We start from the raw sequence: 113814 nt of genomic DNA, 5'->3' as shown, positions 1-113814 counted from the left end.
GCCTTCCTGACGGTCGTAAAGACGCCGAGGGTCTTCGCCCCCGCCTCGTCCAGCGGCGCCGGCGACGGGGCCAGCGGACGCCGCGAGCGCAGCTCCTTCGCGAGGAGCTGCTGGCGGTAGTCGCGCGGCATGTCCACGTAGCGCCACGACTCCTCGCCGAGGCGGTCGAAGAGCTGGCCGAGGGCGTGGTGGTGGGCGTCGGCGTGCTCGCGTACGTCCATCGTGGCGAGGTGCAGGCCGAAGGCGGAGATCGTACGGATCACCCGCTCCAGCCGGCCGTCGGCGACCAGGCCGCCGCGGTGGTCGCGCAGCGAGGACTGGATAAGGCGCAGGTCCTCGATGAGCTCGCCGGTGCCGAGGTAGTCGCGGCCGACGGCGTGCGGGGTGCCTTCGGCGAGGCGCTCGCGGGTGTTGAGGAGCTTCTGCCGGATGCAGGTGGCCTTGAGGCGGTACGGCTCCTCGGAGTTCAGCCGCTTGTAGCGCGGGCTGATCTCGGGCAGCAGCTCCAGGTCCCGCTGCAGAGACGTGAGCAGCTCGTCGGTCGCGCCGCAGTTGCGGATCGAGTTCGACAGCGCGCCGCGCAGCTCGTCGATGTGCTCCAGGGCGTCGGTGATGCCGTGCTCGTGCTGGAGGACGAGCACCTCCCAGGTGACGCCCGGGGTGACGTTCGGGTTGCCGTCGCGGTCGCCGCCGATCCAGGTGCCGAAGGTGAGCGCGCGGGTGCCCGCGGGCAGCGGGGCGCCGGCCCGGTCCAGCTCGCTCGCCAGGTCCTCCAGGACGTCGCCGACGGCGCCGCGGCCGAGCTCGTCCAGGTAGTAGATGGCGTTACGGGCCTCGTCCGCCGGCTCCGGGCGGGCCACCCGCAGCTCGTCGGTCTGCCAGATCAGGTCCACGACCTCGGCGAGCCGGCGGTCGACGCGGCGCCGGTCGCCTTCGCCGGTCCTGCCGGAGCCGTCGAGCAGCTCGGCGACCTCGCGCAGCTTCGTCAGCACGCTGCGGCGGGCGGCCTCGGTCGGGTGGGCGGTGAAGACGGGCCGGACGCCGAGGTTGGCCGCGGTCTGCTGGAGGTGCTCGGGGTCGGCGTCTTTGAGCATGTCGGCCGTACGGGAGAGGAGTCCGCCCTCGGCCGCGCGCTTCTCGCGGAACTCGCGGCCGCGGTGCACCTGCTCGGTGACGTTCGCCAGATGGAAGTACGTGGAGAAGGCCCGTACCAGACGGGCCGCGGTCTCCAGGTCGGTCTGCTGCAGCAGGGTCGCGGCGGCCTCGCCGTCGGCCCGGGTGAGATGGCGCACTCGCTCGACGAGCTCGAGCAGCTCCGGGCCCTCCTGGCGGACGAGCGTCTCGCCCAGGAGATCGCCCAGGCGGCGGATGTCGGCGCGCAGCTCGGCGTTGGCGGCTGCCGCCGCGGGCTCGGTGGCTCCCGGGGTGTCCGGGGTCGCCACCGGGCGCTGTGGCGTGTCGGCACTGGTCACAGGTGCGGCTCCTTGCGGGGGCGGTTCTTTGCCTGAGGGTGCGTGCGGACCACGCTGTCCGGTGGTCCCCAGAATAGGCGCGGCCGTCCAGGGGCATTCCCACCCGTCCGGGGAATGGACAGCGCACGCCCCGGGCACGTATGAGGCAGGCCGGGGCGTTGAACGCTTCGAGGACCGTAGTCCGGCTCTGGTCGGCGCTCGGAAAGGCATGCCATACTTACGCAACCGTAGGTTACGCAACCGTAATGAACGGTTACCCAGCGCCATCAGAGCGCTTCTGTCCTGCCCCCGTCCCCGAGGGATGCATATGCCCACCAGCCCCGATGTGATCGACGAGGCACCGCGCACCGCCGGCACCTCCGCTACTGAGCCGTCCGCCACGCTCGGCGGCGAGAGCAAGCGCTCTCTCGAGCAGATCACGCTCCTGGCCTTCATCATCGTGCCGTTCGTCGCCCTCGTCGCCGCCGTGCCGCTGTCCTGGGGCTGGGGGGTGAGCTGGCTCGACCTCGGCCTGCTGGTCTTCATGTACTTCCTGGGTCTGCACGGCATCACCATCGGCTTCCACCGCTACTTCACGCACGGCTCGTTCAAGGCCAAGCGCCCGCTGCGGATCGTCCTCGCCATCATGGGCTCGATGGCCGTCGAGGGCCCGCTGGTCCGCTGGGTGGCGGACCACCGCAAGCACCACAAGTTCTCCGACGCCGAGGGTGACCCCCACTCGCCCTGGCGCTACGGCGAGACCGTGCCTGCGCTGATGAAGGGCCTGTGGTGGGCACACATCGGCTGGATGTTCGACGAGGAGCAGACCTCGCAGCAGAAGTACGCGCCCGACCTGATCAAGGACAAGGCGATCCGTAACATCTCCCGCCAGTTCGTGATGTGGACGGTCGTATCGCTGGCCTTCCCGGCCGTCGTCGGCGGCCTGGTGACCATGTCGTGGCAGGGCGCCCTGTCGGCGTTCTTCTGGGCGTCGCTGGTCCGGGTGGCGCTGCTGCACCACGTGACCTGGTCGATCAACTCCATCTGCCACGCGGTGGGCAACCGCCCGTTCAAGTCCCGCGACCGCTCCGGGAACGTGTGGTGGCTGGCGATCCTGTCCGGCGGCGAGTCCTGGCACAACCTGCACCACTCCGACCCGACGTCGGCGCGGCACGGCGTCATGAAGGGCCAGCTGGACTCCTCCGCCCGGCTGATCCGCTGGTTCGAGAAGCTCGGCTGGGCGTACGACGTGCGCTGGCCGTCGGAGGAGCGCCTCGCCTCGAAGCGCGCGGACCGGGTCCCCGGCATCGCGGGCGCCGCGGCGGAGGCCTCCCGTGAGAAGGCCGGTGCCGCAGACGCGGCATGATGGCGTGGTGGCGACCGACGACAGAGCAGACAGTGCAGCAGCATCCGGCCCCGCCGGGGGGAAGCCCTCCCGGCGGGCCCGCCGAGTCCGGATGTCTGGCAAGGAGCGTCGCGAGCAACTGGTGACGGTCGGCCGCACCCTCTTCGCCGAGCGCGGCTTCGAGGGCACGTCGGTGGAGGAGATCGCGGCCAAGGCCGGGGTCTCCAAGCCGGTGGTGTACGAGCACTTCGGGGGCAAAGAGGGCTTGTACGCGGTGGTCGTCGACCGCGAGATGCGGACGCTGCTCGACTCGGTGACGGGGGCGCTCACCGCGGGGCACCCGCGGGAGCTGCTGGAGCAGGCGGCGTTCGCGCTGCTGGACTACGTGGAGCACGACTCGGACGGCTTCCGCATCCTGGTGCGGGACTCCCCTGTCGCCCAGTCGCACGGCTCCTTCGCCTCGCTGATCAGCGATATCGCGCGCCAGGTCGAGGACATCCTCGGCCTGGAGTTCAAGTCCCGCGGCTTCGACGCGAAGCTGGCGCCGCTGTACGCGCAGGCGCTGGTGGGCATGGTCGCGCTGACCGGGCAGTGGTGGCTGGACGCGCGTAAACCGAAGAAGGCCGAGGTCGCGTCGCACCTGGTCAACCTGGCCTGGAACGGGTTGTCGGGGCTGGAGGCCAAGCCGCGCCTGGTGGGGCACCGGAAGGCCTGAGCGACCCCGCCCCGCCCGGCTGGCCACTTCCGTCGCACCCACCGGAAAACCCCTGGCGTTCGCCCGTAGGCTGGTGGTTATGACCACGACGGGGGAAGCAGGACCCACCGCCGGGGGTGCCGCCGGGGGGCGGGCGCGCTCGGGAGTCTGGTGGTGGGAGCGGCGCAGATCCATGGTGCTGGACGGGTCGCTCGCGGCCGTGTCCGCCGCGGAGTGCGGGGTCGAGGGGGTCAAGTTCGCCTGGGAGGCGGGGCTGCCCGTCGCCGTGGGCGTCATTTTCGGGGTGCTGGCCGGGGCGGTGCTGCTGCTGCGGCGGCGGTGGCCGATCGCGGTGGTGCTGGTCGGGATCGCCATCATCCCTGCTGAGATGGGCTTTCTGCTGTCCGTGGTGGGGCTGTACACCCTCGCCGCTTCCGAGGTGCCGCGCCGGATCACCGGCGTGCTGGCCTCGATGTCCGTCGCGGGCCTGCTGATCGTCACCTTCCTGCGGATGCATCACGAGATGGCCGCGAACACCGGACATGCCGAGGTGTGGCTCGTCTCACTCGTCGCCGTGCTGATGTCGCTCGGGATCACCGGGCCGCCGGTGCTCCTCGGGCTGTACGTGGGCGCGCGCCGGCGGCTCGTCGAGTCGCTCCGGGAGCGCGCCGCCGGCCTCGAACGCGAGCTGTCGCTGCTCGCGGACCGGGCGGAGGAGCGGGCCGAGTGGGCGCGGGGCGAGGAGCGGACCCGTATCGCGCGGGACATGCACGATGTCGTGGCGCATCGGGTGAGCCTGATGGTGGTGCATGCGGCCGCGCTTGAGGCGGTGGCCGTGAAGGACCCGGAGAAGGCGGTACGGAACGCCTCCCTGGTCGGCGACATGGGGCGGCAGGCGCTGACGGAGCTGCGGGAGATGCTCGGGGTGCTCCGGAGCGATGCCGCCGATGCGGCGCCCGTGCAGGCCGCGGAGCCGTCGCGGTCGTCCGCGACGGCGATCGCCGTCGAGGAGGAGAACGGCGGGCCGTGCCTCGATGACCTGGAGGAGCTGATCGGGGAGTCGCGGGCCGCCGGGATGACGGTCGAGCTGACGGTGGACGGGGAGCGCGGGTCGTACGGCGCGCAGGTGGAGCAGACGCTGTACCGGGTGGTGCAGGAGGCGCTCACCAACGTCCACAAGCACGCGCCGGGGGCGGCGGCCACGGTGCGGCTGGCGCACCGGGAGGGCGGCGAGGTGGCCGTGCTCGTGGTGAACGGGCCGTCCGACGCCGGATCCCGTAACGCCGGGCTGCCGAGCGGCGGCAATGGGCTGATCGGGATGAAGGAGCGGGTCGCCGGGCTGGGCGGCGGCTTTGTGTCGGGGCCGACGGATGAGGGTGGGTTCCGGGTGTCGGCGGTGCTGCCTGCGGCGGTTGGCTGACGCTGGGGTCCTTAGTGTGGGCCGGGCCGGGGTTCCACGACACCACCGGAAAAACGTGGTGGTCGGCTGCTGCTCGGTGCTGGGTTTTTCCGGCGGCGTCGTTCCACCCCGGCCCTCCTTGGGCGGGCGGCCTACGACGGGAGGCGGGCCGGGAGGGCTCCCGTGATCAGGGCGGTCAGCGCCGCGTCCATGTCCACGCCCAGGTAGTAGTCGCCGCTGTGGTCCAGGGCGTAGGTCCGGCCCTCCGCGTCGATCGCCAGGACCGCGGCGGGACCCTCGCCGATGAGCTCCGCGCCCAGCGGGGCGACCTCCGTGCCCAGGGAGCGGCCCAGGTCGCCGAGCGTACGGGCCAGGTGCAAGCCGTGGGACGGGTCGATCGTGAAGGCGGGCGGGGCCAGGTCGCGGCCGGGGCCGTGGCCCGCGAGGTGCAGGGCGCCGAACTCCGCCCAGGCCTCCACCGCCGCGGGAAAGACGCTGTGCCGGTGGCCGCCGGGGGAGATGTGGGCGCGGAGCTCGTCGGCCCAGTACTCGGCGCGCCTTATGTCCCAGCGGCCCGGGTGCCAGCCGGCGGTGCGCAGCGCGTTGTCGACGTCCGGGGGGAAGCGGTGGGGGGTGACGCTTTCGTACGGGGTGGTCACGAAGCGCCGTCCAGCACCCGTACGCCGAAGTGCGTGAGCAGCGCCGTACAGGAGCGGCAGGGCGGCGCGAAGCGGCCGTGCAGCGGGTCGCCGTCCTCGCGGATGTGGCGGGCGGTGAGTTTGGCCTGCTTCAGGGCGCGCTTGGCCTCGCCGGTGGTGAGAGGTTTCTTCGCGGCGCGTTTGCCGCGGGCCGCCTCGGTGGCCGTGAGGTGGCGGGAAAGCAGCGCCGGCTCCGGGCAGCGGCCGGTCCAGCGCTCGCGGTGATCGCCCGGGAGGGCGTCGAGGAAGTCGCGCACCAGGGGGTGGAGTTCGGGCGGGCGGGCCGCCTTTGAACCCGTACAGGTGAGGGTTTCGCCGCGGACCGAGAGCGCGGCGGCGACCGCCGGCAGGATGCCGTCGCGGCGCCGGACAGGCGTGGGCGGCCCGATGGGCCGGCTCCATCCGGAGCGCGGATCTGCGGCAGTGTTGTGCATAGCTCTGGTCAGCCTCCCCCGTGTCTCGCAGTCGACAGCTTGCCACATTGTGGAAAGTCACAGCCCCGACAAGCGTGAGAAGACGGGCAAGCCCGTCATAGCGCTGACCAGGGCGGGACTGCCGACGGCCACACCCCATAGGCTGTGCTTGAGCAACACGGATGTCAGGGGGCAAACGCGATGAGGACTGGCCAGGATGGCCGGCGAGCGAGCGGAGCGACTGCCGCCGCGCCACCCAACAGCGCCTATGCCGGGCAGGTCGTGACCTTCCCGGATCCGGTACGGGCGAGCCGCTACCCGCAGGGCGTGCGGGTGGACCCCGACGGCTTCCCGGACTTCTCGCCGTACGCCCGCGCCGCCGCCGAGATCGCCGAGCCGCCGACCGGGTTCGGGATCGACGAGCTGCGGCTGACCGATTACGTATCGGCCAATGCGGCGCTGGCGGCCAAGGGCGACGAGCTGTTCGCCGGGCTGCCCCCGGTGGCGACGCCGCATGGCTGGACCTGGCATCACGTGGCCCGCTCGCGCCGCATGGAGCTGATCCCCGTCGAGGTGAAGGCGCTGCTGCGCCACCACGGCGGCCTGGCGACCGCCGCGGTGAACCAGGACAAGCGTGGCACGCGGCCGCTGCAGGAGACCCGGCCGGTGCACTTCGAGCTGCCCGCCGACGGCGTCGCGGTGACCGAGGAGCAGGTGCAGGGCATCGAGGAGACGCTCGGGTACCGGCTGCCGGGCGCTTATCGGTCGTTTTTGAAGGCGGCGGGTGGCTGCGCGCCCAAGGCGCCGGCGCTCGACCCGGAGCTGGGGCTGCTGGTGGACCAGCCGTTCCTCACGGTCAGCAGCGATGCCTCGATGGCCGACATCGTGTACGCCAACAAGTGCCTGCGCGACCACCTGACCAAGGACTTCCTGGGCGTCGCCTTCCTCCAGGGCGGCGTGCTCGCGGTGAAGACCAAGGGGGAGCGGCGCGGCTCGGTGTGGCTGTGCCCGTACGACGATGCACGTGATTACGACGGTGCGTACACGGTCGCGGAGCGCATGGAGCGGCTGCTGCTTTTCTGCGGCGCCGACTTCGACGACTTCCTCGAGCGGCTCGCCGGCGGCCCGCCGGAGCTGGAGACCGTGGCGAACCTGATGGTGGACGGCGGCTTCGCCCGCGCCGTCCCGGTGAAGGGGTGACGACAGTGGTCACTATGGCTCAGGCGCAGGAGCGCGCCGAGAAGTGGGTCAATGGCGGTGTCTCCGCGTACGAGCACCGCGAGGTGAAGGTGCGCGAGTTCGGCCTGGGCTTCGTGGCCTGGGCGGAGGACCGCGCGGACGGCCCGGTCGTGGAGGGCTCGCAGCTGCGGCTGGTGATCGCCCGCGAGTCGGGGGATGTGTCGCTGTGGCCCGGGCTGCCGGTCGCCGAGGTGATCCGGCGGTACGAGGAGGAGTACGGGTCGGGGGCGCCGGCGGCGTCGACGCCGCCTGGTGGCCGGGTTGACCTGGAGGCCACGTCCTTCCTGCTGACGCCGCCGGAGTGGCTGCAGGAGGCGGCGGACAAGATCGGCATTGGGGGGAGCCCATCCGGCGGGGGCGCCGGGGGGCAGTCCGGCGGGGCCGGGGTGCCGGGGCAGGCGGCGCCTTCGGCGCCGGGTGCGCCCGCGGGAGCTTCGGCGCCTGGCGCGCCGGGTGCGCCCGGGGGACCTTCTGCACCTGCTGGGCCTTCGGCGCCGGGTGTGCCCGCGGGGTCTTCGGCGCCGGGTGCTCCCGGCGGACCTTCGGCGCCTGGCGCGCCTGGGGGACATTCCGCGCCTGCGGCGCCTTCGGCGCCCGCCGCGCATTCCGCGCCCGGGGCTCCCGCCGCGCCCTCTTCCGGCGGTGCGCAGTGGAACGACGCCGACTCCACCGACCAGCCCGCCACCGTCTTTGCGCCGCCGCTGAGCGGCTCCGATGACGACGACACCCCGCCTCCGCCGGCGGGCGTGCGTCCTGAGGCTCGTACCGAGCGGATGCAGGGGCCGCCGGATCTGCCGCCCACGCAGCTGGCGCAGCCCGCGGTGCCGGAGCGGCCCTCCGGCCAGTCCACGCCGCCCCCGCCGCCTCCGCCGGGCGTGCCCGGCGCCTCGCGCGGCGGGCAGACGCCTGGGGCGCCCTCCGCACCTGGCGGTCCCGGTGCTCCCGGCGCGCCGGGCGCGCCCGGCGCCCCCGGCTCGCAGGGCGGTCCGCCGCCCGCGCCGCGCGCCGGTGGTGGTGCCGGTGACATCGCCGAGGCCGATACGAGCAAGGCCGAGGCGCCCGTCTCGCGCGGTGGCCGCCGCGGCTCCGGTCCGAGCGTGCCGCCGCCTCCGGGTGCGCCCGGTACGCCTGGTGCGCGTTCCAACCCGTCGGCTCCCTCCGGTCCTTCGCAGGGTCAAGGTGGCGACGACAGCGCGGCTCGCGCTTACATCCCGACGCAGCTGGTGCCGCAGTCGGAGGGGAACCTCCCGATGCCCGGCCAGCAGCCGCCGTCGGGCGGCCCGGGTGCCCCGCCGCCGCCTGCCCCGGGTGGTCCCGGCGCGCCGCCTCCCGGCGGTCCCGGCGCCCCGGCGGGCCCGCCGCCGGGCGGCCCCGGCGCACCTCCGCCGCCGCACGGCGCCGCTCCCGGCGCTCCCGCCGCACCGCCCGCAGGCCCCGGCGCTCCGCCGCCAGGCCCGGGTGGCCCCCCGCCAGGCCCGGGTGGTCCGCCGCCCGGTCCCGGCGGACCCCCGCCCGGCATGGGCGGCCCCGGCATGCCCCCGCCGCCGCATGGCGCAGGCCCCGGCGGCCCGGGAGGTCCGCCGCCCGGCGGCCCCGGCGCACCCCCGCCCCAGGGCGGTGCCGGCTACGGCTACCCGCAGCCTCCCGCAGGCGTGCCCACCGTCGGTCCCGGCTATCTCGCCGTGCTCCGCTACCGGGCCACCGACGGCTCCGAGCAGCAGGTCATGCGCCGCTCGGCGCCCGGCACCCCGCACCCGGAGTGGCAGATCCTGCACGAGCTGCGCGGCATGAACATCCCGCCGCAGCAGGTCCTGGAGCTGCACACCGAGCTGGAGCCGTGCGACCTGCCCGGCGGCTACTGCGCCCGCATGATCAAGGAGACCTGGCCGCAGGCGCGGCTGTCGCACACCGCCGCGTACGGCCGCGACCACGCCTCCCGGCAGCAGGGCATGCAGCACCTGATCGAGCACCAGGGCGAGCTGCACCAGGTCGCCGACGGCCCGGCCCGCCCGCGCCCGCAGCGCGTCCCGCTGCCGGGCCCCGGGCAGGTCCCGCCGGCCCCGCCGGTGCCGCCGCAGGCGATCGCGCAGGAGCTGTCGCAGGCCTTCGGGCCGCAGGGCATCCACCGTTACGACCAGCGCGCCGTCTCCCGCCAGGGCGTGCCCGACGTGGTCGCGCAGAACCTCGTCTGGGCGGGGCTGCCGGTCGACTTCGGCCCGTTCTTCTGGGCGCAGGTGCGGCCGAACCAGCCCGTGCCGACGCTCGCCGAGCTGGCCGCGGAGCAGCGCGTCCAGGCGGCGCCGGACGCCGGCTCGTACCTCGTCATGGGCAATGACTTCGGCCGCCAGCTGTGCGTCCAGTACGGCACCGCGCACATCGTCGCCGTACCGATGGAGGCTGCGCCCGGCGGCGGTTCGCAGCCGCCGCAGTTCGTGAACTCCGGGCTGCCCGAGTTCACCCGCTGCCTCGCGATGCTGGGCCGGATGTGGCGCCTGCGGTTCGGGCTCACCCCCGATCAGGCGGGCCGCTGGACGGTTGATTTCCAGTCCCAGCTGATGGCGCTCGACCCCGCCGCGCTGGAGGGTCCCGACCACTGGTGGTCGGTGCTGCTCGAGCAGATGTGGGATGGCCTGATCTAGGCAAAGAGAAAACCGCAGCGCCCGACAAGCGCGCGAACAAGCGCCCCGCCGATCACCGGCGGGGCGCTTTCGTGCATCATTGACCGGAATAGCTACGGAGTGTCGCTTTATGACCGTTTCGCTCCGATCCTGCAAGATGACCGCCGACAGGTGGATCGCCGTATGAAGGAAAGGGGCTCGCGGGATGAGTGCAGACTCCGTTGTCAGGCCGCCCGGAAGCTTCAGCACCGTCCGGGGCGGCAAGGGCTTCCGCCGCGAGCAGGTCGACGCCGCCGTCCACCGCCTCGCCGACGAACGCGACGCCGCCTGGGAACGCGCGGCCCGCCTCACGGTCCTGGCCAAGGACATGGAGGCCGAGCTCATCGCCGTACGAGCCCAGCTCGACTCCCTCGGCGAGCAGTCCTTCGCGGAACTCGGCGACCGCGCCCAGTTCCTGCTCGCGCTGGCCGAGGAGGAGGCCGTCGACCTGCTGGTGCGCGCGCGGGCCGAGGCCGATCAGGTACGCGGCGAGGCCGAGGGCGCGGCGACGGCCGTACGATCTGCTGCGCAAAGCTACGCCGACGAGCTCACGGCGGAGGCGGAGGCCCGCTACAAGGGCGCCTACGGCGCCAACCAGCAGGAGGCGGAGGAGCTGCTCGCCACGGTCCGCGACGCCGCGGAGGCGGACCGCCGCGAAGCCACGGAGGCCCTGGAGGAGATGCGCCGCCGCACGGCGGGCATGCTCGACGACTCGGGCCAGGAGTGGAAGGCGGCCGAGGCCGAGCTGGCCCTGGAGATGCGCGAACGCGCCGAGCAGATGGACGCCGAGCTGGCCGATCGCGCCGCGTACGCCAAGCGGATGCTGGCGGAGTCGCAGGCTGCTCATGCTGCGGCGGAGGAGGATACGCGTGGTGTGGCTGATGAAGCTGCGGCGCGCTGTGAGCAGATCCTCGCGGAGGCGCGGGTGCGGGCGGAGCGCATCGAGCATGAGGCGGAGCGGGGGCGTCGCGATGCGGATCGGCGGAGGGAGGAGCTGCAGGCGCATATGGAGCATATTCGGAGCAGCTTGACGGCCATTACGGGGCGGCATCCGGATGGGGCGCCGGAGAGTGGGGGGTCGGTGCCGGGGTCGCGGGCGGGGGAGTGAGGGGGGAGAGGCTGAGGGAGTGAGGGGCTAGTTCACAGCCTGTGGATAACTTTGGGTGGTGGGGGCCGTTGCTGTCGGTACGGGCGGCTTGGCATCGGATGGTGACGGCCGCGTCGCCGTCTTGCGGTGTGGCTCGGTGCCGGCTGGTTTGGCTGGCTGCGGAGGAGTGAGGGGCTGGGGGCGGGTTGGTCTGCCGGGTGACGCCTTGGGGGTGGGGGTGCGGGGGCCTGAGGGCTGCCGGTGCCTGGGGGTGCGGGGGGCCTGAGGGCTGGCGGTGCCTGGGGGCTGGCGGGGTTGTGGAGGTGGGGCGCGTCTGGCTGGCAGGGGGCGCGCGAGGGGTGGTCGTGCGCTCTTTTTCATTGGGGTGTGTTGTGGCGCTTGGTACCGAGGTGGTGGCAGCCGCCGGGGGCGGTCGGTTGGCCACACTTGCGGCGGCGCTAAGCCTTGGGATGCCTCGCTGCGCCTCGCCATGCCTTGGTACCAAGCGCCACGACACGGCCCCACGAAAAAGAGCGCACGGGCACCCGGCGCGCGCCCCTCGCAGACCGCCCGCGCCCCCTCCCTCTTCCTCCCTCTTCCTCCCTCTTCCTCCCTCTTCCTCCCTCTTCCTCCCTCTTCCTCCGTCTCTCCTTCTCCCCTCTCCAGAGCCTCTGCCTTCCCCCCCTCCCGCCAAGCCGCCGCCCGGCAGACCAACCCGCCCCCCGCCCCCCACTCCTCCGCAGCCAGCCAAACCAGCCGGCACCGAGCCACACCGCAAGACGGCGACGCGGCCGTCACCATCCGATGCCAAGCCGCCCGTACCCCCTGCCAAGGGCAAGCCCTCAATCCCCGATGACGGGAAACCTCCGCGGAGCCCAAAGCAACGCCACCGCCGCCAACACCGCCGCCCCCGCCGCACCCAAGAAGATGTGATCGACGGCCGCATCGACCGCCCGGCGCACCGGCTCCGTCACCTCCGAGCCCGCCACGTCGTTCAGCCCCGCGCCCGACTCAGACGCAGCCAGCCGCGCACCGATCGTCGCGTTCGCCACCGCCCCGAACAGCGCCGCGCCCACACTCTGGCCGATCTGCCGATTGAAGAGCACCGACGCCGTCGCCGTACCCCGCTCATCCCACCCCACGGTGGACTGGACCCCGATGATCAACGGCAGCTGGAAGATCCCCAGCGCCCACCCCAGCGCGAACATCAGCAGCGCAGGCTGCCACGCCGCCCCCGGATACGGCAGCAGCGGGAAGATCGCCAACACCCCAGCCGCCAGCAGAATGCCGAGCAGCGCCGACTGGCGGAAGCCGATGCGGCCGTACACCTTGCTGGAGAGCGCCGCCGACACCGGCCAGCTCAAAGTCATCACGGAGAGCACGAAGCCGGCCGGGATCGGGTCGAGGCCCAGGACCGTCTGCGCGTACGTCGGCACGAACACCGTCGGCGCCACCATCAGCAGGCCGAGGCAGAACAGCGCCACATTCACCGGCGCGATGGTGCGCCGCCGCCACACCCAGCCGGGGATGATCGGCTCCGCCGCGCGCCGTTCGATCAGCGCAAGCGCGGCGAGACCCGCCACGCTGCCGCCGAAGAGAAGCAGTGAAGGTGCCGAGAGCCACGGCCACGCCACCCCGCCCTGCACCAGCGCCGTGAGCAGCAGGCCGCCGGAGGCGAAGACCGCGAGTGCGCCGGGCCAGTCGATACGGGGCCGGCCCACGCGCTCGCGGCGCGCCTCGCGGAAGTAGCGGCCGATGAGCCACAGGGCGAGCAGGCCGAAGGGGAGGTTGACGAGGAAGATCCAGCGCCAGTCCGCGTAGCCGGCGAGGAGGCCGCCGAGGGCCGGTCCTGCGACGGCGGAGGTCGCCCAGACCGAGGACATCGCGGCCTGGATCTTCGGGCGCTGCTTCAGGGGGTAGAGGTCGGCGGCGATCGTCTGCACCGTGCCCTGGATCGCGCCGCCGCCGAGGCCCTGGAGGATGCGGAAGGCGATGAGTGCGGCCATGTTCCAGGCGGCGGCGCTGAGGAGCGAGCCGGCGAGGAAGACCGTAATGCCGGATATGAGCACGGGTTTGCGGCCGAAGGTGTCGGCGAGCTTGCCGTACACGGGGAGGGTGACGGTGACGGCCAGCATGTAGCCGGAGAAGATCCAGGAGAAGAAGGAGAACCCGCCGAGGTCGGCGACGATCTGCGGGATGGCTGTCGCCACGATGGTGCCCTCCAGGGCGGCGAGCGCCATGGTGAGCATGAGAGCGGCTACCACGCGCCTGCGGCGGGCCGGTGGCGTTTCGCCTGCGGTGTCGCTCGGTGCCGGTTGATCGCGCCTCGCGGCGCTTGCCCTCAAGCGCCGGGCGGGCTTGATATGGGCGTCGCCCTCCGACCGCTTGCTCACGGCACCCCATCCTCTTCCTTAGTTTCCCTGTGCATCTTTCCATCGCGTACGGACTGAGGGGAACCGCCCCGGTCGCCGCCCCCAACCCTGATGCCCGCCGGGCGCGGAGGGGCGTCGCCCCTAGGGGAGCCCCAACAACCCGGACCCGGGCCCGCTCCCCCTCGCGGCCGACGAGTGCCGCCCACCGCCGTTCATAGCCTGGTCAAGGCTCATCGAGGGGGCGGGCCGTACGGCCAAGGGTGGGGTTAGCCCCAGGTCAAGTCGGCGCCCAGCCCCAGCGATTTGCGGGCCGCGGGTCAGCAGACTCAAGGGCGTAAGGCCAGCCCGTAGACGACACCCGTAGACGACACATGACGGACCACACGACAGGAGACAGACTGTGACCACGGCTGTAGCGACGCGCACGGCCGTCGCAGCTCAAGCGCGGCAGGTGACCAAGGCGTACGGGTCGGGGGAGACGCGGGTGGTCGCGCTCGACAATGTCGATGTGGACATCGCCCGCGGGCAGTTCACGGCGATCATGGGGCCGTCCGGCTCCGGCAAGTCGACCCTCATGCACTGCCTCGCGGGGCTCGACACGGTGACCGGGGGCCGGATCTGGATCGACCAGACCGAGGTCACCGGGCTCAAGGACAAGAAGCTCACCCAGCTGCGCCGCGACCGGATCGGCTTCATCTTCCAGGCCTTCAACCTGCTCCCGACGCTGAACGCGATCGAGAACATCACGCTGCCGATGGACATCGCCGGGCGCAAGCCCGACCGGCAGTGGCTGCAGCGCGTCGTGGAGACGGTCGGCCTCGCGGAGCGGCTGAAGCACCGCCCGTCGCAGCTGTCCGGCGGCCAGCAGCAGCGCGTCGCCGTGGCCCGCGCGCTCGCCGCGCAGCCGGAGATCATCTTCGGCGACGAGCCGACCGGCAACCTCGACTCGCGGGCCGGCGCCGAGGTGCTCGGCTTCCTGCGGCGCTCGGTGGACGAGCTCGGGCAGACGATCGTGATGGTGACGCATGACCCGGTCGCCGCCTCGTACGCGGACCGCGTGCTCTATCTCGCCGACGGCCGGATCGTCGACGAGATGCGCAACCCCACCGCCGAGCAGGTCCTCGACCGGATGAAGTCCTTCGACGCGCGTGGGCGGGTGGCCTGAGCCATGACCGTCTTCAGGACTTCGATGCGCAACTTCTTTGCGCACAAAGGGCGGATGGCGCTGTCCGCCATCGCGGTCATGCTGTCGGTGGCGTTCGTGTGCGGCACGCTCGTCTTCTCCGACACCGCCACCTCCACCTTCGACCGGCTCTTCAACTCCACCTCCGCCGACGTGCAGGTCTCCGCGGCGGGCAACAACGCCACGGAGCAGGCCGAGGGCGACAAGCCGCAGCGGACGCTGCCGGCCGCTGACCTGCAGAAGGTCGCCAAGACCAAGGGCGTGAAGTCGGTCGAGGGCGACGTCTACGACACCAGCGTGACCGTCGCCAACAGCGACAACGACAACCTCGGCTCCACCACCGGCGCCCCCACCATCGCCACCAACTGGGACCGCGCGGAGCGGAAGTCGGTCGCCATCGCCTCCGGCAATGCCCCGCGCGGCCCCGACCAGGTGATGATCGACAAGGACGCCGCCGACAAGCACGACGTGAAGCTCGGCGACACTATCCGTACGATCGCGGGCCCCGGCTCCTTCACGGCGAAGGTCGTCGGCATCACGGAGTTCAAGGCCACCAACCCGGGCGCCACGGTCGTCTACTTCGACACCGCCACCGCCCAGGCCAAGCTGCTCGGCAAGACCGACGCCTACTCGGCCCTGATGGTCACCGCGGAGTCCGGCTTCACCAATGAGCTGCTGAAGAAGAACGTCGCCGCGGATCTGGGCAACTCCGCCGCGTACAAGGTGCAGACGAAGGCGCAGGTCGTCGAGGAGAACAAGAGCGATGTCGGCGGCTTCCTCGACGTCATGAAGTACGCGATGCTCGGCTTCGCCGGAATCGCCGTCCTCGTCGGCATCTTCCTCATCGTCAACACCTTCTCGATGCTGGTCGCCCAGCGCACCCGCGAGATCGGCCTGCTGCGCGCCCTCGGCTCCAGCAGGAAGCAGGTCAACAGGTCCGTGCTCACCGAGGCGCTGCTGCTCGGCGTCACCGGTTCGGTCCTGGGTGTCGGCGCCGGCGTCGGCATCGCCGTCGGCCTGATGAAGATGATGACCTCGATGGGCATGAACATCTCCACCGACGACCTCACCATCAAGGCCACCACCCCGGCGATCGGCATCGTCCTCGGCGTCGTCGTCACGGTCATCGCCGCGTACCTGCCGGCCCGCCGGGCGGGCAAGGTCTCCCCGATGGCGGCGCTGCGCGACGCCGGCACCCCCGGCGACCGCAAGGCCGGCGCGGTCCGTACGGTCCTCGGGCTGCTGCTGGTCGGGGGCGGCGCGGCCGGTCTCTGGCAGGCGTCGCAGGCGGACAAGGCGGCCGACGGGTCGATGTTCCTGGCCGGGGGTGTGCTGCTGAGCCTGCTCGGCTTCATCGTCTTCGGTCCGGTGCTCGCGGGTGTGGTGGTACGGATCATCAGCGCGGGCGTGCTGCGGATCTTCGGCCCGGTGGGGCGGATGGCGGAGCGCAACGCGCTGCGCAACCCGCGGCGTACCGGCGCCACCGCCTCGGCCTTGATGATCGGCCTGGCGCTGGTGGCCTGCCTTTCGGTGGTCGGCTCCTCGATGGTGGCCTCGGCCACGGATGAGCTGGACAAGTCGGTGGGGGCGGACTTCATCCTCGAGTCGAGCACGGGGAAGGCGATTCACCCGGAGGCCGCGCAGGCCATGAAGAACGCGCCGAACCTGGCGCATGTGACCGAGGTCAAGTTCCTGGAAGCCGATCTGAAGCTCCCCGACGGCAAGACGGCGGAGACCGACATCTCGGCGGCCTCCCCGAGCTACCGCGAGGACCTGCGGGTCGAGACGGTGGCGGGCGAGCTGAAGGACGCGTACGCCAAGAACTCCATGTCGGTGGACCAGGAGTTCGCGAAGAAGCACCACCTGAAGGTCGGGGACAAAATCCAGGTGGCCTTCCAGGACGGCCGGGCGGGCACGCTGCGGCTGGCGGCGATCACGTCGTCCGACGTGTCGTTCGACAAGGGCGCGATGTACACCTCGATCGCCACGGCCGAGCGCTATCTGCCGGCGGCGGAGCTGCGCACCAGCGAGATCATGTTCGCCGAGGCCGAGCCGGGGAAGGCGGACGCGGCGTACGCGCAGCTGAAGAAGGACCTGAAGCCGTACCCGCAGTTCGAGATCCGCGACCAGTCCGACTTCAAGCAGAACCTCAAGGACCAGGTCGGCCAGATGCTCAACCTGGTCAACGGGCTGCTGGCGCTCGCGATCATCGTGGCGATCCTGGGCGTCGTGAACACCCTGGCGCTGTCGGTGGTGGAGCGGACGCGGGAGATCGGCCTGATGCGGGCGATCGGCCTGTCGCGGCGGCAGCTGCGGCGGATGATCCGGCTGGAGTCGGTGGTCATCGCGATCTTCGGCGCGGTGCTGGGCGTGGGCCTGGGCATGGCGTGGGGCGCGACGGCGCAGCAGCTGCTGGCCCTGGAGGGGCTTAAGGTCCTGGACATCCCGTGGCCCACGATCGCCTGGGTCTTCGCGGGCTCGGCCCTGGTCGGCATCCTGGCCGCCCTGTTCCCGGCCTTCCGGGCGGGCCGGATGAATGTCCTGAACGCGATCGCGACGGAGTAGCGGCCGAGCGATCGCATGGAGCGGCCCGGCACGAATCCCTCGGGGGGCGTGCCGGGCCGTTCGCTGTGCAGTTCCTAGAGCCCGAACTCCTGCGGGTTCACATTGAGCGCCGCGCACGCCTCGCGCAGCACCTGCTCCTCGGCCGGGGCGATGTAGCCGTCCGCGCCGGCGACCACGAAGCCGGTCTGGACGACCGCCTTGGCCTCGGTCGGCTTCTTCGCCGCCTTGGCGATCTCCTGCATGACCTCGGTCTTGCCCTGCATGAAATTGGCCGAGAGCTGATCGGCGTGCTTGTTGAAGCGCGTCCGCAGCTGCTCCGGCGGGAAATTCTTCAGCACGTCGTTCTGCAGGATCAGCGACTCGACGTGCTGCCGCTCGGCCGGGTCGACCGTGCCGTCGGCGGCCGCGACCAGGGCGCACATCGCCATGCTGGCGTCCCGGTAGGCGCCGCTCTTGAGCTCGGTCTTGAGGGAGCCGAGCTGGTTCTTGAGGACGCCCACGAGCTGGGCCTTCGAGGACCCGCCGCGGGAGGAGGACCCGGAGCCCGGCCGCCCGTGACCCCCGGAGCTCCGACCTCCCTGGACCTGCTTGAGGGCCTGCTCCTTGATCCGGTCGAACATCGCCATCCGTGACACCTCGACTACTTGATCGCTTCGTCGGCGCACACTCCGCACGCCGCTCTTTGCCAACGCATTACCTACCCACGAGGTTCCGGCATGCACGTATCCCTGTCTACGACCCCACCACCGAAGCCAGGAACTCCCCGACCCAGCCCAGCAGCTCCCGCCCCACCACCGGCTTGCCGCCGATGGTCTTCGGCACCGGCCGCGGCACCAGCACCTGCTTCGTACCCGCCTTCACCACCGAGCGCGGATACAGCCGCTTCAGCCGCAGCTCCTGCGACTCGCGCAGCTCCACCGGCGCGAACCGGATGTTGCTGCCCTGCAGCACGATCTCGCCCACGCCGCACGCCCGCGCCAGCATCCGCAGCCCCGCCACCAGCAGCAGGTTCTCCACCGGCTCGGGCAGCGGCCCGTAGCGGTCGGTGAGCTCCTCCCGTACGGCCTTGATGTCCTCCTCCGTCGTCGCGGAGGCGATCGAGCGGTACGCCTGCAGCCGCAGCCGCTCGCCCGGGGCGTAGTCGTGCGGGACATGCGCGTCGACCGGGAGCTCGATCTTGACCTCCGGCGGCGGCTCCTCCTCGACGCCGCCTTCCAGCGAGGCGCGGTAGTCCGCGACCGCCTCGCCGACCATGCGGACGTACAGGTCGAAGCCGACGCCCGCGATGTGGCCCGACTGCTCGCCGCCGAGGAGATTGCCCGCGCCGCGGATCTCGAGGTCCTTCATCGCCACGTACATGCCCGCGCCCATCTCGGTGTGCTGCGCGATGGTCGCGAGCCGCTCGTGCGCGGTCTCCGTCAGCGGCTTCTCCGGCGGGTAGAGGAAGTACGCGTATCCGCGCTCGCGGCCGCGGCCGACCCGGCCGCGCAGCTGATGCAGCTGGGACAGGCCGAAGGTGTCGCCGCGCTCCACGATCAACGTATTCGCATTGGAGATGTCGATGCCCGACTCGACGATCGTCGTCGAAACCAGCACGTCGAAACGCTTCTCCCAGAAGTCGACCACGACCTGCTCCAGCGCCGACTCCGACATCTGCCCGTGCGCCGTGGCGATCCGGGCCTCCGGCACGATCTGCCGCAGCCGGGCCGCCGCGCGGTCGATCGACTCGACGCGGTTGTGGATGTAGAAGACCTGCCCCTCGCGGAGCAGCTCCCGCCGGATCGCGGCGCCAATCTGCTTTTCCTCGTACGGGCCGACGAAGGTCAGCACCGGGTGCCGCTCCTCGGGCGGGGTGGTGATCGTGGACATCTCGCGGATGCCGGTCACCGCCATCTCCAGGGTCCTGGGGATCGGCGTGGCGGACATCGTCAGCACGTCGACATTCGCCCGCAGCTTCTTCAGCTGCTCCTTGTGCTCGACGCCGAAGCGCTGCTCCTCGTCGACGATGACCAGGCCCAGGTCCTTGAACTTCGTCTCGGACGAGAAGAGCCGGTGGGTGCCGATGACGACGTCGACCGACCCCTCCCGCAGGCCCTCCAGGACCGCCTTCGCCTCCTGGTCGGTCTGGAAGCGGGACAGGGCCTTCACCACCACCGGGAACTGCGAGTAGCGCTCGGTGAAGGTGCCCATGTGCTGCTGCACCAGCAGCGTCGTCGGTACGAGCACGGCCACCTGCTTGCCGTCCTGCACCGCCTTGAAGGCGGCCCGTACCGCGATCTCGGTCTTGCCGTAGCCGACGTCGCCGCAGATCAGCCGGTCCATGGGGACGGCCTTCTCCATGTCCTCCTTCACCTCGGTGATGGTGGACATCTGGTCGGGCGTCTCCACGTACGGGAAGGCGTCCTCCAGCTCGCGCTGCCAGGGCGTGTCCGCGCCGAAGGTGTGGCCGGGCGCCGCCATGCGCGCCGAATAGAGCTTGATGAGATCGGCGGCGATCTCCTTGACCGCCTTCTTCGCCCGCGCCTTGGTCTTGGCCCAGTCGGAGCCGCCGAGGCGGTGGAGGGTGGGGGCCTCGCCGCCGACGTACTTGGTGATCTGCTCCAGCTGGTCGGTGGGGATGTACAGCCGGTCGCCGGGCTGGCCGCGCTTGGCGGGGGCGTACTCGACCACCAGGTATTCGCGGGTGGCGCCCTGGACTGTGCGCTGCACCATCTCGATGTAGCGGCCGACGCCGTGCTGCTCGTGCACGATGTAGTCGCCGGTCTGGAGGGTGAGCGGATCGATCGTCTTGCGGCGGCGGGACGGCATCCGGGCGCCGTCCTTGCCGGCGGCCTTCTGGCCGGTGAGGTCGGTCTCGGTGAGGACGGCGAGCTTCAGGTCCTCGGCTACGAAGCCGTTGTCGATGGAGGCGCAGGAGACGTGCACCACCGAGGGGGCGATCTCGGCGAGGTCGGCGTCCAGGCGGGCGGCGATGCCCTCGCCGCCGAGGACCTCGACGGTGCGCTCGGCGGGGCCGTGGCCCTCGGTCACGTAGACGACGCGCCAGCCGTCGGCGAGCCACTGCTTGGTGTCGGCGAGGGCGCGGGCGGTGTCGCCGCGGTACATCTCCGGGGCGTGCATGCCGAGCTTGAGGGTGTCGTCTTCCAGGTCGACGTCGTCGGCGGCGAAGGGGGAGACGGACCACCACATCATGCCGAGGTCGGCGGCCCGGTCCCGTACGTCCGCGATGCCCCACAGGGAGGCGGCGTCGACGTCGATCGGGGCCTTGCCGCCGCCGGCGGTGGCGGCCCAGGAGGCCTGCAGGAACTCCTGGCTTGTGGCCACCAGGTCGGCGGCTCGCGTACGCACCCGCTCGGGGTCGCAGACGACCGCCATGGAGCGGACCGGGAGGACGTCGAGGAGCAGCTCCATGTCGTCGACGAGGGCCGGCGCCAGAGACTCCATCCCTTCCACCGCGATGCCCTCGGCGATCTTCCCGAGCAGCTCGCCGAGCTCGGGGTGCTGCTCGGCGAGGGCGGCGGCGCGTTCCCGTACGTCGGCGGTCAGCAGCAGCTCGCGGCAGGGCGGCGCCCACAGCCCGTGCTCGGCGACTTCAAGCGATCGCTGGTCGGCGACCTTGAAGTAACGGATCTCCTCAATGTCGTCGCCCCAGAACTCGATCCGGAGCGGGTGCTCCTCGGTCGGCGGGAAGACATCGAGGATGCCGCCGCGGACGGCGAATTCACCGCGCTTCTCGACCAGCTCGACGCGCTGGTACGCGGCGCCGCCGAGGGCGTCGACGATCTCGCCGAGGTCGGCGGTCTGCCCGGTCTTCAGGCTGACAGGATCCAGGTCACCGAGGCCCTTGACCTGCGGCTGCAGCACGGAGCGTACGGGCGCGACGACCACGGAGACGGGCCCGGCGGTGGGGTCGTCCGCGGCCGGGTGGGCGAGGCGGCGCAGCACGGCGAGGCGGCGGCCGACGGTGTCGGAGCGGGGGGAGAGGCGCTCGTGCGGAAGCGTCTCCCAGGACGGGTATTCGACGACCCCGTCCGGCGGCAGCAGCGACCGCAGCGCGGCGGCCAGATCCTCGGCCTCGCGCCCGGTGGCGGTGACGGCAAGCACGGGCCGCTCGGCCCGCGCGGCCAGCGCGGCAATGGCAAAAGGCCTGGCGGCAGGCGGCCCGACCAGGTCGACATGCATGCGATGACCGTCGGCGGCGGCCTTCACCGCCTCATCGAGGGCGGCATCCTTGACGGCGGCGTCGAGCAGACCGTGGAGGCTCATGGCGGGGCTAATCCATCCCAGGTGACAAATCCGACATCCGCGCCAGGGCAACGCGAACGGCCCGGGGCGGCGACCGACCCGGGGGTGTTCCAGCGTACGACGGCGCGCTGACAGCGGCGGCCGGGACGGAGAAGCGGGGGCGGTCCGTCAGGATTGTTTGCCGCCGAAGGTGGCCTCGGCCAGCCGGCCGAAGTAGTCCACCGCGTCCTGCGCCCCGACCGGATCGGTCAGGCTGCCGCTGAGGAGCAGGGTCGCGAAGCCGTGGGCCAGGGACCAGGCGGCGATGCCGGTCATGCGGGGGTCGGTGGTGTCCGTCTGCGGCAGTGAGGCCACTCCCGCGCGCAGGCGCTCGGCCGTGAGGGCCTGGGCGAGGGTGAGCTCGGGGTTGTCGGGGCGGACCAGGTCCGGGCGGAACATCACCTTGAAATGCGCGGGGTGGTCCGCCGCGAAGCGGACGTAGCGCATGCCCATCTCGCGCAGGTCGCCCGCCGCGCCGAGGTCGGCGGCGAGTAGCTGGTGGCCCTCGACGGCGAGCGCGGTGAGGAGGCCGGCGCGGTCGCCGAAGTGATGCGCCGGGGCGGCGTGGGAGACGCCGGCGCGGCGGGCCAGGTCGCGGAGGCTGAGGGCGTCCGGGCCGCTCTCCGCGATGACTTCCGCGGCGGCTTTCAGGACGGATCGGCGCAGGTCGCCGTGGTGATACGAGGAGCGATTGGCCATGTGTGCCAGCGTACGCGAAATCTAGTCATTGACAAGTTGCATGTCCGGGCGGCAAACTAGTCATCGACAAGATGAGGGTCCGGGTGAGCCGGGTTGAGTTGAGTCGAGTCGAGTTGAGGAGACCGTGATGTCGATCGAACTGGCCAAGGTCCGGCAGCTGTGGCACCTGACCGAGCCGCTGTACGCGGTGTATTACTACGCGCCTGAGGCCTTCGCGGAGGCCGAGGCGCTCGGCTTCAAGTCCGAGCCGAGATGGGTGAGCTACTTCCCGTATCGCGCCGCCCCGCTCGGCCCCGTCGGCCCCGCCGTCGTCTCCGCGGCCTTCTACAGCTTCAATCCGGCAATGGTCGAGCGGTATGTGGCCGACGCCTGGTCCACCGCCACCCCCGCCGAGGTCCTCGCGGCCCGCGAGCGCGCCATCGACCGGACGTACCGGACGGTCTTCGGCGACGAGGCCGTCGAGGGCCCGGAGTTCGCCGAGGCCGCAGGGCTCCTGCGTCGCGCCGCCGAGGCGGCGGATGTCGCCGGGCGGCCGCTGGCGGCGGCCAACCAGGCGCTGCCCTGGCCCGAGCCGGCGCATCTGCAGCTCTGGCAGGCGGCAAACGTGCTGCGCGAGCACCGCGGCGACGGCCACCTGGCCGCCCTGCTCGCCGCGGAGCTGGACGGCGTGGAGGCGCTGGTGTCCTTCGCCGCGATAGGCGCGGCATCGGAGGAGCGCTTCGCCAGCCGCGGCTGGAGCGACGCGCAGTGGTCCGCCGCCCGCGAGCGACTTGTCGCGCGCGGCCTGCTCGACCCCGCGGACGGCACGGCCACGGCGGCCGGACGTGCACTGCGGCAGGAGGTGGAGCGGCGTACGGACGAACTGGCCGCCGCTCCGTGGGAGGCCCTGGGCGCCGGGGAGACAGACCGGCTGGTCGAGCTGCTCGGCACCCCCTGGGTGACGGCGCTCGGGTCCGGACTGCTGCCGCAGGAGACGACGTTGGGGATAGGCAAGGTGTAGGCGGGGCAGCCGGGCGGAGCGGCCGGCGGAGACCGGATGCGCAGGGTGTGGCCACCCGTCCGCGGGCTTACACTCCGCCGCATGGATCTCGACGTCAGCACGCTTGCCGAGCGGCCGGAGCTCGCGCCGGTGATGTGGGGGCTCGACACCACGTGGCCGGAGTTCGTCGTCCAGGACCCCGTGGGCGACTCGCACTTCGGCCGGGTGCCCAAGCACTTCCCGGAGTTCGTGCTCGTCGGCACGAACGCCAGGAGCGGCGCGGTCGTCGCCCGCGCGTTCTCGGTGCCGTTCGCGCTGGACATGGACGGCCGCGGATCGCTCCCCGGGCGCGGCTGGGACCAGGTGCTGATGTGGGCGTTCCGGGATCAGCGCGGCGGCGTACGGCCCGACACGGTCAGCGCGCTGGAGATCGCGATCGCCGCCGGGGCGCAGGGGCGCGGCCTGTCCGGACGGATGCTGGCGGCGATGCGCGACAACGCCGCCCGGCTCGGCTTCCGCGAGGTGGTCGCCCCGGTCCGCCCCAGCGCCAAGCACCGCGAGCCGCGCACACCGATGACCGAATACGCCTACCGGACCCGCGAGGACGGCCTGCCGCACGACCCGTGGCTGCGCGTCCATGCCCGCGCCGGCGCGACGATCGACTCCGTGGCGCCCGTGTCCATGACCGTCTCCGGCACCCTCGCCCAGTGGCGCGAGTGGACCGGCCTCCCCTTCGACAAGCAGGGCGAGGTCGAGGTGAAGGGCGCGCTCACCACGGTCCACTGCGAGCCCGAGCACGGCTACGCGGTCTACGTGGAGCCGAACGTCTGGATGCGGCACGCGATCGGCTGAAACGCCGTCCCGAGACATCCTGAGACAACGCAGGCCCCGTTGTGCAACGTTGGAATCCGCGATAGAACCACGCGAGCAGCACCCCGCAGCAGCACCCGCAGCAGCACCCTCCTGCGTCACCACACCCCACACGGCCCGCACGGAAGGCAGCACGCACGTGAGACTCCTGAACCGTCGGCGCGAACGCCGCCGCTGGCCCGCCCTCGCCACCGGCCTGCTGGTCCTCGCCGCCGGCGTCGGCCTCTACTCCGCCTCGGCCGCACCACAGCCCGACTCCGGGCAACGCCCCGCCGCGGAAGCGAATACGAAGGCGAAGGCCAAGGCGGCCGGCCAGTTCCGCAACCCCGTCAACGCGGGCGCCGACCCCACCGTCGTCCACCACGACGGCAATTACTACGCCGCCACCACCCAGGGCGACGCCATCCGCATGTGGAAGTCGGACAGCGTCTCCACCCTCCTCACCTCCGAGGCGCACGAGGTGTGGAAGGACTCCGACCCCTCGCGCAACACCCAGATCTGGGCCCCGGCGCTGCGCAAGTACGAGGTGGACGGCAAGGAGCACTGGTACCTCTACTACACCGCCAGCGACGGCAACGACTCCGCCCACCGGATGTACGTGCTGGAGTCCGAGGGCACCGACCCGCTCGGCCCGTACCACTTCAAGGGCAAGGTCGCCGACCCCGGCAACGACCGCTGGGCCATCGACGGCGAGCCCTTCACCCTCGGCGGCAAGCTCTACTTCTCGTGGAGCGGCCAGCGCGACGACGGCGTCGGCAACCAGCTCTTCGTCGCCCCGATGAGCAACCCGTGGACGATCAGCGGCGGCCGCATGTACCTCCCGGCCGAGGGCAACTGCCCGGAGGTCCGCGAAGGCCCGACCCCCATCTACAACAAGGACGGCCGGCTCTTCCTCACCTACTCCGCCTGCGACACCGGCAAGCCGGACTACACGATCTGGTCCAAGTCCATCGCCCCCGACGCCAACCCGATGGACGCCGGCGCCTGGGCGCAGGAGCCGGGGCCGATGTTCTCCCGTAACAACGAGGCTGGTGTCTACGGCCCCGGCCACCACTCGTTCTTCAAGTCCCCGGACGGGACCGAGGACTGGATCGCGTACCACGGCAAGAACACCGCCGACTACACGTACAGCTGGCGCACCACCCGGGTGCAGAAGATCGGCTGGACGGCCGACGGCAAGCCGGACCTCGGCCGCCCCGCGGCCCTCGGCACCGCCCTCGACCTCCCGGCCGGCGACCCGGGCCCTGGCACCAAGGCGATCAACGACACCGACGAGGGCACCGGCGACCTGCAGGTCTCCTACACCGGCAACTGGAACTCCGGCTCCCAGTGCGGCGTCCAGTGCTTCCAGGGCAACGACCACTGGAGCCAGGAGAAGGACGCCACCGCCACCTTCCACTTCACCGGTACGCGACTCGCCCTGCTCTCGGTGAAGGACACCGGCAACGGCATCGCCGCCATCTCCGTCGACGGCGGCGAGGAGAAGCGCGTGGACTACTACGGCAAGCCCCGGGTGGGCGAGCAGCCGCAGTGGATCAGCCCGAAGCTGGACCCGGGCAAGCACACCGTAAAGGTGCGCGTGACCGGGGAGAAAAACGCCGACGCGGGCGCGGCCTACGTCAGCATCGACCGGGCGGAGGTAACTCCCTAGTAGGCAGTCGCTAGGCTGAGCGGCGGCGGGGCGCCCCGGCCCCCACACGGGACGCCCCGCCACCTCCGTCATCTCCGACCGGGACACCCGCTTGATACGCCGCCCCGCCGCCGCCCTCCTGCTCCCCGCCGCCGTCACCGCGGCCCTCGTGAGCGGCTGCGACCTGCCGGCCGAGGACGACGCGAAACCAGGCGGCGGCAGCACCGCCGGCTCCGCCACCGCAACAGCCGAGCCCACCGCCGCCCCCGGCTCCGCCCTGGCCACCGCCGAGGACCTGCCCGTCAAGGGCCGCGCCCCGAAGACCGGTTACGACCGCGACCGCTTCGGCTCGCCCTGGGCAGACACCGACTCCAACGGCTGCCCCACCCGCGACGACATACTCCGCCGCGACCTCACCGGCACCGCCACCCGCGACGACTGCGACGTGCTGACCGGCACCCTCCCCAAGGACCCGTACTCGGGAAAGCGCATCGCCTTCGAGCGCGGCGGCCCCAGCGAGATCGACGTCGACCACGTCATCGCCCTCTCCGACGCCTGGCAGAAGGGCGCGGGCAGCTGGCCCGCCGCCAAGCGCATCGCCTTCGCCAACGACCCCCTGAACCTCCTCGCCGTAGGCGCCTCCCCCAACCGCTCCAAGGGCGACGGCGACGCCGCGACTTGGCTGCCGCCGAAAGCATTCCGCTGTACGTATGCCGCGCGGCAGGTGGCGGTGAAGAAGAAGTACGAGCTGTGGGCGACCAAAGCCGAGAAGCAGGCCCTCACCCGCGTCCTGGCCACCTGCCCGGACGAGCGCCTTCCGGGTGGCGGTAATCCGACCAAGGCGCCAGCGCGCTTCTCTGCTGACTGAAGCTCGTTGTGAAAGTAAGTACAAGCTAGTGGTGGGCGCCACACGGGATGCATAAGATCCGTTACGTCGCCCGTTGAAGCTGGAGGCCGGAATGCGCAAGGCACGACCCTTCCTCAAGCCCCGCTACGCGCTCGCCGCCACTGCGGGCCTGCTCGCGGTGCCGCTGCTGGCAGCCTGCGGCGGCGAGGAGCATCCGGGCGCCGCGGCCGTGCTGCAGAACGACCGGATCACCATGTCCCAGCTGCAGGCGCACGTGGGCGCCGTCCGCGACGCCCAGCGGGCGCAGCCGCAGGCCGACGAGATCATCAAGCAGACCGGCCAGCTTAACCGCTCCGCCCTCAACAGCATGATCTTCGACCGGGTCGCCGCAAAGGCCGCGTCCAACGCCGGCGTCAAGGTCTCCAACGGCGAGCTGCAGAGCTTCCACGACCGCATGGTGCAGCAGGCAGGCGGCCAGAAGGCCTTCGAGACCGGCCTCGTGCAGCAGTACGGGGTAGCGCCCGGCAAGCAGACCGACGACTTCATCCGCATCCAGGTCCTCGGCGACAAGCTCACCCGCGCGCTCGGCGTCCGCCCCGGCACCCCCGAGGCGCAGCCGAAGCTGATGGCCGCGCTGGCCGAGGCGTCGAAGCAGCTCAAGATCGACGTGAACCCGCGGTACGGATCGTGGAACGACACGAAGGTGCAGCTCGACGGCACCAAGCTGTCCTGGGTGAAGCAGGTCACCGGCGGCGGTAAGGGCACGGCGCAGTCGTAGCACCGGGTCGGCTAGCGTCATAGCCGTGCCCTCCGAAAACACCGCCGAGAACACCGCCGAGACGGCCACCCCGCCCCCCGGCCGCATCGTCCTGCTCACCGCCTCCCACCGCGTCGCCCCAGGCCTGCTCTCCTGGCCCGCCTGGCAGACCCTGCACGCCGCGGACGCGGTGCTCTGCGCCGACCCCGACCACCCGCAGCTGCCGTATCTGCGCGAGGCGGGCGTCACCGTCGAAGCCGGCGCCCTGCCCGGCGGCCAGGACCTGGTGGACGCGTGTACGGGCGGCCGCACCGTGGTCGTCGTCTCGTCCGCCGCGGGGGAGACCGACCTGACCGACTCGCTCGCCCGGCTGGCCGGTTCCGGCCGGGTGGCGATGCCCGCGATCGAGCTGCTGCCCGGCTCGTACGACCTCCCCGGCGCCCGCCTCCTCGACCTCGTCCAGGTCATGGACCAGATCCGCGCCGAATGCCCGTGGAGCGGCGGGCAGACGAGCGAGGGCCTGGTGAAGTACGGCCTGGAGGAGGCGTACGAGCTCGTCGAGGCGATCGAGGCGGGGGACCGGGAGGCGCTGCGCGAGGAGTTGGGGGACGTGCTGCTGCAGGTCGTCTTCCACGCGCGGATCGCCGAGGACGACCCGGAGCAGCCGTTCTCGATCGACGACGTGGCCGGGACCATCGTCGCCAAGCTCATCCACCGCCACCCGCACGTCTTCGGTGACGAGCGGGCGGAGACGCCGGAGGAGGTCAAGGCCCACTGGCTCCGCACCAAGGCGGAGGAGAAGCAGCGCGGTTCGGTGACCGAGGGCGTCCCGCTCGCCCAGCCCGCCCTGGCCCTGGCGGCGAAGCTCGCCTCCCGGGCCCGTACGGCCGAGCTCGCCGTCCGCCTCCCCGACGGCTCCGCGGACGTCGGCGCGCAGCTGCTCGCCCTGGCGGTACGGGCCGAGGCCGAGGGCGTCGACCCCGAGACGGCGCTGCGGATCGCCGCCCGCGCCTACCGCGACGCGATCCGCGCGGCGGAGGGCGACCGCTGACGTGACCGGAAGCCCTACCCCCGCCCTCTTCAGCTGGGAGTTCGCCACCGACCCGTATCCGGCCTACGCCTGGCTGCGGGAGCACGACCCCGTCCACTGGACGACCCTGCCGAGCGGCGTCGAGGCCTGGCTGGTGACGCGTTACGACGACGCCCGGCAGGCCCTCGCCGACCAGCGGCTCTCGAAGAACCCGGCCCGGCACAGCAGCGACAAGACCGGCATCCCGGGCGAGCGCGGCGCCGGGCTGATGACGCACCTGCTCAACATCGACCCGCCGGACCACACCCGCCTGCGCCGCCTCGTCTCGAAGGCCTTCACACCCCGCACGGTCGAGGCCTTCGCCCCGCGGGTGCAGGAGCTGACGGACGACCTCATCGACAGGTTCGCGGGCAAAGGCGAGGCGGACCTGATCCACGAATTCGCCTTCCCCCTCCCCATCTACGCCATCTGCGACCTACTCGGCGTCCCCCGCGAGGACCAGGACGACTTCCGCGACTGGGCCGGCGTGATGATCCATCACGGCAAGGGCCCCCGAGGCGGCGTCGCCAAGGCCGTAAAGAAGATGCGCGGCTATCTCGCCGAGCTCATCCACCGCAAGCGGGGCGACCTCGGCGACGACCTCATCTCCGGCCTCATCCGCGCCAGCGACCACGGCGAGCACCTCACCGAGCAGGAGGCCGCCGCGATGGCGTTCATCCTCCTCTTCGCCGGCTTCGAGACCACGGTCAACCTGATCGGAAACGGCACCTACGCCCTCCTCACCCACCCCGAGCAGCGCGCCCGGCTGGCCGCGGATCCCGCACTCCTCCCCGGCGCCGTCGAGGAACTCCTGCGCTACGACGGCCCGGTGGAGCTCGCCACCTGGCGCTTCGCCGCCGAGGACCTCACCATCGGCGGCCGCCCGATCCGCGCCGGCGACCCCGTCCTCGTCGTCCTCGCCGCGGCCGACCGCGACCCGGCCCGCTTCCCGGACCCGGACCTCCTCGACCTCGCCCGTACGGACAACCAGCACCTCGGCTACGGACACGGCATCCACTACTGCCTCGGCGCCCCGCTGGCGCGCCTCGAAGGGCGCACGGCCATCGGCACTTTGCTGCGCCGCATCCCGGATCTGCGGCTGGCGGCCGATCCGTCCGAATTGCGGTGGCGTGGGGGCCTCATTATGCGCGGACTGCGTACGCTCCCGGTCGACTTCAGCACGCAGAGCTAAGTGACGCGGCGTCAGCAATGTGATCTCTGCGTTATCGCCGGGGCATCGACTTGTGATGAACGTACTTACGGGCTAGGTTCGGCGCTCATTGTGAGACCGCCGATCGAAAGGCACCGCATGCTCTCCGGCAACGGCCGGCACCGCCGCAGCCGCCAGGCCCCCGCGATCCTCGTGGCGGCCGGCGTGACCGGAGCGGGCATCGCCCTGCCCCTGCTCTCCGGAGGCGCGGCGCAGGCCGCCGACGGCGCCACCTGGGACCGGATCGCGCAGTGCGAGAGCGGCGGCATGTGGGCCGCCGACACCGGCAACGGCTATTACGGCGGTCTGCAGTTGACGCCGGAGCAGTGGGAGCAGCACGGCGGCGCCGAGTTCGCCGAGCGGGCCGACTACGCGAGCCGCGCGCAGCAGATCGCCGTGGCCGAGCGGATCCTCGACGCCGAAGGGGCGCGGGCGTTCTCGCACTGCACCGACGGCACCGAACTGGAGGGCGACGAGCAGTCGCCGGGCGCGAGCCACAGCCCCGTACTGCCGCCCGCCGGCCCCGAATCGCCGGAGCCGTCCGACGAGACGACGGACCCCACGGACGGGCCGACGGAGCCCACGGAGGGCCCGACTGAGCCCTCGCAGAAGCCCACTGAGCCGACGCAGGAGCCGACAGAGTCGAAGGAGCCCACCGAGTCGGCCGGCCCTGCCACCGACTCGCCGAGCCCTTCGGACGACGCGCCGAGCACCCCGGGCGGCCCCCGCCACCGCGGCGACCCGGCCCCCGACCCGTCCGCCTCCACCTCCACCGAAGCCCCGGACTCCCGGGCGCCCTCGGACACCCCCGGCACCGGCAAGCACCGCAAGCCGGGCACCGGCAGCGAGGACGGCGACGGCAACGGCCGCCCCGGCGGCGACGACAGCGGCGACCGCGGCAGCCGCGGCACCGAGCGCGGCGATTACACCGTCCGACCGGGTGACAATCTGTCAAAAATTGCCGCAGACCGCTCCATAACCGGCGGATGGCCCGAGCTCTACGCGGACAACCGGGACGTCGTCGGCGCCGACCCCGACCTCATACACCCTGGTCAGCGCCTCGATTTCGGCCGCGACTAGGTCATGACGGGCGTGATCGGACGCTGTTTGTCCGATTTCCCGTAAGTGCGAGATCCGCATCACCGGCAGCGGACCGGGCTGCGGTATGAAGAACCCTTCTCACCTGCGGAGATGGCCGTCGATTCGGCCGAACGAGGCCCTTGCGACGCCGGTTTGCGGTCTTTGAATCGCTGATGTTCATGTGCTTACCGTCACATCGCTCGTCACCGCGAGCCCCGGCGATCGCCACGCCTAATCCTGTCGGCGTTCGTACGGGCAACTTGCAGCAATGCACCGCTGACAGGAGTGGGGCGCAGTCGTGGGGGTGACCTCGCAGGCGTCGGTGAAGAAGAGAACAACATGCTGCAATCCGGCGGCCGCCACCTCGCGGGCCACAAACGAGTTGTCATGTTCGTCAGCGCGGCAGGCACGGTGCTCAGCCTGCCAACGGTGGGGGCGGGCGCCGCGCACGCGGCCCCCATCGAGACCTGGGAGAAGCTCGCGTCCTGCGAGTCGAGCGGTAACTGGGCCGTCAACACCGGCAACGGCTTCTACGGCGGCGTCCAGTTCACCCAGTCCAGCTGGGAGGCGGCCGGCGGACACCGGTTCGCGGCCCGGGCCGACCTCGCCTCCAAGGGCCAGCAGATCCAGGCCGCCGAGCGGCTGCTGGCCATGCAGGGCCCCGGCGCCTGGCCGAACTGCGGCCCGAAGGCCGGCCTCGCCCGCGACACCGCGGACGGCACCCCGCAGGAGCGGGCCGAGCCCGATGCGCCACCGGAGCAGGCCGCGCCCGGCACCGGCCACGAGCCCGAGGCCTCCGGCGGCGACGCGAAGGCGGACTCCGGCTCCCGCACCGTAGGCCGCTGGACGTACGTCACCGTCAAGCCCGGCGACACCCTGGACGAGATCGCGCAGGCGCAGGGCGCGGACGGCGGCTGGTCCAAGGTCTACGAGGACAACAAGGACACCGTCGGCGAGAACCCGGACCTGATCCGCCCCGGCCAGGAAATCAAGGTCGCGAAGTGACGACCGGTGGCCTGACGGGCGCCTGAGGCGTATGGCCCGGGACACCGGTGCGGTCCCGGGCCGTACGACCCAGCGGTAACGGTTAGGCTCACTCCAGAAGACCCGATGCGCCCCACCGCTGTGGCGCACCACACAGCATTTGCATCCTCCGAAGGAGACACCGTGCCGTCGATCGACGTCGTCGTAGCCCGCGAGATCCTTGATTCTCGCGGCAACCCCACGGTCGAGGTCGAGGTAGGCCTCGACGACGGCAGCACCGGCCGTGCTGCCGTACCGTCCGGTGCATCCACCGGCGCCTTCGAGGCCCTGGAGCTGCGCGACGGGGACAAGGCTCGCTACGGGGGCAAGGGCGTCGAGAAGGCCGTGCTCGCCGTGATCGAGCAGATCGGCCCGGAGCTGGTGGGCTATGACGCCACCGAGCAGCGGCTGATCGACCAGGCGATGTTCGACCTGGACGCCACCCCGGACAAGTCCTCGCTCGGCGCGAACGCCATCCTCGGCGTCTCGCTCGCCGTGGCGCACGCCGCCTCCGAGGCCTCTGACCTGCCGCTTTTCCGTTACCTGGGCGGCCCGAACGCCCACCTGCTGCCGGTCCCGATGATGAACATCCTCAACGGCGGCAGCCACGCGGACTCCAATGTCGACATCCAGGAGTTCATGATCGCCCCGATCGGCGCGGAGTCCTTCTCCGAGGCCGTGCGCTGGGGCGCCGAGGTGTACCACACCCTGAAGTCGGTCCTGAAGGAGCGCGGCCTGGCCACCGGGCTGGGCGACGAGGGCGGCTTCGCGCCGAACCTCGACAGCAACCGCGAGGCCCTCGACCTGATCATCACCGCGATCGAGAAGGCCGGCTACACCACCGGCCAGGACATCGCCCTCGCCCTCGACGTGGCCGCCTCCGAGTTCTACAAGGAGGGCTTCTACCTCTTCGAGGGCAAGGAGCGCTCCGCCGCCCAGATGACGGAGTACTACGAGGAGCTGGTGGGCGCGTACCCGCTGGTCTCCATCGAGGACCCGCTCTTCGAGGACGACTGGAGCGGCTGGGCCGCCCTCACCGACAAGCTGGGCGACAAGGTCCAGATCGTCGGCGACGACCTCTTCGTCACGAACCCGGAGCGCCTGCAGCGCGGCATCGACGACGACGCCGCCAACGCGCTGCTGGTCAAGGTCAACCAGATCGGCTCGCTGACCGAGACCCTCGACGCCGTCGAGCTCGCCCAGCGCAGCGGCTTCAAGTGCATGATGTCGCACCGCTCCGGCGAGACCGAGGACGTCACCATCGCCGACCTGGCCGTCGCCACCAACTGCGGCCAGATCAAGACCGGCGCCCCGGCCCGCTCCGAGCGCGTCGCGAAGTACAACCAGCTGCTGCGCATCGAGGAGATCCTCGACGACGCGGCGGAGTACGCGGGGCGCTCGGCGTTCCCCCGCTTCAACAAGTAGGCAGCACGCCTTCCGGACAGCCCCGGCCGCACCACGTAGGGTGCGGTTCGGGGCTGTACCGCGTATTCACGGAGATCGGCAGGGGAGGACTGCTATGCCCGCAAAGGAACGGTTCTCCACCACCACCCGGCTGAAGCTGCTCGGCGAGCAGGCCGTGCTGCGCGTCTCCGAGCGGGTCTACCGGGCCCGCCCGCCCAAGCGCAGCCGCCTCACCGGCCGGGCCGCGCTGCTCGCGCTCGTCGTCTGCTCGCTGGTGGTGGCGCTCGCGTATCCGATGCGGCAGTACATCACCCAGCGCGCCGACATCGCCGAGCAGCAGCAGAAGCTCGACGACACCGAGGAGCGGCTGGAGAAGCTCCGCGACGACAAGGCGCGCTGGCAGGACCCGGACTACGCGCGCCGGCAGATCCGCGAGCGGCTGCACTACGTGAACCCCGGCGAGAAGGGGTACATCGTGCGCGGCGGCGCCGCCGACGGCCGCCGGGGCGCCGACCCGTCCGCCGCGGACCGCCCCTGGTACGACAACCTCCTCGACGGGATCGACGCGGCGGACGCGGCGGCGGCGACCCGCTGACCGGCGGCGACCCGCTGACCGGCGGCCACGCCCGAGTCCCCGCCCACCCGGGGGCCACGCCCCTTCCAGGCTATCGCCCGCCCCCGCCGCAGCCCGAAGTTATCCACAGCCCCGAGCCCCGCCCAACTGAGAAGATCTAAACCATGGACACCCCACCGCCCACCACCGACCCCACGCCGCCCACCGGGGCCGACATCGCCGCCATCCGCGAGCAGCTCGGCCGCACCCCGCGCGGCCTGCGCGCCATCGCGCACCGCTGCCCGTGCGGCAACCCGGATGTGGTGGAGACCGCCCCGCGCCTCGAGGACGGCACCCCCTTCCCGACGCTGTACTACCTGACCTGCCCGAAGGCCGCCTCCGCCATCGGCACGCTGGAGGCCAACGGCGTCATGAAAGAGATGACGGCCCGGCTGGCGGAGGACCAGGAGCTGGCGGCCGCGTACCGCAAGGCGCACGAGGACTACATCGCCCGTCGCGACGCGATCGAGGTGCTGCAGGGCTTCCCCAGCGCGGGCGGCATGCCGGACCGGGTGAAGTGCCTGCACGTCCTCGTCGGCCATTCCCTGGCCGCGGGCCCCGGCGTGAACCCGCTGGGCGACGAGGCGATCGCGATGCTGCCGGAGTGGTGGAAGAAGGGCGCCTGCGTGCAGGTCGCCGCCGAGGAGGGGGCCGAGTGACCCGGGTAGCCGCCATCGACTGCGGTACGAACTCGATCCGCCTGCTGGTGGCGGACGTGGACGCCGCCACCGGCAAGCTGGTCGACCTCGACCGCCGCATGCAGATCGTCCGCCTCGGCCAGGGCGTCGACCGTACGGGAAGGCTGGCGCCCGAGGCGCTGGAGCGGACCTTCGCGGCGTGCCGCGAGTACGCGGAGATCATCCGCGGCCTCGGCGCCGAGCGCACCCGCTTCGTCGCCACGTCCGCCTCCCGCGACGCCGAGAACCGCGACGACTTCGTCCGGGGCGTACGGGACATCCTCGGCGTCGAGCCGGAGGTGATCACGGGCGACGAGGAAGCCGAGCTGTCCTTCATCGGGGCGACCAAGGAGCTCACGGGCAAGGTCGATGCGCCCTACCTCGTCGTCGACATCGGCGGCGGCTCCACCGAGTTCGTCGTGGGCGACGAGCACGTCACCGCCGCCCGCTCCGTCGACATCGGCTGCGTACGCCTCACCGAGCGGCACCACTTCTCCGACCCGCCCGCCCCCGCGCAGGTCCGCGCGGCCCGCGCGGACATCGAGGCGGCGCTGGACCTGGCAGCCGAATCCGTACCGCTCGACACGGCAAAAACCCTGGTCGGACTGGCCGGCTCGGTCACCACCGTGGCCGGGATCGCCCTCGGCCTGCCCGCCTATGATTCGGCCGCTATCCACCACTCACGCCTGTCACTCGAACGGGTCAGTGAGGTGTCCGCGAATCTCCTCGAAGCGACCCACGACGAGCGCGCCGCGATCCCCGTGATGCACCCCGGAAGGGTCGATGTCATCGCTGCTGGGGCGCTGGTTCTGCGGGCGGTGATGGAGCGTACGGGCGCCACCGAACTGGTCGTCAGCGAGCACGACATCCTTGATGGGATCGCCTTCAGCGCGGCGCGCGAAGAAACTTCGTGAACCTTTTCACATGAGGAGTTGCCCGTAAGGCCCCCGTGGCGCGAGCGGCGGGGGCAGCGGGCCTCAACCGGTTGTTGAGCGAGGGTGCAGTGGTGCCGACGCCCTGTCGGAAACCGCAGCTCAGAGCGGTGCGGGCGAGTCGGCCTCGGAGCGCGGAGAACGCGCGAAAGCTGTGGGCGCGCAGTGTAGCACCAACCCCCCTGGACCTTGTGAAGCCCCTCACGAGCGACCCTCCTGACCCAGGTGGATACTTCTTACATGAGCACAACGGAGCGTCCCAGGATCCTCGTAGTAGGCGGCGGTTACGTCGGCCTGTACGCGGCGCGCCGCATCCTCAAGAAGATGCGATACGGCGAGGCGACGGTCACGGTCGTCGACCCGCGCTCGTACATGACGTACCAGCCCTTCCTTCCCGAAGCTGCCGCCGGCAGCATCTCCCCGCGCCACGTCGTGGTCCCGCTGCGACGCGTGCTCCCCCAGGCGGAGGTGCTCACCGGTCGGGTCACCCACATCGACCAGGACCGCAAGGTCGCCACGGTCGAGCCGATCGTCGGCGAGTCGTACGAGGTGCCTTTCGACTACCTCGTCGTCGCGCTTGGCGCCGTCTCCCGCACCTTCCCGATCCCCGGGCTCGCCGAGTCCGGCATCGGCATGAAGGGTGTCGAGGAAGCGATCGGTCTGCGCAACCACGTTCTCGAGCAGCTGGACATGGCCGAGTCGACCACCGACCCGGACATCCGGCGCAAGGCCCTGACCTTCGTCTTCGTCGGTGGCGGCTTCGCCGGCGCCGAAACCATAGGCGAGGTCGAGGACTTGGCCCGTGACGCGGCCAAGTACTACCCCTCGGTCAAGCGCGAGGACATGCGGTTCATCCTCGTCGACGCCGCGGACAAGATCCTCCCGGAGGTCGGCCCCGAGCTCGGCAAGTGGGGCCTGAAGCACCTGCAGGAGCGCGGCATCGAGTGCTATCTCTCCACCTCGCTGGAGAGCTGCATCAACGGCCACGTCGTGCTGAAGAACGGCCTCGAGGTCGACTCCAACACGATCGTGTGGACCGCCGGCGTGAAGCCGAACCCGGTCCTGAAGGAGTACGGCCTGCCGCTCGGCCCCCGCGGCCACGTGGACACCGCCGCCACCCTCCAGGTCCAGGGCACCGACTACATCTGGTCGGCCGGCGACAACGCCCAGGTCCCCGACCTCGCCGCCCGCGCGGCCGGCGTCGAGAACGCCTGGTGCCCGCCGAACGCCCAGCACGCGCTGCGCCAGTCGAAGATCCTCGGCGACAACGTGGTGGCCGAGATGCGCGGCTTCCCGCAGCGCGAGTACCGCCACCACAACCTGGGCGCGGTCGCCGGCCTCGGCCTGCACAAGGGCGTCGCGATGATCGTCCTCGGCAAGCTGAAGATGAAGTTCAAGGGCCGCCTCGCCTGGTACATGCACCGCGGCTACCACGGCATGGCCGTCCCGACCTTCAACCGGAAGATCCGGGTGCTGGCCGACTGGACGCTCGCCATGTTCCTCAAGCGCGAGGTCGTCTCGCTCGGCGCGCTGGAGTCCCCGCGCGACGAGTTCTACGAGGCCGCCGCCCCGGTCACCGCGGCTGCCGCGGCCAAGCCGGCCCCCGGCAAGCTGCCGCCGCCGGAGCCGGCCAAGGTCGCCGCCGAGCACGCGGCCGCCGCGCCGATCGCGCCCGCGGAGCGGGCTTCGTAACACCTGCATCGCACTGCAACGCACCGCACAAAGGCGCCCTCCCAATCCTGGGGGAGGGCGCCTTTTGCGCGCCTCTTTGCATCCTCTTTCCGCGTCTGCGGGACTGCGGTGGGGGGTGGTTGGTGTTTACGTAGGGACAGGTACTGACACCCACGGAGGTGCGACATGCCCGACGCCGCCTCGCGGCTCACCGCCCTTGCCGATCAAGTCCTGGGAGCGCCCCTCCCCGTACGGATCCGTGCCTGGGACCGCAGCGAGGCCGGACCCCCGGGAGCCCCCGTGCTCGTCATCCGCCACCCGCGGGCGCTGCGCCGGCTGATGTGGAAGCCCGGCGAGCTGGGGCTGGCGCGGGCTTGGGTGGCGGGCGAGATCACCGTGGACGGCGATCTGTACGAGGCGCTCGACCTGATGGCCGGGTCCGTATGGCAGCAGGACGAGGACCGCCCGAAGCGGCGCTTCTACGATCCCGCGCTGCGGGCCGCGGCGAAGGAGCTGGTGGCGCTGGCGGGCCCCTGGCCACCACCCCCGCCCCCGCGCGAGGAGGTGCGCCGGCGGCGCGGGCCGCTGCACACGCTGCGCCGCGACAAGGCCGCCATCAGCCATCACTACGACGTCGGCAACGACTTCTACGCGATGGTGCTCGGCCCGTCGATGGTCTACTCGTGCGCGTATTGGGACGACGGGGGGACGCTGGAGGAAGCCCAGGCCGCGAAGCTCGACCTGGTCTGCCGCAAGCTCGGCCTGGCGGAGGGCGCCCGGCTCCTCGACGTCGGCTGCGGCTGGGGTTCGATGGCGCTGCACGCGGCCCGTACGTACGGCGTGAGCGTCCTCGGGATCACGCTGTCGCACGAGCAGGCGGCGTATGCGCGCAAACGGGTCGCGGAAGCCGGTCTCACCGACCGGGTGGAGATCCGGGTGCAGGACTACCGGCTGGTGGATCCGGCGGCGGACGGCCCCTTCGACGCGATCTCGTCGATCGGGATGGCGGAGCATGTCGGCTCCCAGGCGTACGGGGTGTATGCGCAGCAGCTCTACAGCCTGCTCAAGCCGGGCGGCCGGCTGCTGAACCACCAGATCGCGCGGCGTCCGCTGCGGGACGAGTCGGCGTACGAGATCGACGAATTCATCGACGCGTACGTCTTCCCCGACGGCGAGCTGTCCCCGATCGGCGCGACGGTCTCGAAGCTGGAGGAGGCGGGCTTCGAGGTCCGCGACGTCGAGTCGATCCGCGAGCATTACGCGCGCACGCTGCGCGCGTGGGTGGCGCGGCTCGAGTCGCGGTGGGCCGAGGCGGTGGCGACTACGTCGCCGGGGCGGGCGCGGGTGTGGCGGCTGTATATGGCGGCGTCGGCGCTGTCATTCGAGCGGAACCGGATTGGGGTGAATCAGGTGCTGGCGGTGCGGACGCCTGGGTCCGGGGAGTCGGGGCTGCCGTTGCGTACGAGGGAGTGGGTGGCTTAGGGGGCGGCGTCACCATCCGATGCCAAGCCGCCCGCTGTCCCCTGAGCGAGGGCAGCGGGCGGGTGGGTGGGAAAACAGCTACTCGGCCTTAATGGCAGCCAGCATGTTCAAGCGCGCAGCCCTCCGCGCCGGCCACAGCGCCGCGATCACGCCGACCACTGCCGCCGCCGCCAGGAACAGGCCCATCCGGCCCCACGGCAGGACCATCTCGTACGTGCCCAGCCCCGCACCCTTCACCAGGTCGCCCACGGCCCAGCCGAAGAAGACACCGAGCCCCAGCCCCAGCACCCCGCCGAAGAGCGAGATCGTCAGCGACTCCAGCCGCACCATGCGCTTCACCCGACGCCGGTCCAGCCCGATGGCGCGCAGCATCGCGATCTCCTGCTGCCGCTCGAAGACCGACATCGCCAGGGTGTTGATGACACCCAGCACCGCGATCACGACCGCCATGCCGAGCAGCGCGTACAGCATGTACAGCAGCATGTTGATCACGCCCGCGACCGAGTCGGCGACATCCTGCTTGTCCTGGACGGCGATCGCCGGGTTGTCGCCGAGCGCCTTCTCCAGGGTGTTCTTGTTGGCGTCGGACTCGCCGCCCTTCATCTTCACGAAGAGCTGCATGTCCGTCGGCCGGTCGAGATGAGGCGTGAGGGTGGCGTTGTCGAGCATGATGCCCTTCACCATCTCGTTGCCCTCGTAGACGCCGCTGATCTGCAGCGCACCCCGCTTGCCGTCCTGGTACGTCAGCGGCACCGAGTCGCCGACCTTCCAGCCCTCCTGGTCGGCCGTCTTCTGGTCGACGACCGCCTTGTCACCGCTCAGCCCGCCGAACGAACCGGAGTTGAAGTCCAGCGACGTCAGGTCGCCGATCGTCTTGCCGTTGACACCGGTGAGGTACTCCTCGTCCCCGCCGATCGACACCGGCGCATTGCGCAGCGGCGACGTGGCCGTGACCCCCGGCACCTCGGCGACCTTCTTGTCCACCTCCGGGTTCAGCGGACTGAAGTTCGCCATAGACACCACGTAGTCGGACTTCAGCGACCCCGTCGCCATGTTCTCGATGCCCTTGGACACCCCACCCGCGATCACCGTCAGCCCCGTGATCAGCGTCAGCCCGATCATCAGCGCAGAAGCAGTCGCAGCAGTACGCCGCGGATTGCGCACCGCATTCTGCCGCGCCAGCTTGCCCGCGACCCCAAAGATCCGCAGCACCGGCGCGGCCGCCGCGATCAGCGGCCGCGACAGCAGCGGCGTCAGTACGAAGACGCCGACCAGCAGCAGCGCCGCGCCGGCGCCCATCGCCGCCTTGCCGTCGCTCATCGACGTACCACCGACGACCAGCGCCGCACCCGCGGCCGACAGCAGCGAGCCGATCGTGTTGCGGATGACCAGCGACCGCGTGGTCGCCTTGGCGTGCACGCTGCTCATCGCCGCCACCGGCGGGATCTTCGCCGCCCGCCGGGCCGGCAGCCACGCCGCCAGCACCGTCACGACCACACCCACGATCAGCGAGGCGGCGATCGTGGCCGGGGAGACCACCAGCGGCCCGTCCGGCACCGTCTGACCCGCGGCGCTCATCGCCGCGCGCAGCCCGGCGCCGATGCCGACACCCGCGCCAAGACCCACCGCGGCGGCGATCACGCCGACCGTCGTGGCCTCAAGCAGCACCGAGCGCGTCACCTGGCGCCGGCTGGCGCCCACCGCGCGCAGCAGCGCCAGCTCCTTGGTGCGCTGGGCGACCAGCATGGTGAAGGTGTTGGCGATCAGGAAGATGCCGACGAAGAGCGCGATGCCGGCGAAGGCGAGCATGAAGGTGCGCATGCCGGAGGATGCGCTCTTGATCTCCTCGGCCTCGTCATCGGCGAGCTTCTTGCCGGTGACCGCCTCGGTCTCGGCCGGCAGCAGCTGCTGCACCTCCTGCTTCAGCTGCGCCTGCGAGGTGCCGGCCGCCCCCTCAAGGGAGATCTCGGTGAACTCGCCGGGCTTGGCGAACAGCTTCTGCGCCGTCTTCGTATCGAAGAGGACGAGGGTGCCGCCCGCGGCGACATTGCCGTCGTCCGTCGTGTAGACGCCGGACACCTTCTGTTCGAGGACCGGGCCGTCGACGGACATCCGGACGGTGTCGCCGACCCCGTAACCGGTGCGCTCCGCGGTCTTCGCGTCGATCGCGATCTCATGCGCGGTACGCGGCGCCTCGCCCGACTTCATCGGATAGCGCGGGTCGTCGTCGCCGTAGTAGTTGGCGCCGTTGGTGGTGAAGCCGTCGCCGACCAGCTTGCCGTCCTTGTCGGCGAGCGCGGCGAAGCCGGACACCGAGCCGGTGGCGCGCTCCACGCCGGGCGCGGCCGCGACCTTGTTGAGCAGGTTCTGGCTGAGCGCGGGGGCGGCGCCGGGCCGGCCGGCGTCCTTGTCGTCGTCCGGGCGGATCTGTACGTCGACGTGGTCGAAGCCCTTCTCGGAGGACTTCGTGTACGCGTCGGAGATGGTCGAGGTGAAGACCAGGGTGCCGGAGACGAAGGCGACGCCGAGCATGACGGCGAGCACGGTCATCAGCAGCCGGGCCTTGTGCGCGAGCACGTTGCGCAAGGCGGTGCGGAACATATGGGGTCTCAGTCCTGTATGAGGTCGTAGCGGCGTATCGGCAGGCTGAGCGTCAGCTCACGCGGCCCTTGGAGTCGAACCGCTTCATGCGGTCGAGGACCTCGTCGGCGGTGGGGTCGGTCAGCTCGTCCACGATCCGGCCGTCGGCGAGGAAGACCACGCGGTCGGCGTACGCGGCCGCCACCGGGTCATGGGTGACCATCACGACGGTCTGGCCGAGCTCGCGCACCGAGTTCCGCAGGAAGCCCAGCACCTCGGCGCCGGAGCGGGAGTCCAGGTTGCCGGTCGGCTCGTCCGCGAAGATGATCTCGGGCTGGGAGGCCAGCGCGCGGGCCACCGCCACGCGCTGCTGCTGGCCGCCGGAGAGCTGCGCCGGGCGGTGCTTCAGCCGGCCGCTGAGGCCCACGGTCTCGACGACCTGGTCGAGCCACCCCTTGTTGGGCTTACGGCCCGCGATGTCCATGGGCAGCGTGATGTTCTCCAGCGCGTTCAGCGTCGGCAGCAGGTTGAAGGCCTGGAAGACGAAGCCGATCTTGTCGCGGCGCAGCTGGGTGAGCTTCTTGTCCTTCAGGCCGGTCAGCTCGGTCTCGCCGATCCGGGCGGAGCCGCCGCTGACCGTGTCCAGACCCGCCATGCAGTGCATCAGCGTGGACTTGCCGGAGCCGGAGGGACCCATGATCGCGGTGAACTCGGCCTTGCGGAATTCAACGGACACCGCGTCGAGCGCGACGACCTTGGTCTCGCCCTCCCCGTAGACCTTGGTGAGATCCGTGGCGCGGGCGGCCGCGGTGCGGATGGCGGTGTGGACGCCGGGCGTCGTGGTGGTCACGGGCGGGACTCCTGTCGGGACGGCACTGCTTTTCTCTGCTTCTTATTGCGCTCCCTCCATGCTCCCGGCGGCCGCAGCCCAACGGATCAGCCCAGGCTCCGGTTCCCGGGAGGGTCCATAGAGGTACGCCCAAGACCGGGTCTCCTCCTGCGGTATGACACCGACCCTGAGGCGGCGGGACCGGCAGCGGACCGGCAACGTACCGGCAGCGGAATGGCACGCGTGTCCTGATGCCGTCACGACCGCCACGAAAACAAGCCAACATCAGTGCGTAGATGCCCAGTTCGGTAGCGAATGAGGGCTACTCTGGTTACCGCGCCAGGGGGTGGTCCGTACGGAGAGTACGGATCCGGGGAGGCCTGCCCGGATGGTGGAAAGCAGACACGGCGACCTTAAAAGTCGCTGGCCTTCGGGCCGTGCCGGTTCAAGTCCGGCTCCGGGCACCTCTGGCACCCCTTCTGACCTGGGGTTTTATCCATCTGTCGAAACGTAAGGGAACCCGTCTCCGGCACGGCCCCGGCGCGATCCGCCTCCGGTTGCCTTCGAAAGTGCATCTGACCTGGAGGTTTGCGTTCTCAGTACCTCTGTGTCTGGACGTGCTCTCCGGCACGGTCTCCCGGAGGGCGATGCCGGGCCTTGATGTCGTCCCGAGACTGGCCGTGCTGCCGGACTGGCCCCGCTCCGGTGAGGTGGGTTTTGGCGGATGCCGGGGGGTGGGGCGGCTAGGCTGCATGTGTCGTGGCTGCTGACGGCGGAGGGATGTGGCACATGGTGGTGCAGTATCCCGAGAGCGGGGGGCCTTTGATCGCGATGCCGGAGTTGAGTCTGCCGTAGCTGCGGGCGGCCGTGGCGGTGGTGGCGCCTTCCTTGTTGCCGGGGTTCTTCGAGAGTATGCAGCTGGCGTTCGTGCGGGCCGGGGATGAGGGCAGCGTGGTGCCGATTCGCATGTTCTACCGGCAGTGGGGCGTGGTCGTGGAGATCGAGCGCCATCCTGGTGTGGCGGCGCGGCTGCACGCCGCCTGGGCCGCCATGGACAGCGAGGGCCCGGCTGAGCGGGATCGCGCGGTGCGGGAGGCGGGCGAGATCGTGCGGGCCGCGCATCGCGAGGCTGCCGGTGGCTGACTGGCACTGGGAGGCCGGCCCCGACTCGCTCCTGGACGATCCGCCGGCACAGGCGCGGACCGAGGCGGAGCACTTGGCGCGGGAGATCGCCGTACGCGAGTCGATGGTCTTCCTCGACGGTGCCGCATTCACCGGCAACAACCCTGGTCTGCGGACTGAGAGCCGCGGGCAGTTGCTGCCGATGTACCTCACCGATATTCGCGGCGAACGGATCGTGGTGCTACAGGTCGCCTGGTTCGGCTAACGCCGTGAGGGCAGCGGCTTCTGGGGCCCGGGTGCGAGGCTCCCGGCGATAGCACAGCGAAGCCGATCCTGTGACCCGGCCCAGCGAGCGGGGAATCCAGCGGTGAGATCGGTGAAGTGGCAGGGCTTCGATTGATTCCGCTGCAGGTAAGCGGGCACTCTGCCGGGACTCTACGACAGCGCCGCATGCTGAATCATCGCCAAGCCGAGATCGGCACCACCTTGTGGGCGACCCGGAGAGGACCAATCCGGATGCTCGGTGGCTCCGAACCTCTCAGCAGAGGCCGCTTCCTGCACGGCTGGGCACCCGAACCCGCCGTCGGCGGTCACCGCAGACCTAGAGGGAGTCTAATCGATGCTGATATCCAGGCGAACCGCACGACTGGCCGCGCTCGCGGTGCTACCGACGGCACTCGTGCTGGGCGGCCCGGTCGGCTCCGGGGTGGCCGCGGACGACGACAGCGCACGTCAGATCGACCTGCTGCCGCAGAACGACTCGGGCGCGAAAGGAGCGGCGTTCCTCAGCCTGAAAGGCACCGAACTGACCGTGTACGTCGATGTGAAAGGCCTGGTCCCCAACGCCCCGCACGCCCAGCACATCCATGGCTCCACCAAGGGCATGAACTTCCACTGCCCCACGGCAGACGCGGACAAGAACGGCGACGGCATCGTCTCCACCGCCGAAGGGCTGCCCTCCTACGGCGACATCATGATCTCGCTGACCACCAAGGGCGACACCTCCAAGGACAGCGGCCTGGCCGTCGAGCGGATGCCCAAAGCAGACGCTGACGGCAACCTGAGTTACAAGCGCACCATCACCGTCTCTCAGAAGGTCGCCGACCACATAAAGGACTTGCACCTGGTGCAGCATGGCATCGACGTCAACAACAACGGCAAGTACGACGCCGGGGCCGGCAAGAGCGAACTCGACCCCAAGTTGCCGCAGGAGGCCACCGCACCCGCGAACTGCGGCATGGTCAAGGGCGCCGCGATCGGCTCTATGCCGGTCGGTGCTGTGGAGACCGGCGGCGGACAGGACCCTGACGCCACCGCGCCGGGGCTGATCGCGGCCGGCGGCATCGGGCTCGCCGGCGCGGCCGGACTGCTGCTGCTCGCGCGTCGCCGCCGCGGCACACAGTGGTGACGCGGTGCGCGTGAGCAAGGGCGCCCGCGTCCTGGTCGCGGCTGCGACGGCTCTGGCCGCCGCAGCCGCGTCGCTGCTGGTCGCCGGCCTGCTCCAGCGGGACCCGCCGACACCGCGACCCCCGCATACGGACGCAACGTCCGCCCCCGCCGCATCGCCGCCTGGGACTGCCGGCCACCACCACCCGGACGATGGCGACTCACCGACTCGCAAGCCGCCCAACGCCCGACCGCTTCCCGCCTCCGCCCCGGCACGGCTGTCGATCCCGTCGCTGGGGGTCGCCTCCGACCTGGAGCGGCTCGGGCGCGACGGCGACGGCGCCATGCAGACACCCGCCGACCACCGTCGAGCCGGCTGGTACACCCCCGGTCCCACCCCGGGCGAACTCGGTCCTGCCGTCATCGCCGGGCACGTGACCTGGAACGGCACGAGGTCGGTCTTCTACCGCCTCGGAGACCTTCGCCCGGGCGACCTCATCACCGTCGAACGCGCCGACGGCCGCACTGCCCGCTTCGAGGTACAGCGCACCGAGCGCTACGCGAAGTCCGACTTCCCCACCGTCGAGGTCTACCGCAATCTCGACCACGCCGGACTGCGCCTGATCACCTGCGGCGGCGCCTTCGACGAGGCCAACCACTACTACGCCGACAACATCGTCGTCTTCGCCGCCCTGACCAACGAGGCATGAACCAGCGGACCCGCCGCGGAATGCACAGAGAAGCTCCACAGCCACGGTCACCCCAGAAACGTACAAACAGAGATAACGCTGCCGGAGCGTTGGGGAGACTGCGGCCGGTGAGCGGTGGTAGCCGCGTGCTTCGCCAGTGGCGGGCGTGACTCGATTGGGTGAATGGAGCAATCCGTTCTCGGCGGGGCTCCGAATGCAGGGTGTGACGACAAAGATGAACGCCCTGTTGCGCACGGCCGCAGCGGCCCTTGACGGGCTGCTCGCCGCCGGCGCCGCGCTGGGGGTCGCGGAATTGACCGCCGCCGCCGTTCGTCGTGAATCCTCGCCGATCGTCGCGGTCGGTTCAGCGGTTATCGACGTCACGCCGGCCGGGGTGAAGGACTGGGCGATCCGGCAGTTCGGCTCGAACGACAAGCTCGTCCTGCAACTCGGTGTGCTGCTGGTGCTGGCGCTGTTCGCGATCGCGCTCGGCATCGCCGCCCTGCGGGTGCGGCGCAGCGCCGCCGCCGGGGTGCTCGCCTTCGGGGTCATCGGTGCGCTCGCCGCCACGTCCCGGCCGGACGGATCGGCGACGGATGCGGTGCCGTCGATCGCTGGCGCCCTGGTCGGCGCAGGTGTGCTGTACGGCCTGACCGGTGCGCTGCGCACCGCGACGGACGGGTCGCAGGACGAACGGACAGGTGTCGGCCGGCGCCGCTTTCTGCTCGGCGCCGCCGCCGTGGCGGCCGGCTCAGCCGCGGCCGGAGTGATCGGGCGGGTGTTGAACACCGCCAGCGGGGATGCGGCTGCCTCGCGCGCCGCGGTGCGCCTGCCCGCGCCGGTGTCCAAGGCCGCACCCGTGCCCAAGGGCACCGACCTGAAGATCGAGGGACTGAGCCGGTTCACCACTGCGGCGAAGGACTTCTACCGGGTCGACACCGCCTTGGTGGTACCGCAGGTGGACGCCCGCGACTGGAGTCTGCGCCTGCACGGAGACGGGGTGAAGACCCCGATCGAGATCGACTTCGACCAGTTGCTGGCCCGGGGCCTGATCGAACGCGACATCACCCTCAACTGCGTCTCCAGCGAGGTCGGCGGCCCCTACATCGGCAACGCCCGCTGGCTCGGGGTGCCGCTGGCCGAGCTGCTGCGCGACGCCGGGGTCCGCCCGCCCTCGCGGGGCGGCCCGGCGGATCAGCTGGTGGCGCGTTCCACGGACGGGATGACCATCGGCACGCCGGTCGAGACCGTGATGGACGGCCGGGACGCCATGCTGGCCGTCGCCATGAACGGCGAACCGCTGACCTTTGTGCACGGCTTCCCCGTCCGCATGCTCGTCCCCGGCCTTTACGGCTATGTCTCCGCCTGCAAGTGGCTCACCGAGCTTGAGCTGACCACCTTCGATGCCTACGACACCTACTGGACCAAACGCGACTGGTCCGCCCGCGCCCCGGTCAAGACCCAGTCGCGCATCGACACCCCGAAGCCGTTCGCCAAGCTCAAGCCCGGCCGTATCGCCGTCGCGGGCGTGGCCTGGGCCCAGCACCGCGGCATCGACCAAGTCGAGGTCCGCCTCGACGACGGCCCCTGGCAGAAGGCCCGGCTCGCCGCGGAGGACAGCCGCGACACCTGGCGCCAGTGGGTCTGGGAATGGGACGCCACCCCGGGCTCGCACACCTTGACTGTCCGCGCCACCGACCGCACCGGCGCCACGCAGACCGCCCGTCGCGCTCCGACCCGACCGGACGGGGCCACCGGCAGGCACTCGGTGGTGGTCAACGTGACCTGAAACCAGCTCTGTCGACCGATCACCACAAGCGTCACCTGAACCTTCACCACCCCCCCCAACAATGCACCGAGGAGCCCTCATGAAGGCCACCACCCGTATCAGCCGCATCGCCGTGACGGCAGCCGCCGCTCTCGTTGTGCCGCTTGCCTTGACCGCCTGCGGCAGCGACGACGACGGCGGCAAGGACAAGGCCGCCGGCTCAGGTGCGGGCAAGCCCGCAGCCAGCGAGAAGAGCGACCCGCCGGCCGACACCGCCGAGGACGGCCCGTTCGGCCCGGCCTGCGCGGGCGTGCCCAAGAGCGGCGCCGGCAGCTTCGACGGCATGGCCAAGGACCCCGTCGCCACCGCGGCCTCCAACAACCCGGCCCTGTCCACCCTCGTCGCGGCCGTGAAGAAGGCCGGGCTGGTCGACACCCTCAACAACGCTCAGAACATCACCGTGTTCGCGCCGACCAACGACGCCTTCAAGAAGATCCCGAAGGCGGACCTGGACAAGGTCATGAGCGACAAGAAGACGCTCACCAAGATCCTCACCTACCACGTGGTGGGCCAGAAGCTGACGCCGCAGCAGCTGGAGAACGGCTCCTTCCCCACCCTGGAGAAGAGCAAGCTGACCACCTCCGGCTCCGGCGAGTCCTTCAAGGTGAACGACTCCGCGAACGTGGTCTGCGGCAACGTCAAGACCGCCAACGCCAACGTCTACATCATCGACTCGGTCCTGATGCCCAAGATGTGACGACCACGCCAAAAGCAAGGGCGGGCGCCGTGGAATCCACCTGCGGCGCCCGCCGCCGTATCAACTCATCGAGGCGTGATGAACGGGACGACCCGGCCTTCCATCACTCACCTATCGGTGCATACCTCCACGGCGCACGAAGCCGCCGCCGTTGCTGAGGACGCCTTGAAGGTCGCCCATTTTGAAATGAGCGGTTCTGAGCCAGGTGCCGCGGCTGGCTTTGACATTGTTCGGCTCGGCCGTCTGACCATGGGTTACATCGCATCCCCATTTCCGGTTCGCATGGCGTTCGCTGCAGACTTAGTGCACCACGTCGTGGTGCCACTATCCGGTTCGGTGATATGGGCACGCACCGGCGAAACGGGGAAATCAGCCGACATCTCCCGAGCAGTGACATTCGGCCCTGACGAGGGGTTCTCTCTTGAGTCTCTGGCAGCACCGACCCTGCTGTTGTGCTGCCAGGTGGAATCCGGTGCGCTCCGGCGGCACCTGGAATCTCTGCTGGGCAGATCGCTGAGTCAGCCGCTGGAGCTGACCCGCATCTTCGACACGACCGAAGGGTTCGGCGGAAGCTGGTCCAGGCTGGCCGCCGGTCTCGCGCAGGAACTCACCTACCCGGACAGCCTCATACCGCAACAGGCCATCGGTCAGTCCATCGAAGATCTACTTCTCACCGGGCTCCTGGTGGCTGTCGGTCACCGTTTTGCCGCAGAGCTACGAGCACCGACCCCGCCCCTGCGTCCCGCCACCGTCAAACGTGTCCTCGATGCAATCGAGGCCGACCCTTCCCGCGCGTTCACCACCGCCGAACTCGCCGCCATTTCCCGCGTCAGTGCGCGAAGGCTTCAGGAATCATTTCGCCTGTACGTCGGCATGACGCCGCAGAACTATCTGCGGCACGTCCGGCTCGATCGTGTGCGCGCCGACCTGGCCAAGGCGCGATCCGCGGAGTGCAGCGTCAGCGAGATCGCAAAGCAGTGGGGTTTTACCCACATGGGTAGATTCGCAGTCTGCTATAAGGAACGTTTCGGCGAAAAACCCTCCCATACCTTGTCGTTCGAGTAGCCGCCCTCCCTCACCAAGGGCCGAGCAAGGCGCGGGCTGTCAGCCCCACGCCAACCACCAGAACGAGCGCGGACGTGGCGAGGGGGCCGAGCCGGGAGAGCTTCCTCCAGAAGGGTCCGTACTGCCCCGTGGCGTGTACGCGCTCTTCCAGCCGGCCGCGAAGGCGCACCAGGAGGAGGCCCGCCAAGGTGAGCGTCGCGGCCATGCCCAGGCCATATCCGAAGACCAGCAGGATGCCGAAGGCGGTTCGTCCCAGAGCCACTGCGCCCAGGAGGACTACGAGCGCGGATGGGCTCGGCACCAGGCCGCCGGCGAATCCCAGGCCGATCAGGGCTGCGTGCTTCGGGCGCTCCGGTGCTGCAGGTGTGCCCGGCGCAGCAGCGCGATCGGGTTCGGAAGAGGGCCGAGGAATCGCCACCGACCGGTCAACGATCGCGACCGCCGCTGACCGGTCGGTGGCCACAGCAGCGGCGGGACTCGCGGAGGGATGGCCTTGTGGATGTGGATGTGGATGTGGATGTGGGTGTGGATGTGGGTGCGGGTGGGAATGCCGGTGCGGGAAGTGTGGGCTTGCTCCGGTTTGACGGACACGGTGGCTGTGTCGGTCAGGCCGCGAGGGCGGCTTCGTATTCGGCGGGGCTGCGGTAGCCGAGGCTGCTGTGCAGACGGCGCGGGTTGTACCAGCCCTCGATGAAGTCGAAGATCGCTGAGTGGGCGACGGCGCGGCTGGGCCAGATCTGCGGGCCGCCGGCGCCCAGCTCGCGCTTGAGGGTAGCGAAGAACGACTCGGCCAGGGCATTGTCCCAGCACACCCCGGTCCGCCCGGTTGACAGCCGGATCCCGAAACCCTCTGCCACCTCGGCGAATTCACGACTGGTGTACTGGCAGCCGCGATCCGCATGAAAGATCAGCCCTCGCCCCGGGCGACGGCCGCGGCAGGCCGCCAGCAGCGCGTCGGTGACCAACGAGGTGCGCAAATGGTCGGCCGTTGCCCAGCCGACGACCTTCCGCGAGGCGATGTCGATCACGGTGGCCAGGTAGAGCCAGCCCTGATCGGTGGGGATGTAGGTGATGTCGCCGCACCAGCGGGCATCGAGCCGAGTCGCGGTGGCGAAGTCGCGCTGAACCAGGTCCGGTCGCCTTCTCGCGTGCGGGTCCTGGACCGTGGTGCGGACACGGCGTCCGCGGCACCGGCCCAAGAGCCCGGCCTGACGCATCAGCCGTGCCACGCGACGCCGGCCGCACCGCACGCCCTCTCGCCGCAGCGCGGCGTGGACGCGCGGGGAGCCGTAGGCGCCGCGGGAATGGGCATGCACCGCGGCGATCTGGTCGGCCAGCTCGTCGTCCTGCTGCCGGCGCGGGCAACGACTGCCCGCGCGGCGGGCGTAGAAGGCGGCACGCGAGACCTTCAGCAGTTCACACGCCCGCTTGACGCTGTGACCTGCCTGCTTCTCCGCCTCGATGAACGGATGCACCGTCACCGGGTCTCGTTCGCGAAGAAAGCCGTCGCCCGCTTGAGGACATCCACGTCCTGCCGCAACCGACGATTCTCCTGCCGCAACCGGGCCAGCTCCACCCGTTCATCGCTGGTCAGCCCCGGCTCCTCACCGCCATCGACCTTGGCCTGGCTGACCCACAAACGCACCGCGGTCTCGGTCAGATCGAAGTCCTTGGCCACCTGGCCGACCGAGCGGTCGCCTCGCCGGCACAGCTCGACGATCTCGGCCTTGAACTCCGGCGTGAACGAGCGCCTGGGACGCGGCTTCTTCTTCCCCATGCTCTCCATGGTGGACATCCTTCCGGGGCCGTGACCCCTGATCTCGGATGTCCGTCAAAGCGAATCAAGCCCAGTGTGCATCTGCGTCCTGATGCGAACCGCGCCCGTGTGGGTGTGGGTGTGGGTGTGGGCCGTGGTGGTGGCCATGTGTCGGCCGTTTGAGCAGGGCGGCCCGTAGCAGCCAGCCGCCGATCGTGGTGACCAGGAGTCCGCTGGCCATGCCGAGCCAGGTCAGTACGGTCTCGCCGGCCAGGCTCGTAGCGACGGGCAGGGCGAGGCCGAGGACCAGGACACCTGCGGTATGGGTGACGGTGACGGTGACACCGACGGTCAGGGCGTCGCGCCGGGTTCCGCGCCGTCCCGCCAGGTAGGCCGCCATGATGGTCTTGCCGTGGCCGGGCATCGCGGCGTGCGAGGCGCCCAGCACGATGGCGAGCAGCAGCGCCAGGAGGCCCACCGGAACGGTCAGTTCTCGCCGGCCGACCAGCGAGTCGAAGGTCTCGGCGGCTCTGGCCGGCACAGCGGTGAACCAGCCTGCCGCCGACCGGGCGGCGGGCGCCGGAGCCGGCACGGTGCCCGGTCCGGGTTCGGTGCGCACCGTGGCTGAGCGCTGATTCAGCACGTCGGCCGAGGGGTCCTTGGGGTAGTGCCGCAGCTGGTCCGTACGCGAGGTGGCGGCGACGTCGGACTCCGCGATGTCGAGTCCGCTGGCCCGTACCGTCAGTTCATGCCAGCCGGCCCGGCGGAAGTCATAGCCGGTGCGCACCCGGATGTCCGTGGGCCGAGCCAGATCCGCCGCGCCGGTGAAGGCGCACTCCAGCCGGCTGGTGCTCAGCCCGGCCTCCCCGGCGACGTAGCGGAAGTGCGCACCCGTCGTCCGCCAGGCGACCCGCTTCGCGTCGTGCCGCACCCGCAGGCCGTCGGCGAGTCGCGCGCAGTCGTTACGGGCATGGGCGGCACGCTCGTCCGGGGTGATAGTGCCGTCGTGGTCGCGATCCACGGATGGCCGCTCCTGCGCCGCGGCGATCTCGGCGCGGTCGGTGATGGCCACAGCGTCGATGCGGTCCGGGTGCAAGGTCAGGCCCGTGTAGTGGCTGACCGTGAAGTTGCCCAGCGGATGCGCGGCCGCCTCCGGTGCGCCAGCCAGCATCGCGGCCAGCGCGAGGAGGCCTGCGGCCAGGGGCAGGGAGCGGGGCAGGATGGATTTCATCGGGAGTCGATTCGGCCGAGGACGGTACGGGCCGTCGGTGCGTGCAAGGGGTGGAAGGCCGGGTCGATGGCCAGGGCGCGTTCCAGGTCCGCGCGGGCGGCGGCGTGGTCGCCGAGGGCGCGGTGGATCATCGCGCGGTGGTAGCGGAAGAGGGCGCTGCGGGTGTCCAGTGCGAGCGCCTGGTCGGCGTGCTGAAGCGCCTCGTCGTCCCGGCCGGTTCGGTGCAGGGCCCACGCGGCGGCATCGTGCACGGCCAGGAACGGGCGGTCGGCGAGGAGGCCGCGGGCCATGGCGACCGCCGTCCGGGGGGAGCCGTGGTCGGCTTCGAAGAGGACGTTGTCCACATCGGGAGACCCGTGGGCTGCGCGGCGGAGGCGGTCCTGCGTACGCAGCAGCGCGTACTGGGTCTTCGCCGCGCGGGTACGGCCGCGGGACTGCTGCAGTTCACCCAGGCCGAGGAGGTAGTGCGGCAGCGGGGCGATCGCGATCGCCGCGGTGAAGTCCCGTACCGCGGCGTCCATCTTTCCGAGAGCGGCGTGGGCGCGGCCCCGGGCCTCCAGGAGGGCCGGGTCGCGTGCTGCTCGCAGGCCCGCTTGAGCCTCGCTCAGGGCGCGCCGGGGGTTTCCTGATTCCTGGGCGAGGGTGGCCAGATGGGTGCGGACGAAGGCTTCTTCCGCGTCGTTGGCGGAAGCGTCGAGTGCCCGCGCCATGAGCGCACGTGCCTGGGGAATGTCGCCACGCAGTTCCCAGCTGTACGACGCCCTGGCGAGCGAGGCCGCGTCCGGGCGCAGGTCGGTCATGCGCTGGATGGCTTCGAATGACTCCTGGTAGCGGCCCAGCTGGGTCAGCGCGTCGGCGCGCACGCCGTGAGCGGAGGCGCCGTAAGGATCAGACTCCACCGCCCGGTCCGCCCATGTCAGCGCGGTGTCGAAGTCGTGCCGGGCGGCGGCCAGTGCTCCCATGCCGGTCTCGGCGCGGTAGTTGCCGGATGGCTCCAGGGCGAGCGACTTGCGCAACGCGGCCTCGGCTTGCGCGTAGGTGGCGGCGTCCGCGGTGGTGCGGGCCTGTTGCACCCGGGCGAGTCCCAGATCGGCCCAGGCGGACGGGTCGCGCGGCAGGCTGCGGGTCCGTTCGCTCAAGGCGCGCAGCGAACCGCGGGGGTGTGCGGACAGCTCGGCACTGCCGGCCGCGGCGGACGGCGGGGAGGTGTCTCCGCGCGGTTGCAGGACGACGGCCCCTCCGGTGAACAGTGCTGCGGCCAGGGCCAGGACGAGGCCCGTGCGGCGTAGGTGCCGGAGTCTGCGGGCGGGGGGATTCGATGGATTGATGCGGGTCACGGGGTGCCTTTGTGGTGGGCGAAGGCGGCGGCTTGCGGGGTGGGCACAGCACGGATGTGGTGTGCCCACCCCGCCGGTTGTGCCTGGTGCCGCCGGGGCCGGGGCGCGGTGCGCGCCGTGGAGGGACTACGAGCCGGAGCCGCTGTCCGTGGCGCCGCCGTGGGGCAGGGCCAGGTAGGGGAAGGACGCGCCGAATGAGGCGTCGTTGCCGTTCACCTTGTCGCCCTCCGCCAGAGCGGGCACGAGCTTGCCGGTCTGGGCGGCGCCCATCATGGCCTGCAGCGAGATGTCGATGACGTCGTCCCCGAGCCGGCGGCCGTTGGGGAAGCCGCCGAGGTCCCCGGCGAGGACGCCGAGCCGGTTGGGGGTCTTCGACACCGGGACGCCCATGTTCAGGCGCAGCTCCTCGGCCGGCGCGATCCGCTGCCGCGGGGCGTCCTTGTTGAGCCGGTGGGCGTTGAGGTCGGCCTTGATCGGTCCGCAGGCCTTGCAGACACCGGTCAGGAAGATCTCGGCGATGTCGTTGCGGGGTGCCTTCGGCGCGGGCACCTGGTAGATCTTCTCGACCAGCTTCGGCAGGATCGGGTCGTAGACCTTGTCGACGACCGGCTTGACCGTCCGGTCCTGGCTCGGCGCGATGGTGTTGAAGGCGTCCTTGTACTTCAGCGGCACGACGACCTCGTTGACCAGCGGGTTGCCGAGGCGCGAGACCTGCCGCCAGCCGGTGTGATCCCCGGTGCGGCTGTCGGTGACATTCGCGCCGCGGCGCTCGGTGGTCGACCAGACGCCGATGACGGGGTTGCGCTTGGAGTTGCCGTTGAGCGCCAGCTGGCTCTTGGGGATCTGCAGGGCGACGGAGCTGACGTTGTAGCCGGACAGGGTGTCCTTGCCGCGCTTGCTCAGGTCGCCGCCGTAGAGCAGGTCGAAGACCCGCAGGTCGCCGAAGAACGGGTCCTCGGCCTGGCCCGCGAAGGCCTTGCCGCCGCCCGGCACGGACCGCACCGCCGCACCGCGCAGCGCGGCATAGTCGGGCATGGACGCCTGGCCCGTACGCGAGGGGGCCGCAGCTGCTCCGCGGAGCAGGGTGCGGGTGGCACCGCGGGCGTCGGTGACGGTCAGGTCGTAGACCTGGCGGAAGTTGAGGTTCGGATCCCGCAGCGAACGCACCGGTCCGGTGTTGTAGAGGAACTGGCCCTCCGCGTCCCTGATCTCGTTGCGGAACTTCCAGGTATAGGTGAGGTCGGCGACGCCGTCTCCGGTGTTGTCGATCTTGACGTGGTAGCGGGCGTCGTCCGCGAAGGGGTGGAAGTTGGGCCCGCCGTCCGGCTCCTGGAACGGAATCCAGTTGGCCACCAGCGTCACGGTGTCGGCACGGTCCGGGCTGGTGAAGGCGTAGACGTCGGTGTTGTCGGCCCGCGGGTCCCCGGCGATCAGCGGGGCCTCGCGGTGGCTGGAAGCGGCGCTCGGCACCGGGGCGAGGGCCGAGGAAGCCAGGCCCGCGGCCAGCCCTCCGACCCCGAGCGCGAGCAGCGCGCGGGTCAGGTTCCGCCGGGAACGCGGCCGCGGCGCGGGACGTTTCTGCGCAGGGATGGACAAGGGGAGATCCTCTCGACTGCGGCCTCCGCACTCGGCACGCGTGCGACAGCGCACAAGCGGAGCTGCGCCGGCCACTCCGCGGGCGGCGGAGGTCAACCTTGGGTGGGTGATCGACCCAGCGGGCGGGACATCGAGGTGTCCGGGCGGCTTCCACGAGGGTGTGAGAACCCTCGCCGGTCGGGGAATGCACCGCGCACGGAATGCGCAGGCACAGCAGACCACAAAACACTCCAGATCGGATGCAACCCCCCGCGGAGCGTGTTGCCCGGCTTCCCCGTCCCGTACGGCCGGTGTCCGGTACCGACCCATCCGGCCCGTCCCCGGCTCCGAATACGACGTAGTGGCCCGAGTTCTGCCAACAGCCGGCCGGGTGCAGAGGAAGCAGGAAGCGCATGCTGGTACGGCTGGACGAGCCCCGGGCTCCGCTGGCGCTGTCCCACACCCCGGAAGCCGCCACGGCAGCCGTGCTGTTGCTGCACGGCGGCCGTGAGCGCGGTACGGACGCGCCGCCACGGTGGAATCTGCCTGACCTGCGGATGCGCCCCTTCGCCCGCGCGATCCGGCGCGCCGCCGGCGACCGCGGGGCCGCCGTGGGACGCGTCCGCTATCGCTGCCGCGGCTGGAACGGCGCCCGCGAAGACCCTGCCCAGGACGCCCGGCAGGCGCTGGATCAACTGGCCGCGCACTTCGGCGACATCCCGACCGTGCTCGTCGGGCATTCCATGGGTGGCCGGGCGGCACTGCGGGTGGCCGACCACCGGCTGGTACGGGCAGTGGTGGGGCTCGCACCCTGGTGCCCTCCCGGTGAGCCGGTGGCGCACTTGCGCGGCCGCAGCGTGGTGCTGCTGCACGGCGACCGGGACCGGACGACCGACCCCGCAGCTTCGGCCGACTTCGCCGCAAGAGCCCAGGCCGCGGGTGTCGCCGCGGCCACCGTACTGATGCCCGGCGCCGGTCACGCCATGCTCCGGCGGGCGGGAAGCTGGCATGGGCTGACCACCGAGGTGGTGACCGGGCTGCTCGGCATCGCATCACTGCCGGCGGTAGCCGATCCGGCCGCCGCGCCCCGGAGGCGTACCTTTCCGGAGTGCTGGCCGGGCCCGTTCGGGCAGTTTTCCCCTCAGCACCAATCCGACGGGCGCCGCGCTCCGAATCACAAGTAACAAGAAGACCGGCAGACTGTCCCGTCTCGGGGCTGCTGTGCGACAACAACGGCCTGGCACATGGCCATCGAGGGAGTTCTATGAGGCCGGCGGAAGACCCCCGCCCCACACCGCCCGTCCCTCCGGCCCTGGACCTGGGTGACCTGCTGACCGAGGTGGCCCGCGGTGATCAGGATGCGTTCGCCGCCGTGTACGACCAGGTGAGCGGTCCGGTGCTCGGCCTGGTGCGCAGCGTGCTGCGGAATCCGGAACAGTCGGAGGAGGTCACCCAGGAGGTGCTGGTCGAGGTCTGGCGGACCGCGGCCCGCTTCCGGCCCGACAAGGGCAGCGCCATGACCTGGGTGCTGACCATGGCGCACCGCAGGGCCGTGGATCGGGTGCGCTCCGTACAGGCCAGCGCGGAACGTGAGCACAAGGCGGCGCTGCTCGACCAGCTGCCGGCGTACGACCAGGTCACCGAGCAGGTCGAGACGCGGCTGGAGCAGCAGCGGGTGCGCCGCTGCCTGGGCGCGCTGACCAAGCTGCAGCGCGAGGCGGTCACCCTCGCCTACTACCGGGGGCTGACCTACCGCGAGGTCGCCCAGCTGCTGTCCATGCCCCTGGGCACCGTGAAGACCCGGCTGCGCGACGGACTGATCCGGCTGCGCGACTGCCTGGGGGTGACCGCGTGACCGCCGCCGACCTGCACACCGCCACCGGCGCCTACGTCCTGCACGCGCTGCAGCCCGGTGAGCGCGCCGAGTTCGAACGGCACCTGGCCAACTGCCCGGCCTGTGCCCAGGAGGTACGCGAACTGGCCGCCACCACCGCCCGGCTGGGCCTGGCCGTGGCCGAACCGTCCTCCGCACAGATGCGGGAACAGGTGCTGCGGCGCATCACCACCGTGCGCCAGGAACCCCCGCACGTACCGGCCGCCGGCCGCGTACGGGCCTGGGCGCGCTCGCTGCCCCGGCTGGCACTGGCCGCGTGCGTGGCGGCAGCCGTGGCCCTCGGCGGCATCGCGGTGTGGCAGCACCGGTCGGCCGAAGACGCCCGCGACCAAGCCCGGCAGGCCGAGCAACAGGCCGCCGACCTGGCGGCGGTCCTCGCCGCACCCGACGCCAGAACGGTCAGCGGAAAGCTCGGCGACGACGCGAAGGGCACCGTCGTGATCTCTCACGACCGGGACCGCGCCGCCTTCCTCGCCTCAAGTCTGCCCGAGCTGCCGGCCGGGAAGGTGTATCAGCTCTGGTTCGACGACGGCGGCGGCGAGATGCGCCCCGCCGGCCTGCTGCCGCACCCCGGCACCAGCGCGACGCTCATGGACGGCGCCGTGGGCAAGGCAGCCGGCATGGGCGTCACCGTCGAACCGGCAGGCGGATCCCCCCAGCCCACGACCGACCCGCTCGGCCTCATGCCCTTCCCCGCCTAGGAGCGAGGCCATGCCTGTCTCCACTCCGCCCGCCGTCTGCCTGTTCACCTCCGACCTGCGCCTGCATGACAACCCGGTGCTGACCGCCGCTGTCCGAGCCGCCCCGGAAGTCGTGCCGCTCTTCGTCCTGGACGAGGGCATTCCCGATGCCGGCTTCGCCGCACCCAACCGCCGCGCCTTCCTTGCCGATAGCCTGGCCGACCTCGACACCGCGCTGCGGGCCCGCAGCGGTCGGCTGCTGCTGCGCTCCGGACCCGTGGTCGACGAGGTCTGCGAGCTCGTCCGCCAGAGCGGGGCACGCCAGGTGCACCTGGCCGCCGGCGCCTCCGCATACGCGCTCCGACGCGAAGAGCGGCTGCGTACCGCCCTGGCCGCCCAGGGGTGCGCACTGCACGTCCACGACGCCGTGGTCACCGTGCAGCCGCCGGGCACCCTCGTGCCACGGGGCGGCGACCACGTCGCGGTCTTCACCCCCTACTTCCAGTCCTGGCAGCAGGCAACGCCCCGGACGGTCGTGGCCGCCCCGCGCAACGTGCGCGTGCCGGCGCATCTCGGCTCCGAGCGGCTACCCGTACGCGCCGAGGTGACAGGGGTATCTCCGGGCCTGGCACGGGGCGGCGAACGCGAAGGACGACACCGGCTGACGTACTGGATACACCATGACATGTCCCACTACGCGTACCGCCATTCCGAGCTCGCGGCCGACGGCACCTCGCGGTTTTCCCCGCATCTGCACTTCGGCACCCTCTCCGCGACCGAGCTGGTGCACCGGGCCCGGACACTCGGCGGGCCAGGCGCCGAGACCGTCGTACGACAGCTGGCCTGGCGGGACTTCTACCACCAAGTCCTCGCCGCCCGCCCGCCCGCACACGGCATGGGCCGACTATCGCACCCAGCACGACCAATGGCGCCGCGACGAGCACGAGACCCAGGCCTGGCGCGACGGCCGCACCGGATACCCGGTGATCGACGCCACGATGCGCCAGCTGCGGCACGAGGGCTGGCTACCCGGGCGGGCCCGCATGCTCGCCGCCAGCTTCTTCACCAAGACCCTGTATCTGGACTGGCGCGTCGGCGCCCGGCACTTTCTGGACCTCCTGGTCGACGGCGACGTAGCCAACAACCAACTCAACTGGCAGTGGGCGGCCGGCACCGGGACAGACACCCGCCCCAACCGCATCCTGAACCCCGTTGTGCAGGCCAAGCGGCACGACGCAAAAGGCGACTACGTACGCCGGTGGGTGCCAGAACTGGCCGGCCTCGCCGGACCGGCCATCCACGAGCCGTGGACTCTCCCGCCACCAGAACGCCGTCAGTACGACTACCCGGTTCCACTCATCGCGCTCTCCAGCGCCCTGGCGCGCTTCAACCTCGCTCGCCAGTGATGGGCGAACCGGCACGTCCCAACGGCGCGAGAACGCACTGCAGCCGCCCCTCCCGACACCTCACGTTCAGCGCATCCGCCAGGGTGGTGCATGCGGCCAGAGTGACGCTGATGGCGGATCCCGCACAAGCCTGGCGGGTCCTCTGGCTCCGTCGCAGCCTTGCGAGTGCGGGCAACTGTCCGGAACCCGCGAGGGAGTAGCTCAGGTGGTCCTATATGTGCAATTTCCCGATATCGGCTCGGCACTCTGCGGGCCATGAACCTGAACCGTTCCTGGAAGAACCGGGCCGCCGTCGTCGCGGCCGGCACCATCCTGACTGCGCTGGCCATGCCGGTCGCGTCCGCCACCGCCGCGCAGGCTCCCTGTCCAGCCTCTGAGATCGAGATGGGAGACGAATGCGTCCCGCAGTTGGCCTGGTCCCATGGCCGGCACGAGGACGGGGGGCTGCTCGGCGGCGGCCTGCTCTAACTGAAGGACTGCTCGGCCATGACCCGTGCCCTCGCCAGACGGCGGCACGGGGCTCCAACCTTGACGCAGCCCCTGTCCGCCAAGGCGCATGACAGCGATAGCCAGTCCACCCTTGTCGCCGCCGTACAGGTGGCGGTCCGGGCGGCATCGTGCTGGGTCACATGCGGCTCATGGAGGCCATCGCGTAGAGGAGTTCGGTAACCACTGTCTGGTCGCCGCGCTGGCCTGTGACGGCGTGGCGGGGCGCGAGGTGACCGGCGGCAAGTCGGCAGAATTCTATTTCGGGAAGAACGATGTGGCTGACACAGTTGGCCGGCCCGGCCGGCCCTTCGGGTCCGTCCAGCGGCAGGTACCAGTCGCCGCCGCTGTCGCCTTCGATCTCCAGCCGTACGCTGCGTGCCGCGGCGCCCGGACTGGTGATCGGCAGGGGCGGCGACGCCATCCCGGCCCGGTAGTCGACGGCGTCCGCGATGTCGGTGGCGTGAATCCGGTCGCGAAGGCCCGGTCGAGCAGCGCCAGTCGGAGAGGCAGCATGATGCCGTCGCCGTAGGGCACCGCTATGTCGGCTATACCGCCGCCGCTGAACGAGCAGGTCCTGATCAGTTCGTAGGAGTGCTGTCGCCAGGTGTCTCGCATGCCGCCCGGCTTGCCGGAGGCGGGCGTCCCGGCTGCCTGGAAGCCGGAGTCCAGCTGCTTTCGCAACGCTTCGGTGCGCTCCTGAGGGCGGCCGGCCGGCCGCCCTGAAGGTGCCAGCGGATCCGGCAGGCCGTCCAGGCGTGCGGTCTCGGCGTCGTAGGGTCGTGCGTAGTCGGGCACCGCGACCTGTGGCGGACGTGCCTGCAGGCAGGCTCCCAGGACTTCCGCGCGGAGCGTGGGGGGCAGTTCCAGATCGATGTGCGGATACAGCAGGCGTACGGCTCCGCGCAGCTCCTCTGCTTCTCGTGCGCAATTCGGGCAGCCTTCGAGGTGCGCGTCGACCTCAGCCGTCTCGTCGGGAGAGCAGGCGTCGAGGGCCCAGACACCGAGCAGTTGCTGCAGCCGGGAGTGTGGGTGCGGATCATCGGTCATGGTGCTCCTCCTCGTCCGCTGTGCTCTTCCTGAGCTGCTGCAGTCCCTGCCGGAGCCGGCGTGCTGATTCCTCGTCGGTTGTGCCGAGTTCCGCCGCGGCCTGGCGGTACGTCATTCTGCGGGTGTGGACGAGGTGAAGCGTCAAGCGCTGCGCTGCGCTGAGCGAGGACAATGCGGCATCGAGCCATGTGCGCAGGCGTAGCTGTCGCGGGTTGTAGGCCGAGGGCGCCTGCTACAGGTACTGGAAGACTTCTGTCGCGACCTCGCGTACCGACTTGTCCTCGCCGAGGCGGGCAGGTCAATCTGTCACCTACGCGTGCAGCGGACCCCTGTCGATCGGTTAGCTGTGGGTTAACGGTTGCTGCTCGAACTGCCATTGATCAGCAGTAGTCGGCGGTGGAGGCTGGGACTGTTCCCCGGAAACCGAGGGAAGCGACCATCGAGACTCGCAGGAGTACCAGTATGCGCACGTTGATCAGTTCGGGTAATCCGGCTGTCCATGTCACCGAGATCGTTCGGAAGGGAGTTGAGGGCTGATGGCCGGCAAGGTGTTCTTCAGTGTGTCGATGTCGCTGGACGGTTTCATCGCGCCCGAGTCCTCCGAGGACTTGATGGGGCGGCAGTGGATGGAGCTCCAGGGGTGGGTCTTTCCGCAGCGGTTCTTCCGGGAGAACCTGAAGCTGGGCGGAGGCGGCAAGGAAGGGCGCGACAACGACATCGTGCGGGAGACGTTCGAGCGGACCGGCGCGAGCGTGATGGGCAAGCGCCTGTTCGACGCGGGCGAGGAGATGTGGCCGGAGGAGGCGCCGTTCCACACCCCGGTCTTCGTGGTGACGCACGAGAAGCGCGACCCCTGGGAGCGGCCCGGCGGGACCACGTTCCACTTCGTCAACGACGGCATCGAGTCCGCGCTCGACCAGGCCCGCGAGGCTGCCGGCGACCGGGACGTCCGCGTCGCGGGCGGCGGTGCGACGATCCTGGAGTACGTGAACGCCGGCCTGATCGACGAGTTCTCGATCGCGCTCGCACCCGTGCTGTTCGGCTCGGGAATCCGCCTGTTCGAGGGCGTGGATGACAGCCGGGTGGCGCTGGAACAGGTCTCGGCCGAGCCCTCCACGAAGGTGACGCATCTGACCTACGCCGTACGGCAGCGATAACTGCCCCGTACTCAGCACCCACTCGCCAAGGTCAACCGCCTGCGGACGGCCCAGCCCGGCCACGCGGCTGGCCTCAGCTCGTCACGCCAGGCGGGGCTCGGCGTGGTGAGGCTGCGGGGCAGGTTCGCGGTGGAAGCCCAGACGGTCCATCGACGCTTCACGGGCTGGTCCGCAGCCCGGGTGTGGGCCAAGTTGCACCGCGTGGCCCTCGACCGGCTCGGCGCGAATGGGGAGCCTGACGGTCGCGGTGCGTCATCGACTCGGCCGGCGCCCGGGTGGTCAGAGGGGGCCTCTGACTGGACCGAATCCGACCGATCGCGGAAGATTCGGGTCGAAGGCCCCCGTCATCTGCGACCACTCTCCGGCGCCAATCTCCATGGCCGTCAGGTCCTCATTCCGCCGATGCGCGGCATGTCAGTGATCCGGTCCCGGTTCGAACCCCGACGGCAACGCCCGGCCGAGCTGCTCGCGGACAAGGGCTACGGCCTTGGCGAACTGCGCGGATGGCTGCGTGGCCGGCGGATCGAGCCGTGCATCGCCGGGCGAGGCCTCGGGCCATCCGGCCGGCTGGCCGGCTGATGGCGAAGCTCCCGACGGGCGCGTCCGCTGGTCGGTATGAGCGTGCTCGCACCTATAGCCTCACTCCGCCCTCTTGTCGGATTGTTGAACAAACCCCTACGGTGATGATGTGGCAACTCGCCCTGTTATCCGGCACGTTGAGGTGTGTGTGGTCCCTTGCGCCGGTCGGCACCATCACCGAGGCAACCGGCTGGCTGATCACCGCGATCAATCTCGGACTGGCAGGCGGCACGGCCCTGGCGGGATGGTGTGGCGGTGCGTACCTCGTGTCGGCCTTGGCGGCCGCGGTGGCAGCTGCGGTGGCTCTCGCGCTCTCGGCAGCGGGCGAGTCCACCGGGCCCCAGTCGGCTCTGACCGTGCGGGTGGGCGAGGCTGTCGGGCAGGAAGCAGACTTTACGCGCGGCTGATCGCGATACTTGATGCCCGGTCCCTCGAGCAGCGACCGGGCCGGGTCACTCCCCGCCGCTCGCCTCGCGCTCCATCGTCGTGCGCGAGTCATCGAGGTAATCGCGCAGCTGTCGTTCGGCCGAGGCCGTGTCACCCCTGCGGAGGGTCTCCAGAAGGGCCCGGTTCAGCTCCAGGTAGGGGATGTGCAGGGCACGGGGGTCGTCGACGCCGTGGAAGGCCAGACGCAGCTCGGCCAGCACGCTGCGCATCGTCTCGTCGATCCTGCGGATGCCGGCGAGGGCCACCAGTTCGCGGTGGAAGTGGAAGTTCGCCGCGCCCAGCGCGGCCCAGTCCTGCGCCGCCACCGCCTTGTCGCCGTCGGCGGCGGCCGTGGCCAGCCCTTCGAGGGCGAAGGGCGGATCGCCCAGGCAACGCAGGACCGCGCACTCCACCAGCATGCGCATCCGGTAGATATCGGCGATGTCCGCACTGCTGGGACGGCGCACGAAGACACCCCGGTTGAGCTCATGGACCAGCAGGCGCTCATGGGTGAGCAGACGGAAGGCTTCCCGGACAGTGTTGCGGGAGACACTGAGGGCGGTGCAGATCTCGTCCTCGGAGAGTTTGTCTCCCGGTTTGAAGTGTCCCTCGCCGATGCGGGTGCGCAGCAGATCGGTGACCCGCTCGGTGATGCTTGAGCGCCCGAGCAGGTCTTTGTCTCGGGCCAGTTGATCCATGCCTGGGCTCATGAGGGGCTCCTTCACCGTGCCTGTGATGATCGTATGCCAACGGAGTAAGGGTCACAATGGCTCAGACTCTTGTCTGATTGTTCACAAGTCCTCATGCTGTATGCGTCAACTCGCAGCACCGTCAAGATCCTTGAGAGGTGCACGACCATGAGCATGAGCTCCTCCCCGTCAAGCAAGGGGGCCTCGGCAAAGGCCCCGGGCGCATCACCGAGTGAAGCCGAGGCGGGCCGCATGGCCTGGTTCCGCGAACTGGGTCCCCGCGGTCAACGCGCGTTCTTCGGCGCGTACGGCGGTTACGGACTGGATGCGTACGACTTCTACGTCCTACCGCTGGGCATGGCGGCGATCGGCAGCTACTTCGCGCTCGACAACGGCCATACCGGCCTGCTGGCAACCACCACTCTGGTGGTCTCGGCCGTGGGCGGCGCCCTGGCCGGCGTCTTCGCCGACCGCGTGGGCCGGGTACAGGCACTGATGTGGACGGTGGGCGTCTACGCAGTCTTCACCGTCGCCTGCGGGCTGGCGCCGAACTTCGAAACGCTGCTGGTCTTCCGCGCGTTGCAGGGACTGGGCTTCGGCGGCGAGTGGGCGGTCGGAGCGGTGCTGGTGGCGGAGTATGCCTCCAGTCGGCATCGCGGGCGCACGCTGGGCTGGATCCAGTCGGCCTGGGCGATCGGCTGGGGCCTGGCCGTGCTCGCCTACACCATCGTCTTCCACCTGGTCGGCGACGATCTGGCCTGGCGGGTCTTGTTCTTCACCGGCGCGCTGCCGGCACTGCTGCTCCTCTACATCCGCCGCAGCGTCACCGACGCCCCCGTGGCCAAGCAGCGGCTGCGCCGCGCCGGGCGGCGCCGCAGCGCCATCGCGTCGTTCGCGGCGATCTTCCAGGGCGGGCTGCTGCGCACGACGCTGCTGGCCGCGCTGATGTCGACCGGTGTGCAGGGCGGCTACTACACGCTGGCCACCTGGATGCCGAAATACCTCTCCGACGAGCGGGGCCTGGCGGTCACCGGCGTCGGCGGCTTCCTGGTGGTGCAGATCGCCGGCGCCTTCAGCGGCTACATCACCGGCGCCCACCTCGCCGACCGGCTGGGGCGCCGCACCACCATCCAACTCTTCGCCGTGCTCTCGGCCGCCTGCGTCCTGGCCTACTCCCAGGTTCCGGCGGACTGGGACGCGGTCTCCCTGCTGCTGGGCTTCCCGCTCGGCTTCTGCATGTCGGCGATCTTCTCCAGCTTCGGCTCCTTCCTCGCCGAGCTCTACCCGACCGAAGTCCGCGGCACCGGCCAGGGCTTCACGTACAACACCGGCCGCGGCATCGGCGCCGCCTTCCCGACCGTCGTCGGCTTCCTCTCCGACAGCTGGGGCGTCGGCGGCGCGTTGGCCTTCGCTGCTGCGGGCTACGCCCTCGCCTTCGTCACACTGCTCGGCCTGCCCGAAACCCGCGGCACCGAGCTGCGCTGAACTGCACCGACGCAGGACGTGCACGGGGCACGGGCAGCGGCGGTTCCGGGCAATCGGGGGAGGACGTATGGAGAATGAAAGCAGTGACGAGCAGCACGACAACCGTTACGACGATGTGCTGGAGAGCCTCCAACCGCAAAGGCGATGGGGCTCCAGCCGACCTGTCCAGGCGGCCCGTGGCCGGTGGCCAGCGCTGCGTCACCTGGGCTGCGCGACAGCGCTCGCACTGCTCCTGGCCGTGGCTGCTCCGGGCCTGTGGCGCTTCCTGGAGGAGGCCTATCCGCCCCGCACGGCGGCACAGGAGCAGGAGAATGACCAGGAGGAACGAGGAGCACAGCGGGACAGCACGGCGCCCGAGGGCCACCGGGTCGAACCGCCTGCCTGCCGCGACGGGACGACCTGGAAACTCGTGGAGTGGCAGCGCCCTGAGGCGCCCACGGTGCCGGGTGCGGCGGGGATCGAGGTGCAGGTGCGGGCGCGGTTCGAAGGCGGGCGGCTGCTCGGGCTGTGCGGGTGGTGCGCGGTGCGCGAGAACCCGGGACGCACGCACCCGGCGGCTGCCGTGGACGCCTGCACTCTCACGCGAAGACCACCGGAGGCCGGCCGGGGGCGCGGGGATACGTCATCCCGGCGCAAGCCGCCGGTTGCGCCGGACGCGCGAGTTGCCGACGCGGCGTGGACCGATCCCATCGGGCAGGTAGCACTGCAGACCGTATGTGGGCACGCCTGGCGGGCACGCGCGGTACTGACCCTGCACGACGGCGGCACGCGCGTCATTTCCACGCCCGGCTATCAGGTCGACTGCCCGACGGGAGCGTAAGCTGTGCCAGACGAACCGCCTCAACCGGACGCCTGTGCGCGCGTATTGGACGGCCATAGAGCCATTGATGGATTGTTCAACAATCCTATACGGTGGCTGTGGGCCTGAAGCGACATCCTGGCTCCATCCGCGGCCGATTACCCCATGTGTGAGGTGTGCATGAGCGCGGTTCGGAACACGTCAGCAGCCGCCACCGTCCCCGGTGAGAGCGACCGGGAGCTCGGGTGAGGGCAGCGCTCACTGCTGTGGCCGGGGCCAAGGATCTTCCGCCGATCGACCTGAACGCCGATCTCGGCGAAGGGTTCGGCCGCTGGCGGCTGACGGACGACGAGGCCCTTCTGTCCGCCGTCACCAGCGCCAATGTCGCCTGCGGGTACCACGCCGGAGACGCCGTGACGATGCGGCGGGTGTGTGATCTGGCGGCCGAGCGCGGCGTGCGCATCGGAGCCCAGATCTCCTATCGGGATCTGGCCGGTTTTGGGCGGCGGGCCATGGATGTGCCGCCGGATGTACTGGCGGCCGAGACCGCGCATCAGATCGGCGGCCTGGCGGTCTTCGCGCGCGCGGCCGGGTTGCGGGTCTCCTACGTCAGGCCGCACGGCGCCCTCTACCACCGCGTCCTGGACGACGACGAGCAGGCAGCTGCGGTGGTGGCGGGCATCCGGCTGACCGGCGAGCAGCTGCCGGTGCTGACCTTGCCCGGCTCCCGGCTGGCCACCCGGGCCGTCGCGGCGGGGCTGTCAGCGGTAGCGGAGGCGTTCGCGGACCGGGCGTACACGGCGGCGGGACGGCTGGTGCCACGCGGCAGCGACGGTGCCGTCGTCCAGGATCCCGAGACGGTGCTCCAGCGCGCGGTGGCCCTGGCGACCGTGGGTGTCGCGACCCCCGAGCGGGATGACGACTCCGCCTTGCCGGTGGTGCGGCCGCGATCGCTATGTGTGCACGGCGACACCCCTGGTGCCGAGGTGCTGGCGCGGCGGCTGCGGGAACGGCTGGCGGCAGCTGGGCTCAGGGTCGAGGCGTTCACGTGACGGGCCATGCCGCCCGGCGGCTGCGGGTGCTGCCCGCCGGTCCGAACGCGCTGCTCGTGGAGTGCGCCGACCATGGTCAAGCACAGGCATTGCATGCCGAGTTGCTGCACCGCCGTACTGCCGGTGTGCTACCACCGGTGCAGGAGATCGTGCCCGGGGAACGCACCGTACTGCTGGACGGCCTGGACGACCCGGACACGTTCGCCGGGCAGCTCACCGACTGGACACTCGCGCGCACTCCCGATGAGGCGCCGGGTGCATGTCTGAGGATCCCGGTGCGCTACGACGGCGCGGACCTCGAAGACATCGCCCGGCACTGGCAGGTAGATGCCCGCGAGGCCGCCCGACGGCACAGCTCCGCGCGGTGGCGGGTGGCCTTCTGCGGATTCGCGCCCGGGTTTGCGTATCTCACCGGCGGCTCCGGCCTCCCGTCGCTCCCGCGCCGGGCGACGCCGCGCACCCAGGTGCCCACCGGGGCGGTAGGCCTCGCCGGCCCGTACACCGGGGTCTACCCGCGCGCCTCGCCCGGCGGCTGGCAGCTCATCGGCACCGTCGTCGGCATCCGGCTGTGGGATCCGCACCGCGAGCCGGCCGCCCTGCTCACCCCGGGAACCCGGGTCTGCTTCGAACCGGTGCCCGGATGACGCATGGGCTCCTTGAGGTCGTCAGGCCCGGGGCGCTGACCACCGTGCAGGACGCCGGCCGGCCCGGCCACGCCCACCTCGGCGTGCCCCGCTCCGGCGCCCTGGACCAGCCGGCCTACCGTCTCGCCAACCGCCTGGTCGGCAACCGTCCGGAGGCGGCGGTGTTGGAAACCACCCTGGACGGCTGCGCGGTGCGCCCGCACCGCACCGTCTGGGCCGCGGTCACCGGCGCGCCGTGCCCGGTGACGGTCGACGGCCGGCCGGCCCCCTGGGGCGCGGCGGTCCGCGTGAGCGCAGGGGCACTGCTCGAGGCGGGCCCCGCGGCATGCGGCGTCAGGTCCTATGTGGCCTTCGCCGGCGGCATCGACGTCGAGCCGGAGCTGGGCAGCCGTGCCACCGACCGGCTCTCCGGCCTCGGCCCGCCGCCCCCGGCCGCCGGGGACACGCTCGCGCTAGGACCACCACCGGCCCTCCGCCCCGCGCCCATCGACACAGTGCCGCACGGGGCGCCTCCGATCAACCTGGTGCTGCGGATCACGCCGGGACCGCGGGCGGACTGGTTCACCCCCGCCGCGGCACGGACACTGACCACTGCCCGATATGTCGTTTCGGCCGGCGACCGGGTCGGGCTGCGCCTGCACGGTCCCGCGCTGACCCGGCGCACCACCGCCGAACTGCCCAGCGAAGGCGTTGTGCTGGGCGCGGTGCAGGTACCGCCGGACGGGAGGCCGCTGGTCTTCCTCGCCGACCACCCCGTCACCGGCGGCTATCCGGTCATTGCGGTGGTCGACCGGCGCGATCTGCCCGCCGCCGCGCAGGCGGCGGCGGGCATCCCCGTGGCATTCGTTCAGTCCTCGTCCTGGGGGCAGCGGTACTGATCCTCCGGTCCCCAGCGAGTGACCGTGCCGCCCTTCTGCGCGAAGCGGCCGCAGTGCAGGACCAGTTTCTGCCCCCGTTCGGTGTGATGGAGTATGACCAGGGCCTTGTCGCGCGGCGGCCGGGAGCCGTGGTGGGCAGGGATCTCGATCGCCCCGCTGGCGCCCTCGAAGCGCACCCCGTCGTCCAGCTTCGACTTCACCGCCTGGGAATCGGCCTCGCGGGTGCTGGTGTATGCGCCGTCCAAGGCGAAGGACAGCACCGTCAAGGCGTCGTAGGCCAGCGCCACGTGCCCGTCGTTGACCCACGGATCGCGGGAGGTGTACTCCCGGATGTAGCCGGCGACGAGCTCCTTGGCTTGCCCGTTCTCGTCCGGATGCCCGTCGGGCAGCACATGCACCGTGTGATACAGCCGCAGCCAGGACTGGCGGAACTGCCCGCCCAGTGCGGCGTTGGTCAGCTCGTTGCTGCCGATCACGGTCAGCGGTCGGCCGGCGCACCCCGAGGCCGGCCCGTACGCATTGACGAACGCGGTGAACTGAGCCACCCGCGACGCCCAATAGACCACCGTGCGTGGCTCCAGGCGCAGGGCATCGCACACCCGCAGCGCGGTGTCGCGGGCGGAGACCTGAGCGCCGTCCCGGCCGGGGTAGAACACCGTCTGAGTCCGGCCCGGTCCGAAGTTGCGCACGAACTTCTCGGCCAGCTCGTTGGTGTACAGATCGCCCGGGTCCCTGACCACTACCGCCCGGGTGGCGGTGTCACAGGACTCGCCACCGGTGGAGATGACGCGGCCCTCGTCTGCGAACTGCGCGGCGATTGCGGTCTCGCGGCCGTTGTCAGGCGACATCGGACGGTAGTAATCACCCGCCTGCTGCATCGCGACCGCGGTCGCCGTGGTGCCGATGACCGGGATGCGATGGTCGCTGAGCACCTGGGCGGCCCGCTTCGTCACCGCCCGGCTCTCCCGGAAGCCGATCACACCGGCAACGGTACGGCTGTTCTGCAGCTTCTCGCCACGCTTCGCCTCCGCGGCGACCTCCTTCGCCTCCCGGACGACGTTCCTGAACTTCCGTCCGGTATCCCGCACATCAACGTACAGCCGCACCCGGTAGCCCGATTCCTTGGCGGCCTGCGCGTTCAGTCGCCGCTGTGCCAGCCAGATACCGCGCAGCTCCGGAATTGTTCCGTTCATGACAATTTCGTCTGGGTCGGTGTCGATACCCGAACCTAGGTAGACGACCTTGCGCACCGGCTTGCCGAACTCCGACTCTGCCCGCAGCGCCTGCCGGTTGAGCTTCCCGATCGCCTTGACGACCGCGTCATACTGCTCCCGCGGACTCCCGACAGCAGTGTCCGCACCCTGACCCACGACCGCGGGATGGGCCTGCCCGGTGACCGTGCTCCCGTCGAGACAACCGGGCTCGGGCGGAAAGATCCGCTGCCACAGGCTCGGGCCGATCAAGGACACCGCGACCGTCAGCGCCACTACCTCGATCACCGCCTCAGTGCGATCCGGCCACCAGTTCAGCGGCCACGTGGGCTGGACGGGCGTCTGGTAGATCCCGTCCGTCGCGAAGAAGCTCTGCTGGTCCGGCATCCGTATCAGCAGCGGCGCCGACGGGGCTTCGCCGACGGACGCCGGCTGCAGGCGCTTCGCGCCCTCGGCCAGATTGCGGCATCCCTCCCAGTCCGGCTGGGCGTAGTCGGCAGCCCTGCCGGCACCGGTCAGCAACAGCGAGGCACTGCCGGGCACGCCAAGGCTGCTGCGGTACGCGGCAAGCAGCCGGTGGACCGCCGCCGCCTCGGGTGCATCGCCAGGAGGCAGGCCGAGCAGGATGACTCGGCGGGTACGTCGCCGTCGGCGCCGTGGAAGGAACTTGCCTGGGCGGGCACGGTGCAGATCGGCCAGTAGCGCCCGGAACATCAGTTCTTCCAGGCTCCTGAGCGCATCCGCCGCGTCGGCGCCCTGCAGCCGCTCAGCCTCCCGGCGCAGCAGTTCGACGGCCTTGTCGAAGACGCTCCCTGAGTGCCCGGTGCGGCGCCACCGGGCGTACCAGGCCTGCCGGGAGCGCAGCAGCCGCCGAGACCACCAGCGTGACCAACACCACCGCGGCAACGTCCTCAACACCGGCTCGGCAAACAGCATCCGCGCTACGCCGACGAGGGACTGTGCGGGCCCGTCCTGCTCCTGACCGCTCCACTTCTCCAGGGTGCGCAGCATCCCGGACTCGGCACGTTTGGCGTAGCAGTGATTGCGCAGCGCTCGGCCCTCAAACCGCGCGCTCGGTGGGCGCTCCATGGCCCAGGCCACCATGTGCTCGACAAGTTCGAGGGTGGACACCGGCAGGCTGTCTCCACCTGCCGGCGCGCCTTTGTGCAGCTCAGCACCCAATCGGGGGGTGATGAAAACGTCGAGGGGATCAGCGGCGCCCTGCGCCTGCGCCGGCTGCTCCGCCTCCCGCGCCTGTACGGGCACCCACGGCCACCCGGCGGCGTAGCCGACTCGCCTGTCCTCATCGCTGCCCAGCACCGCCTGCAGCCCGGCCAATACGCGCGCGGCCCGACTTGGCACGTCGCCCGGAGGCCCATCCGTCTCCAGCAGCGCCGCGGGATAGACCTCCTCGCGCAGCGACTGCCACCGGAGCGGAAGCACAGCCGCAGCGAAACTCCGCAAGAAGTCATCGGAGGCGGCACCGAGCGGAAACGGCTTCGAAAAGTCAACTTCCATGTGAATCACCTCAGTTGAGTCATCATCAACCTAGGGGATTGTCGGACGATACGGCAATAGTGCATACCAACGATGTGTGGAGAGGATGTTCCCACGCCTGTCGCTGCTCTCCATGCGCCCGGGCGCGAGCTCTGCAGGAGGGCCCTGCTGCGTCAAACCGCCCTTGGGTACGGGCTTCCGCCAGCTCAGCGAGAGCGGTGAGGAGCGTGCACACGGCCGCATCCCGGGTCAGAGCCCGAGCCTCGACCGCGACGGTGTCCAGGTGAGTCCGACCGCGACGGCGGGCGGCACGCCACCGAAACAGCGGGGAGCGTGCTGACCCTGGTGTTCCCGCATCAGGCAACGGACCTCACCATGATCCGCCCGCGGGCTCGACCGGGCTGCTGCCAGCCGCAGGTTAACGGGCGCGCCGCCTCCCGAACCGGGACGACGAGAGCACAGGAATTACGGGGCATTGCCCGGCCATCCCACAGGCCACATAGGTGCACCCTGGCCCGTGGTGCGGATGCCGCGGACTTGCCATCGCCGTTATCGGCCTCACCCAGGCGATCCGCGGCCGCGGCGGTCTCGGGGTCGGACACCGTACAGCCGCAGAATCTGAGTCTCGACCTCCAGTGACGCTGAGAACGATCATGGTGGGCTGGCCCACTGGCCGGCTTTGCCGCCGTTGTTCGCGGCAGCGCCGACGGACTGGTCGGTGGGCTGACTACGGTCCGGCCGTGCCGGTGGAGTTTCTGACCGTCAGCCGCAGCTACTCCTGCCTACAGCCACCCGCAGAGTCTGCCGCGGACGTCATCCAGGTCAACGGGTGTCTGCATGCGGCCCTTCCACATCGCCGGCGTCCGCGGCCAACTCGGTGAAGCTCTCCGCTCCCAGCGCCTCACGGACCCTGGCCTCGGTGCGGTCCACGTCGCCGCGCTCTGCCTGTGGGAGCGGCGCACCGGCCAATTCCCGGGCCCGTGCCGCAGAGCCCAGGAGGCGGGCGGCCCGTGTGTGCCGCCCGGCGAGGGCGTGCGCACCAGCCAGGCCCTCCTGGGCGAGGGCCGCGGCGCGGGGGTCCTCGCTCTCGCGGGCGACGGCGAGTCCCTGACGGTGCAGGTCGAGGGCTGCTGCGGCGTCGCCCCGCTGCTCAGCGAGGAAGCCGAGTTCGGCGAGGATCAGCGCGGGGCCGGGACCGAACTCGGTCTCGCGGTGCCAGGTGAGCGTCTCGTCGAGCAGTCGCTGGGCGAGGGCGAAGTCGCCCTCGCGTCGGGCGCCCAGGGCGAGGCCGATCTCGGCGTGGATCTCGCCGGCGGCGTAGCCGTGCTCGGCTGCCCGATCCTTCGCCTCCCGATGCAATGTGGCGGCGCGGGTGAAGTCGCCAGTCAGGAGGGCGACCCGGCCGAGCCCGGTGATCCGGTCGGCGGCGTCCGCCCAGAACCCCAGCTCTTCCGCCAGCCGCAGCCCGTCCTGGTGCAATGTGGTGGCGCTGGCGTAGTCACCGGCGATGGAGGCCAGCGCGGCAAGCGGATAGCTCGTCCGCAACTGGCCCCAACCGTCGCCGAGTTTACGGAACGGGGCGTGTCCCTCCTCGGCGCGGCGGGTGGCGGCGGAGAGGAGGGACACGCAGCAGAGCCTGTACGGACCTGGTGCTCTGCGCGGCGGCGACGCCCCAGTGGTCACCGGCCGTGCGGGAGCCCGCGAGTGCGTGGTCCGCGGCGCCGGTGCCAATCAGACCCTAACCGCCGTGCCCGTGACGCGAATCCGCGGATCACCGTCACGCAGCTCGACCTCCAGCAGTGACGGGCGGCCCATGTCGTGCCCTTGATGCAGGGTGAGGTGCGCGGCTGTAGGGGCCAGGCCGAGCTCACGGGCGTAGGCGCCGAAGGCCGCGGCCGCGGCTCCGGTGGCGGCGTCCTCGACCACGCCGCCGACGGGGAAGGGGTCGCGGACGTGGAAGACCGCCGCCGATTCGCGCCACACCAGCTGCACCGTGGTCAGGTCGAGGCGTCGCATCAGGTGCAGCAGCCGGTCGAAGTCGTAGTCCAGGTCGGCCAGTCGTTCGCGGGTGGCGGTCGCCAGGATCAGGTGGCGCACGCCGGCGAAGGCGATCCGCGGTGGCAGGGCGGCGTCGAGCTCGGCGGTCTGCCAGCCGAGGGCCGTCAGTGCCTCCGCCACGTCCGCCGGGGCCACGTCGTCGACCCGGGGCGGGACACTGATCAAGGTGGCCTTCAAGACGCCATCGGCAGCCTCGACGCTGACGGGCACCAGCCCGGCGGAGGTGTGGAAGTCGAAGTCGCCGGTGCCGAGTCGCTCGCCGAGCGCTACCGCGGTGGCGACAGTGGCGTGGCCGCAGAAACCGACCTCGGCCTTGGGGCTGAAGAACCGCAGGGTGAAGGAGCGGCCGTCGGCCGGGTCGGGGCCGGGGGTGACGAAGGCGGACTCGGAGTAGCCCAGGTCGGCGGCGATCGCCACCATCGCGTCGTCGTTGAGTGCGGTGGCGTCGAGGACGACGCCGGCCAGGTTGCCGCCGGCCGGGTTGGTGGCGAAGGCGGTGTAGTGCAGCACGTCGGAGGTCAACTGCCGGTCCGGGGTGGTGGTCAGGTTCTTCATTTGAGGAGTCCCGTCGGTTGGTTGGGTGGAGTGAATAGTGGTCAGTTACGGGTGCGGCGCCCGGCGGTCAGGGCGAGCAGGGTGCCGGTCGCGAAGGCGGCCGCGGCGATCAGGGCAGACAGCCGCAGGCCCGCCGTGAAGCCTGCCGCCGTGCCGGCCAGGGTGCCGAAGAGGGCCACCCCGACCGCGCTGCCGGTCTGCCGGGAGACGTTGAAGACCGCGGTGGCGATGCCCGCGCCGGCGGCCGGGGCGGTATCGATGATGGCGGCGGTGGCGGCCAGCGCCGTCATGGTCTGGCCGAGGCCGGTGGCGATCAGGGCGAAGAGCAGGACCGGGTACGGGGTGTGCTCCCCGGCGAGCAGCCAGCCGAGGAAACCGAGCGTGCCCACGACCAGCCCCGCGGCCATCGGCACGTAAGGCCCGGTGCGGGCGGAGGTCCGGCTGAACAGCGGCGCCGCCAGCAGCCCCATGCAGACCGACGGCAGCAGCGCCAGACCGGTCGCCGGCGCGCTGAAGCCGCGCTCCTGCTGGAAGTACAGGGTGGTCAGGAAGAGCATGCCGTAATAGCCCAGGCTGATCAGCAGGCCGACGGCCGCGGTGGCGGTGAACGCCCCGGAGGCGAAGAGCGACGGCGGCAGCAGCGGTGCCCGTCGGCCGCCGGCCGCGGCGCGGGCTTCGAGGGCGCGTTCCACGGCGGCGAAGGCGACCAGGGCGGCGGCGCCGAGGCCGAAGGCCGACAGCACCAGCGGCGACGTCCAGCCGCGCGCGCCCGCCTCGTTGAGGCCGCCGGCCAGCGCGACCAGGCCGACGGTGCCGAGCACCTGGCCGAGCACGTCCATCCGGCGGTTACGGGACGGGCGGGCCGCGGGCGGCAGGTGCCGCAGCGTCAGCGCGATCGCGGCGGCGGCGACGGGCGCGTTCAGCCAGAACACCGAACGCCACCCGCCCACGGCGATCAGCAGCCCGCCGACCACCGGCCCGGCGCCGAAGGCCACCGAGGCGACCGCGCCCCACACGGCGACGGCGCGGGCCCGTAGCGCACGGTCCTGATACGTCGTCTGGAGCAGCCCGAGCGACGCCGGCACCAGCAGCGCGGCGCCGCCGCCCTGCGCCAGCCGCCCCGCGATAAGCGTCGGCGCGGATCCGGCGAGGGCGCAGGCCAGCGAGGCGGCCGTAAAGACGCCGAGCCCGGTCACGAACATCCGCCGGTGGCCGAGCCGGTCGGCCAGCGAGCCGCCGAGCAGCAGGAGGCCGGCGAAGACGGTGCTGTAGCCGTCGACGATCCACTGCAGCGCGGTGCCGCCGGTGCCGAGCGAGGCGCTGATGCCGGGGATGGCGACATTGACGACCGTCACGTCGAGCATGACGAGGAAGTAGCCGAGGCTGAGCGCGATCAGGGGGCCGAGGGCGAGCTTCGGGCTCCGGGGGCCGCTGCTGTGCCGCGGCGGCGTGGCGTGCGGAGCGAGGTTCGTTGCGGGCATGAGGAGATCATCGAAGCCGGACACTTAGTCGTGCGACGAAGTGTCGATGTCGTAGGCTGCGATCATGGACGGCGAACCGCTCAAGCAGCAGACCGACATCGCCCGCGCCGCGGCCCTGATCGCCGATCCCTCGCGGGCGAAGATGCTCAAGTGCCTGGCCGACGGCCGCGCCCTGCCCGCGAGCGCGCTGGCCGGCGAGGCGGGGGTGAGCGCCGCCACAGCCAGCGTGCACCTGTCCAAGCTGGTCGAGGGCGAGCTCGTCACGGTGACCCGGCAGGGCCGTCATCGCAACTACCGGCTGGCCGGCCCGGACATCAGCGCCGCCCTGGAGGCGCTGGCACTGATCGCCCCACCGCTCCCTGTCACCTCGCTGAAGCAGAGCAACCGCACCAACGCCCTGCACCGCGCCCGCACTTGCTACGACCACCTGGCCGGAGCGCTCGGCGCCGACCTCATGGCCGCGCTGCTCGAGCGCGGTCTGCTGACCGGTCACGACGGCATCCACCGCACCGACGGCGCCGTACGCGACCGGCCCGCCTCCTACGGGCACGACATCCGCTACGAACTCACCGCCACCGGCCGCACCCACCTGGCCGGCCTGGGCATCGACATCGACCGGCTGCCCCCGCGCCGCCCAGCGATCCGCTACTGCGTCGACTGGAGCGAACACCGCCACCACCTGGCCGGCGGCCTCGGCGCCGCACTCACGGCCCGCCTGTTCGCCCTGGACTGGGTGCGCTGGGGAACGGCCCCGCGCGCGGTACAGCTGACCGAGCAAGGTGCCGCGGGCCTGCAGCGATCATTCGGGATGCCTCGTCGCGCAAACGAGTAGGTGTTGGGGGCGGCCTTTACGCCAGGCCGCCGGTTGCCCCGATGTTCTGCCCCGTGAGCCAACGGGCACCGTCACCGGCGAGAAACGCGACGATCTCGGCGATGTCACTCGGTTCGCCCAGTCGGCCAAGAGGGGTCGAGGCGACGATCGGCTCAAGGGCGGCCCGGTCGTCGACCGTGAGCTTGCCGGTGTCGGTGATGCCTGGCAGAACGTTGTTGACCGTGATTCCGCGGGGGCCTAGTTCCTTGGCAAGCCCAAGACCCAACTGCTCGATCGCAGCCTTGGTTGCTGCCAGGGCGCCCAGGTTGGCCCGGGCGGTGCGCGTGGCCTCTCCCGAGATGTTGATGACCCGCCCGCCGTCGTTCAGGTGCCGGCTGGCCTGCTGCAGCGCGAGAAAGGTGCCTTTGATGTTGACGGCGACCGCTCGATCGAATTCCGCCTCAGACAATTCAGCCGTCGATCCGTAGAGGAAGTGGGCTGCATTATTCACCAGAATATCGATGCCGCCAAAAACTGCCAGCGCATCCTTGAACAGGTGTTCGACGTCGGCGGATACGGCGAGGTCGGCCTGAATCGCGATCGCGCGGCCGCCGCTCTCCGTGATCTCGGCGACAGCTTCGTTCGCTGCGACGGCGTTGCCTTGATAGTTCACAACGACATTGGCGCCGTCGTCTGCGAGGCGCGCGGCAATGGATCGACCGATGCCGCGGGAGGCTCCGGTCACGATGGCGGTCTTAGTCATTCGCTGAGTGCAGCACGACCATTCATGGAGCACAAGCTTTCGAGGCGTTGGTCACAGCAGCCAGAGATCACTTTCTCTCACATGATCCACTGTGTTGGCCGTCCGTGCTGAGTGGTACCAGGGATCCTGGATCAGCCGGGGCTGGCCCGGCTGCGCGGGCGCGGCCGGGTTCTGTGAGTCGACAGGAGGGCTTGACCCCGGATCTTGGACACCCGAGACACTTGGATCTTGAGTCCAGGAGAACGGATGTCCCGTGGACATGAAGCGCTGTCCGCCGGAGTTCAAGGCGACGCGGTCGCGTTTGTACGAGTCGCGGCCGGAAGCGACGATCAGGTCGGTCGCCGCTGATCTGGGGGTGAATCCGGTGCCGTTGCGGAACTGGGTCCGGGCGGTTCGCCGGGGCGCTGGTGAACGGCTTCCAGTTCATTGCCGACCACCAGCGCCGCTACGGCGTGAAGCGGCTGTGCAGCATCCTCGGCATCGCCCGCTCCAGCCCCGCGCGTACGGGGCAGCGGCCACGCGATCCGCGTCTGACGCCAGCCCTGGTCGGAGACCGGGGGCCAACGGCCGTACACGCCCTTAAGGAGCTGTCGCACGACGGGGGACGGCCGCCTGGCGGCGCAGTGGCGGGCGATCGGCGCCGGTTACTGCGACGTGGGGTGGCCCGTTAGAGGCCCGGCCCCAGGGGGGCGGCCGCTACTGTTTCAGCGGTCCGAGCTGCTCGATGATCTTTGCGAGGGCCAGGATTGCGTCGGTCTCGGCGCTGGTGCGCCAGATCAGCGCCCACCGGACCGGTGCGGCATCGTGGATGGGGATGTAGGCGATGCCGGGTCGGGCGAAGTAGCGGGCGGCCTGGTGATGCACCTGGGACACTGCCTCACCGCTGGCGATGATCAGCAGCACCTCCATGAAGTCGGAGGCGGTTGGCCCGACCTGGATGGGGCGTCCGCTGGGGGTGTGCCGCGGCACCATGGTCTCGCGCCAGTAAGCAGGCGCGTCGAGGTCGATGGTGACCTCATCGGCGAGGTCCTCCAGGCTGACTGACGCCTGGCGCGCCAGCGGGTGGCCCGAGGAGACGGCGAGCATCACCGGCTCGTGGTGGATTACGGGGCCAACTGTCAGATCGGGCTCCCGAACGGGGAGCCACACCAGGGCGGCATCGAGCTCTCCGCTGCGCAGCCCGGCGAAGGGGTCGGTGAAACCGATGGTGCGGATCTGCATCTCGATGCCGGGCCGCTCGACGGCGAATGCGTCGAAATAGGGCCGCAGGTCGTCCACATTGGAAGAGATCATGCCCAGGCGCAGCACCCCGTCCGTTCCCCGGGCGGCCTGCTCTGCCCGCCGCAGGCTCTCCCGCACCTGGCTGTGGACCGGCGCCAGGTCGTCGATCAGCCGGCGCCCGATCGCAGTGAGCTCCACCTTGCGGCTGGTCCGTTCGAACAGCGCCGCGCCTATGCGGCGCTCCTGTGCCTTGACGCACTGGCTGACCCGGGACGGCGTGATGTGCAGCCGCTCCGCGGTCCTGCCGAAGTGCAGCTCTTCGGAGAGCACAAGCAGAATCTCGATGTCCCGCAATTCCACGACAACCTCCCCCCGTGACCCGGGCTGTTGTGAATGCGACACGCTACCCCGCCGCCGCGATCGGCGCACGGTCGGCCGCAGCAGCGCCGACCGCTGCGGCAGTCCGGCGCTCCCGGGGGGCGGCTGCCGCCTCACCGGCGTGTCCCGGATCGTTTCGAATCATGTTAACGCCGGTGTCCCATTTAAGTGTTGATCATGCCTCGCACGGCGATGCAGCCTGGGACGGCACTTGAAACCGCGCGCCGCGCTTCGCTCGAAGCGGCGGCGTTCTGCTGGAGGGCACACATGACCAGAGCAGCGCCCGGCACGCTCATCCATTTCGTAGGTCAATCGGTCGACGGCTTCATCGAGGGGCCCAACGGAGAGTTCGACTGGCCGGTGATGGACGAGGAGCTGTCGGCTTATTCCCACACGCTCGCAGAAGAAGCCGACGCCTTTCTGTACGGGCGCGTGGTGTGGGACATGATGTCCGGCTTCTGGCCGCGCGCCGAGGAGATCTCCACCCACCCGCACGACCTGCGGTTCGCGCCGCTATGGCGGGAGAAGCCCAAGATCGTGGTCTCCAGGTCCCTGGAGAAGGCCGACTGGAACACGCGGGTGCTGGGCGCCGACTTCGCCGAACAGATCGCGGCGCTGAAGCGGTCCGGTACCAATCTGGTGCTGTTCGGCGGCACCGCACTCGCTGCGTCCCTGGCCGAGCACGACCTGATCGACGAGTACCGGATCAACATTCACCCCATCCTGCTGGGAGGTGGCAAGCCGATCTTCCAGCACCTCAAGCACCGCACGGGGCTGACGCTGGCCGAGGCGACCGTCTACGACTCCAAGGTCGCGCTCCTGCGCTATCGGCGGGACCGTACCTGACCCGCGGGGCCGGGCGCGGGCCCGACGACCGGGAACCGTGGCCGGCACCGACCACAGCAAACACACGCGCCAATCAACGAAACAGGAGACTCACCGTGCGCAAGCTGATCAGTTCTGCCTTTGTCTCGCTCGACGGCGTCGTGGAGGCGCCGGGAGGCGAGTCCGGCTACCGCAACGCCGGATGGACATTCAACGACATTGATTTCGTTGAGGCTGCCTACGAGATCAAGGGCCGGGAGCAGCGGGAAACCGACGCCTTGCTCTTCGGCCGGGTCAGCTACGAGGCGTTCAGCCCTGTCTGGCCGGACATGGCAGAGTTCGCCGAATACAAGGAGAAGCCGAAGTACGTCATCTCCACCACCCTCACCGAGGGCGACCTGGTGGACAACTGGGGGCAGACGACGATCCTGCGGTCGCTGGCGGATGTTGCCGCGCTGAAGGAGACCGATGGCGGTCCGGTCATCATGCACGGCAGTGCCCAGCTGAACCGGGAGCTCTCCGACGCCGGCCTGATCGACCGGTACCACCTGCTGGTCTTCCCGGTTCTGCTGGGTGCGGGCAAGCGCCTGTTCAGCTCCACCGATAAGGACGCGCAGCAGCTGAAGCTGGTCGAGCACGAGGCTTACGCCAACGGCATGCAGTTGAACGTCTTCGACGTCGTTCGCTGATGCGTCGCACCCGGCTGTCGCCGGGAAGCGGCACGAATTCGACGCCCAACGGCGATTCACCGACGACGGTGGACCTGCCTACGACGCAGACGCAGGGAGCACGCAATGACCGTCTCAATCGGCCGCAGGGTGACCGCGAACATGAGCCTCACCCTCGACGGGCGCTTCAACGGCCCCGGTGGGCCGAGTGACTTCAGCATGTTCGCCCCGTACGTGACCAGCGAGGTCGCACGGGATCAGCTCACCCGCATCTGGGAGAGCGCTACGACCGCACTACTCGGCCGGGTCAATGCCGAGGCATTTATGGGGTACTGGCCGTCGGTTGCCGAGGACGAGGATGCCGATCCGCGTGATCGCGGATACGCAAAATGGCTGGTGGACACGGAAAAGGTGGTCTTCTCGGCCACCCTGGCAAAAGCACCGTGGGAGCGCACCCGGGTGGTGAACGCACCGGCTGCCGAAATCGTCACCGAACTCAGGGCCGCCGGTGCGGGCGACATCCTCGTCAACAGCTGCCCGAGCATCATCAAGCCGCTCCTCGCGGCAGACCTGCTCGACCGCCTCTACCTCATGATCTTCCCCGAAATCGCGGGGGGAGGGCAACGACTGTTCAACGACGGCCTGCCTGCTTCGAAGTGGACGCTCGTCCACCAGGAGACCGGAGAGCTGGGCGAGATCGCCATGGTTTACGACCGGACGCGCTGAGCGGCCGGTGTCCATAGTCTCGCGACCAGGACATACGAACGACCACGAGGTAGTTGCAGCGGCATTTAATGAAAGGGACAGCGGATGAAGTTCGCATTGGTGTACGCCTACGACCCCGCGCAGGCGGGGCCTGGGCACGGTGAGATCGATGAATGGGTGGAACTTGATGCCGCGCTGAAGACGGCTGGGAGCTTGGTCCACGAGTCCGGGTTTTACCCGGCAGGCGAGGCCCGGACCGTCACGGTTCGGGATGGGCACGCCCAGGTGCGGGTCGGCGCTGTGATCGGCGCGGGGACGACGACTGCCGGATACATCGAGGTCGAGGTGGCAGACGAGGAGGCCGCGTTGGCCTGGGCCGAGCGGGTACCGACGGCTCGCTACGGACAGGTCGAGGTCCGCCGAATCGTTGACTATTAGTGCAGCGGTGCACATCGCGCCGGTGGGCACAAGCCGACCGAACGAAAGATCAACGAAGGCCGTCCGGCTACCGGCGCACCCACGAACGGGCGAGCATGCGCGACGTGTCGTTCGAGGTCGGGGTGACGAGAAGAAGATCCGGATCACCACGCGGCGAGCGATGAGTTCTGGATGCAGCGGCGGTCTACAGATTCAGACCGCCCCGGCAGACACTCCCTGGCGGTGGCCAAGCAGGCAGTACACCGACGAGAAGGGGAGAACATGTCTTTTCAGGCATACCTGGACACGATCGAGGACAAGACCGGGCTGACGCCGCGTGCGTTCATCGCCCTCGCGCACGAGCGCGGCTTGGACGAGCCGGCCACGAAGGCGGGAACGATCCTGCAGTGGCTCAAGGAAGACTACGACCTGGGCCGCGGGCACGGGATGGCGCTCGTGCACGTCATCAAGAAGGGCGCGAAGATCGACGCCAAGCACGTCGGAACGAACGGCTCACACCGCGACGAGTCGGACACCCTATGGCTCGACGGCAAGCACACCCGCCCCTGACCCCGATACCGAACACTGTCAACAACTGCGGCGACGCCCAGAGCGCCGCGGGGTTCCTCCTCAGGCACGGTCGGAACAGCGTCCCCCGAGCACCACGGTCGTGCCCTGTGTCGTAATGCAGGGGATCAAGGCGGTGAACCGAGCCGCAATTGCCGAGTCCAGCGGCGAATTCTCCACCCCTATCGGTCGACTCGCACCCGATCGGCCTGGCCCCACCCGAACCCGATCATGGGAAGGCAGACTGCCATGCAGGTACGTGTAAAGGAATTTGACCATCTGGTGCTCAACGTGGATGACGTTGAACGAGCCCTGGACTTCTACTGCGGGACGTTGGGCCTGGATTCGGTACGGGTGGAGGAGTGGCGAGCAGGCACGGTGCCGTTCCCGTCGGTACGGATAAGCCCGACCACGATTATCGACTTCCTGAGCCAGCCACACATCGAGTCGAACGTGGACCACATCTGCCTGGTCGTTGAGCCACTGGACTGGCAGGAGGTCATCGCCTCCGGCGCCTTTACCGTACTGGATGGTCCAGTCGACCGCTTCGGCGCACGCGGCCAGGCGCAGTCGATCTATATTCAAGATCCAGACGGAAATACCATCGAACTCCGATGGTATCCGCAGGATAGGCAGGCCTGAGCGGCGGACATCACCAGCCGTCACTATCGTCAGACACCAGGCAGCCCCTGAGAAGGGCCCACTCCATGGCCGGGCAGTTAGCGTTCTTGAAGGTCACGCAAGGGCGTTGGTGCCCATGCAGTTGCGGTGCAGAGGCCGGGGCCGATCTTGTGGCAGCGCAGGATGCGTACCTTCAGCATCGCGTGGCGTAGGGCATAGCAGGCGGACCCGTGTTCCCACCGCTGGTGGTAGAGGTCTACGTGGCGGGGTGGTGGCGGGCATCGGTGAGTATGGTAATCAGCCGGTAGGTGCCGGTGAAGGCGGAGCCGTCGGTGCGGGTCACCGCGATCTGCGCGTCGATGATGCGGACCTGCACGGTGCCGATCGCCGACAGGTACGAGCCGTCGGCGAGACGGCCAGTACGGGGGTCGTTCCGACGAAGGGCGCGGAGATCGCCCGACTGTGCCCGTAGGTAGCAAGCTGGGAGATGGAGCGCGACACCCCGCGCAGCCGCGAAGTATTCCGCGGCCGGACCAATTGGTGAGTTCCGACCTGCACCCGGCAGCCGGCGGGGTGCATCCGGCTGCTCGGCCCGTGGCGAGACGGCCCATGAGGTCGCCGACCTGTTGGAGTGCGGCGTGGCCACGTGCCGCGTGGCGGCTCGCCGCCTCCACGGCGGCGTCAAGGTGCCGGATGACCCGCCCGGGGTGTCCGGTAAGAGGGCTCGGCGCGCGAGCGCGACGGCCACGGCTACTGGACAACGCCTCAGCGCACACGGCCAAGGCGGTCAAGGGCCGCCGCGAGCAGGTGCCAGGACCGGGGTGGAGCTGTTCTGCCTGCCACCGCGTAGCCCGGAGCTGAACGACATTCAGCAACGAGCTGCACCCCAGCCCGCCTAGTCACGTTTGGGCCAAACCGGGCCCTGGTCGGTCCAGGTGACGCCCTTGTTGCGGCACAGGCAGAAGGGGTGACCGATCGGGTCGGTGTAGATCTGCCAGCCGTAGCCGTTGGGGCCGATGAAGTCTTGCCTTAGCGTCGCGCCGAGGTCGAGGACGCGGCGCTGCTCGGACTCGATCTCGTCCACTTCGAAGTCGAGGTGGAACTGCTTGGGGTGCTCGCTGTCGGGCCACTGCGGAGCGCGGTAGTCGTCCACCCGGATGAATGCCAGCTCGATCTCCCCGAACTGGATGCCGGCCCAGTCCTCGGAGCTGTCTTCCTTGGTCGGACGGCCCGTCACCTCCGCGTAGAAAGCCGCCAGCTTCATCGTGTCCGGGCAGTCGATAATGAAATCGGTGAGTCGAAGCATCCCGCGATCTTGTCACAAGCTCACAGCTCGGGGCGTGGTGTAAGGGACTGCTGTGGGCCGTGCGCGAAGCTGGTGCATGCCCTACATGAACTTCCAGCTGCTCGTCGGGGAGCCTGCACATGACCATCCGTTCCGATGCGGCGTCGGCGTCCGTACAGGCTGATGATGGACGAACCGCTCAAGGCCGCGCTTGATCAGTACGAGCACGAGCACACCCGCGCGTGGAGCCGCACGGCCAGCGGCTACAGCGGCTTCCTATTCGTCTTCCCCCAGCACAGCTGGGGCTACCCCGCTGTACTGACGAACGCGGTCGACTTCCTGTTCCACGAATGGCACGACAAGCCCGCCACCCTGGCCAGCTATGGAATGTACGGCGGGAACAAGGGTGCGGCCCAGTTCCTGACCGTCCTCAAAGGCGTACACATGTGCCCCCTGGACGACCACCTCGAACTCGTCGTCACCGATGACGATGTCGATAACGCCTGGCAGCTCAAGGACGTCAACGTCACCTTGCATGCCTACCGGGGCCCCATCAGGGTCATTGGCGAACAGATGACCCAGGCACTCCACGACGGCCAGTAGCGCCTGCCTGCACCACCTGCAGCCGTAGTGCGCGCCGCCTGACCCGCCGGTCAAGGGAACTGTCCGCCTCGACCCGCAGCAGATCGTGGCGCGTCCTGTGAACCTTCGAGAGTCCTGGCACGGCCGGTCACTCAGATGCAGGTGGGTGCGGACGAGGGTGAACCCGTCGGGTGGCTGCTGGCGCCCGTATCCTGACGGGGACGGGAAGGAGCAGCGGATGAGCGTTGGCCCGATCGCGCACACAGAGTTCCCCGCCGGATACTCGGTCTTCTTCGGTGCCGACGGTAAGGTGATCATGACACCGCAGAGCTTTGAGCACTCAAGCACGATCAAGTCGATGCAGATCGACTCCCTTGCTCTCGGCCGTCATGCCAAGACCGCTTCAGACGTCTACATCGACTTCCCCGCCGACGAGCACTCCGCCCCCGACTTCGCCATCCTGCGTGAGGACGCGCAGCGGCAGGGCAAGCGGTACGGCTTCGAGGACGTGTTGCTGATCGCGGAGGTCGTGTCTGTCTCCTCGGCGCGCAACGACTACGACGACTGCACCGCCAAGTACGGCCGCTATGGCATCCCGGTCTATCTGGTGGTGGACCCGTACGCAGCGGAGGTCGTCGTCCATACCGAGTCCAACGGCTCCGGCTACATCACGGCCCGCACGCACAAGTACGGCACCGGAAAACTCCCCATCGAGCTGGCTGACGGCCGTACCTACACTCTCGACCTTGACGAGCTGCCGCGGCCCGATACGGACAGCGGTATCCGCTGACGAACACTTGGCTCGTCGCGGCCCGCGAGGGCTGCCGGGGCGCCCGGCCCATGGTTCCTGGGTGGCCGTGTTCCCGCGGGAACACGGACTCGGGTCGAGGCGGATTGAGAAGGATCGAGAAGGATCGAGACCGAGCTACGAGGATGCCTCCGTCGCAGCTCAGAGCGTTTCCGCTGGTCACGGCGGGGGCCGGGGAGAATTCAAGTCCGGCTCCGGGCACCTCCCGGCGCCCCCTTGCCTTTACGCAGGGTGCGGGCGCCGCTGCGGAGTGTCCAGGAGGGCGCGGCTGAGTGCCGCTGAGCGCATGCCGAGCGCCGCTGAGCGCGGGAATCAGGAGCGCTGCCCGTTCGTTCTCCCTGGCAAGGCTGGGTAAAGATCCTCCTGGGGGCCTAGCGCGATTTCTTTGCTTACCCATTACCCTGGGGACAAGGCCGCGCAGTGCGGCCATGGAGGAGTGAGATGAGGAGCAGCAACCCGGTCTTCTCGCGACGTGGGTTCAGCCGCACCGGCGGCTACGCGGGCTTTGACGCGCCGCCGCAGGCCGGGGGCCCCGCCACTGCCACAGCCGGCAACCCGTACGCGCAGCAGCAGGCCACCGCCCCGAACCCGTACGCCACCAACCCCTACGCGCCCGCCGACCAGCAGCAGGGCTATGCCCCGCCGGCCGCTCCGGGCCGGATGACGATGGACGATGTCGTCGCCAAGACGGGGATGACGCTCGGCGTCGTCGTCATCGCGGCCGCGGCCTCGTGGATCGCCGAGCTGCCGATCGGCGTCGGCTTCGCCGCCGCCCTGATCGGCTTCGTGCTGGCGATGGTGAACTCGTTCAAGCGCAAGCCCTCGCCTGCGCTGATCCTGGCTTACGCAGCCTTCGAGGGTGTGTTCCTCGGGGTCATCAGCCAGGTCTACAACGAGCGCTGGTCCGGCGCCCCGATGCAGGCCGTGCTCGGCACGATGGCGGTGTCCGCCGGTGTGCTGGTCATGTACAAGACCCGCATCATCCGGGTCAACGCCCGCTTCCAGCGCTTCGTGGTCGCCGCGCTCATCGGCTTCGTGCTGCTGGCCGCGGTCAACCTGCTCGTCGCCGTCATCGGCGGCGGCGACGGCCTCGGCCTCCGCACGGGCGGCCTCGGCATCATCTTCGGCTCCCTCGGCGTCCTGATCGGCGCCGCGGTCCTCGCGCTGAACTTCAAGCAGATCGAGGACGGCATCGCCTACGGCGCCCCGAAGGAGGAGTCCTGGCTGGCGGCCTTCGGTCTGACCGTGACGCTGGTCTGGATCTACCTGGAGATGCTGCGGCTCGTGGCGATCTTGCAGGGCAACGACTAGCCGGTTTGATTCGTGTGAAGAGCCCGTCGGGATCCGTTCCCGGCGGGCTCTTCGGTGTCCTGGTGTGAGTACGTCTCGGTGTCCCTGGCTAGAGCAACTTCCGTGCGGCTCGCCTCAGGTCGTATTCGTGGACGATCGCCTTGGCATGGCCGTACGCGAGGTCATGCTCGCCACGCAGCCAGCTCACCTTCTCCTCGAAGCGGAGGAAGCAGGGGCCTTCTTCTACGGTGTGCATCCAGTCGGATACTTCACGACCGGTGCAGTGGGGGATTCGGGAGAGCAGGTTCCGGTGGGTTTCCTGGGAAAAGACTTGGGACATCGGCGCCTCCGGGTAAGCCGTCCTTCTCTGCACCGTGCCTGAGCGTTGGGCTGTTGGCAACCATGCGGTGCGGCCGATTGGGCCGCGGATCCTCGATAGGGTCGGATGGTGCACGATGTGACATCGCTCCTGACCGCCGTTGACCAGGTGGCTTCGCGCTTGCGGGCGCTTCCACAGTCGCGGCTGCGGCAGGGGGCTGCGGCGGAGGGTCTTGCGCTGGCGCGGGAGTTGGGGGCGCGGGCGCAACGCGCCGAGTTCGGCGCGGTGCGGTACGAGATGCCGGACGCCGGGGAGTTCGCGGTCGGGGACCAGGTCGCGGTAGCGGGCATCGACCTCGCGGAAGCGCTGCGCGCCGCCCCCTCCGGGGAGGAAGCGGCGCGCGAGCTGGACGAGGCGTTGCGGCTGCTCGAGCAGACCGCGGCCCGTATCTGAAGCTACAGCGAAGCGATGACCCGGTCCGCCAGGACGTACACGCTCTCCTCCGCGCACTCGAAGGTCAGGGCGAAGGCGCCCGAGACCGCGGAGCCGCCCAGGAGGATGGGTTCCATGCCGCCCACGAGGGCTGCGGACAGGCGGTCGGCCGTGTCGCGGTGGCCCGGGGAGAGGCACAGGGTGGTGCCGTCGGCGAAGACGTAGACATCGAGGGTGCCCAGGGGGCCGGGGCGCACGTCGACCAGGGGCGTGCGCAGCGCGGAGAGGTCTTCCAGGCGCGCTACCGTGCGCTCGTGGTCGGCGATCGCCGGCTCGCCCGCCGAGCCGCCGTGCGGCTTGAAGTCCGGGTGCGAGGGGTGGCGGCGGCGAGCGGCCGCGAGCTCCGCGGACTCGCCGGGGGCGGCGTCCGAGAGGTCGCCGGCGGCGTCGCCCTCGACCTCGGCGTACGCCTCCGCGGCCTCCGAGAAGAGCGGCTCCAGCCCGGCCAGGTCGGCCTGGCGCGGCAGGTACGGCGTCGCGTCCCCGAAGAGCGCGTCCCCGGACAGCGCGCCACCGAAGGCGGTCCCGTCGAAGATCGAGCCATCGCTCGCCTCCCGGGCCTCCTGCTCCGCCCAGAAGGCGCGCGCCTCGGCGAGCTCCCGCTCGCGCTCGTCGGCGAGCGCCTGGGCCACGGCGGTCCGTATCTCGTCCTCAGTGGCGGTACGGGCCGACGGCACCCGCACATCGGGGGCGGCGGCATCGTGGGTCAGGGTGTCGGCAAGGCGGGAGCGCAGCTCGGCCACGTCCTTGCGCAGCCCGCGCACGCTGTGCAGGACTGCGGCACCGAGGGCCATGCCGGAGGCGGCGGCCACCGCAAGGGCGATGTTCGTGACGCTCACTGTCGTACTCCCGACTGCAGAGGGAACCCGTAGTTTCTACCTCAGCCTGCCGGAGTACTGAACACCGCCCCCAGTGCATAAAGGCATAAATCGGACAGGTCCTTGGTCCTGCCGTACCTGAAAGGGGCGGGTACGGCACTATGGCCGCCCCGCCCCATGAGGTCCGTGCTAGCTCAGGCGCTCCAGCACCATCGCCATGCCCTGGCCGCCGCCCACGCACATCGTCTCCAGGCCGAACTGCTTGTCGTGCCACTGGAGCGAGTTGATCAGGGTCGTCGTAATGCGCGCGCCCGTCATCCCGAAGGGGTGGCCCACGGCGATCGCACCGCCGTTGACGTTGAGCTTGTCGATGTCGATGCCCAGGTCGCGGTAGGACGGGATGACCTGCGCGGCGAAGGCCTCGTTGATCTCCACGAGGTCGATGTCGCCGATCGACATCCCGGCGCGGGCGAGGGCCTGCTTGCTGGCCTCCACCGGGCCGAGACCCATGATCTCCGGCGATAGTCCGGACACTCCGGTGGAAACGATGCGCGCGAGGGGCGTGAGACCAAGCTCACGCGCCTTTGTGTCGGACATGATGACGAGTGCCGCGGCGCCGTCGTTCAGCGGGCAGCAGTTGCCCGCCGTGACCAGCCCGTCGGGGCGGAACACCGGCTTCAGGCCGGAGACGCCCTCCAGGCTCACGCCCGCCCGCGGCCCGTCGTCCTTGCTGACGACCGTGCCGTCCGGGGTGGTGACCGGGGTGATCTCGCGGGCCCAGAAGCCGTCCGCGATGGCCTTCTCGGCGAGGTTCTGGGAGCGTACGCCGAACTGGTCCATGTCCTGGCGGGTGATGCCCTTCATCCGGGCGAGGTTCTCCGCGGTCTGGCCCATGGCGATGTAGACGTCCGGAGCCTTGCCGTCCTCGCGCGGGTCATGCCAGCTCGCCGCGCCCTTCTCGGCGACCTCGGCCGTACGGGCCTCGGCGGCCCCGAACACGGCGTCGTTGTGGGTGCCCGGCATGCCGTCCGAGGAGCCGTTCACGTAACGCGAGACGGTCTCGACGCCCGCGGAGATGAAGACATCGCCCTCGCCTGCCTTGATGGCGTGCATCGCCATCCGGGTCGTCTGGAGGGAGGAGCTGCAGTAGCGGGTGATGGTGCAGCCCGGCAGGTGGTCCATGCCGAGCTGCACCGCGACCACCCGGCCCAGGTTGTGGCCCTGCTCGCCGCCGGGCAGGCCGCAGCCGAGCATGAGGTCGTCGATGTCGTGCGGGTCGAGGCCCGGCACCTTGTCCAGGGCGGCCTTGACGATGCCGGCGGTCAGGTCGTCCGGGCGGACGTCCTTGAGCGAGCCCTTGCCCGCCCTCCCGATCGGCGTGCGAGCGGCTGACACGATCACGGCTTCGGGCATCACGGCTCCATTGGCGCTGAGGGAGTGCGGGTCTTCTGCGGAAGCTACCCAGGAGTTCGGACGCTAAGCAAGCGCTCAGGTGTCAGGGTGGTGCTGGTCACAGTCACTCATGCGGTGCGGCCCCGCGCAGGAACTGCCCGGCCGCGTCCTCCACCAGGCCGTCCAGCAGCTCCGGCGGTACGAAGTCGACGGTCGTCAGCGTGGCGATGCCCTGGAGGGTGGCGAACAGGACGATCCCGATCCGCTCCGGCGGCCCCTGCTGGAGCGCGCCCTCCGCCTGGCCCTGGAGGATCAGGTCGGTCATCAGCCCCAGCGCGGCCTCCGCGGACTCGACGATGCGGTCCGCGTCCGGCCGGTGCTTGCGGGCGTACATCAGCTCCAGCAGCGCGGTGTTCTCCGCGGCGAAGCGGACGTACGTGTGCATGGCGGCCCGCAGTCGCGCCGGGAAGTCAGGTCCTGCGTCCTCGAGCGCGGCGCGCAGGGTCGCGTCCAGCCGCCCGAACCCGGCCACCGCCAGCGCGTCCAGCAGCGCCTGCCGGTCGGCGAAGTGCCGGCGCGGGGCGCCGTGGCTGACGCCGATCGCCCGGGCCAGATCCCGCAGGGACAGCCTCTCGGCGCCCTGCTCCCGCAGCCGCTCCTCGGCGGCGTCCAGCAGGGCGGTGCGGAGGTTTCCGTGGTGGTACGGGCGGTCATCGGCGCGGTCGTCGCTCGGGTCCGGCATGTGATCCAGGGTAGCCGCGAGATGTTTGCGTTGACGACATTGTTGCCAGCGCCTACATTGTTGCTCATGACTACATTGCCTTCTCCGGCGGAGCGCACCTTCGTCATCACCGGGGCCAACAGCGGGATCGGCCGGGCCGCCGCCCGCGCGCTCGCAGCGCAGGGCGCGCGCGTCGTGCTCGCCGTCCGTAACGCCGACAAGGGCCGGGAAGCCGCCGCCACGATGACCGGCGACGTCCACGTCCGCCGGCTCGACCTCGCCGACCTCGCGTCGGTCCGGGCCTTCGCCGACGACTTCGACGAGCCCGTCGACGTACTGATCAACAACGCCGGCGTGATGATCCCGCCGCTCACCCGCACCGCCGACGGCTTCGAGCTGCAGTTCGGCACCAACCACCTGGGGCACTTCGCCCTCACCAACCTGCTGCTGCCGCGCATCCGGCAGCGCGTCGTCACCGTCTCGTCCACCGGTCACCGGCGCGGCGTGATCGACTTCGACGACCTCAACTGGGAGCGCAAGGCCTATCGGCCGTTCTCCGCGTACGCGCAGTCCAAGCTCGCCAACCTGCTCTTCATCGCCGAGCTGCAGCGGCGCCTCACGGAGGCCGGATCGCCGGTGCTCGCGACCGCCGCGCACCCGGGGCTGGCCGCCACGAGCCTGCTGCGGCCGGCCGGGCGGAGCCGGTTGCGGCACCGCCTGGAGAACGCGGTGGTCCGCGTCGTCGCGCAGAGCGATGAGGGTGGGGCGCGGCCGACGTTGTACGCCGCGACGGCCGATGTCCCCGGCAACGCCTACGCGGGGCCGAGCGGCTTCCTGGAGCGGCGTGGCGAGGCGGAGCTGGTGGGGCGCTCGGCGCGGGCGAAGGACGGGGCGGTGGCGCGGCGGCTGTGGGCGGTCTCGGAGGAGCTGACGGGGGCTGCCTTCCCGGCGCAGGCGCTGAGCCGAACCCGGTGATCAGGGCCTGCTGAACCGTACGCACGGAGCCGTACGCACGGAGCCGTACGCACGCAGCCCTACGCACGCAGCCCCCGGATCGCGCCTACGCCGCGTTCGCCGGCTCGTCCTCCGGCGGCGCCACCCGCCGCCTCCGCCGGTGCTTGAGCAGCGCCCACGGCCCCCGCCCCGCCGGCGCGGGCACCGCCGCGACCTCCGTGCCGCCCTCCTCCGCGGCCTTCGCCGCCGCCGCGGCCACCGGCAGGAAGCCCTCCTCGCGGCGGGCGTCCGGCCGCTCGTCCTCCGCCGGCCACAGGCCGAGCGCGGCACACAGCGTCGGCAGTACGGCCATGGCCGCCGTCGCGTACCCGTCCGCCGACGGGTGGTAGTTGTCCGGGCCGAACATCACCCGCGGATTCGCCTCGAACTCCGGCCCCAGCAGATCGCCCAGCGACACCGTCCGCCCCGACTCCTCCAGCACCCCGATCGTCTGCGCCGCCGCCAGCTGCCGCGACATCCGCCGCGCCAGCCACCGCAGCGGTTGGTACACCGGCTCGATCGTCCCGAGGTCCGGGCAGGTGCCGACCACCACCTCGGCGCCCGCCGTGCGCAGCCGACGGACCGCCCCGGTCAGATGCCGTACGGACTGGGCGGGCGGCATCCGGTGGGTGACGTCATTCGCGCCGATCATCACCACCACCACGTCGGGTCGGAAGCCGAACTCGTCGAGCAGCTGCGTGACCTGCCGCTCCAGGTCGTCGGACTGGGCGCCGGGCAGCGCCACGTTCCGCAGCTCCACGGGCCGCTCCGCCACCGCCGCGAGCCCGGACGCCAGCAGCGCCCCCGGCGTCTGCCGCGGCCGGTGCACGCCCTGGCCCGCGGCCGTCGAGTCGCCGAGGAAGCCGAGCCGCAGCGGCTCGCCGCCGCGCAGCCCGTCCCGCGTCCCGGCCGCACCGCGCCCGAAGGGCGCCCCGTACAGGCCGTCCGCCCGCGGCGGCTCGTCGTCCGAGCCGCCCACGGTCCGCCGGGCCAGCCGGACCTCGGTCAGCACCAGGCCCACCGCCAGTCCGCCCATCAGTCCGATCCCGCCGCCGCCATAAGCCGCCGCCGCCGCGATGCGCCGTGCCACGCGCGCCCTCGACATCGTCATAGGCTGGGCCCCACCTCTCCGTTGCGGCGGCAGACGTACTAAGAGCTTGTTGCCCGATTCCGTCCCCAACGCAACAACGTGCTGATCACCTGGAGCATGCGGTGCAGTATTACGAGTCCATGATCGATCTCGTCGGCAACACCCCGTTGGTCAAGCTGACCCGTGTCACGGCAGGCCTCCAGGCGACCGTGCTGGCCAAGGTGGAGTACTTCAATCCCGGCGGCTCCGTGAAGGACCGGATCGCGATCCGGATGATCGAGGCGGCGGAGAAGTCGGGCGAGCTGCAGCCCGGCGGCACGATCGTCGAGCCGACCTCGGGCAATACCGGCGTGGGGCTTGCGATGGTGGCCCAGCAGAAGGGCTACAAGTGCATCTTCGTCTGCCCTGACAAGGTCTCCACCGACAAGATCAATGTGCTGCGGGCGTACGGCGCCGAGGTCGTGGTCTGCCCGACGGCCGTCGACCCCGAGCACCCCGACTCGTACTACAACGTCTCCGACCGCCTGATGCGCGAGACCCCGGGCGCCTGGAAGCCGGACCAGTACAGCAACCCGAACAACCCGCTCTCCCACTACCACTCCACGGGCCCCGAGCTGTGGCAGCAGACGGATGGGCGGATCACGCACTTCATCGCCGGCGTCGGCACGGGCGGCACCATTTCGGGTACGGGCCGCTACCTCAAGGAGATCTCCGACGGCCGGGTCAAGGTCATCGGCGCCGACCCCGAGGGCTCCGTCTACTCCGGCGGCTCCGGGCGCCCGTACCTCGTCGAGGGCGTCGGCGAGGACTTCTGGCCGACCGCGTACGACGCCGCGATCCCCGACGAGATCGTCGCCGTCTCCGACAAGGACTCCTTCCAGATGACCCGCCGCCTCGCCAAGGAGGAGGGCCTCCTGGTCGGCGGCTCCTGCGGCATGGCCGTGGTGGCGGCCCTCCGAGTGGCGGCGCGCCTCGGCCGCGACGACACGGTGGTGGTGCTGCTGCCGGACAGCGGGCGCGGCTACATGAGTAAACTCTTCAACGATGAATGGATGGCCGACTACGGCTTCCTCGAGGAGGGCGGGACCTCCGGCAGCGTCGCTGACGTGCTGCGGGACAAGGAGGGCGCGCTGCCCACCCTCGTCCACATGCACCCGGACGAGACCGTCGGGCAGGCGATTGAAGTGCTGCGGGAGTACGGGGTGTCGCAGATGCCCATCGTCAAGCCGGGCGCCGGGCATCCGGATGTGATGGCCGCCGAGGTCATCGGTTCCGTCGTCGAACGGGAGCTGCTCGATGCCCTGTTCGCGAAGCGCGCCGAGCTCGGCGACCCCCTCGAAGGGCACATGTCGCCGCCGCTGCCGCAGGTCGGCTCCGGGGAGCCCGTGGCGGACCTGATGCAGGTGCTTGAAGGGGCCGACGCCGCCGTCGTGCTGATAGAGGGCAAGCCCTCCGGGGTCGTATCGCGGCAGGATCTGCTCGCATATCTGGCGAAGAGTGCTAAGTCGTAGCGCTTTGACCTGCACATTTATGGTTCCGTGACGTTCGGGTGGAGGCGCGTGGGGTAGGGGCGCGCCGTGGGCTTCTACGACTTTCTCTCCGGTAATTGGCCGGAGGTGCGGGATGCCACGGTCGATCATGCGGTGCTGGTCCTCGAAGGACTCGGTATCGCGGTGGCGATCGGGCTGCCGCTTGCGGTGCTTATCTACCGCACCTCGCTGCCGCGTGCCGCCGTGCTCGGGATCGCCGGGGTCTTCCTGACGATCCCGTCGTACGCGCTCTTCGGCCTGCTCATCACGCCGCTCGGGCTGGGCAACGGGCCCGCCATCGTGGCGCTGACGATGTACGCCCTGCTGCCGATCATCCGTAACGCCGTCGTCGGGCTGCGCGAAGTCGACCCGGCGGTGGTGGAGTCGGCGCGTGGCATGGGGATGAGCCGGGCGAAGATCCTGCTGAGCGTGGAGCTGCCGCTCGCCTGGCCGGTCATCGTGACCGGGCTGCGGGTCGCGGCCCAACTGCTGCTCGGGATCGCGGCGATTGCCGCCGCCGTCAACGGGCCCGGGCTCGGCAACCTCATCCTGCAGGGCCTGGACAAGGCCGGCACCCCCTTCGCGATCTACCTGACCATCGAGGGCGCCGCGGCGATCATCGTGCTCGCGGTGCTGTTCGATGCGGCCTTCGCGCTGCTGAACCGCCTTACGACATCGAGAGGGCTCGCCGCATGACCGAGACCGGGACCGAGACCGGAACCATTCGCCTCGAGAACCTCACCAAGTCGTACGACGGGCACGGCGAACCCGCGGTCGACAACCTGACGCTGGACATACCCGCCGGCGAGATCGTCGTCCTCGTCGGCCCTTCCGGGTGCGGCAAGACCACCACCATGAAGCTGATCAACCGGCTCATCGAGCCCACCTCCGGGCGCATTTACCTCGACGGCAAGGACGTAACCCAGGAGAACCCCGACCTCCTCCGCCGCCGCATGGGCTACACCATCCAGCAGACAGGGCTCTTCCCGCACCGCACCGTCGCCGACAACATCGCGACCGTCCCGCGGATGCTCGGCTGGTCCAAGGACCGCGTGGCGGCCCGCGTCGATGAGCTCCTCAATCTCGTCGGCCTGGACCCCGACACGTATCGCCGTCGCTTCCCCAAGCAGCTCTCCGGCGGCCAGCAGCAGCGCGTCGGCGTCGCCCGCGCGCTGGGCGGGGATCCCGAAGTGATGCTGATGGACGAGCCGTTCGGCGCCATCGACCCGCTCAACCGGGAGGCGCTGCAGAACGAGTTCCTGCGCATCCAGGCCGAGCTGAAGAAGACCATCGTCTTCGTCACCCACGACATCGACGAGGCCGTGAAGATGGGCGACCGGATCGCGATCTTCGCGCAGAACGGGCGGGTGGAGCAGTACGACACCCCCGAGAAGATCCTCTCCGAGCCCGCGAACGACTTCGTCTCGTCCTTCATCGGCGCGGGCGCCGCCGTGCGCCGGCTCAGCCTCAGCAGGCTCGGCGACGTCGAGGTGCCGGACGGCTGGCCGACGATCGCCGAGGACGCCTCCGCGGACCAGCGCCGGGTCGCCGCCGCCGGCACGGACCGCGGCTTCCTGCTCGTCCTCGACGCCGACCGCAAGCCGGTCGGCTGGCTGCCCGCCGACAAGGCCGGCGAGGACGGCCAGACGGTGCCGCTGCTCGGCTCCCTCGGCCCGGCCGACACCCTCTACGAGGCCCTGGACCGGATGCTCACCCTCAGCTCCACCGGCCACGTCGTCACCGACGCCGAAGGCCGCTACCGCGGCGTCCTGGAGCTCGACTCGCTCCGCACCCTCATCCACGGCGCCAACTCCCCGGCCGGGCAGAGCCAGGAGGTGTCATAAGCGATGGCGGTCATCGCAGAGCCGCGCGCCGACGCCGCCGCGCCCCGGGTGCGGCCGCGCTCGCCGCTGCTGGCGTACGGGCGCTACGCGCTGATGCCGCTGCTCGTCGGCGCCGCGCTGCTGGCGACGTACCTCTACGTCTCCGGCAAGGACCTCGACCGCATCGAGCGCCGCAGCCTGAACGCCGACTATCTCACCAGCCGAATCGTCGACCACCTCGGCCTGACGCTGCTGACGACCGCGCTGATCCTGGTGGTCGCCATCCCGGCGGGCATCCTGCTCACCCGCCCCTGGGCGCGCCGCTGGGCGTCGCCGATCCTGGTCGTCGCGAACATCGGCCAGGCGCTGCCGTCGCTCGGCCTGATCGTCCTCCTGGCCGTGAGCTTCGAGACCCTCGGCGTCAACGAGATCGCGGTCATCGCCTTCCTCGCGTACGGCATCCTCCCCGTCCTCCGCAACACCATCGCCGGGCTGCAGCAGGTCGACCGCTCGGTGATCGAGTCGGCCCGCGGGATGGGCATGACGAAGGGCGCGGTGCTGCGGCGGATCGAGCTGCCGCTGGCGGTGCCGGTGATCCTCGCGGGGGTACGGACCGCGCTGGTCATCACCGTCGGCACGGTCGCGCTGGCCACCTTCGTGGGCGCCGGCGGCCTCGGCGACGTCATCAACAACGGCATCAACTCCAGCCGCGACCTGGTGCTGCTCTCCGGCAGCGTGATGGTCGCCGCGCTGGCGCTGCTCGTCGACTGGGCGGCGGGCATCGTGGAAGACCTCCTCAAGCCCCGGGGGCTGTCGTGAACCGTCATCGTCCGAGGCTGAAGCGCCCCCTGGCGCTGCTGGCCGTCCTCCCGCTCGCCTTCGCCGCCGGCTGCGGGTCCTCTTCCGCCGGTACGGACCTGCCCTCCACCGCCACCGCCGCGCAGCTGAAGGGCGGCAGCCTGGCCAAGGAGGTGGACCTGAAGGGGGCGTCGCTCACCGTCGGCTCGAAGGAGTTCACCGAGCAGCTGGTCCTCGGGCAGATCCTGATCTACGCGCTCGAAGCCACCGGGGCCAAGGCCAAGGACCAGACCGGCCTCATGGGCACCACCATCGTGCGGAAGTCGCTGCTCAGCGGCGACGTTGACGTCTACTGGGACTATGCGGGCACCGGGTGGACGGAGTTCCTGCAGAAGGACTCGGTGCTTCCGGACGCGAAGAAGCAGTTCACCGAGACCGCGCGGCTCGACCACAAGCAGAACAAGGTCACCTGGTTCGGCCCGGCGAAGTTCGGCGACCAGTACGCCATCGCGCGGGCCAAGGACGCCAAGGGCCCGGCGGGCAAGGTCAACAAGATGAGCGACTGGCGCAAGCTCGCCAAGGAGCATCCGGACGAGCTGACGCTGTGCGGCGCCTCGGAGTTCCTGGACCGGGAGCTGGAGAACATGTCGGACACGTACGACGTCCGCTTCCCGCCCTCGCAGGTCACCCAGAACGCCTTCGCGCTGAACTTCGTCAACGTCGCCAAGCAGAGCCCCTGCAACTTCGCCGAGGTCTTCACCACCGACGCCCGCATCAAGTCCATGGACCTGAAGGTCCTGGAGGACGACCGCGGCCACATCATCACCCAGCTGCTGGGGATGACGGTGAAGGACGAGACCGCGAAGAAGTACCCGCAGCTGGAGAAGCTGGCGAAGCTGATCGGCGACAGGCTCACTCAGGAGAAGATCATCGAGCTCAACGGGATGATCGACATCGACGGGGCCACGCCTCAGCAGGCGGCGCTGAAGTTCCTGCGGGACGAGGGCCTCATCGGCAAGTAAGAGGGGGTGTGAGCGCGGGGACCGCCGCACCCTAGTGGTTGCCCACCAAGGGCGGGACGACGGCAGTCCCCGCGAGGGACGCGCGCTGCGCGTCCGGCGTCCTGAGGAGGTCCGGGAGCCGCTCCGGAGGTCCTAGGCGCGACTCTTAATCTGCCGGACGCGTGTTAAATGGGTGCTGCGTACGCGTGACGGTTCGCGAAAGGTTCAGTCCCAGTCGGACGTGCGCCGCTCCCGCCGGAACAGCGTGCTCTTCAGCGAATCGCGGAAGCCGTGCACGGCGTTGACGCCGACGATGCCCGCCCAGGTGACGAGCAGCCCCGGCAGGTCCGCGTTCACCGCGCCGATCGCCGACAGCGGGATCGCGAGGATCAGCGAGACGGTGGCGAAGCCGAAGCGCTCGCCGAAGTTCGAGCCCTCGCCGGACTGCGCCTGGGGGCGGCTGCCGCGGGCGACGATCATCTGCTGCTCGGCGAGCTGGCGGCGGTTGCGCATGTCGAGGCCGTCCATGCGCTGCTGCATCTTGTCGAGGAAGCCGTCGATGAGCTCCTCTTCGTACTCGGGCCCGAGCTCCCTGCGGGTCTGCAGGGTGGCGTCGAGCTCCTTCTTCATCTCGGGATCCAGCGCGCTCATGCCTGCCACAGTACGGAAAACCCGAACCCCGGGGCAGTGGTGCTAACCCCCCACTTCTCCCTGAATCACGCGTCGAGCGGCCGCAGCTCGTCCGCGTAGCTCACGGACACCCGGCGCATCACACCGTCCCGCGAGATGTCGTACTGGCCGAGCCGCCACAGCGGCGGCGAATACGCGTGGATCGACACCGCGTCGTCCGTCGCGCCGGTGAGGCGGTGGATGTGCTCGGGGCCGAAGCAGAAGGACTCCCCGGCCGCGACCGCCGTCTCCAGGTGGGCGCCGCCTATCCGCGGGTTGTGCTCGGTGAGCTCGCCCTGGACCACCCGGACGGCGCCGGAGGAGATGTCGTGGTCGTGCCAGCCGGTGTCGTTCTGCCGGGTCCAGCAGAGCAGCCATATGTCGACGTAGTCGTCCCGGTAGAGCGACGCATAGTGCCGCTCGTCGTCGCTGAAGGCGACCTCGTGCCGCCAGCGCTCCGGCTGCCGGGCCAGCTCGTCGACGAGGGCCTGCAGCTCGTGCTTGGCGAGATTGCGGTGCGGGAGGTGGTCGTACGTGCTCATCAGGCTCCGTTCAGCAGGCGGGCGGGGTTGGTGGTGCGCAGGGCGTGCAGGGCCGCCGCGTCGCCGAGGTCCGGGTGGACCGGTTCGGCGTACGGGCGGTCGCTGCCGGCGCAGAGGGCGTCGATGCCGGTGGTGCGGAGCATGGCGTCGACGGCGCGGGTGCCGTACGAGGACGTCTCGTAGAAGACCTGCGGGTCGATGGCGCCGCGGTCGCGCTCGGCGGCGGCGGAGCGGGCGGCGAGGCGCTCGCCGTGCAGCGGGGCGAGCCCGGCGAGCAGCGCGAAGCAGACCCGGAGGCGGGGGTGGCGGGCGCGGCCGAAGGCGCGGAAGGCGTGCCAGGAGGCGTGCATCTGCGTCACGTACGGGACCAGGGCGGGCCACCAGGACGGGGCGCCCGGCGGGGCGGGGGCGGCGGGCCCGGGGTGGACGAAGAGGGGCTTGCCGGCCGCCTCCAGGGCTTCGAGGAGCGGGCCGGTCGCGCGCCATCCCGCCTCGTCCACAAGGGCGTTGGCGGGGAGCTGGAGGCCGTACGCGCCCCGGGCCAGCTCGCGGGTCAGCGCCGCCGGGTCGGGGCGGGTGAGCGAGGCGGCGGCCCAGGCGCCGAACGGGGGCGGGAGGTCGTGGACGCCGTCGTGGTACGCGGCGAGGAGCTCGTCGGCCTCGTCGGGCGGGAGGAGTTCGATGCCGAGCGGGGAGGAGAGCGAGACCAGCGCCAGGTCGAGGCCGTCGGCCGCGGCGAGGGCGGCGCGGGCCGCGGTGTCGTGGTCGGCGGGGGCGACGTCGTACGGCGGCTCGCCGTCCAGGTGCAGCGTCCAGCCGTCCAGCCGCGGCGCCGCGGTGCGGGCGCGCAGCAGGGCGATCAGCCGGGCCGGCCAGATGTGCTGGTGGACGTCGGTGGGCACGCGGAGTCCGATCCTGTGTTACTTAAACGCTTCACTGATGCGCTTAACTTAAGCGTTTCACAACGGCGCGTCAAGACCGGCTGTCACCCCGTTCGACTATGGTTCTGAGCCATGCCCGGCCCCCGTAAGCGCACCACCCTCCGCGAGGTCGCGGAGGCCACCGGCCTGTCCACGGCGGCCGTTTCGTACGCGCTGCGCGGCCAGCATGTCTCCAAGGAGACCGAGGAGCGGGTCCGGCGCGCCGCCGAGGAGCTCGGCTATGAGGCGGACCCCATCGCCCGCGCGCTGGCCAGCGGCCGTACGAGCATGGTCGGCGTCGTCGCCGGGGACCTCTCCGACCTGTGGCAGCAGCAGCTGTCCACCGCGATCGGCCGCGAGTTGCTGGCGCACGACCGCTATGCGCTGATCCTCGACGCGGGCGGCGACCCGGAGCGGGAGCTGAAGCTCGCCCGGCAGCTGCGCGATCAGCGGGTGGACGGCCTGGTGGTGTCGCCGCTCGACCCCTCGGCGGAGGGGTGGGCGAAGCTGGCGGAGTCGCTGCCGGTGGTGTCGGTGGGCGACTCGCTGTCCAGCGCGAAGCGCACGGCGGGCGAGGTGCTCTTCGACAACCGCGCCGGGATCGACACGGTGCTGGAGTATCTGAAGGGCCTCGGCCACCGGCGGATCGCGGTGCTCACGCCGACCGCCGTCGCCACCCCCGACCGGCCCGCGGATGTGTACGTACAGGAGGCCGCCCAGCGCCTCGGCCTGGAGGCGCGGATGCTGCCGTGCCCGCAGTCGCTGGCGGAGGCGACGGCGGTCGCGCGCGGTGTCCTGGCGGACGGCGAGCGGCCGTCGGCGGTGTTCTGCTTCTCGGACTCGATCGCGTACGGGGTGTATGCCGCGGTGCGGGAGCTGTCGCTGTGGGTCGGCAAGGACATCTCCGTCGTCGGCTACGACGACCATCCCGTCTCGCAGCTGCTCACGCCCGCGCTGACCTCCGTCGGCTGGGACCGGCAGGAGATCGTCGATACCGCCAGCGGGCTCGTGCTGGCGGCCATCGACGGCAAGCGGGTGCGCCGGAAGCGCGAGGTGGTGGCGCCCCGGCTGTACGAGCGGGAGTCGGTCGCCGAGGTGAACTGACCTACTTGGCCAGCCCCTTCTCCTGCACCCACGCCTTCGCCACCCGGTCCGGGTCCTTCTTGTCCTTGTCCACCTGCTTGGTGAGCTGCGTCAGCTCTTCCGTGGTCAGGATCGCGCCCAGGCGGGCCAGGGCCTTGCGGACCTTGTCGTCGGCCTTGCGGGTGGCTATCAGCGGGACCACGTGCTGGCCGGGGATGAGGTTCTTCGGGTCGGCCAGGGCGATCCAGCCGTTGGCGGCGAGGTCGACGTCCGTGGAGAAGACGTTGGCCACGTCGATGTCGCCCTTCTTCAGGGCGCCCTTCACCAGCGGCCCGGAGGAGTCCAGGGACTTGAACTCCTTGAACTCGACCCCGTACACCTCCTTCAGGCCGACCACGCCGACCTCGCGCTTCTCCATCTCCGGGGCCGCGCCGAAGACCAGCTTGCCGTTGTGCTTCTTCAGGTCGGCGAGGCTGCGGAGGCCGTACTTCTCGGCGGTTTCCGGGGTTACGGCGAAGACGTCCGAGTTCTCCGCGGCCGAGTACGACAGCACCTCCAGGCCCTTGGGCAGCGCGATGGTGAGGGCGTTCTGCATCGCGCCCTCCTCCGTCGCCTTCGCCTTCGGGGCGAGGTAGTGCAGCAGCGCGCCCTGGTACTCGGGCAGCACGTCGATGTCGCCGGCCTTCAGCGCCGGGATGACGATCTCGCGGGAGCCGAGGTTGGGTTTGACCGAGGTCTCCACGCCCGCCGCCTTCAGCACCTCCGCGTAGAGGTAGCCGAGGATCTGGTTCTCGCTGAAGTTGGCGGTGCCGATGGTCAGGCCGCCGGCGGAGCTGCCGGTGCCCTCGCCGAGGGTGGACTCGTCCTTGAGTGAGGTGATGCCGCCACAGGCGGCGATCGCGGGGGTGGCGGTGGCGGCCAGCAGGCCGGCCAGGACTTTCCTGCGGTGCATGGCGTGGATCCCTTCAGGCCCGGGCCGGGCGGTGGCGGAAGAGCAGGCGCTGGACGCCGCCGAGGGCGAGGTCGACGGCGATGGCGAGGACGGCGACCAGCACCGCTCCGCCCAGCACCTGGACGAGGTCGCGCTGCGCGAGCCCGTCGAAGACGTAGCGGCCGAGGCCGCCGAAGCTGACGTACGCGGCGATGGTGGCGGTCGCGATCACCTGGACCACGGCGAGCCGGACGCCCGTCATGATCAGCGGGAGCGCGAGCGGCACCTCGACCTTCCACAGCACCTGCCAGCCGGTGAGCCCCTGCCCCGCGGCCGCGTCCTTCACCTCGGGGGAGACGGCGGCCATCCCGGCGTACGTATTGGTGACGATGACCGGGACGGCGAGGGCGACCAGCGAGATGTAGACCGGCCACATGCTCAGGCCGCTGACCAGGAAGACCAGGGTGATCAGGCCGACGGTCGGGAGCGCGCGGCCGAAGCTGGCGAGGTTGATCGCGAGGAAGGCGCCGCGTCCGGTGTGGCCGATGAGGAGGCCGATCGGGAACGCGATGAGCGCGGCGATCAGCGTCGACAGCAGGCTGTATTCGGCGTGTTCCAGGAGCCGGGTGCCGATGCCGGAGGTGCCGGTCCACTGGTCGGCGGAGGTCAGCCAGTCGCCGAGGTTCTTGAGGAGTTCCCACATGGTGCGTCAGGCCGCCTTTCCTGCGCTGGTACGGGCGGCGTGGCCGCGCTGCCACGGCGTGCACAGCCACTGCACGGCGACCAGCAGCGAGTCCGCCACCAGCGCCAGCAGCAGCGTCAGCGCGACGCCCGCCCACACCGGCGTGGTGAAGTTGCGCTGGAAGCCGTCGGTGAAGAGCTGGCCGAGGCCGCCGTAGCCGATGTAACTGGCCACGCTCACCAGCGAGATCGACATCACCGTGGCGACCCGTACGCCCGCCATGATGACCGGCAGCGCGAGCGGCAGCTCGACGGTGAGGAGGGTGCGGGTGCGGGACGAGCCCATCGCGACCGAGGCCTCGCGGGCGTGGGCGGGGACGGCGTCCAGGCCCTCGACGGTGTTGCGGATCAGGACGCAGAGCGTGTACGCGGTGAGCCCGACGATCGCCGTCGTCCTGGTCAGGCCGGTGATCGGCAGGAGCAGGACGAAGAGGGCGAGGGACGGGATCGTGTAGAGGATGCTCGAGATGCCGAGCAGCAGCCCGCGCAGCGCCCGTACGCGATGGGCGACGACCGCGAGCGGCACGGCGATCAGGAGGCCGAAGAGGACGGCGGGGCCCGCCGTGGCCATGTGGTCGAGGGCGAGGACGGTCAGGTCGCGGCCGTGATCCGGGATCCAGGCCCAGTCGATGGAGCTCACGAGGCCGCGTCCGCGGTGGCCACCCGCGCGTGCTCGTCGCCGGCGGCGTCGTGGATGGCGTCGCGGCTGGTGACGCCGGTCAGCTTGCCGTCCTTGTCGACGCGGACGACGAGGCCGGAGGGGGAGGAGACGGCCTCGTTGAGCGCGGCGAGGAGCGAGTCGTCGTCGGACAGCGGGCGTACGGGCAGCAGGTCCCGGGCCGCGTCCGCTTCGGTGTCGCGCCAGCCCTGCGGCTTGCCCGCGCTGGATGTCTCCAGCCGCCAGCGGCCGCCCTCCGGCGCCGGGTGCTGCTCGACGCCCGCGAGGGTGCTCAGGGAGAGCAGCTTCAGGCCGCGTTCGGCGCCCAGGAAGTCGGCGACGAAGTCGTCCGCCGGGCGGGCGAGGAGCTCGGCCGGGGTGGCGCACTGCACGAGCTGGCCGCCCGTACGGAAGATGGCGATGCGGTCGCCGAGGCGGACGGCCTCGTCGATGTCGTGGGTGACGAAGACGATGGTCTTCCGCAGCTCCTCCTGGAGGCGCAGCAGCTCGTCCTGGAGGTGGGCCCGTACCACCGGGTCGACCGCGCTGAACGGCTCGTCCATCAGCAGCACCGGCGGGTCCGCCGCCAGCGCGCGGGCCACGCCGACGCGCTGCTGCTGGCCGCCGGAGAGCTGGTGCGGATAGCGCTTCGCGGACTTCGGGTCCAGGCCGACGCGCTCCAGCAGCTCGGCGGCGCGGGCGCGGGCCTTCTTGCGGCCCCAGCCCAGCACCAGCGGCACGGTGGCGACGTTGTCGAGGACCGTACGGTGCGGGAAGAGGCCCGCCTGCTGGATGACGTAGCCGATGCCGCGGCGCAGCTCGGCGCGGTCGGTGGCGGAAATGTCCTTGCCGCCCAGCTGTATTCGGCCTGAGCTGGGCTCCACCATGCGGTTGACCATGCGGAGGGTGGTCGTCTTGCCGCATCCTGAGGTGCCGACCAGGACCGTGATGCCGCCCTCGGGCATCGTCAGGGTCAGGTCGTCCACCGCTGTGGTGCCGTTCGGGTAGTGCTTGCTGACTGATTCGAACTCGATCACCGGGAGCCCCTTGCCCCTTGCCCTGTCTGCATATGGTCATGCAGAGTTCTTGCCACGTGAATAGAAGTCAAGGGAGTGGAGGATGACGTCTCACACGTTGGACACCGCCGCGCCCGTCATCCTTGACGGCCGGGACATGTCGGTGGCGGATGTCGTCCGCCTCGCCGAAGGACGACACACTGCCACGGCCTCGGCGGACGCGCTCAAGCGGGTCCACCGCTCCTGGGAGACGGCGCGGGCGCTGACGGCGGCGGGCACGCTGTACGGGCGCTCGACCGGGGTCGGCGCGAACCGCAGCATCATCGTCGAGGCCGGCGACGAAGGCCTCGCCGACGCGGGCGGCGACAGCCACGGCATGCGCCTGCTGCGCAGCCACGCGGGCGCGATCGGCGCGCCGCTGCCGGCGCCGCAGGTGCGGGCGATGCTGGCCGTACGCCTGAACCAGATCCTCGCGGGCGGTGCGGGCGTGAAGCCCGCGATCGCCGCCGCGCTGGAGGCGGCGCTGGCGAGCGGGGCGACGCCGCTGGTGCACGAGTACGGGGCGGTGGGCACGGGCGACCTCGGCGCGCTGGCCCAGACAGGGCTCGCGCTGGCGGGCGAGCACCCGTGGGAGGGCGGCAGGGCGCCGGCCCCCATCGTCCTCGACACGAATGACGCGCTGGCGCTGATCAGCAGCAATGCCATGACTCTGGGCCAGGCGGCGCTCGCTCTCGACCGCCTGCGGACGCTGCTGCGCGCCGCGCAGACCGTGGCGGCGCTGGGCCTGCACGCGGTGGACGGCTCCCTGGAGGCGTACGCGCATCCGGTGCACGAGGCGCGCCCGCACGAGGGGACGGTGGCGGCGGCCGCGGAGATCAGGCGGCTGCTGGACGTGCAGGGCCCCGGGCCTTCCGGAGCTCCTGGCGCCGCCCGGATCCGTATCCAGGACCCCTTCGCCTTCCGCTGCCTGCCGCAGGTGCACGGGCCCGCGCTGGACTCGGCGGATGCGCTGGAGCGGGTGCTGGCGGTCGACCTGAACGCGGCGGCGGAGAACCCGCTGATCCGCGAGGACACGCATACGGCGTGGCACCACGGAAACTTCTTCGCGGGTCATCTCGCCCTTGCCCTGGACCAGTTCCGGCTGGCGGTGCTGCAGGTGGCGCAGCTGTCGACGGCGCGCCTAGGCGCGCTGACGGAGCCGTCGATGACGGGGCTGCAGCCGTTCCTGGGGGATGCCTCGGCGCCCGGCAGCTCGGGCGTGATGATCCTCGAGTACGCGGCCGCGGCCGCCCTCGCCGAGCTGCGGACGGCGGCGGCGCCGGTGACCCTCGGCCATACGTCGCTCTCGCGCGGCGTCGAGGAACAGTCGAGCTTCGCCTCGCAGGCGGCGCGATTGGCGTTGCGTGCGTCGGAGAGCCTGCGGCAGGTGCTGGCCTGCGAGCTGGTGACGGCCGTACGGGCGCTGCGGCAGCGCAAGTCCGTACCGGACGGCCCCGCGGGGGAGGCTTTCGAGGCGGCGGCGCGGGTGCTCGACCCGCGGATGGCCGACCGGCCGCTGACGGCGGATGTCGCGGTGGCCGGGGGACTGATGGAACGGTTGGCGGCGGTGTGAGATCCGCGGATGGGAGTAGAGGCGCGCATGGGTTCCGGAGCTGAGGCCCGGCTGCACAAGCTCTTCGAGGGGCACCGGCTGACGCCGACGCAGCGGCGGATCGCGCACTGCATGCTGCGGCGGGCCGCGGACGCCCCCTTCCTGTCGAGCGTGGAACTGGCGGAGCTGGCCGGCGTGAGCCAGCCGTCTGTGACGCGCTTCGCCGTGGCGTTGGGGTTCGACGGGTATCCGGCGCTGCGGAAGCACTTGCGTGCGGAGGGGGCGCAGAGCGGCGAAGCGACGTCCGGCGCGCCGGACTTCAACGAGTACCAGCAGGCCGTACAGGCGGAGATCGAGAACCTCCGCCAGCTCTCCGCGCTGCTCGGCGACCCGGAGCCGGTGGAGCGCGCCGGCCGGCTGCTGGCGGGGTCGCGACCGCTGCCGGTGCTCGGCCTGCGAGCCGCTGCCGCGCAGGCGAAGGGCTTCGCGTACTTCGCGGCCAAGGTCCATCCGGACGTACGCCTGCTCGACGAGGGCGGCTCGATGCTCGCCGACCGCATCGAAGTGGCCTCGGCAGCGGGAGCGTCTGCCTTGCTGTGCTTCGCGCTGCCGCGTCATCCGCGGGAGGTAGTGGAGGGCTTGGAGGCTGCTCGGGAGGCTGGGCTGACGGTGGTGTCCGTGGCGGACTCGACTTTCGCGCCGGTGGCGGAGGCGAGCGACGTGCTGCTGCCGGCGGGGGTAGGGACGGGGCTGGCCTTTGATACGGCGTGTGCGCCGATGCTGCTGGGGCGGGTGTTGCTGGAGGCTATGTGTGATGCCTTGCCGGGGGCGCAGGGGCGGTTGGAGGCGTTTGATGTGCGGGCGGCTGAGCGGGGGTTGTTTGTGGAGTGATGCTCGGCCTTCGGTCTTCGGCTCTCGGCCTGCTTGTGGGGGCGGGTGAGTGAGGGGGCGGGTGAGTGAGGGGGCGGATGAGTTGGCATCGGATGGTGACGGTCGTGCTGCCGGGTCCGGATTGGCTCGGTGCCGGAAACGGATGGCTGGCTACGGAGGGGTAGGGGGCGGCGGGGCACGAAGGCTGCCGGGCGGCGGTTGGGCATTCACGCCCCTGCCCCATTGCCACCCGGCAGCGCTACGGGCCAGCTTCCCCGCCGCCCCGCTTCCCCCACCGCCGCCCGGCAGCGCTACCTGCCCCGCCTCCCCCACCCCTCCGCAGCCAGCCATCCGTTTCCGGCACCGCACCTCAGAGCAGGACGGCGACGCTGCCGTCACCATCCGATGCCAACCCATCCGCCATCGCCAGCACCAGCATCACCCCAAGCTAGTAAGCGAATCCCTCCGCCCAGCCCCCGACTCAGCCACCACCTGCTCAATCGTCTGCGGATCACGCACCATCGCGAACTGCACAACCCCACTCTCCGCATCCGCCCGGAAGCCATAAACCCCCGGCCGTGGCAGGCTGTTGTACCCGAAGGGCGTCGACGCGTAGTAAGCCCCCGTATCCAGCAGCCCCACCCAATCCCCCGCCCCCAGCAGCGGCAGCCGCCGTCCGCGGGCCACCAAGTCGCCCGCGAAGCAGCACGGCCCGGCCACGTCCTGGACCACCGAGGGGTCGGCTTTCGGGATGCCCTTCTCGTCGTACGCCGCCACTCGCAGCGGCCACGACTCCGGCGCGAAGACGGTGCGCGTCGCCACCTGCGCGCCCGCGTGCGTGACCGCGATCGGGCGGCCGCCCGCGGACTTCGCGTACTCGACCCGGGCCAGCACCACGCCCGCCTTCGCGAGCACCGACCGCCCGAACTCCGTCACCAGCCCGTACCGCCCGTCGAGCAGCCCGGGGAGCTCCTCGCGCAGCAGGCGGGCGTAATCGTGGAAGGTGGGTGTTGTCTCGTCCGAGTCGAAGTTCACCGTCAGGCCGCCGCCGATGTCGAGCGTGTCGATCTGGCGGCGGCCCGCGGCCGAGTTGATCTCCTCCGCGAGCTCGTACACCGCCCGTACGCCCGCTACCTGCAGATCCAGCGGGATGCCCTGGGAGCCGGTGTGCGCATGCAGCCGGGTCAGCCAGGGGCGGTCGAGGTACGCCCGTACCACCCACTCCCGCGCCCCTTCATCGCGCAGCGTCACCCCGAACTTCGACGTCGCCGTCGCCGTCGACATCGCGTCGATCGAGCCGGCGCCGAGCTGAGGATTCACTCGCAGGCCCAGCGGAGAGCGCGTGCGGGCCGAGGCGACGAGGGCGTCGAGGCGGGTGAGCTCCTCGCGGCTGTCGGCGTTCACGGCGATGCCGAGGGCGAGGGCCTCGCGGAGTTCGGCGCGGGTCTTGGCGGGGGAGTCGAGGACCGTGTGCGATACGGGCACGCCGGCGGCGCGCGCCAGCGCCAGCTCGCCGGGGCTGGCGACCTCCGCGCCCAGGCCCTCCGCGTGCAGCAGTCGCAGCACCGGGACCAGGGACGCGGCCTTGACCGCGAAGGCGTGCAGGATCGGGGTACCCGGCGCCGCGACCGCGGCGAAGGCGGCGCGCAGTTCGGCGGCGGCGTAGCGGATGGCGTGGACGTCCAGCAAGGCCGCGACCGGCTCCCGCTCGGAGACCAGCTCCTGCTCGATGGCGGCGCGGACGGCGAGGTCGCGGCGGGTGGACAGCAGATCGTCCGGCGCGGACGGGGCCTGATCGGAAGGCATGGCGGCAGTCAACCACCCGACGGCAAATGCTGTCTTGTGCATGTCCAGCAAGTGGACTAGACCGCAGTCACGACGTTCCGGCCAGGATGGCCGGGATGCCGTATTGACTGGATCTATTCAGTTGGTAGGTTCAGTGCAGTAGTCCATTCACGTCAGGGAGGGCAGGGTCATGTCAGGACCGCGCCCCGTGCGGGCACCGCGCGGTACGGCACTGAGCGCCAAGGGCTGGCAGCAGGAAGCCGCGCTGCGGATGCTCCAGAACAACCTCGACCCGGAGGTCGCCGAGCACCCCGACAAGCTCGTCGTCTACGGCGGCACGGGCAAGGCCGCGCGCGACTGGCGGTCCTTCGACGCCATGGTGCGGACGCTGGAGACGCTCAAGGCCGACGAGACGATGCTGGTCCAGTCCGGCCGCCCCGTCGGCGTCATGCAGACCCACGAGTGGGCGCCGCGGGTGCTCCTCGCCAACTCCAACCTGGTCGGGGACTGGGCGAACTGGGAGGAGTTCCGGCGGCTGGAGGCCCTCGGCCTCACCATGTACGGGCAGATGACCGCCGGCTCGTGGATCTACATCGGCACGCAGGGCATCCTGCAGGGCACGTACGAGACCTTCGCCGCCGTTGCCGCCAAGAAGTTCAACGGCACCCTCGCCGGCACCATCACCCTCACCGCAGGCCTCGGCGGCATGGGCGGCGCCCAGCCGCTCGCCGTGACGATGAACGACGGCGTCGTCATCTGCATCGACTGCGACCCGCGCGCGATCGACCGGCGCATCGAGCACCGCTTCCTGGACGTGAAGGCCGATTCGGTGCAGCACGCCCTGCAGCTCGCCGTCGAGGCCCGGGACGCCCGCCGTCCGCTTTCCATCGGCCTGCTCGGCAACGCCGCGGACCTGCTGCCGCAGCTGCTCGCGGAGGGCGCGCCGATCGACATCGTCACCGACCAGACCTCCGCCCACGACCCGCTCGCCTACCTGCCGAGCGGTGTCGACTTCGACGACATGGAGTCGTACGCGACGAAGGACCCGGCGGGCTTCACCACCCGCGCCCGCGAGTCCATGGCCAAGCACGTCGAGGCCATGGTCGGCTTCATGGACGCCGGCGCCGAGGTCTTCGACTACGGCAACTCCATCCGCGGCGAGGCGCAGCTGGCCGGCTACGACCGCGCCTTCGCCTTCCCGGGCTTCGTGCCCGCGTACATCCGCCCCCTCTTCTGCGAGGGCAAGGGCCCCTTCCGCTGGGCGGCCCTGTCCGGCGACCCGAAGGACATCGCCGCGACCGACCGCGCCGTGCTCGACCTCTTCCCCGAGAACGAGTCCCTCGCCCGCTGGATCAAGATGGCGGGCGAGCGCGTCCACTTCCAGGGCCTCCCGGCCCGCATCTGCTGGCTCGGCTACGGGGAGCGCGACAAGGCCGGTGAGCGCTTCAACGACATGGTGGCGAGCGGCGAGCTGTCGGCGCCCGTCGTCATCGGCCGCGACCACCTGGACTGCGGCTCGGTGGCGTCCCCGTACCGCGAGACCGAGGGCATGAAGGACGGCTCGGACGCGATCGCGGACTGGCCGCTGCTGAACGCGATGGTGAATGTCGCGTCGGGCGCCTCGTGGGTGTCCCTGCACCACGGGGGCGGGGTCGGCATGGGCCGGTCCCTTCACGCCGGGCAGGTCACGGTGGCGGACGGCACGCCGCTGGCGGGCGAGAAGATCCGGCGGGTGCTGACGAACGACCCGGGGATGGGCGTGATCCGGCACGTGGACGCGGGGTACGAGGAGGCGGAGGCCGTCGCGGAGGCGCGCGGGGTCCGCATTCCGATGCGGGAGGGCGGGCAGGCGTGACCGCTCAGCACGACCCCCGCGCCGTCGGCGCGGGGGGCTCCACGTTCCTGGAGATGTGGCGGGACCTGCTGCCCATCGGCCGCGACGCGGCCACCCGCGGCTATCGGCGCTACGCCTGGACCGGCGCCGACGCCGACTGCCGGGCCTGGTTCCGCCACCAGGCGGAGGCGCGCGGGCTGACCTACGAGGTCGACCGCAACGGCAACCAGTGGGCCTGGCTCGGCGCTGCGACAATTACTGACGTGGCGGCCGATGGCGCCGTCGTCACCGGCTCGCACTTGGACTCCGTCCCCGATGGCGGGGCCTTCGACGGCCCGTTGGGCGTGGCCTCGTCCTTCGCCGCCCTCGACGAGCTCAAGGCCCGCGGCGTCCAGCCGCAACGCCCGCTCGCCATCGCCAACTTCGGCGACGAAGAGGGCGCCCGCTTCGGCCTCGCCTGCGTGGGCTCCCGCCTCACGGCCGGCCAGCTCACCGCCGACAAGGCGCGCGAGCTGCGCGACGCCGACGGCATCAGCCTCCCCCAGGCGATGGAGAAGGCGGGTTACGACCCGGACGCCATCGGCCCGGACCCCGAGCGCCTCGGCCGTATCCACGCCTTCGTGGAGCTGCACGTAGAACAAGGTCGCGCCCTCGAAGGCACCGCCCACGCAGTGGGCCTCGCCTCCGCCATCTGGCCCCACGGCCGCTGGCGCTTCGACTTCGCGGGCGAGGCCAATCACGCGGGTACGACCCTCCTCGAAGACCGCCGCGACCCGATGCTCACGTACGCGAACACGGTCCTGGCCGCCCGCAAGAAGGCCCGCCTCGCCGGCGCCCTCGCCACCTTCGGCAAGGTCGCCGTCGAGCCGAACGGCGTCAACGCCATCCCCTCCCTCATCCGCGGCTGGCTCGACTCCCGCGCCGCCGACCAGGAGACCCTGGACGCGGTGGTCGCCGAGATCGAGAAGGCGGCGAAGGAGCGCGGGGACCGCGACGGCGTGGACGTGTCGGTGGTACGGGAGTCCTTCACCCCGGTCGTCGAATTCGAGCACGCGCTGCGCGACGAGCTCGCGGGCATCCTGGGCGACGGCACCCCCGTCCTGCCGACGGGCGCGGGACACGACGCCGGAATCCTGTCCGCGAGCGTCCCGACCGCCATGCTGTTCGTACGGAACCCCACCGGCGTCTCGCACTCGCCCGCGGAGCACGCGACCGAGGACGACTGCCTCGCCGGCGTCCGGGCCCTGGCGGACGTACTGGAAGGACTGACCACTACGTGACGACCTACTGGGCGGAACACGCCTGGCTCAACGGCACCGTCGAGCCGGGCGTCGCCATCGACACCGCCGACGGCCGCATCACCGCGGTCCGCCCCGGCGCCGAGCCCGCCGACGCCGTCCGGCTGCGCGGCCTGACGCTCCCCGGCCTCGCCAACGCCCACAGCCACGCCTTCCACCGCGCGCTGCGCGGGACGGTGCAGGTGGGCTCGGGCACGTTCTGGACGTGGCGCGAGGTGATGTACGGGGTGGCGGAGCGGCTCACGCCCGATACGTACTTCGAGCTGGCGAAGGCCGTCTATGCGGAGATGGCGCTGGCGGGGATCACGTGCGTGGGCGAGTTCCACTACGTGCACCACGCGCCCGGCGGCACGCCGTACGGAGACCCGAACGCGATGGGCGGCGCCCTGATCGCCGCCGCGGCGGAGGCGGGCATCCGGATCACGCTGCTCGACACGGCGTACCTGGCGGCGGGCTTCGGCGAGCCGCCGAACCACCACCAGCTGCGCTTCAGCGACGGCACGGCGGAGGCGTGGGCCGAGCGCGCCGCGGAGCTGAAGCCGGACGCCAATACCCGCATCGGCGCGGCGATCCATTCCGTACGGGCCGTGCCCGCCGACTCGCTCAATACGGTCGCCACAGCCCTCGAAGGCCCGCTGCACGTCCACCTCTCCGAGCAGATCGCGGAAAACGACGCCTGCCGCGCGGCACACGGCGTCACGCCCGCCCGGCTGCTGTCGGAGCGCGGCGCCCTGGGCCGCAACACCACCGCCGTCCACGCCACCCACCTCACCGGCGAGGACATCTCCCTGCTGGGCGGCTCGTCCACCGGCGTGTGCATGTGCCCGACCACCGAACGCGACCTGGCCGATGGCATCGGCCCGGCGAAACGCGTCCAGGACGCGGGGAGCCCGCTCTCCCTGGGCAGCGACAGCCATGCGGTGATCGACCTCCTGGAGGAGGCGCGGGCGATGGAGCTGAATGAGCGGCTGCACACGCGGACCCGGGGGCACTGGACGGCAGCGCAATTGCTGCGCGCGGCGTCCGAGGACGGGCATGCGGCGCTGGGGTGGGAGGAGGCGGGGCGGATCGAGCGGGGGGCGCTCGCGGACTTCACGACGATCGCCCTGGACTCGGTCCGTACGGTGGGCGCGCTGCCGCGGCTCGGCGCCGAGACCGCCGTCTTCGCCGCGTCGAATGCGGATGTCCGCCACACGATTGTGGGAGGCCGTCACGTGGTACGCGATGGCGAGCACGCGCTCGTAACGGATGTGGCGGGCGCATTGACGGACGCAATCGCCGCGCTGCGCGCCTGAAGCCCCCACCCACCCACCCGTTACTCCGTGCGACAGCAACGGGCGGGTGGGTGGGAGAGATTCGTATTCAAACGAGACCCGCCCGGGAGGGCCAGCACATGACCGCCACCGCGATCACTAACATCGGCACCCTGGTCACCAACGACCCCACCCTCGGCGACGGCCCGCTCGGCCTGATCCACGACGCGACGCTGGTCATCGACGGCGACACCGTCGCATACGCGGGTCCCTCCAGCGGCGACGCCGCACCCGCCGACGACCGGATCGACGCCGGCAACCGCGCCGTGATCCCCGGCTTCGTGGACTCCCACTCCCACCTGCTCTACGCAGGTGACCGCACGGAAGAGTTCAACGCCCGCATGTCCGGCCGCCCCTACACCGCAGGCGGCATCCAGACCACCGTCAAAGCCACCCGCACCGCCTCCAACAACACCCTCGACGCCAACCTCCGCCGCCACATCGCCGAGATGCACCGCCAGGGCACCACCACCCTGGAGACGAAGACCGGCTACGGCCTCAGCACCCACGACGAGGCCCGCGCCGCCTCCATCGCCGCCGCCCACCTCGACGAGGTGACCTACCTCGGCGCCCACGTCGTAGCACCGGAATTCAAGAACGACCCCGCCGCCTACGTCGACCTCGTCACCGGCCCGATGCTCGACGCCTGTGCGCCCTACGCCCGCTGGGTCGACGTCTTCTGCGAGCGCGGCGCCTTCGACGGCGACCAGGCACGGGCGATCCTCACCGCGGGCATGGCGAAGGGCCTCATCCCGCGCGTGCACGCGAACCAGCTCACCGAGGGCCCGGGCGTCCAGCTCGCCGTGGAGCTCGGCGCGGCCTCCGCCGACCACTGCACGCACCTCACCGACGCGGACGTCGACGCCCTGGCACAGAGTGCCAAGAGCGCCAAGAGCGCGAACAGCGGCGGCCGCGACGGCGGCACGGTCGCCACCCTCCTCCCCGGCTGCGAGTTCTCCACCCGCGCCGTCTACCCCGACGCCCGCCGCCTCCTCGACGCCGGCGCCACCGTCGCGATCTCCACGGACTGCAACCCGGGGTCCTCGTACACCAGCTCCATGCCGTTCTGCATCGCCATCGCCGTACGGGAGATGGGCATGACCCCGGACGAGGCGCTGTGGTCCGCGACCGCCGGCGGGGCCGCCGCCCTGCGCCGTAACGACATCGGCCGCCTCGCCCCCGGCACCCGCGCCGACCTGGCGATGCTGGACGCGCCGAGCCACGTCCACCTCGCGTATCGGCCGGGCGTTCCCCTTGTCACCGCCGTGTGGGAGCGCGGGACGCTGGTGTCCGCCCATCGAGATGAAGTCGCAACCTCTCTCATGTGACACCCGGCTGACAGCCGGGCACAGGTCCGCCCATGTCAACAACAACGACACAGCACGACACGCCGCTCAAGCGGGCCATCGGCCCGAAGCTGCTCATCCTCTTCGTGATCGGAGACATCCTCGGCACCGGCATCTACGCCACCACCGGCAAGGTCGCCGGGAAGATCGGCGGGGCGATCTGGCTGCCGTACGCGATCGGGTTCGTCGTCGCGTTGCTGACGGCGGCGTCGTACGTGGAGCTGGTCGGGAAGTATCCGAAGGCGGCGGGTGCCGCGCTCTATACGCAGCGGGCGTTCAAGATCCCGTTTCTGACCTTCATCGTCGCCTTCATGGTGATGTGCTCGGGGCTGGCGTCGGCCAGCGCGGCGGCGCGGGCGTTCAGCGGTGACTACATGGGCGAGTTCACGGATGTCTCGCCGACGCTGATCGCCGTGCTGTTCATCCTCGTCCTCGCCGCGCTGAACCTGCGCGGCGTGTCCGAGTCCGTGAAGACGAACGTCGTCCTCACAATCGTCGAGCTCACCGGGCTGCTGATCATCATCGGGATCGGGGTGGCCGCGGTGCTGACGGGCGAGGGCGAGCCGTCGCGGCTGACGGAGTTCGACACGAGCGGGACCGGATACGCGGTCCTCACAGGCGTCCTCGGTGCGACTGCGCTCGGCTTCTTCGCCTTCGTAGGCTTCGAGGACTCGGTGAACATGGTCGAGGAGACCAAGGACCCGGCGCGCAGCTTCCCGCGGGCGATCTTCATCGGGGTGGCGATCACCGGCACGATCTATGTGCTGGTGGCGCTGATCTCGTCACTGATGGTCGACCACAGCCGGCTGGCGGAGTCGTCCGGGCCGCTGCTGCTGGTGGTGAAGGAG

105 protein-coding genes, 1 tRNA gene and 1 pseudogene (2 of these 107 running past the window's edge) are annotated in these 113814 nt (G+C 70.8%); 69 read left to right on the top strand and 38 right to left on the bottom strand.

The annotated features are described in order from the left end of the window. On the bottom strand, positions 1-1472 hold the 5' portion of the coding sequence (ppc, locus tag ACNNMR_RS17800; RefSeq protein ID WP_419995602.1) for a phosphoenolpyruvate carboxylase. 1315 nt of this gene lie to the left of the window's left edge; 1472 of the gene's 2787 nt are visible here — the first part of the coding sequence; its start codon is at positions 1470-1472; its stop codon lies off the left edge, out of view. A gap of 307 nt (positions 1473-1779) precedes the next feature. On the opposite strand from ppc, the gene ACNNMR_RS17795 reads away from it, so the two are divergent. The 3 genes from ACNNMR_RS17795 to ACNNMR_RS17785 all read left to right on the top strand — a co-directional run bounded on the left by ACNNMR_RS17795 (position 1780) and on the right by ACNNMR_RS17785 (position 4910). Beyond that, positions 1780-2817, top strand: coding sequence for an acyl-CoA desaturase (locus ACNNMR_RS17795; protein ID WP_419995601.1), 1038 nt, complete (start codon positions 1780-1782; stop codon positions 2815-2817). Positions 2818-2908: 91 nt separating this feature from the next. Then, a complete protein-coding gene (locus tag ACNNMR_RS17790; protein ID WP_419995600.1) occupies positions 2909-3511 on the top strand; it encodes a TetR family transcriptional regulator in 603 nt (200 codons plus the stop codon). 79 nt (positions 3512-3590) lie between these two features. Further along, positions 3591-4910 (top strand): sensor histidine kinase, encoded by a 1320-nt coding sequence (locus ACNNMR_RS17785; RefSeq protein ID WP_419995599.1) that lies wholly within the window; start codon positions 3591-3593, stop codon positions 4908-4910. A gap of 131 nt (positions 4911-5041) precedes the next feature. Here the strand turns inward: ACNNMR_RS17785 and ACNNMR_RS17780 are convergent, their stop codons facing one another. Beyond that, positions 5042-5548: an SUKH-3 domain-containing protein gene (locus ACNNMR_RS17780; protein ID WP_419995598.1), complete on the bottom strand. Its 507-nt coding sequence runs from the start codon at positions 5546-5548 to the stop codon at positions 5042-5044. Continuing rightward, positions 5545-6021: a YwqJ-related putative deaminase gene (locus ACNNMR_RS17775; RefSeq protein WP_419995597.1), complete on the bottom strand. Its 477-nt coding sequence runs from the start codon at positions 6019-6021 to the stop codon at positions 5545-5547. Before ACNNMR_RS17775 ends, ACNNMR_RS17780 begins: the two co-directional genes overlap by 4 nt. 180 nt (positions 6022-6201) lie before the next feature. Between ACNNMR_RS17775 and ACNNMR_RS17770 the strand changes: the two genes are divergently transcribed. The 3 genes from ACNNMR_RS17770 to ACNNMR_RS17760 all read left to right on the top strand — a co-directional run bounded on the left by ACNNMR_RS17770 (position 6202) and on the right by ACNNMR_RS17760 (position 11004). Then, positions 6202-7200 carry an HNH endonuclease gene (locus ACNNMR_RS17770; RefSeq protein WP_419995596.1) on the top strand — a complete coding sequence of 333 codons (999 nt, stop codon included), beginning with the start codon at positions 6202-6204 and terminating at the stop codon, positions 7198-7200. Positions 7201-7205: 5 nt separating this feature from the next. Next, positions 7206-9878 carry an SUKH-4 family immunity protein gene (locus ACNNMR_RS17765; RefSeq protein WP_419995595.1) on the top strand — a complete coding sequence of 891 codons (2673 nt, stop codon included), beginning with the start codon at positions 7206-7208 and terminating at the stop codon, positions 9876-9878. 184 nt (positions 9879-10062) lie between these two features. Further along, positions 10063-11004, top strand: a complete 942-nt coding sequence (locus ACNNMR_RS17760) for a hypothetical protein (RefSeq protein WP_419995594.1) — start codon at positions 10063-10065, stop codon at positions 11002-11004. Positions 11005-11825: 821 nt separating this feature from the next. Here the strand turns inward: ACNNMR_RS17760 and ACNNMR_RS17755 are convergent. Beyond that, a complete protein-coding gene (locus ACNNMR_RS17755) occupies positions 11826-13328 on the bottom strand; it encodes an MDR family MFS transporter (protein WP_420000397.1) in 1503 nt (500 codons plus the stop codon). A gap of 427 nt (positions 13329-13755) precedes the next feature. On the opposite strand from ACNNMR_RS17755, the gene ACNNMR_RS17750 reads away from it, so the two are divergent. Together ACNNMR_RS17750 and ACNNMR_RS17745 are read left to right on the top strand one after the other, a co-directional pair. After that, complete coding sequence (locus ACNNMR_RS17750; RefSeq protein ID WP_419995593.1) at positions 13756-14520, top strand: ABC transporter ATP-binding protein; 765 nt, start codon at positions 13756-13758, stop codon at positions 14518-14520. A gap of 3 nt (positions 14521-14523) precedes the next feature. Further along, on the top strand, positions 14524-17103 hold the full coding sequence (locus tag ACNNMR_RS17745) for an ABC transporter permease (protein ID WP_419995592.1): 2580 nt from the start codon (positions 14524-14526) through the stop codon (positions 17101-17103). Positions 17104-17177: 74 nt separating this feature from the next. Here ACNNMR_RS17745 and ACNNMR_RS17740 read toward each other — a convergent pair whose 3' ends face one another. The 3 genes from ACNNMR_RS17740 to ACNNMR_RS17730 form a co-directional block, all read right to left on the bottom strand. After that, a complete protein-coding gene (locus ACNNMR_RS17740) occupies positions 17178-17729 on the bottom strand; it encodes a tellurite resistance TerB family protein (protein WP_419995591.1) in 552 nt (183 codons plus the stop codon). Positions 17730-17835: 106 nt separating this feature from the next. Further along, a complete protein-coding gene (gene mfd / locus ACNNMR_RS17735) occupies positions 17836-21369 on the bottom strand; it encodes a transcription-repair coupling factor (protein WP_419995590.1) in 3534 nt (1177 codons plus the stop codon). A 147-nt stretch (positions 21370-21516) separates the two neighbouring features. Then, complete coding sequence (locus ACNNMR_RS17730; protein ID WP_419995589.1) at positions 21517-22086, bottom strand: TetR/AcrR family transcriptional regulator; 570 nt, start codon at positions 22084-22086, stop codon at positions 21517-21519. A 127-nt stretch (positions 22087-22213) separates the two neighbouring features. On the opposite strand from ACNNMR_RS17730, the gene ACNNMR_RS17725 reads away from it, so the two are divergent. The 15 genes from ACNNMR_RS17725 to ACNNMR_RS17655 all read left to right on the top strand — a co-directional run bounded on the left by ACNNMR_RS17725 (position 22214) and on the right by ACNNMR_RS17655 (position 38330). Beyond that, the gene (locus ACNNMR_RS17725; RefSeq protein ID WP_419995588.1) at positions 22214-23086 is read left to right on the top strand and encodes an SCO6745 family protein; all 873 of its coding nucleotides are present in this window, start codon (positions 22214-22216) and stop codon (positions 23084-23086) included. A gap of 81 nt (positions 23087-23167) precedes the next feature. Further along, positions 23168-23917: an N-acetyltransferase gene (locus ACNNMR_RS17720; RefSeq protein ID WP_419995587.1), complete on the top strand. Its 750-nt coding sequence runs from the start codon at positions 23168-23170 to the stop codon at positions 23915-23917. A gap of 157 nt (positions 23918-24074) precedes the next feature. Further along, the gene (locus ACNNMR_RS17715; RefSeq protein WP_419995586.1) at positions 24075-25586 is read left to right on the top strand and encodes a family 43 glycosylhydrolase; all 1512 of its coding nucleotides are present in this window, start codon (positions 24075-24077) and stop codon (positions 25584-25586) included. 91 nt (positions 25587-25677) lie between these two features. Further along, positions 25678-26433 (top strand): HNH endonuclease family protein, encoded by a 756-nt coding sequence (locus ACNNMR_RS17710; protein ID WP_419995585.1) that lies wholly within the window; start codon positions 25678-25680, stop codon positions 26431-26433. 91 nt (positions 26434-26524) lie between these two features. Beyond that, positions 26525-27190, top strand: coding sequence for a SurA N-terminal domain-containing protein (locus tag ACNNMR_RS17705; protein ID WP_419995584.1), 666 nt, complete (start codon positions 26525-26527; stop codon positions 27188-27190). A gap of 25 nt (positions 27191-27215) precedes the next feature. Next, positions 27216-28220 (top strand): nucleoside triphosphate pyrophosphohydrolase, encoded by a 1005-nt coding sequence (locus ACNNMR_RS17700; protein WP_419995583.1) that lies wholly within the window; start codon positions 27216-27218, stop codon positions 28218-28220. A 1-nt stretch (position 28221) separates the two neighbouring features. After that, positions 28222-29430 (top strand): cytochrome P450 family protein, encoded by a 1209-nt coding sequence (locus ACNNMR_RS17695; protein ID WP_419995582.1) that lies wholly within the window; start codon positions 28222-28224, stop codon positions 29428-29430. A 117-nt stretch (positions 29431-29547) separates the two neighbouring features. Continuing rightward, positions 29548-30528: a transglycosylase family protein gene (locus ACNNMR_RS17690; protein ID WP_419995581.1), complete on the top strand. Its 981-nt coding sequence runs from the start codon at positions 29548-29550 to the stop codon at positions 30526-30528. A 339-nt stretch (positions 30529-30867) separates the two neighbouring features. Next, positions 30868-31533 (top strand): transglycosylase family protein, encoded by a 666-nt coding sequence (locus tag ACNNMR_RS17685; RefSeq protein ID WP_419995580.1) that lies wholly within the window; start codon positions 30868-30870, stop codon positions 31531-31533. A 162-nt stretch (positions 31534-31695) separates the two neighbouring features. Next, positions 31696-32976 (top strand): phosphopyruvate hydratase, encoded by a 1281-nt coding sequence (gene eno, locus ACNNMR_RS17680; protein WP_419995579.1) that lies wholly within the window; start codon positions 31696-31698, stop codon positions 32974-32976. A 94-nt stretch (positions 32977-33070) separates the two neighbouring features. Next, positions 33071-33550, top strand: coding sequence for an FtsB family cell division protein (locus ACNNMR_RS17675; protein ID WP_419995578.1), 480 nt, complete (start codon positions 33071-33073; stop codon positions 33548-33550). Positions 33551-33693: 143 nt separating this feature from the next. Beyond that, entirely contained in the window at positions 33694-34227 is a 534-nt protein-coding gene (locus ACNNMR_RS17670) for a DUF501 domain-containing protein (protein WP_419995577.1), read from the top strand. Further along, positions 34224-35159, top strand: a complete 936-nt coding sequence (locus ACNNMR_RS17665) for an exopolyphosphatase (protein ID WP_419995576.1) — start codon at positions 34224-34226, stop codon at positions 35157-35159. Before ACNNMR_RS17670 ends, ACNNMR_RS17665 begins: the two co-directional genes overlap by 4 nt. A 258-nt stretch (positions 35160-35417) precedes the next feature. Further along, positions 35418-36869: an NAD(P)/FAD-dependent oxidoreductase gene (locus tag ACNNMR_RS17660; RefSeq protein WP_419995575.1), complete on the top strand. Its 1452-nt coding sequence runs from the start codon at positions 35418-35420 to the stop codon at positions 36867-36869. Between the two features lie 165 nt (positions 36870-37034). Further along, positions 37035-38330: a class I SAM-dependent methyltransferase gene (locus ACNNMR_RS17655; RefSeq protein WP_419995574.1), complete on the top strand. Its 1296-nt coding sequence runs from the start codon at positions 37035-37037 to the stop codon at positions 38328-38330. Between the two features lie 78 nt (positions 38331-38408). On the opposite strand, the gene ACNNMR_RS17650 is transcribed toward ACNNMR_RS17655, so the two are convergent. Both ACNNMR_RS17650 and ACNNMR_RS17645 read right to left on the bottom strand, forming a co-directional pair. Beyond that, a complete protein-coding gene (locus ACNNMR_RS17650; protein ID WP_419995573.1) occupies positions 38409-40931 on the bottom strand; it encodes an ABC transporter permease in 2523 nt (840 codons plus the stop codon). A gap of 52 nt (positions 40932-40983) precedes the next feature. Continuing rightward, entirely contained in the window at positions 40984-41760 is a 777-nt protein-coding gene (locus ACNNMR_RS17645) for an ABC transporter ATP-binding protein (RefSeq protein ID WP_419995572.1), read from the bottom strand. A 361-nt stretch (positions 41761-42121) separates the two neighbouring features. Here ACNNMR_RS17645 and ACNNMR_RS17640 point away from each other — a divergent pair. The 8 genes from ACNNMR_RS17640 (at position 42122) to ACNNMR_RS17605 (ending at position 48526) form a co-directional block, all read left to right on the top strand. Next, positions 42122-42203: transfer RNA gene (locus tag ACNNMR_RS17640), tRNA-Leu, on the top strand. A 448-nt stretch (positions 42204-42651) separates the two neighbouring features. After that, on the top strand, positions 42652-42882 hold the full coding sequence (locus ACNNMR_RS17635; RefSeq protein WP_419995571.1) for a hypothetical protein: 231 nt from the start codon (positions 42652-42654) through the stop codon (positions 42880-42882). Next, positions 42875-43126 (top strand): hypothetical protein, encoded by a 252-nt coding sequence (locus tag ACNNMR_RS17630; RefSeq protein WP_419995570.1) that lies wholly within the window; start codon positions 42875-42877, stop codon positions 43124-43126. The genes ACNNMR_RS17635 and ACNNMR_RS17630 overlap by 8 nt, the downstream gene beginning before the upstream one ends. A 357-nt stretch (positions 43127-43483) precedes the next feature. After that, positions 43484-44269: a hypothetical protein gene (locus ACNNMR_RS17625; protein ID WP_420000396.1), complete on the top strand. Its 786-nt coding sequence runs from the start codon at positions 43484-43486 to the stop codon at positions 44267-44269. Between the two features lie 4 nt (positions 44270-44273). Then, positions 44274-44957 (top strand): class F sortase, encoded by a 684-nt coding sequence (locus tag ACNNMR_RS17620; protein ID WP_419995569.1) that lies wholly within the window; start codon positions 44274-44276, stop codon positions 44955-44957. 214 nt (positions 44958-45171) lie between these two features. Further along, on the top strand, positions 45172-46725 hold the full coding sequence (locus ACNNMR_RS17615) for a molybdopterin-dependent oxidoreductase (protein WP_419995568.1): 1554 nt from the start codon (positions 45172-45174) through the stop codon (positions 46723-46725). A gap of 79 nt (positions 46726-46804) precedes the next feature. Next, positions 46805-47461 carry a fasciclin domain-containing protein gene (locus ACNNMR_RS17610; protein WP_419995567.1) on the top strand — a complete coding sequence of 219 codons (657 nt, stop codon included), beginning with the start codon at positions 46805-46807 and terminating at the stop codon, positions 47459-47461. A gap of 78 nt (positions 47462-47539) precedes the next feature. Continuing rightward, positions 47540-48526 (top strand): AraC family transcriptional regulator, encoded by a 987-nt coding sequence (locus ACNNMR_RS17605; protein WP_419995566.1) that lies wholly within the window; start codon positions 47540-47542, stop codon positions 48524-48526. Between the two features lie 10 nt (positions 48527-48536). On the opposite strand, the gene ACNNMR_RS17600 is transcribed toward ACNNMR_RS17605, so the two are convergent. The 6 genes from ACNNMR_RS17600 to ACNNMR_RS17575 all read right to left on the bottom strand — a co-directional run bounded on the left by ACNNMR_RS17600 (position 48537) and on the right by ACNNMR_RS17575 (position 54440). Then, positions 48537-48989 (bottom strand): sulfite exporter TauE/SafE family protein, encoded by a 453-nt coding sequence (locus ACNNMR_RS17600; protein ID WP_419995565.1) that lies wholly within the window; start codon positions 48987-48989, stop codon positions 48537-48539. Positions 48990-49131: 142 nt separating this feature from the next. Beyond that, on the bottom strand, positions 49132-50007 hold the full coding sequence (locus tag ACNNMR_RS17595) for an IS3 family transposase (protein ID WP_419992669.1): 876 nt from the start codon (positions 50005-50007) through the stop codon (positions 49132-49134). After that, the gene (locus tag ACNNMR_RS17590; RefSeq protein ID WP_419992670.1) at positions 50004-50303 is read right to left on the bottom strand and encodes a transposase; all 300 of its coding nucleotides are present in this window, start codon (positions 50301-50303) and stop codon (positions 50004-50006) included. The genes ACNNMR_RS17595 and ACNNMR_RS17590 overlap by 4 nt, the downstream gene beginning before the upstream one ends. A 64-nt stretch (positions 50304-50367) precedes the next feature. Next, positions 50368-51513: a nickel transporter gene (locus ACNNMR_RS17585; RefSeq protein ID WP_419995564.1), complete on the bottom strand. Its 1146-nt coding sequence runs from the start codon at positions 51511-51513 to the stop codon at positions 50368-50370. After that, positions 51510-52652, bottom strand: coding sequence for a tetratricopeptide repeat protein (locus tag ACNNMR_RS17580; RefSeq protein WP_419995563.1), 1143 nt, complete (start codon positions 52650-52652; stop codon positions 51510-51512). The genes ACNNMR_RS17585 and ACNNMR_RS17580 overlap by 4 nt, the downstream gene beginning before the upstream one ends. Positions 52653-52976: 324 nt before the next feature. After that, on the bottom strand, positions 52977-54440 hold the full coding sequence (locus ACNNMR_RS17575; RefSeq protein ID WP_420000395.1) for a DUF4331 domain-containing protein: 1464 nt from the start codon (positions 54438-54440) through the stop codon (positions 52977-52979). 398 nt (positions 54441-54838) lie between these two features. Here ACNNMR_RS17575 and ACNNMR_RS17570 point away from each other — a divergent pair, with 398 nt between their 5' ends. From ACNNMR_RS17570 to ACNNMR_RS17550, 5 genes and pseudogenes are all read left to right on the top strand, one after another. After that, the gene (locus ACNNMR_RS17570; RefSeq protein ID WP_419995562.1) at positions 54839-55609 is read left to right on the top strand and encodes an alpha/beta fold hydrolase; all 771 of its coding nucleotides are present in this window, start codon (positions 54839-54841) and stop codon (positions 55607-55609) included. Between the two features lie 80 nt (positions 55610-55689). Continuing rightward, entirely contained in the window at positions 55690-56280 is a 591-nt protein-coding gene (locus tag ACNNMR_RS17565) for a sigma-70 family RNA polymerase sigma factor (RefSeq protein ID WP_419995561.1), read from the top strand. Then, entirely contained in the window at positions 56277-57020 is a 744-nt protein-coding gene (locus ACNNMR_RS17560) for an anti-sigma factor (protein ID WP_419995560.1), read from the top strand. Before ACNNMR_RS17565 ends, ACNNMR_RS17560 begins: the two co-directional genes overlap by 4 nt. 10 nt (positions 57021-57030) lie before the next feature. Next, positions 57031-58405, top strand: a pseudogene (locus ACNNMR_RS17555) (cryptochrome/photolyase family protein). 255 nt (positions 58406-58660) lie between these two features. Beyond that, a complete protein-coding gene (locus tag ACNNMR_RS17550; protein WP_419995559.1) occupies positions 58661-58873 on the top strand; it encodes a hypothetical protein in 213 nt (70 codons plus the stop codon). Positions 58874-59149: 276 nt separating this feature from the next. Here the strand turns inward: ACNNMR_RS17550 and ACNNMR_RS17545 are convergent, their stop codons facing one another. Together ACNNMR_RS17545 and ACNNMR_RS17540 are read right to left on the bottom strand one after the other, a co-directional pair. Further along, on the bottom strand, positions 59150-59941 hold the full coding sequence (locus ACNNMR_RS17545) for an anti-sigma factor family protein (protein ID WP_419995558.1): 792 nt from the start codon (positions 59939-59941) through the stop codon (positions 59150-59152). Then, positions 59931-60113, bottom strand: coding sequence for a hypothetical protein (locus tag ACNNMR_RS17540; RefSeq protein WP_419995557.1), 183 nt, complete (start codon positions 60111-60113; stop codon positions 59931-59933). The genes ACNNMR_RS17545 and ACNNMR_RS17540 overlap by 11 nt, the downstream gene beginning before the upstream one ends. 364 nt (positions 60114-60477) lie before the next feature. Between ACNNMR_RS17540 and ACNNMR_RS17535 the strand changes: the two genes are divergently transcribed. Continuing rightward, the gene (locus tag ACNNMR_RS17535; protein WP_419995556.1) at positions 60478-61098 is read left to right on the top strand and encodes a dihydrofolate reductase family protein; all 621 of its coding nucleotides are present in this window, start codon (positions 60478-60480) and stop codon (positions 61096-61098) included. A 683-nt stretch (positions 61099-61781) separates the two neighbouring features. Further along, on the top strand, positions 61782-62084 hold the full coding sequence (locus ACNNMR_RS17530) for a hypothetical protein (RefSeq protein ID WP_419995555.1): 303 nt from the start codon (positions 61782-61784) through the stop codon (positions 62082-62084). Positions 62085-62129: 45 nt separating this feature from the next. Here ACNNMR_RS17530 and ACNNMR_RS17525 read toward each other — a convergent pair whose 3' ends face one another. Next, positions 62130-62813 carry a GntR family transcriptional regulator gene (locus ACNNMR_RS17525; protein WP_419995554.1) on the bottom strand — a complete coding sequence of 228 codons (684 nt, stop codon included), beginning with the start codon at positions 62811-62813 and terminating at the stop codon, positions 62130-62132. 153 nt (positions 62814-62966) lie between these two features. Here ACNNMR_RS17525 and ACNNMR_RS17520 point away from each other — a divergent pair, with 153 nt between their 5' ends. From ACNNMR_RS17520 to ACNNMR_RS17500, 5 genes are all read left to right on the top strand, one after another. Further along, a complete protein-coding gene (locus tag ACNNMR_RS17520) occupies positions 62967-64277 on the top strand; it encodes an MFS transporter (RefSeq protein WP_420000394.1) in 1311 nt (436 codons plus the stop codon). 67 nt (positions 64278-64344) lie between these two features. After that, positions 64345-65097 (top strand): hypothetical protein, encoded by a 753-nt coding sequence (locus tag ACNNMR_RS17515; RefSeq protein WP_419995553.1) that lies wholly within the window; start codon positions 64345-64347, stop codon positions 65095-65097. A gap of 224 nt (positions 65098-65321) precedes the next feature. Continuing rightward, a complete protein-coding gene (locus ACNNMR_RS17510; protein ID WP_419995552.1) occupies positions 65322-66128 on the top strand; it encodes a LamB/YcsF family protein in 807 nt (268 codons plus the stop codon). A gap of 20 nt (positions 66129-66148) precedes the next feature. Continuing rightward, positions 66149-66772: a 5-oxoprolinase subunit B family protein gene (locus ACNNMR_RS17505; protein ID WP_420000393.1), complete on the top strand. Its 624-nt coding sequence runs from the start codon at positions 66149-66151 to the stop codon at positions 66770-66772. Continuing rightward, positions 66769-67650, top strand: a complete 882-nt coding sequence (locus ACNNMR_RS17500; RefSeq protein WP_419995551.1) for a biotin-dependent carboxyltransferase family protein — start codon at positions 66769-66771, stop codon at positions 67648-67650. The genes ACNNMR_RS17505 and ACNNMR_RS17500 overlap by 4 nt, the downstream gene beginning before the upstream one ends. Here ACNNMR_RS17500 and ACNNMR_RS17495 read toward each other — a convergent pair. The 4 genes from ACNNMR_RS17495 to ACNNMR_RS17480 form a co-directional block, all read right to left on the bottom strand. Then, on the bottom strand, positions 67620-70379 hold the full coding sequence (locus ACNNMR_RS17495) for a hypothetical protein (protein WP_419995550.1): 2760 nt from the start codon (positions 70377-70379) through the stop codon (positions 67620-67622). The genes ACNNMR_RS17500 and ACNNMR_RS17495 overlap by 31 nt on opposite strands. Positions 70380-71180: 801 nt before the next feature. Continuing rightward, positions 71181-71984, bottom strand: a complete 804-nt coding sequence (locus ACNNMR_RS17490) for a tetratricopeptide repeat protein (RefSeq protein WP_419995549.1) — start codon at positions 71982-71984, stop codon at positions 71181-71183. A 105-nt stretch (positions 71985-72089) separates the two neighbouring features. Continuing rightward, a complete protein-coding gene (locus ACNNMR_RS17485) occupies positions 72090-72971 on the bottom strand; it encodes a PhzF family phenazine biosynthesis protein (RefSeq protein ID WP_419995548.1) in 882 nt (293 codons plus the stop codon). A 41-nt stretch (positions 72972-73012) separates the two neighbouring features. Next, on the bottom strand, positions 73013-74452 hold the full coding sequence (locus ACNNMR_RS17480; protein WP_419995547.1) for an MFS transporter: 1440 nt from the start codon (positions 74450-74452) through the stop codon (positions 73013-73015). A gap of 64 nt (positions 74453-74516) precedes the next feature. Here ACNNMR_RS17480 and ACNNMR_RS17475 point away from each other — a divergent pair, with 64 nt between their 5' ends. After that, complete coding sequence (locus tag ACNNMR_RS17475) at positions 74517-75284, top strand: ArsR/SmtB family transcription factor (protein ID WP_419995546.1); 768 nt, start codon at positions 74517-74519, stop codon at positions 75282-75284. Positions 75285-75300: 16 nt separating this feature from the next. Here the strand turns inward: ACNNMR_RS17475 and ACNNMR_RS17470 are convergent, their stop codons facing one another. Continuing rightward, entirely contained in the window at positions 75301-76026 is a 726-nt protein-coding gene (locus ACNNMR_RS17470) for an SDR family oxidoreductase (RefSeq protein WP_419995545.1), read from the bottom strand. 259 nt (positions 76027-76285) lie between these two features. Here ACNNMR_RS17470 and ACNNMR_RS17465 point away from each other — a divergent pair, with 259 nt between their 5' ends. Continuing rightward, positions 76286-76609, top strand: a complete 324-nt coding sequence (locus ACNNMR_RS17465) for a transposase (protein WP_420000392.1) — start codon at positions 76286-76288, stop codon at positions 76607-76609. Between the two features lie 113 nt (positions 76610-76722). Here the strand turns inward: ACNNMR_RS17465 and ACNNMR_RS17460 are convergent, their stop codons facing one another. Continuing rightward, positions 76723-77607, bottom strand: coding sequence for a LysR family transcriptional regulator (locus ACNNMR_RS17460; protein ID WP_419995544.1), 885 nt, complete (start codon positions 77605-77607; stop codon positions 76723-76725). Positions 77608-77892: 285 nt separating this feature from the next. Between ACNNMR_RS17460 and ACNNMR_RS17455 the strand changes: the two genes are divergently transcribed. The 6 genes from ACNNMR_RS17455 (at position 77893) to ACNNMR_RS17430 (ending at position 81449) form a co-directional block, all read left to right on the top strand. Continuing rightward, positions 77893-78471, top strand: coding sequence for a dihydrofolate reductase family protein (locus ACNNMR_RS17455; protein ID WP_419995543.1), 579 nt, complete (start codon positions 77893-77895; stop codon positions 78469-78471). Between the two features lie 95 nt (positions 78472-78566). Then, positions 78567-79139, top strand: coding sequence for a dihydrofolate reductase family protein (locus ACNNMR_RS17450; RefSeq protein WP_419995542.1), 573 nt, complete (start codon positions 78567-78569; stop codon positions 79137-79139). Positions 79140-79244: 105 nt separating this feature from the next. Then, positions 79245-79844, top strand: a complete 600-nt coding sequence (locus tag ACNNMR_RS17445) for a dihydrofolate reductase family protein (RefSeq protein ID WP_419995541.1) — start codon at positions 79245-79247, stop codon at positions 79842-79844. Between the two features lie 84 nt (positions 79845-79928). Beyond that, a complete protein-coding gene (locus ACNNMR_RS17440) occupies positions 79929-80261 on the top strand; it encodes a YciI family protein (protein WP_419995540.1) in 333 nt (110 codons plus the stop codon). A gap of 261 nt (positions 80262-80522) precedes the next feature. Further along, positions 80523-80810, top strand: coding sequence for a DUF4287 domain-containing protein (locus tag ACNNMR_RS17435; protein WP_419995539.1), 288 nt, complete (start codon positions 80523-80525; stop codon positions 80808-80810). Positions 80811-81056: 246 nt separating this feature from the next. Then, positions 81057-81449: a VOC family protein gene (locus tag ACNNMR_RS17430; RefSeq protein ID WP_419995538.1), complete on the top strand. Its 393-nt coding sequence runs from the start codon at positions 81057-81059 to the stop codon at positions 81447-81449. 874 nt (positions 81450-82323) lie between these two features. Here the strand turns inward: ACNNMR_RS17430 and ACNNMR_RS17425 are convergent. Next, positions 82324-82734: a VOC family protein gene (locus ACNNMR_RS17425; RefSeq protein WP_419995537.1), complete on the bottom strand. Its 411-nt coding sequence runs from the start codon at positions 82732-82734 to the stop codon at positions 82324-82326. A 165-nt stretch (positions 82735-82899) separates the two neighbouring features. Here ACNNMR_RS17425 and ACNNMR_RS17420 point away from each other — a divergent pair, with 165 nt between their 5' ends. The 3 genes from ACNNMR_RS17420 (at position 82900) to ACNNMR_RS17410 (ending at position 85414) form a co-directional block, all read left to right on the top strand. Continuing rightward, complete coding sequence (locus ACNNMR_RS17420; RefSeq protein WP_419995536.1) at positions 82900-83316, top strand: NADPH-dependent FMN reductase; 417 nt, start codon at positions 82900-82902, stop codon at positions 83314-83316. Positions 83317-83533: 217 nt separating this feature from the next. Then, the gene (locus ACNNMR_RS17415) at positions 83534-84085 is read left to right on the top strand and encodes a Uma2 family endonuclease (RefSeq protein WP_419995535.1); all 552 of its coding nucleotides are present in this window, start codon (positions 83534-83536) and stop codon (positions 84083-84085) included. A gap of 459 nt (positions 84086-84544) precedes the next feature. Next, a complete protein-coding gene (locus ACNNMR_RS17410; RefSeq protein ID WP_419995534.1) occupies positions 84545-85414 on the top strand; it encodes a Bax inhibitor-1/YccA family membrane protein in 870 nt (289 codons plus the stop codon). An 88-nt stretch (positions 85415-85502) separates the two neighbouring features. Here the strand turns inward: ACNNMR_RS17410 and ACNNMR_RS17405 are convergent, their stop codons facing one another. Further along, entirely contained in the window at positions 85503-85733 is a 231-nt protein-coding gene (locus ACNNMR_RS17405) for a DUF4287 domain-containing protein (RefSeq protein WP_419995533.1), read from the bottom strand. A gap of 105 nt (positions 85734-85838) precedes the next feature. Here ACNNMR_RS17405 and ACNNMR_RS17400 point away from each other — a divergent pair, with 105 nt between their 5' ends. Further along, positions 85839-86165: a hypothetical protein gene (locus tag ACNNMR_RS17400; RefSeq protein ID WP_419995532.1), complete on the top strand. Its 327-nt coding sequence runs from the start codon at positions 85839-85841 to the stop codon at positions 86163-86165. A gap of 2 nt (positions 86166-86167) precedes the next feature. On the opposite strand, the gene ACNNMR_RS17395 is transcribed toward ACNNMR_RS17400, so the two are convergent. The 3 genes from ACNNMR_RS17395 to ACNNMR_RS17385 form a co-directional block, all read right to left on the bottom strand. Next, positions 86168-87043, bottom strand: coding sequence for a hypothetical protein (locus tag ACNNMR_RS17395; RefSeq protein ID WP_419995531.1), 876 nt, complete (start codon positions 87041-87043; stop codon positions 86168-86170). A 168-nt stretch (positions 87044-87211) separates the two neighbouring features. Continuing rightward, positions 87212-88435, bottom strand: a complete 1224-nt coding sequence (locus ACNNMR_RS17390) for an acetyl-CoA C-acetyltransferase (RefSeq protein ID WP_419995530.1) — start codon at positions 88433-88435, stop codon at positions 87212-87214. A 103-nt stretch (positions 88436-88538) separates the two neighbouring features. Then, a complete protein-coding gene (locus tag ACNNMR_RS17385) occupies positions 88539-89156 on the bottom strand; it encodes a TetR/AcrR family transcriptional regulator (protein WP_419995529.1) in 618 nt (205 codons plus the stop codon). 66 nt (positions 89157-89222) lie between these two features. Between ACNNMR_RS17385 and ACNNMR_RS17380 the strand changes: the two genes are divergently transcribed. After that, entirely contained in the window at positions 89223-90110 is an 888-nt protein-coding gene (locus tag ACNNMR_RS17380) for an oxidoreductase (RefSeq protein ID WP_419995528.1), read from the top strand. An 85-nt stretch (positions 90111-90195) separates the two neighbouring features. Here the strand turns inward: ACNNMR_RS17380 and ACNNMR_RS17375 are convergent, their stop codons facing one another. After that, on the bottom strand, positions 90196-91239 hold the full coding sequence (locus tag ACNNMR_RS17375; RefSeq protein ID WP_419995527.1) for an SGNH/GDSL hydrolase family protein: 1044 nt from the start codon (positions 91237-91239) through the stop codon (positions 90196-90198). Positions 91240-91340: 101 nt separating this feature from the next. Between ACNNMR_RS17375 and ACNNMR_RS17370 the strand changes: the two genes are divergently transcribed. The 5 genes from ACNNMR_RS17370 (at position 91341) to ACNNMR_RS17350 (ending at position 96390) form a co-directional block, all read left to right on the top strand. Beyond that, complete coding sequence (locus tag ACNNMR_RS17370; RefSeq protein WP_419995526.1) at positions 91341-92729, top strand: cystathionine beta-synthase; 1389 nt, start codon at positions 91341-91343, stop codon at positions 92727-92729. A 66-nt stretch (positions 92730-92795) separates the two neighbouring features. Further along, a complete protein-coding gene (locus ACNNMR_RS17365; protein ID WP_419995525.1) occupies positions 92796-93443 on the top strand; it encodes an ABC transporter permease in 648 nt (215 codons plus the stop codon). Further along, positions 93440-94591 (top strand): ABC transporter ATP-binding protein, encoded by a 1152-nt coding sequence (locus ACNNMR_RS17360; RefSeq protein WP_419995524.1) that lies wholly within the window; start codon positions 93440-93442, stop codon positions 94589-94591. The genes ACNNMR_RS17365 and ACNNMR_RS17360 overlap by 4 nt, the downstream gene beginning before the upstream one ends. 3 nt (positions 94592-94594) lie before the next feature. Continuing rightward, complete coding sequence (locus ACNNMR_RS17355) at positions 94595-95389, top strand: ABC transporter permease (RefSeq protein WP_419995523.1); 795 nt, start codon at positions 94595-94597, stop codon at positions 95387-95389. Continuing rightward, entirely contained in the window at positions 95386-96390 is a 1005-nt protein-coding gene (locus ACNNMR_RS17350; protein ID WP_419995522.1) for a glycine betaine ABC transporter substrate-binding protein, read from the top strand. Before ACNNMR_RS17355 ends, ACNNMR_RS17350 begins: the two co-directional genes overlap by 4 nt. Before the next feature lie 204 nt (positions 96391-96594). On the opposite strand, the gene ACNNMR_RS17345 is transcribed toward ACNNMR_RS17350, so the two are convergent. The 3 genes from ACNNMR_RS17345 to ACNNMR_RS17335 form a co-directional block, all read right to left on the bottom strand. Next, on the bottom strand, positions 96595-97020 hold the full coding sequence (locus tag ACNNMR_RS17345) for a hypothetical protein (RefSeq protein WP_419995521.1): 426 nt from the start codon (positions 97018-97020) through the stop codon (positions 96595-96597). A 65-nt stretch (positions 97021-97085) separates the two neighbouring features. Continuing rightward, positions 97086-97580 carry a cysteine dioxygenase gene (locus ACNNMR_RS17340; RefSeq protein ID WP_419995520.1) on the bottom strand — a complete coding sequence of 165 codons (495 nt, stop codon included), beginning with the start codon at positions 97578-97580 and terminating at the stop codon, positions 97086-97088. Then, the gene (locus ACNNMR_RS17335) at positions 97580-98482 is read right to left on the bottom strand and encodes an amidohydrolase (RefSeq protein ID WP_419995519.1); all 903 of its coding nucleotides are present in this window, start codon (positions 98480-98482) and stop codon (positions 97580-97582) included. Before ACNNMR_RS17335 ends, ACNNMR_RS17340 begins: the two co-directional genes overlap by 1 nt. Positions 98483-98593: 111 nt before the next feature. Between ACNNMR_RS17335 and ACNNMR_RS17330 the strand changes: the two genes are divergently transcribed. Beyond that, complete coding sequence (locus ACNNMR_RS17330; protein WP_419995518.1) at positions 98594-99604, top strand: LacI family DNA-binding transcriptional regulator; 1011 nt, start codon at positions 98594-98596, stop codon at positions 99602-99604. A gap of 1 nt (position 99605) precedes the next feature. Here ACNNMR_RS17330 and ACNNMR_RS17325 read toward each other — a convergent pair whose 3' ends face one another. Genes ACNNMR_RS17325 through ACNNMR_RS17310 form a run of 4 tightly spaced genes read right to left on the bottom strand, consistent with a single transcriptional unit; the run spans position 99606 to position 102950 of the window. Continuing rightward, positions 99606-100535 (bottom strand): ABC transporter substrate-binding protein, encoded by a 930-nt coding sequence (locus ACNNMR_RS17325; RefSeq protein WP_419995517.1) that lies wholly within the window; start codon positions 100533-100535, stop codon positions 99606-99608. Positions 100536-100548: 13 nt separating this feature from the next. Further along, positions 100549-101217, bottom strand: coding sequence for an ABC transporter permease (locus ACNNMR_RS17320; RefSeq protein ID WP_419995516.1), 669 nt, complete (start codon positions 101215-101217; stop codon positions 100549-100551). Between the two features lie 6 nt (positions 101218-101223). Beyond that, positions 101224-101895 carry an ABC transporter permease gene (locus ACNNMR_RS17315; protein WP_419995515.1) on the bottom strand — a complete coding sequence of 224 codons (672 nt, stop codon included), beginning with the start codon at positions 101893-101895 and terminating at the stop codon, positions 101224-101226. Then, the gene (locus ACNNMR_RS17310; RefSeq protein WP_419995514.1) at positions 101892-102950 is read right to left on the bottom strand and encodes an ABC transporter ATP-binding protein; all 1059 of its coding nucleotides are present in this window, start codon (positions 102948-102950) and stop codon (positions 101892-101894) included. The genes ACNNMR_RS17315 and ACNNMR_RS17310 overlap by 4 nt, the downstream gene beginning before the upstream one ends. Before the next feature lie 82 nt (positions 102951-103032). On the opposite strand from ACNNMR_RS17310, the gene ACNNMR_RS17305 reads away from it, so the two are divergent. Next, positions 103033-104541 carry an aromatic amino acid ammonia-lyase gene (locus ACNNMR_RS17305; RefSeq protein ID WP_419995513.1) on the top strand — a complete coding sequence of 503 codons (1509 nt, stop codon included), beginning with the start codon at positions 103033-103035 and terminating at the stop codon, positions 104539-104541. Positions 104542-104568: 27 nt separating this feature from the next. Beyond that, positions 104569-105411: a MurR/RpiR family transcriptional regulator gene (locus ACNNMR_RS17300; RefSeq protein ID WP_419995512.1), complete on the top strand. Its 843-nt coding sequence runs from the start codon at positions 104569-104571 to the stop codon at positions 105409-105411. Positions 105412-105828: 417 nt separating this feature from the next. On the opposite strand, the gene ACNNMR_RS17295 is transcribed toward ACNNMR_RS17300, so the two are convergent. Then, a complete protein-coding gene (locus tag ACNNMR_RS17295) occupies positions 105829-107196 on the bottom strand; it encodes a diaminopimelate decarboxylase (protein ID WP_419995511.1) in 1368 nt (455 codons plus the stop codon). A gap of 169 nt (positions 107197-107365) precedes the next feature. On the opposite strand from ACNNMR_RS17295, the gene hutU reads away from it, so the two are divergent. From hutU to ACNNMR_RS17270, 5 genes are all read left to right on the top strand, one after another. Further along, entirely contained in the window at positions 107366-109030 is a 1665-nt protein-coding gene (gene hutU, locus ACNNMR_RS17290; RefSeq protein ID WP_419995510.1) for a urocanate hydratase, read from the top strand. A 53-nt stretch (positions 109031-109083) separates the two neighbouring features. Further along, positions 109084-110289 carry an allantoate amidohydrolase gene (locus tag ACNNMR_RS17285; RefSeq protein ID WP_420000391.1) on the top strand — a complete coding sequence of 402 codons (1206 nt, stop codon included), beginning with the start codon at positions 109084-109086 and terminating at the stop codon, positions 110287-110289. Next, on the top strand, positions 110286-111602 hold the full coding sequence (locus ACNNMR_RS17280) for a formimidoylglutamate deiminase (RefSeq protein WP_419995509.1): 1317 nt from the start codon (positions 110286-110288) through the stop codon (positions 111600-111602). The genes ACNNMR_RS17285 and ACNNMR_RS17280 overlap by 4 nt, the downstream gene beginning before the upstream one ends. 98 nt (positions 111603-111700) lie before the next feature. Continuing rightward, positions 111701-112948 carry an imidazolonepropionase gene (gene hutI, locus ACNNMR_RS17275; RefSeq protein ID WP_419995508.1) on the top strand — a complete coding sequence of 416 codons (1248 nt, stop codon included), beginning with the start codon at positions 111701-111703 and terminating at the stop codon, positions 112946-112948. Between the two features lie 32 nt (positions 112949-112980). Beyond that, positions 112981-113814, top strand: the 5' portion of a protein-coding gene (locus ACNNMR_RS17270; protein ID WP_419995507.1) for an APC family permease. Its footprint extends 516 nt past the window's final position; only the first 834 of its 1350 coding nucleotides appear in the window; it begins with the start codon at positions 112981-112983; its stop codon lies beyond the right edge, outside the window.

The organism is Streptomyces boninensis (genome assembly GCF_048572725.1).
GTDB classification, from domain to species: Bacteria; Actinomycetota; Actinomycetes; order Streptomycetales; family Streptomycetaceae; genus Streptomyces; species Streptomyces boninensis.
The sequence above is the reverse complement of the archived record's forward strand: the minus strand, read 5'-3'. Positions and strand labels throughout refer to the sequence as shown.

Excerpts from the sequence above, each read along its gene's own strand:
- ACNNMR_RS17635 (WP_419995571.1), top strand. The coding sequence starts at position 42,652 with ATGCAGCTGGCGTTCGTGCGGGCCGGGGATGAGGGCAGCGTGGTGCCG.
- ACNNMR_RS17590 (WP_419992670.1), bottom strand. The coding sequence starts at position 50,303 with ATGGGGAAGAAGAAGCCGCGTCCCAGGCGCTCGTTCACGCCGGAGTTC.
- ACNNMR_RS17550 (WP_419995559.1), top strand. The coding sequence starts at position 58,661 with ATGAACCTGAACCGTTCCTGGAAGAACCGGGCCGCCGTCGTCGCGGCC.
- ACNNMR_RS17690 (WP_419995581.1), top strand. The coding sequence starts at position 29,548 with ATGCTCTCCGGCAACGGCCGGCACCGCCGCAGCCGCCAGGCCCCCGCG.
- ACNNMR_RS17500 (WP_419995551.1), top strand. The coding sequence starts at position 66,769 with ATGACGCATGGGCTCCTTGAGGTCGTCAGGCCCGGGGCGCTGACCACC.
- ACNNMR_RS17515 (WP_419995553.1), top strand. The coding sequence starts at position 64,345 with ATGGAGAATGAAAGCAGTGACGAGCAGCACGACAACCGTTACGACGAT.
- ACNNMR_RS17445 (WP_419995541.1), top strand. The coding sequence starts at position 79,245 with ATGACCGTCTCAATCGGCCGCAGGGTGACCGCGAACATGAGCCTCACC.
- ACNNMR_RS17790 (WP_419995600.1), top strand. The coding sequence starts at position 2,909 with ATGTCTGGCAAGGAGCGTCGCGAGCAACTGGTGACGGTCGGCCGCACC.
- ACNNMR_RS17385 (WP_419995529.1), bottom strand. The coding sequence starts at position 89,156 with ATGCCGGACCCGAGCGACGACCGCGCCGATGACCGCCCGTACCACCAC.
- ACNNMR_RS17380 (WP_419995528.1), top strand. The coding sequence starts at position 89,223 with ATGACTACATTGCCTTCTCCGGCGGAGCGCACCTTCGTCATCACCGGG.
- ACNNMR_RS17725 (WP_419995588.1), top strand. The coding sequence starts at position 22,214 with ATGTCGATCGAACTGGCCAAGGTCCGGCAGCTGTGGCACCTGACCGAG.
- ACNNMR_RS17615 (WP_419995568.1), top strand. The coding sequence starts at position 45,172 with ATGAACGCCCTGTTGCGCACGGCCGCAGCGGCCCTTGACGGGCTGCTC.
- ACNNMR_RS17360 (WP_419995524.1), top strand. The coding sequence starts at position 93,440 with ATGACCGAGACCGGGACCGAGACCGGAACCATTCGCCTCGAGAACCTC.
- ACNNMR_RS17390 (WP_419995530.1), bottom strand. The coding sequence starts at position 88,435 with ATGCCCGAAGCCGTGATCGTGTCAGCCGCTCGCACGCCGATCGGGAGG.
- ACNNMR_RS17660 (WP_419995575.1), top strand. The coding sequence starts at position 35,418 with ATGAGCACAACGGAGCGTCCCAGGATCCTCGTAGTAGGCGGCGGTTAC.
- ACNNMR_RS17545 (WP_419995558.1), bottom strand. The coding sequence starts at position 59,941 with ATGACCGATGATCCGCACCCACACTCCCGGCTGCAGCAACTGCTCGGT.
- ACNNMR_RS17605 (WP_419995566.1), top strand. The coding sequence starts at position 47,540 with ATGAACGGGACGACCCGGCCTTCCATCACTCACCTATCGGTGCATACC.
- ACNNMR_RS17435 (WP_419995539.1), top strand. The coding sequence starts at position 80,523 with ATGTCTTTTCAGGCATACCTGGACACGATCGAGGACAAGACCGGGCTG.
- ACNNMR_RS17685 (WP_419995580.1), top strand. The coding sequence starts at position 30,868 with ATGCTGCAATCCGGCGGCCGCCACCTCGCGGGCCACAAACGAGTTGTC.
- ACNNMR_RS17705 (WP_419995584.1), top strand. The coding sequence starts at position 26,525 with ATGCGCAAGGCACGACCCTTCCTCAAGCCCCGCTACGCGCTCGCCGCC.
- ACNNMR_RS17650 (WP_419995573.1), bottom strand. The coding sequence starts at position 40,931 with ATGTTCCGCACCGCCTTGCGCAACGTGCTCGCGCACAAGGCCCGGCTG.
- ACNNMR_RS17375 (WP_419995527.1), bottom strand. The coding sequence starts at position 91,239 with ATGACGATGTCGAGGGCGCGCGTGGCACGGCGCATCGCGGCGGCGGCG.
- ACNNMR_RS17760 (WP_419995594.1), top strand. The coding sequence starts at position 10,063 with ATGAGTGCAGACTCCGTTGTCAGGCCGCCCGGAAGCTTCAGCACCGTC.
- ACNNMR_RS17340 (WP_419995520.1), bottom strand. The coding sequence starts at position 97,580 with ATGAGCACGTACGACCACCTCCCGCACCGCAATCTCGCCAAGCACGAG.
- ACNNMR_RS17610 (WP_419995567.1), top strand. The coding sequence starts at position 46,805 with ATGAAGGCCACCACCCGTATCAGCCGCATCGCCGTGACGGCAGCCGCC.
- ACNNMR_RS17495 (WP_419995550.1), bottom strand. The coding sequence starts at position 70,379 with ATGGAAGTTGACTTTTCGAAGCCGTTTCCGCTCGGTGCCGCCTCCGAT.
- ACNNMR_RS17455 (WP_419995543.1), top strand. The coding sequence starts at position 77,893 with ATGACCAGAGCAGCGCCCGGCACGCTCATCCATTTCGTAGGTCAATCG.
- ACNNMR_RS17585 (WP_419995564.1), bottom strand. The coding sequence starts at position 51,513 with ATGAAATCCATCCTGCCCCGCTCCCTGCCCCTGGCCGCAGGCCTCCTC.
- ACNNMR_RS17465 (WP_420000392.1), top strand. The coding sequence starts at position 76,286 with ATGAAGCGCTGTCCGCCGGAGTTCAAGGCGACGCGGTCGCGTTTGTAC.
- ACNNMR_RS17470 (WP_419995545.1), bottom strand. The coding sequence starts at position 76,026 with ATGACTAAGACCGCCATCGTGACCGGAGCCTCCCGCGGCATCGGTCGA.
- ACNNMR_RS17785 (WP_419995599.1), top strand. The coding sequence starts at position 3,591 with ATGACCACGACGGGGGAAGCAGGACCCACCGCCGGGGGTGCCGCCGGG.
- ACNNMR_RS17730 (WP_419995589.1), bottom strand. The coding sequence starts at position 22,086 with ATGGCCAATCGCTCCTCGTATCACCACGGCGACCTGCGCCGATCCGTC.
- ACNNMR_RS17720 (WP_419995587.1), top strand. The coding sequence starts at position 23,168 with ATGGATCTCGACGTCAGCACGCTTGCCGAGCGGCCGGAGCTCGCGCCG.
- ACNNMR_RS17345 (WP_419995521.1), bottom strand. The coding sequence starts at position 97,020 with ATGAGCGCGCTGGATCCCGAGATGAAGAAGGAGCTCGACGCCACCCTG.
- ACNNMR_RS17770 (WP_419995596.1), top strand. The coding sequence starts at position 6,202 with ATGAGGACTGGCCAGGATGGCCGGCGAGCGAGCGGAGCGACTGCCGCC.
- ACNNMR_RS17745 (WP_419995592.1), top strand. The coding sequence starts at position 14,524 with ATGACCGTCTTCAGGACTTCGATGCGCAACTTCTTTGCGCACAAAGGG.
- ACNNMR_RS17430 (WP_419995538.1), top strand. The coding sequence starts at position 81,057 with ATGCAGGTACGTGTAAAGGAATTTGACCATCTGGTGCTCAACGTGGAT.
- ACNNMR_RS17440 (WP_419995540.1), top strand. The coding sequence starts at position 79,929 with ATGAAGTTCGCATTGGTGTACGCCTACGACCCCGCGCAGGCGGGGCCT.
- ACNNMR_RS17570 (WP_419995562.1), top strand. The coding sequence starts at position 54,839 with ATGCTGGTACGGCTGGACGAGCCCCGGGCTCCGCTGGCGCTGTCCCAC.
- ACNNMR_RS17425 (WP_419995537.1), bottom strand. The coding sequence starts at position 82,734 with ATGCTTCGACTCACCGATTTCATTATCGACTGCCCGGACACGATGAAG.
- ACNNMR_RS17480 (WP_419995547.1), bottom strand. The coding sequence starts at position 74,452 with ATGCCCGCAACGAACCTCGCTCCGCACGCCACGCCGCCGCGGCACAGC.
- ACNNMR_RS17675 (WP_419995578.1), top strand. The coding sequence starts at position 33,071 with ATGCCCGCAAAGGAACGGTTCTCCACCACCACCCGGCTGAAGCTGCTC.
- ACNNMR_RS17670 (WP_419995577.1), top strand. The coding sequence starts at position 33,694 with ATGGACACCCCACCGCCCACCACCGACCCCACGCCGCCCACCGGGGCC.
- ACNNMR_RS17520 (WP_420000394.1), top strand. The coding sequence starts at position 62,967 with ATGAGCTCCTCCCCGTCAAGCAAGGGGGCCTCGGCAAAGGCCCCGGGC.
- ACNNMR_RS17530 (WP_419995555.1), top strand. The coding sequence starts at position 61,782 with ATGATGTGGCAACTCGCCCTGTTATCCGGCACGTTGAGGTGTGTGTGG.
- ACNNMR_RS17655 (WP_419995574.1), top strand. The coding sequence starts at position 37,035 with ATGCCCGACGCCGCCTCGCGGCTCACCGCCCTTGCCGATCAAGTCCTG.
- ACNNMR_RS17565 (WP_419995561.1), top strand. The coding sequence starts at position 55,690 with ATGAGGCCGGCGGAAGACCCCCGCCCCACACCGCCCGTCCCTCCGGCC.
- ACNNMR_RS17420 (WP_419995536.1), top strand. The coding sequence starts at position 82,900 with ATGGACGAACCGCTCAAGGCCGCGCTTGATCAGTACGAGCACGAGCAC.
- ACNNMR_RS17300 (WP_419995512.1), top strand. The coding sequence starts at position 104,569 with ATGGGTTCCGGAGCTGAGGCCCGGCTGCACAAGCTCTTCGAGGGGCAC.
- ACNNMR_RS17525 (WP_419995554.1), bottom strand. The coding sequence starts at position 62,813 with ATGAGCCCAGGCATGGATCAACTGGCCCGAGACAAAGACCTGCTCGGG.
- ACNNMR_RS17305 (WP_419995513.1), top strand. The coding sequence starts at position 103,033 with ATGACGTCTCACACGTTGGACACCGCCGCGCCCGTCATCCTTGACGGC.
- ACNNMR_RS17415 (WP_419995535.1), top strand. The coding sequence starts at position 83,534 with ATGAGCGTTGGCCCGATCGCGCACACAGAGTTCCCCGCCGGATACTCG.
- ACNNMR_RS17475 (WP_419995546.1), top strand. The coding sequence starts at position 74,517 with ATGGACGGCGAACCGCTCAAGCAGCAGACCGACATCGCCCGCGCCGCG.
- ACNNMR_RS17330 (WP_419995518.1), top strand. The coding sequence starts at position 98,594 with ATGCCCGGCCCCCGTAAGCGCACCACCCTCCGCGAGGTCGCGGAGGCC.
- hutU (WP_419995510.1), top strand. The coding sequence starts at position 107,366 with ATGTCAGGACCGCGCCCCGTGCGGGCACCGCGCGGTACGGCACTGAGC.
- ACNNMR_RS17320 (WP_419995516.1), bottom strand. The coding sequence starts at position 101,217 with ATGTGGGAACTCCTCAAGAACCTCGGCGACTGGCTGACCTCCGCCGAC.
- ACNNMR_RS17285 (WP_420000391.1), top strand. The coding sequence starts at position 109,084 with ATGTGGCGGGACCTGCTGCCCATCGGCCGCGACGCGGCCACCCGCGGC.
- ACNNMR_RS17405 (WP_419995533.1), bottom strand. The coding sequence starts at position 85,733 with ATGTCCCAAGTCTTTTCCCAGGAAACCCACCGGAACCTGCTCTCCCGA.
- ACNNMR_RS17535 (WP_419995556.1), top strand. The coding sequence starts at position 60,478 with ATGGCCGGCAAGGTGTTCTTCAGTGTGTCGATGTCGCTGGACGGTTTC.
- ACNNMR_RS17740 (WP_419995591.1), bottom strand. The coding sequence starts at position 17,729 with ATGGCGATGTTCGACCGGATCAAGGAGCAGGCCCTCAAGCAGGTCCAG.
- ACNNMR_RS17775 (WP_419995597.1), bottom strand. The coding sequence starts at position 6,021 with ATGCACAACACTGCCGCAGATCCGCGCTCCGGATGGAGCCGGCCCATC.
- ACNNMR_RS17400 (WP_419995532.1), top strand. The coding sequence starts at position 85,839 with ATGGTGCACGATGTGACATCGCTCCTGACCGCCGTTGACCAGGTGGCT.
- ACNNMR_RS17410 (WP_419995534.1), top strand. The coding sequence starts at position 84,545 with ATGAGGAGCAGCAACCCGGTCTTCTCGCGACGTGGGTTCAGCCGCACC.
- hutI (WP_419995508.1), top strand. The coding sequence starts at position 111,701 with ATGACCGCCACCGCGATCACTAACATCGGCACCCTGGTCACCAACGAC.
- ACNNMR_RS17485 (WP_419995548.1), bottom strand. The coding sequence starts at position 72,971 with ATGAAGAACCTGACCACCACCCCGGACCGGCAGTTGACCTCCGACGTG.
- mfd (WP_419995590.1), bottom strand. The coding sequence starts at position 21,369 with ATGAGCCTCCACGGTCTGCTCGACGCCGCCGTCAAGGATGCCGCCCTC.
- ACNNMR_RS17795 (WP_419995601.1), top strand. The coding sequence starts at position 1,780 with ATGCCCACCAGCCCCGATGTGATCGACGAGGCACCGCGCACCGCCGGC.
- ACNNMR_RS17355 (WP_419995523.1), top strand. The coding sequence starts at position 94,595 with ATGGCGGTCATCGCAGAGCCGCGCGCCGACGCCGCCGCGCCCCGGGTG.
- ACNNMR_RS17295 (WP_419995511.1), bottom strand. The coding sequence starts at position 107,196 with ATGCCTTCCGATCAGGCCCCGTCCGCGCCGGACGATCTGCTGTCCACC.
- ACNNMR_RS17325 (WP_419995517.1), bottom strand. The coding sequence starts at position 100,535 with ATGCACCGCAGGAAAGTCCTGGCCGGCCTGCTGGCCGCCACCGCCACC.